General features: G+C 37.0%; 123 protein-coding genes and 5 pseudogenes. 48 read left to right on the forward strand and 80 right to left on the reverse strand.

What is annotated here, in order from left to right; all coding sequences use genetic code 11:
• The 4 genes from AC0VZ4_RS24970 (at window position 1) to AC0VZ4_RS24985 (ending at window position 4,880) form a co-directional block, all read left to right on the forward strand.
• A complete protein-coding gene (locus AC0VZ4_RS24970; RefSeq protein ID WP_475442284.1) occupies window positions 1–1,116 on the forward strand; it encodes a replication protein A in 1,116 nt (371 codons plus the stop codon).
• Between the two features lie 149 nt (window positions 1,117–1,265).
• Window positions 1,266–2,123 carry a DNA replication terminus site-binding protein gene (locus AC0VZ4_RS24975; protein ID WP_475442285.1) on the forward strand — a complete coding sequence of 286 codons (858 nt, stop codon included), beginning with the start codon at window positions 1,266–1,268 and terminating at the stop codon, window positions 2,121–2,123.
• Window positions 2,124–2,228: 105 nt separating this feature from the next.
• On the forward strand, window positions 2,229–4,073 hold the full coding sequence (locus tag AC0VZ4_RS24980; protein ID WP_475442286.1) for a UvrD-helicase domain-containing protein: 1,845 nt from the start codon (window positions 2,229–2,231) through the stop codon (window positions 4,071–4,073).
• An 87-nt stretch (window positions 4,074–4,160) separates the two neighbouring features.
• Window positions 4,161–4,880, forward strand: coding sequence for a hypothetical protein (locus AC0VZ4_RS24985; protein ID WP_475442287.1), 720 nt, complete (start codon window positions 4,161–4,163; stop codon window positions 4,878–4,880).
• Window positions 4,881–4,926: 46 nt separating this feature from the next.
• On the opposite strand, the gene AC0VZ4_RS24990 is transcribed toward AC0VZ4_RS24985, so the two are convergent.
• Window positions 4,927–5,193 carry a hypothetical protein gene (locus AC0VZ4_RS24990; RefSeq protein WP_475442288.1) on the reverse strand — a complete coding sequence of 89 codons (267 nt, stop codon included), beginning with the start codon at window positions 5,191–5,193 and terminating at the stop codon, window positions 4,927–4,929.
• Window positions 5,194–5,403: 210 nt separating this feature from the next.
• On the opposite strand from AC0VZ4_RS24990, the gene AC0VZ4_RS24995 reads away from it, so the two are divergent.
• The 14 genes and pseudogenes from AC0VZ4_RS24995 to AC0VZ4_RS25060 all read left to right on the forward strand — a co-directional run bounded on the left by AC0VZ4_RS24995 (window position 5,404) and on the right by AC0VZ4_RS25060 (window position 15,525).
• Window positions 5,404–5,916 (forward strand): SprT-like domain-containing protein, encoded by a 513-nt coding sequence (locus tag AC0VZ4_RS24995; protein ID WP_475442289.1) that lies wholly within the window; start codon window positions 5,404–5,406, stop codon window positions 5,914–5,916.
• An 87-nt stretch (window positions 5,917–6,003) separates the two neighbouring features.
• The gene (locus AC0VZ4_RS25000; RefSeq protein WP_475442290.1) at window positions 6,004–6,396 is read left to right on the forward strand and encodes a hypothetical protein; all 393 of its coding nucleotides are present in this window, start codon (window positions 6,004–6,006) and stop codon (window positions 6,394–6,396) included.
• A 104-nt stretch (window positions 6,397–6,500) separates the two neighbouring features.
• Window positions 6,501–6,917, forward strand: a complete 417-nt coding sequence (locus AC0VZ4_RS25005; RefSeq protein WP_475442291.1) for a hypothetical protein — start codon at window positions 6,501–6,503, stop codon at window positions 6,915–6,917.
• Between the two features lie 4 nt (window positions 6,918–6,921).
• Entirely contained in the window at window positions 6,922–7,767 is an 846-nt protein-coding gene (locus AC0VZ4_RS25010) for a Dam family site-specific DNA-(adenine-N6)-methyltransferase (protein ID WP_475442292.1), read from the forward strand.
• A 291-nt stretch (window positions 7,768–8,058) separates the two neighbouring features.
• A complete protein-coding gene (locus AC0VZ4_RS25015; RefSeq protein ID WP_475442293.1) occupies window positions 8,059–8,292 on the forward strand; it encodes a hypothetical protein in 234 nt (77 codons plus the stop codon).
• Between the two features lie 8 nt (window positions 8,293–8,300).
• Complete coding sequence (locus tag AC0VZ4_RS25020; RefSeq protein ID WP_475442294.1) at window positions 8,301–9,779, forward strand: DNA cytosine methyltransferase; 1,479 nt, start codon at window positions 8,301–8,303, stop codon at window positions 9,777–9,779.
• A 128-nt stretch (window positions 9,780–9,907) separates the two neighbouring features.
• Window positions 9,908–10,174, forward strand: a complete 267-nt coding sequence (locus tag AC0VZ4_RS25025) for a hypothetical protein (protein ID WP_475442295.1) — start codon at window positions 9,908–9,910, stop codon at window positions 10,172–10,174.
• A gap of 125 nt (window positions 10,175–10,299) precedes the next feature.
• Window positions 10,300–10,974: a hypothetical protein gene (locus tag AC0VZ4_RS25030; protein ID WP_475442296.1), complete on the forward strand. Its 675-nt coding sequence runs from the start codon at window positions 10,300–10,302 to the stop codon at window positions 10,972–10,974.
• 312 nt (window positions 10,975–11,286) lie between these two features.
• On the forward strand, window positions 11,287–12,438 hold the full coding sequence (locus tag AC0VZ4_RS25035) for a phosphoadenosine phosphosulfate reductase domain-containing protein (protein ID WP_475442335.1): 1,152 nt from the start codon (window positions 11,287–11,289) through the stop codon (window positions 12,436–12,438).
• 255 nt (window positions 12,439–12,693) lie between these two features.
• Window positions 12,694–13,347, forward strand: coding sequence for a hypothetical protein (locus AC0VZ4_RS25040; protein ID WP_475442297.1), 654 nt, complete (start codon window positions 12,694–12,696; stop codon window positions 13,345–13,347).
• 83 nt (window positions 13,348–13,430) lie between these two features.
• A complete protein-coding gene (locus AC0VZ4_RS25045; RefSeq protein WP_475442298.1) occupies window positions 13,431–13,805 on the forward strand; it encodes a hypothetical protein in 375 nt (124 codons plus the stop codon).
• Window positions 13,806–13,816: 11 nt separating this feature from the next.
• A complete protein-coding gene (locus AC0VZ4_RS25050; RefSeq protein ID WP_475442299.1) occupies window positions 13,817–14,314 on the forward strand; it encodes a hypothetical protein in 498 nt (165 codons plus the stop codon).
• The gene (locus AC0VZ4_RS25055) at window positions 14,314–14,610 is read left to right on the forward strand and encodes a hypothetical protein (RefSeq protein ID WP_475442300.1); all 297 of its coding nucleotides are present in this window, start codon (window positions 14,314–14,316) and stop codon (window positions 14,608–14,610) included. Before AC0VZ4_RS25050 ends, AC0VZ4_RS25055 begins: the two co-directional genes overlap by 1 nt.
• A gap of 1 nt (window position 14,611) precedes the next feature.
• Window positions 14,612–15,525: pseudogene (locus AC0VZ4_RS25060) on the forward strand (DNA cytosine methyltransferase).
• A 206-nt stretch (window positions 15,526–15,731) separates the two neighbouring features.
• On the opposite strand, the gene AC0VZ4_RS25065 reads toward AC0VZ4_RS25060, so the two are convergent.
• A complete protein-coding gene (locus AC0VZ4_RS25065) occupies window positions 15,732–16,991 on the reverse strand; it encodes an IS256 family transposase (protein ID WP_475442258.1) in 1,260 nt (419 codons plus the stop codon).
• Between the two features lie 331 nt (window positions 16,992–17,322).
• Here AC0VZ4_RS25065 and AC0VZ4_RS25070 point away from each other — a divergent pair, with 331 nt between their 5' ends.
• On the forward strand, window positions 17,323–17,688 hold the full coding sequence (locus tag AC0VZ4_RS25070; protein WP_475442301.1) for a hypothetical protein: 366 nt from the start codon (window positions 17,323–17,325) through the stop codon (window positions 17,686–17,688).
• A 72-nt stretch (window positions 17,689–17,760) separates the two neighbouring features.
• On the opposite strand, the gene AC0VZ4_RS25075 is transcribed toward AC0VZ4_RS25070, so the two are convergent.
• Complete coding sequence (locus AC0VZ4_RS25075) at window positions 17,761–17,919, reverse strand: hypothetical protein (protein WP_475442302.1); 159 nt, start codon at window positions 17,917–17,919, stop codon at window positions 17,761–17,763.
• A 413-nt stretch (window positions 17,920–18,332) separates the two neighbouring features.
• Between AC0VZ4_RS25075 and AC0VZ4_RS25080 the strand changes: the two genes are divergently transcribed.
• Complete coding sequence (locus tag AC0VZ4_RS25080) at window positions 18,333–19,289, forward strand: DUF6685 family protein (RefSeq protein ID WP_475442303.1); 957 nt, start codon at window positions 18,333–18,335, stop codon at window positions 19,287–19,289.
• Between the two features lie 35 nt (window positions 19,290–19,324).
• Here AC0VZ4_RS25080 and AC0VZ4_RS25085 read toward each other — a convergent pair whose 3' ends face one another.
• The 3 genes from AC0VZ4_RS25085 to AC0VZ4_RS25095 all read right to left on the reverse strand — a co-directional run bounded on the left by AC0VZ4_RS25085 (window position 19,325) and on the right by AC0VZ4_RS25095 (window position 21,252).
• Entirely contained in the window at window positions 19,325–19,729 is a 405-nt protein-coding gene (locus AC0VZ4_RS25085; RefSeq protein WP_475442304.1) for a hypothetical protein, read from the reverse strand.
• Window positions 19,730–19,956: 227 nt separating this feature from the next.
• The gene (locus AC0VZ4_RS25090; RefSeq protein WP_475442305.1) at window positions 19,957–21,018 is read right to left on the reverse strand and encodes a tyrosine-type recombinase/integrase; all 1,062 of its coding nucleotides are present in this window, start codon (window positions 21,016–21,018) and stop codon (window positions 19,957–19,959) included.
• A 36-nt stretch (window positions 21,019–21,054) separates the two neighbouring features.
• On the reverse strand, window positions 21,055–21,252 hold the full coding sequence (locus AC0VZ4_RS25095) for a hypothetical protein (protein ID WP_475442306.1): 198 nt from the start codon (window positions 21,250–21,252) through the stop codon (window positions 21,055–21,057).
• 889 nt (window positions 21,253–22,141) lie between these two features.
• On the opposite strand from AC0VZ4_RS25095, the gene AC0VZ4_RS25100 reads away from it, so the two are divergent.
• On the forward strand, window positions 22,142–22,903 hold the full coding sequence (locus AC0VZ4_RS25100; protein WP_475439680.1) for an IS5 family transposase: 762 nt from the start codon (window positions 22,142–22,144) through the stop codon (window positions 22,901–22,903).
• Window positions 22,904–23,034: 131 nt separating this feature from the next.
• Here the strand turns inward: AC0VZ4_RS25100 and tnpC are convergent, their stop codons facing one another.
• Window positions 23,035–24,474: an IS66 family transposase gene (tnpC, locus tag AC0VZ4_RS25105; RefSeq protein WP_475439674.1), complete on the reverse strand. Its 1,440-nt coding sequence runs from the start codon at window positions 24,472–24,474 to the stop codon at window positions 23,035–23,037.
• A 192-nt stretch (window positions 24,475–24,666) separates the two neighbouring features.
• Here tnpC and AC0VZ4_RS25110 point away from each other — a divergent pair, with 192 nt between their 5' ends.
• The 4 genes from AC0VZ4_RS25110 (at window position 24,667) to AC0VZ4_RS25125 (ending at window position 28,994) form a co-directional block, all read left to right on the forward strand.
• Window positions 24,667–25,065 (forward strand): hypothetical protein, encoded by a 399-nt coding sequence (locus AC0VZ4_RS25110; protein WP_475442307.1) that lies wholly within the window; start codon window positions 24,667–24,669, stop codon window positions 25,063–25,065.
• A gap of 157 nt (window positions 25,066–25,222) precedes the next feature.
• Complete coding sequence (locus AC0VZ4_RS25115; RefSeq protein WP_475442308.1) at window positions 25,223–25,594, forward strand: LexA family protein; 372 nt, start codon at window positions 25,223–25,225, stop codon at window positions 25,592–25,594.
• Window positions 25,594–26,877 (forward strand): Y-family DNA polymerase, encoded by a 1,284-nt coding sequence (locus tag AC0VZ4_RS25120; protein WP_475442336.1) that lies wholly within the window; start codon window positions 25,594–25,596, stop codon window positions 26,875–26,877. Before AC0VZ4_RS25115 ends, AC0VZ4_RS25120 begins: the two co-directional genes overlap by 1 nt.
• Window positions 26,878–27,557: 680 nt before the next feature.
• Entirely contained in the window at window positions 27,558–28,994 is a 1,437-nt protein-coding gene (locus tag AC0VZ4_RS25125; RefSeq protein ID WP_475442309.1) for an Eco57I restriction-modification methylase domain-containing protein, read from the forward strand.
• Between the two features lie 347 nt (window positions 28,995–29,341).
• On the opposite strand, the gene AC0VZ4_RS25130 is transcribed toward AC0VZ4_RS25125, so the two are convergent.
• From AC0VZ4_RS25130 to AC0VZ4_RS25200, 15 genes are all read right to left on the reverse strand, one after another.
• Entirely contained in the window at window positions 29,342–29,581 is a 240-nt protein-coding gene (locus AC0VZ4_RS25130; RefSeq protein WP_475442310.1) for a hypothetical protein, read from the reverse strand.
• Window positions 29,582–29,593: 12 nt separating this feature from the next.
• The gene (locus AC0VZ4_RS25135; protein ID WP_475442311.1) at window positions 29,594–29,815 is read right to left on the reverse strand and encodes a hypothetical protein; all 222 of its coding nucleotides are present in this window, start codon (window positions 29,813–29,815) and stop codon (window positions 29,594–29,596) included.
• Window positions 29,816–29,836: 21 nt separating this feature from the next.
• Entirely contained in the window at window positions 29,837–30,148 is a 312-nt protein-coding gene (locus AC0VZ4_RS25140; protein WP_475442312.1) for a hypothetical protein, read from the reverse strand.
• 70 nt (window positions 30,149–30,218) lie between these two features.
• Window positions 30,219–30,671, reverse strand: coding sequence for a hypothetical protein (locus AC0VZ4_RS25145; protein ID WP_475442313.1), 453 nt, complete (start codon window positions 30,669–30,671; stop codon window positions 30,219–30,221).
• Between the two features lie 4 nt (window positions 30,672–30,675).
• Window positions 30,676–31,971, reverse strand: coding sequence for a hypothetical protein (locus AC0VZ4_RS25150; protein WP_475442314.1), 1,296 nt, complete (start codon window positions 31,969–31,971; stop codon window positions 30,676–30,678).
• Complete coding sequence (locus tag AC0VZ4_RS25155; RefSeq protein ID WP_475442315.1) at window positions 31,971–32,387, reverse strand: hypothetical protein; 417 nt, start codon at window positions 32,385–32,387, stop codon at window positions 31,971–31,973. The genes AC0VZ4_RS25150 and AC0VZ4_RS25155 overlap by 1 nt, the downstream gene beginning before the upstream one ends.
• A gap of 3 nt (window positions 32,388–32,390) precedes the next feature.
• Window positions 32,391–32,678, reverse strand: a complete 288-nt coding sequence (locus AC0VZ4_RS25160) for a hypothetical protein (RefSeq protein WP_475442316.1) — start codon at window positions 32,676–32,678, stop codon at window positions 32,391–32,393.
• Window positions 32,679–32,687: 9 nt separating this feature from the next.
• Window positions 32,688–33,167, reverse strand: a complete 480-nt coding sequence (locus AC0VZ4_RS25165; protein ID WP_475442317.1) for a hypothetical protein — start codon at window positions 33,165–33,167, stop codon at window positions 32,688–32,690.
• Window positions 33,167–33,472, reverse strand: coding sequence for a hypothetical protein (locus AC0VZ4_RS25170; RefSeq protein WP_475442318.1), 306 nt, complete (start codon window positions 33,470–33,472; stop codon window positions 33,167–33,169). Before AC0VZ4_RS25170 ends, AC0VZ4_RS25165 begins: the two co-directional genes overlap by 1 nt.
• Window positions 33,462–34,679 (reverse strand): IS4 family transposase, encoded by a 1,218-nt coding sequence (locus tag AC0VZ4_RS25175; RefSeq protein ID WP_475439682.1) that lies wholly within the window; start codon window positions 34,677–34,679, stop codon window positions 33,462–33,464. Before AC0VZ4_RS25175 ends, AC0VZ4_RS25170 begins: the two co-directional genes overlap by 11 nt.
• A 92-nt stretch (window positions 34,680–34,771) precedes the next feature.
• Window positions 34,772–35,311, reverse strand: coding sequence for a hypothetical protein (locus AC0VZ4_RS25180; RefSeq protein ID WP_475442319.1), 540 nt, complete (start codon window positions 35,309–35,311; stop codon window positions 34,772–34,774).
• Window positions 35,292–35,690, reverse strand: coding sequence for a hypothetical protein (locus tag AC0VZ4_RS25185; protein WP_475442320.1), 399 nt, complete (start codon window positions 35,688–35,690; stop codon window positions 35,292–35,294). The genes AC0VZ4_RS25180 and AC0VZ4_RS25185 overlap by 20 nt, the downstream gene beginning before the upstream one ends.
• Before the next feature lie 141 nt (window positions 35,691–35,831).
• Complete coding sequence (locus AC0VZ4_RS25190) at window positions 35,832–36,245, reverse strand: hypothetical protein (protein ID WP_475442321.1); 414 nt, start codon at window positions 36,243–36,245, stop codon at window positions 35,832–35,834.
• 149 nt (window positions 36,246–36,394) lie between these two features.
• Window positions 36,395–39,724 carry a UvrD-helicase domain-containing protein gene (locus AC0VZ4_RS25195; RefSeq protein ID WP_475442322.1) on the reverse strand — a complete coding sequence of 1,110 codons (3,330 nt, stop codon included), beginning with the start codon at window positions 39,722–39,724 and terminating at the stop codon, window positions 36,395–36,397.
• A 96-nt stretch (window positions 39,725–39,820) separates the two neighbouring features.
• Window positions 39,821–40,153, reverse strand: coding sequence for a hypothetical protein (locus tag AC0VZ4_RS25200; RefSeq protein ID WP_475442323.1), 333 nt, complete (start codon window positions 40,151–40,153; stop codon window positions 39,821–39,823).
• Between the two features lie 59 nt (window positions 40,154–40,212).
• On the opposite strand from AC0VZ4_RS25200, the gene AC0VZ4_RS25205 reads away from it, so the two are divergent.
• Both AC0VZ4_RS25205 and AC0VZ4_RS25210 read left to right on the forward strand, forming a co-directional pair.
• On the forward strand, window positions 40,213–41,631 hold the full coding sequence (locus AC0VZ4_RS25205) for a ParA family protein (RefSeq protein WP_475442324.1): 1,419 nt from the start codon (window positions 40,213–40,215) through the stop codon (window positions 41,629–41,631).
• A 14-nt stretch (window positions 41,632–41,645) separates the two neighbouring features.
• Window positions 41,646–42,587 carry a ParB/RepB/Spo0J family partition protein gene (locus AC0VZ4_RS25210; protein ID WP_475442325.1) on the forward strand — a complete coding sequence of 314 codons (942 nt, stop codon included), beginning with the start codon at window positions 41,646–41,648 and terminating at the stop codon, window positions 42,585–42,587.
• A gap of 243 nt (window positions 42,588–42,830) precedes the next feature.
• Here AC0VZ4_RS25210 and AC0VZ4_RS25215 read toward each other — a convergent pair whose 3' ends face one another.
• The 17 genes and pseudogenes from AC0VZ4_RS25215 to AC0VZ4_RS25295 form a co-directional block, all read right to left on the reverse strand.
• Entirely contained in the window at window positions 42,831–43,238 is a 408-nt protein-coding gene (locus tag AC0VZ4_RS25215; protein WP_475442326.1) for a hypothetical protein, read from the reverse strand.
• 577 nt (window positions 43,239–43,815) lie between these two features.
• Complete coding sequence (locus tag AC0VZ4_RS25220; RefSeq protein WP_475442327.1) at window positions 43,816–44,019, reverse strand: hypothetical protein; 204 nt, start codon at window positions 44,017–44,019, stop codon at window positions 43,816–43,818.
• Window positions 44,020–44,033: 14 nt separating this feature from the next.
• Window positions 44,034–44,276: a hypothetical protein gene (locus AC0VZ4_RS25225; protein ID WP_475442328.1), complete on the reverse strand. Its 243-nt coding sequence runs from the start codon at window positions 44,274–44,276 to the stop codon at window positions 44,034–44,036.
• A 13-nt stretch (window positions 44,277–44,289) separates the two neighbouring features.
• Entirely contained in the window at window positions 44,290–44,553 is a 264-nt protein-coding gene (locus AC0VZ4_RS25230; protein ID WP_475442329.1) for a hypothetical protein, read from the reverse strand.
• Window positions 44,554–45,048: 495 nt separating this feature from the next.
• On the reverse strand, window positions 45,049–45,216 hold the full coding sequence (locus AC0VZ4_RS25235) for a hypothetical protein (protein WP_475442330.1): 168 nt from the start codon (window positions 45,214–45,216) through the stop codon (window positions 45,049–45,051).
• A gap of 775 nt (window positions 45,217–45,991) precedes the next feature.
• A complete protein-coding gene (locus AC0VZ4_RS25240; protein ID WP_475442331.1) occupies window positions 45,992–48,127 on the reverse strand; it encodes a S8 family peptidase in 2,136 nt (711 codons plus the stop codon).
• An 8-nt stretch (window positions 48,128–48,135) separates the two neighbouring features.
• The gene (locus tag AC0VZ4_RS25245; protein WP_475442332.1) at window positions 48,136–49,263 is read right to left on the reverse strand and encodes an AAA family ATPase; all 1,128 of its coding nucleotides are present in this window, start codon (window positions 49,261–49,263) and stop codon (window positions 48,136–48,138) included.
• Window positions 49,264–49,377: 114 nt separating this feature from the next.
• A complete protein-coding gene (locus AC0VZ4_RS25250; protein ID WP_475442333.1) occupies window positions 49,378–49,581 on the reverse strand; it encodes a Tn7-like element transposition protein TnsE in 204 nt (67 codons plus the stop codon).
• A pseudogene (locus AC0VZ4_RS25255) lies at window positions 49,554–50,042 on the reverse strand (IS5 family transposase); the annotation flags it as partial. The gene AC0VZ4_RS25250 and the pseudogene AC0VZ4_RS25255, both read right to left, overlap by 28 nt.
• A gap of 16 nt (window positions 50,043–50,058) precedes the next feature.
• Window positions 50,059–50,250: a hypothetical protein gene (locus tag AC0VZ4_RS25260; protein WP_475442243.1), complete on the reverse strand. Its 192-nt coding sequence runs from the start codon at window positions 50,248–50,250 to the stop codon at window positions 50,059–50,061.
• Between the two features lie 35 nt (window positions 50,251–50,285).
• Window positions 50,286–50,576, reverse strand: a complete 291-nt coding sequence (locus AC0VZ4_RS25265) for a hypothetical protein (protein ID WP_475442244.1) — start codon at window positions 50,574–50,576, stop codon at window positions 50,286–50,288.
• Window positions 50,577–50,594: 18 nt separating this feature from the next.
• Entirely contained in the window at window positions 50,595–50,786 is a 192-nt protein-coding gene (locus tag AC0VZ4_RS25270) for a hypothetical protein (protein ID WP_475442245.1), read from the reverse strand.
• A 77-nt stretch (window positions 50,787–50,863) separates the two neighbouring features.
• Entirely contained in the window at window positions 50,864–51,172 is a 309-nt protein-coding gene (locus tag AC0VZ4_RS25275) for a hypothetical protein (RefSeq protein ID WP_475442246.1), read from the reverse strand.
• Window positions 51,150–51,377 carry a hypothetical protein gene (locus AC0VZ4_RS25280; protein WP_475442334.1) on the reverse strand — a complete coding sequence of 76 codons (228 nt, stop codon included), beginning with the start codon at window positions 51,375–51,377 and terminating at the stop codon, window positions 51,150–51,152. The genes AC0VZ4_RS25275 and AC0VZ4_RS25280 overlap by 23 nt, the downstream gene beginning before the upstream one ends.
• A gap of 876 nt (window positions 51,378–52,253) precedes the next feature.
• Window positions 52,254–53,513, reverse strand: a complete 1,260-nt coding sequence (locus AC0VZ4_RS25285; protein ID WP_475439694.1) for an IS256 family transposase — start codon at window positions 53,511–53,513, stop codon at window positions 52,254–52,256.
• Window positions 53,514–54,402: 889 nt separating this feature from the next.
• Window positions 54,403–56,319 (reverse strand): UvrD-helicase domain-containing protein, encoded by a 1,917-nt coding sequence (locus AC0VZ4_RS25290; protein ID WP_475442232.1) that lies wholly within the window; start codon window positions 56,317–56,319, stop codon window positions 54,403–54,405.
• Between the two features lie 31 nt (window positions 56,320–56,350).
• A protein-coding gene (locus AC0VZ4_RS25295) for an IS3 family transposase (protein WP_475440334.1) occupies window positions 56,351–57,465 on the reverse strand; the annotation gives its coding sequence in 2 pieces (ribosomal slippage) (window positions 56,351–57,213 and window positions 57,213–57,465; 1,116 coding nt in all).
• 172 nt (window positions 57,466–57,637) lie between these two features.
• Here AC0VZ4_RS25295 and AC0VZ4_RS25300 point away from each other — a divergent pair.
• The 3 genes from AC0VZ4_RS25300 (at window position 57,638) to AC0VZ4_RS25310 (ending at window position 59,039) form a co-directional block, all read left to right on the forward strand.
• The gene (locus AC0VZ4_RS25300) at window positions 57,638–57,871 is read left to right on the forward strand and encodes a helix-turn-helix domain-containing protein (RefSeq protein WP_475442233.1); all 234 of its coding nucleotides are present in this window, start codon (window positions 57,638–57,640) and stop codon (window positions 57,869–57,871) included.
• Window positions 57,868–58,098, forward strand: coding sequence for a hypothetical protein (locus AC0VZ4_RS25305; protein ID WP_475442234.1), 231 nt, complete (start codon window positions 57,868–57,870; stop codon window positions 58,096–58,098). Before AC0VZ4_RS25300 ends, AC0VZ4_RS25305 begins: the two co-directional genes overlap by 4 nt.
• An 80-nt stretch (window positions 58,099–58,178) precedes the next feature.
• The gene (locus AC0VZ4_RS25310) at window positions 58,179–59,039 is read left to right on the forward strand and encodes a hypothetical protein (RefSeq protein ID WP_475442235.1); all 861 of its coding nucleotides are present in this window, start codon (window positions 58,179–58,181) and stop codon (window positions 59,037–59,039) included.
• 74 nt (window positions 59,040–59,113) lie between these two features.
• Here AC0VZ4_RS25310 and traN (AC0VZ4_RS25315) read toward each other — a convergent pair whose 3' ends face one another.
• The 20 genes and pseudogenes from traN (AC0VZ4_RS25315) to AC0VZ4_RS25410 form a co-directional block, all read right to left on the reverse strand.
• On the reverse strand, window positions 59,114–60,106 hold the full coding sequence (traN, locus tag AC0VZ4_RS25315; RefSeq protein ID WP_475442337.1) for a conjugal transfer protein TraN: 993 nt from the start codon (window positions 60,104–60,106) through the stop codon (window positions 59,114–59,116).
• Window positions 60,107–60,151: 45 nt separating this feature from the next.
• Window positions 60,152–60,439, reverse strand: a pseudogene (gene traN, locus AC0VZ4_RS25320) (conjugal transfer protein TraN); the annotation flags it as partial.
• An 18-nt stretch (window positions 60,440–60,457) separates the two neighbouring features.
• Complete coding sequence (locus AC0VZ4_RS25325; protein WP_475442236.1) at window positions 60,458–61,024, reverse strand: hypothetical protein; 567 nt, start codon at window positions 61,022–61,024, stop codon at window positions 60,458–60,460.
• A 66-nt stretch (window positions 61,025–61,090) separates the two neighbouring features.
• The gene (locus AC0VZ4_RS25330; RefSeq protein ID WP_475442237.1) at window positions 61,091–61,738 is read right to left on the reverse strand and encodes a hypothetical protein; all 648 of its coding nucleotides are present in this window, start codon (window positions 61,736–61,738) and stop codon (window positions 61,091–61,093) included.
• Between the two features lie 204 nt (window positions 61,739–61,942).
• Window positions 61,943–62,467 (reverse strand): hypothetical protein, encoded by a 525-nt coding sequence (locus tag AC0VZ4_RS25335; protein ID WP_475442238.1) that lies wholly within the window; start codon window positions 62,465–62,467, stop codon window positions 61,943–61,945.
• A gap of 23 nt (window positions 62,468–62,490) precedes the next feature.
• Window positions 62,491–62,733 carry a hypothetical protein gene (locus AC0VZ4_RS25340; protein WP_475442239.1) on the reverse strand — a complete coding sequence of 81 codons (243 nt, stop codon included), beginning with the start codon at window positions 62,731–62,733 and terminating at the stop codon, window positions 62,491–62,493.
• Window positions 62,734–62,762: 29 nt separating this feature from the next.
• Window positions 62,763–63,035, reverse strand: a complete 273-nt coding sequence (locus tag AC0VZ4_RS25345) for a hypothetical protein (protein WP_475442240.1) — start codon at window positions 63,033–63,035, stop codon at window positions 62,763–62,765.
• A gap of 202 nt (window positions 63,036–63,237) precedes the next feature.
• Window positions 63,238–63,414 (reverse strand): hypothetical protein, encoded by a 177-nt coding sequence (locus AC0VZ4_RS25350; protein WP_475442241.1) that lies wholly within the window; start codon window positions 63,412–63,414, stop codon window positions 63,238–63,240.
• A gap of 33 nt (window positions 63,415–63,447) precedes the next feature.
• Window positions 63,448–63,681 (reverse strand): hypothetical protein, encoded by a 234-nt coding sequence (locus tag AC0VZ4_RS25355; RefSeq protein WP_475442242.1) that lies wholly within the window; start codon window positions 63,679–63,681, stop codon window positions 63,448–63,450.
• A 33-nt stretch (window positions 63,682–63,714) separates the two neighbouring features.
• Window positions 63,715–63,906: a hypothetical protein gene (locus tag AC0VZ4_RS25360; protein WP_475442243.1), complete on the reverse strand. Its 192-nt coding sequence runs from the start codon at window positions 63,904–63,906 to the stop codon at window positions 63,715–63,717.
• Between the two features lie 35 nt (window positions 63,907–63,941).
• The gene (locus AC0VZ4_RS25365; protein ID WP_475442244.1) at window positions 63,942–64,232 is read right to left on the reverse strand and encodes a hypothetical protein; all 291 of its coding nucleotides are present in this window, start codon (window positions 64,230–64,232) and stop codon (window positions 63,942–63,944) included.
• A gap of 18 nt (window positions 64,233–64,250) precedes the next feature.
• A complete protein-coding gene (locus tag AC0VZ4_RS25370) occupies window positions 64,251–64,442 on the reverse strand; it encodes a hypothetical protein (RefSeq protein WP_475442245.1) in 192 nt (63 codons plus the stop codon).
• Between the two features lie 77 nt (window positions 64,443–64,519).
• A complete protein-coding gene (locus AC0VZ4_RS25375; protein ID WP_475442246.1) occupies window positions 64,520–64,828 on the reverse strand; it encodes a hypothetical protein in 309 nt (102 codons plus the stop codon).
• Between the two features lie 76 nt (window positions 64,829–64,904).
• The gene (locus tag AC0VZ4_RS25380; protein WP_475442247.1) at window positions 64,905–65,048 is read right to left on the reverse strand and encodes a hypothetical protein; all 144 of its coding nucleotides are present in this window, start codon (window positions 65,046–65,048) and stop codon (window positions 64,905–64,907) included.
• Window positions 65,049–65,058: 10 nt separating this feature from the next.
• Window positions 65,059–65,844: a hypothetical protein gene (locus tag AC0VZ4_RS25385; RefSeq protein ID WP_475442248.1), complete on the reverse strand. Its 786-nt coding sequence runs from the start codon at window positions 65,842–65,844 to the stop codon at window positions 65,059–65,061.
• Window positions 65,845–65,882: 38 nt separating this feature from the next.
• Window positions 65,883–66,155, reverse strand: coding sequence for a hypothetical protein (locus AC0VZ4_RS25390; RefSeq protein WP_475442249.1), 273 nt, complete (start codon window positions 66,153–66,155; stop codon window positions 65,883–65,885).
• A gap of 26 nt (window positions 66,156–66,181) precedes the next feature.
• A complete protein-coding gene (locus tag AC0VZ4_RS25395) occupies window positions 66,182–66,451 on the reverse strand; it encodes a helix-turn-helix domain-containing protein (protein WP_475442250.1) in 270 nt (89 codons plus the stop codon).
• Between the two features lie 29 nt (window positions 66,452–66,480).
• Complete coding sequence (locus tag AC0VZ4_RS25400) at window positions 66,481–67,221, reverse strand: hypothetical protein (protein ID WP_475442251.1); 741 nt, start codon at window positions 67,219–67,221, stop codon at window positions 66,481–66,483.
• A gap of 194 nt (window positions 67,222–67,415) precedes the next feature.
• Complete coding sequence (locus tag AC0VZ4_RS25405; protein ID WP_475442252.1) at window positions 67,416–67,778, reverse strand: hypothetical protein; 363 nt, start codon at window positions 67,776–67,778, stop codon at window positions 67,416–67,418.
• A 10-nt stretch (window positions 67,779–67,788) separates the two neighbouring features.
• Window positions 67,789–68,121: a hypothetical protein gene (locus tag AC0VZ4_RS25410; protein ID WP_475442253.1), complete on the reverse strand. Its 333-nt coding sequence runs from the start codon at window positions 68,119–68,121 to the stop codon at window positions 67,789–67,791.
• 284 nt (window positions 68,122–68,405) lie between these two features.
• Between AC0VZ4_RS25410 and AC0VZ4_RS25415 the strand changes: the two genes are divergently transcribed.
• Window positions 68,406–69,167 carry an IS5 family transposase gene (locus tag AC0VZ4_RS25415; RefSeq protein ID WP_475439610.1) on the forward strand — a complete coding sequence of 254 codons (762 nt, stop codon included), beginning with the start codon at window positions 68,406–68,408 and terminating at the stop codon, window positions 69,165–69,167.
• 161 nt (window positions 69,168–69,328) lie between these two features.
• Here the strand turns inward: AC0VZ4_RS25415 and AC0VZ4_RS25420 are convergent, their stop codons facing one another.
• The 4 genes from AC0VZ4_RS25420 to AC0VZ4_RS25435 all read right to left on the reverse strand — a co-directional run bounded on the left by AC0VZ4_RS25420 (window position 69,329) and on the right by AC0VZ4_RS25435 (window position 71,589).
• Window positions 69,329–70,051, reverse strand: coding sequence for a scabin-related ADP-ribosyltransferase (locus AC0VZ4_RS25420; protein ID WP_475442254.1), 723 nt, complete (start codon window positions 70,049–70,051; stop codon window positions 69,329–69,331).
• A 143-nt stretch (window positions 70,052–70,194) separates the two neighbouring features.
• Window positions 70,195–70,650, reverse strand: coding sequence for a hypothetical protein (locus AC0VZ4_RS25425; RefSeq protein WP_475442255.1), 456 nt, complete (start codon window positions 70,648–70,650; stop codon window positions 70,195–70,197).
• A gap of 149 nt (window positions 70,651–70,799) precedes the next feature.
• Window positions 70,800–71,144 carry a hypothetical protein gene (locus tag AC0VZ4_RS25430; protein WP_475442256.1) on the reverse strand — a complete coding sequence of 115 codons (345 nt, stop codon included), beginning with the start codon at window positions 71,142–71,144 and terminating at the stop codon, window positions 70,800–70,802.
• A gap of 238 nt (window positions 71,145–71,382) precedes the next feature.
• Window positions 71,383–71,589, reverse strand: a complete 207-nt coding sequence (locus tag AC0VZ4_RS25435) for a hypothetical protein (RefSeq protein ID WP_475442257.1) — start codon at window positions 71,587–71,589, stop codon at window positions 71,383–71,385.
• Between the two features lie 581 nt (window positions 71,590–72,170).
• Here AC0VZ4_RS25435 and AC0VZ4_RS25440 point away from each other — a divergent pair.
• The gene (locus tag AC0VZ4_RS25440; protein ID WP_475442258.1) at window positions 72,171–73,430 is read left to right on the forward strand and encodes an IS256 family transposase; all 1,260 of its coding nucleotides are present in this window, start codon (window positions 72,171–72,173) and stop codon (window positions 73,428–73,430) included.
• A 194-nt stretch (window positions 73,431–73,624) separates the two neighbouring features.
• Here AC0VZ4_RS25440 and AC0VZ4_RS25445 read toward each other — a convergent pair whose 3' ends face one another.
• The 3 genes from AC0VZ4_RS25445 to AC0VZ4_RS25455 all read right to left on the reverse strand — a co-directional run bounded on the left by AC0VZ4_RS25445 (window position 73,625) and on the right by AC0VZ4_RS25455 (window position 74,786).
• Complete coding sequence (locus AC0VZ4_RS25445; RefSeq protein WP_475442259.1) at window positions 73,625–73,843, reverse strand: hypothetical protein; 219 nt, start codon at window positions 73,841–73,843, stop codon at window positions 73,625–73,627.
• Between the two features lie 256 nt (window positions 73,844–74,099).
• A complete protein-coding gene (locus AC0VZ4_RS25450) occupies window positions 74,100–74,435 on the reverse strand; it encodes a hypothetical protein (RefSeq protein WP_475442260.1) in 336 nt (111 codons plus the stop codon).
• A gap of 141 nt (window positions 74,436–74,576) precedes the next feature.
• A complete protein-coding gene (locus AC0VZ4_RS25455; protein ID WP_152965273.1) occupies window positions 74,577–74,786 on the reverse strand; it encodes a hypothetical protein in 210 nt (69 codons plus the stop codon).
• 478 nt (window positions 74,787–75,264) lie between these two features.
• Between AC0VZ4_RS25455 and AC0VZ4_RS25460 the strand changes: the two genes are divergently transcribed.
• The 5 genes from AC0VZ4_RS25460 (at window position 75,265) to AC0VZ4_RS25480 (ending at window position 82,647) form a co-directional block, all read left to right on the forward strand.
• Window positions 75,265–76,494: a TniQ family protein gene (locus AC0VZ4_RS25460; RefSeq protein ID WP_475442261.1), complete on the forward strand. Its 1,230-nt coding sequence runs from the start codon at window positions 75,265–75,267 to the stop codon at window positions 76,492–76,494.
• A 4-nt stretch (window positions 76,495–76,498) separates the two neighbouring features.
• Window positions 76,499–78,586 carry a type I-F CRISPR-associated protein Csy2 gene (locus tag AC0VZ4_RS25465; RefSeq protein ID WP_475442262.1) on the forward strand — a complete coding sequence of 696 codons (2,088 nt, stop codon included), beginning with the start codon at window positions 76,499–76,501 and terminating at the stop codon, window positions 78,584–78,586.
• Window positions 78,587–78,600: 14 nt separating this feature from the next.
• Entirely contained in the window at window positions 78,601–79,653 is a 1,053-nt protein-coding gene (csy3, locus tag AC0VZ4_RS25470; protein WP_475442263.1) for a type I-F CRISPR-associated protein Csy3, read from the forward strand.
• 2 nt (window positions 79,654–79,655) lie between these two features.
• A complete protein-coding gene (gene cas6f / locus AC0VZ4_RS25475; RefSeq protein WP_475442264.1) occupies window positions 79,656–80,267 on the forward strand; it encodes a type I-F CRISPR-associated endoribonuclease Cas6/Csy4 in 612 nt (203 codons plus the stop codon).
• Between the two features lie 1,249 nt (window positions 80,268–81,516).
• Window positions 81,517–82,647, forward strand: a complete 1,131-nt coding sequence (locus tag AC0VZ4_RS25480; protein ID WP_475442265.1) for an alpha/beta hydrolase — start codon at window positions 81,517–81,519, stop codon at window positions 82,645–82,647.
• A 177-nt stretch (window positions 82,648–82,824) separates the two neighbouring features.
• Here the strand turns inward: AC0VZ4_RS25480 and AC0VZ4_RS25485 are convergent.
• Window positions 82,825–83,001, reverse strand: a pseudogene (locus AC0VZ4_RS25485) (integrase); the annotation flags it as partial.
• Window positions 83,002–83,113: 112 nt separating this feature from the next.
• On the opposite strand from AC0VZ4_RS25485, the gene AC0VZ4_RS25490 reads away from it, so the two are divergent.
• Window positions 83,114–84,373: an IS256 family transposase gene (locus AC0VZ4_RS25490; RefSeq protein WP_475439694.1), complete on the forward strand. Its 1,260-nt coding sequence runs from the start codon at window positions 83,114–83,116 to the stop codon at window positions 84,371–84,373.
• A 6-nt stretch (window positions 84,374–84,379) separates the two neighbouring features.
• On the opposite strand, the pseudogene AC0VZ4_RS25495 reads toward AC0VZ4_RS25490, so the two are convergent.
• Window positions 84,380–84,823 (reverse strand): annotated as a pseudogene (locus tag AC0VZ4_RS25495) (site-specific integrase); the annotation flags it as partial.
• A gap of 335 nt (window positions 84,824–85,158) precedes the next feature.
• Between AC0VZ4_RS25495 and AC0VZ4_RS25500 the strand changes: the two are divergent.
• Both AC0VZ4_RS25500 and AC0VZ4_RS25505 read left to right on the forward strand, forming a co-directional pair.
• Window positions 85,159–85,824: a hypothetical protein gene (locus AC0VZ4_RS25500; protein WP_475442266.1), complete on the forward strand. Its 666-nt coding sequence runs from the start codon at window positions 85,159–85,161 to the stop codon at window positions 85,822–85,824.
• A 330-nt stretch (window positions 85,825–86,154) separates the two neighbouring features.
• The gene (locus tag AC0VZ4_RS25505; RefSeq protein ID WP_475442267.1) at window positions 86,155–86,793 is read left to right on the forward strand and encodes a hypothetical protein; all 639 of its coding nucleotides are present in this window, start codon (window positions 86,155–86,157) and stop codon (window positions 86,791–86,793) included.
• A 605-nt stretch (window positions 86,794–87,398) separates the two neighbouring features.
• Here AC0VZ4_RS25505 and AC0VZ4_RS25510 read toward each other — a convergent pair.
• The 6 genes from AC0VZ4_RS25510 to AC0VZ4_RS25535 form a co-directional block, all read right to left on the reverse strand.
• On the reverse strand, window positions 87,399–87,884 hold the full coding sequence (locus AC0VZ4_RS25510) for a hypothetical protein (protein WP_475442268.1): 486 nt from the start codon (window positions 87,882–87,884) through the stop codon (window positions 87,399–87,401).
• A gap of 22 nt (window positions 87,885–87,906) precedes the next feature.
• Window positions 87,907–88,245, reverse strand: coding sequence for an SEC-C metal-binding domain-containing protein (locus tag AC0VZ4_RS25515; RefSeq protein WP_475442269.1), 339 nt, complete (start codon window positions 88,243–88,245; stop codon window positions 87,907–87,909).
• A 51-nt stretch (window positions 88,246–88,296) separates the two neighbouring features.
• Window positions 88,297–88,449 (reverse strand): hypothetical protein, encoded by a 153-nt coding sequence (locus tag AC0VZ4_RS25520; RefSeq protein ID WP_197487266.1) that lies wholly within the window; start codon window positions 88,447–88,449, stop codon window positions 88,297–88,299.
• A gap of 23 nt (window positions 88,450–88,472) precedes the next feature.
• Entirely contained in the window at window positions 88,473–88,784 is a 312-nt protein-coding gene (locus AC0VZ4_RS25525; RefSeq protein ID WP_442449501.1) for a helix-turn-helix domain-containing protein, read from the reverse strand.
• A gap of 71 nt (window positions 88,785–88,855) precedes the next feature.
• Window positions 88,856–89,188: a type II toxin-antitoxin system RelE/ParE family toxin gene (locus tag AC0VZ4_RS25530; RefSeq protein ID WP_064663921.1), complete on the reverse strand. Its 333-nt coding sequence runs from the start codon at window positions 89,186–89,188 to the stop codon at window positions 88,856–88,858.
• Between the two features lie 4 nt (window positions 89,189–89,192).
• Window positions 89,193–89,867, reverse strand: a complete 675-nt coding sequence (locus AC0VZ4_RS25535; RefSeq protein ID WP_475442270.1) for a hypothetical protein — start codon at window positions 89,865–89,867, stop codon at window positions 89,193–89,195.
• A gap of 221 nt (window positions 89,868–90,088) precedes the next feature.
• On the opposite strand from AC0VZ4_RS25535, the gene AC0VZ4_RS25540 reads away from it, so the two are divergent.
• Together AC0VZ4_RS25540 and AC0VZ4_RS25545 are read left to right on the forward strand one after the other, a co-directional pair.
• Complete coding sequence (locus AC0VZ4_RS25540; RefSeq protein ID WP_475442271.1) at window positions 90,089–90,307, forward strand: hypothetical protein; 219 nt, start codon at window positions 90,089–90,091, stop codon at window positions 90,305–90,307.
• A gap of 1,450 nt (window positions 90,308–91,757) precedes the next feature.
• Window positions 91,758–92,513, forward strand: coding sequence for a replication initiation protein (locus tag AC0VZ4_RS25545; RefSeq protein WP_475442272.1), 756 nt, complete (start codon window positions 91,758–91,760; stop codon window positions 92,511–92,513).
• On the opposite strand, the gene AC0VZ4_RS25550 is transcribed toward AC0VZ4_RS25545, so the two are convergent.
• Entirely contained in the window at window positions 92,486–93,745 is a 1,260-nt protein-coding gene (locus AC0VZ4_RS25550) for an IS256 family transposase (protein WP_475439694.1), read from the reverse strand. The genes AC0VZ4_RS25545 and AC0VZ4_RS25550 overlap by 28 nt on opposite strands.
• 182 nt (window positions 93,746–93,927) lie before the next feature.
• Here AC0VZ4_RS25550 and AC0VZ4_RS25555 point away from each other — a divergent pair, with 182 nt between their 5' ends.
• A complete protein-coding gene (locus tag AC0VZ4_RS25555; RefSeq protein ID WP_475442273.1) occupies window positions 93,928–94,758 on the forward strand; it encodes a hypothetical protein in 831 nt (276 codons plus the stop codon).
• A gap of 1 nt (window position 94,759) precedes the next feature.
• Here AC0VZ4_RS25555 and AC0VZ4_RS25560 read toward each other — a convergent pair whose 3' ends face one another.
• Window positions 94,760–95,215 carry a hypothetical protein gene (locus tag AC0VZ4_RS25560; RefSeq protein WP_475442274.1) on the reverse strand — a complete coding sequence of 152 codons (456 nt, stop codon included), beginning with the start codon at window positions 95,213–95,215 and terminating at the stop codon, window positions 94,760–94,762.
• A gap of 91 nt (window positions 95,216–95,306) precedes the next feature.
• Between AC0VZ4_RS25560 and AC0VZ4_RS25565 the strand changes: the two genes are divergently transcribed.
• From AC0VZ4_RS25565 to AC0VZ4_RS25580, 4 genes are all read left to right on the forward strand, one after another.
• The gene (locus tag AC0VZ4_RS25565) at window positions 95,307–97,415 is read left to right on the forward strand and encodes an ATP-dependent helicase (protein ID WP_475442275.1); all 2,109 of its coding nucleotides are present in this window, start codon (window positions 95,307–95,309) and stop codon (window positions 97,413–97,415) included.
• Window positions 97,412–97,756 carry a hypothetical protein gene (locus AC0VZ4_RS25570; protein ID WP_475442276.1) on the forward strand — a complete coding sequence of 115 codons (345 nt, stop codon included), beginning with the start codon at window positions 97,412–97,414 and terminating at the stop codon, window positions 97,754–97,756. The genes AC0VZ4_RS25565 and AC0VZ4_RS25570 overlap by 4 nt, the downstream gene beginning before the upstream one ends.
• Window positions 97,757–97,770: 14 nt before the next feature.
• Window positions 97,771–98,121: a hypothetical protein gene (locus tag AC0VZ4_RS25575; protein ID WP_475442277.1), complete on the forward strand. Its 351-nt coding sequence runs from the start codon at window positions 97,771–97,773 to the stop codon at window positions 98,119–98,121.
• Between the two features lie 342 nt (window positions 98,122–98,463).
• On the forward strand, window positions 98,464–98,841 hold the full coding sequence (locus AC0VZ4_RS25580) for a hypothetical protein (protein WP_475442278.1): 378 nt from the start codon (window positions 98,464–98,466) through the stop codon (window positions 98,839–98,841).
• Here the strand turns inward: AC0VZ4_RS25580 and AC0VZ4_RS25585 are convergent.
• Genes AC0VZ4_RS25585 through AC0VZ4_RS25600 form a run of 4 tightly spaced genes read right to left on the reverse strand, consistent with a single transcriptional unit; the run spans window position 98,811 to window position 102,922 of the window.
• Window positions 98,811–99,188, reverse strand: coding sequence for a hypothetical protein (locus AC0VZ4_RS25585; protein ID WP_475442279.1), 378 nt, complete (start codon window positions 99,186–99,188; stop codon window positions 98,811–98,813). The genes AC0VZ4_RS25580 and AC0VZ4_RS25585 overlap by 31 nt on opposite strands.
• Before the next feature lie 7 nt (window positions 99,189–99,195).
• A complete protein-coding gene (locus AC0VZ4_RS25590; protein WP_475442280.1) occupies window positions 99,196–99,750 on the reverse strand; it encodes a hypothetical protein in 555 nt (184 codons plus the stop codon).
• A 2-nt stretch (window positions 99,751–99,752) separates the two neighbouring features.
• Window positions 99,753–100,256, reverse strand: coding sequence for a hypothetical protein (locus AC0VZ4_RS25595; RefSeq protein WP_475442281.1), 504 nt, complete (start codon window positions 100,254–100,256; stop codon window positions 99,753–99,755).
• Window positions 100,256–102,922 (reverse strand): PD-(D/E)XK nuclease family protein, encoded by a 2,667-nt coding sequence (locus AC0VZ4_RS25600; RefSeq protein WP_475442282.1) that lies wholly within the window; start codon window positions 102,920–102,922, stop codon window positions 100,256–100,258. The genes AC0VZ4_RS25595 and AC0VZ4_RS25600 overlap by 1 nt, the downstream gene beginning before the upstream one ends.
• Before the next feature lie 250 nt (window positions 102,923–103,172).
• On the opposite strand from AC0VZ4_RS25600, the gene AC0VZ4_RS25605 reads away from it, so the two are divergent.
• Window positions 103,173–103,628, forward strand: a complete 456-nt coding sequence (locus tag AC0VZ4_RS25605) for a hypothetical protein (RefSeq protein ID WP_475442283.1) — start codon at window positions 103,173–103,175, stop codon at window positions 103,626–103,628.
• Window positions 103,629–104,705 lie beyond the last annotated feature (1,077 nt).

Raw genomic sequence — 104,705 nt, forward strand, 5'->3', positions numbered from 1 at the left:
ATGAATACCAATCTCTCATTAGCAAACTTGCCCGATAGTTTGAAAAGTGATGTGTCTGCTATTTCAGATGTAAGAGAAGTAGAGCAGTTAACTCTTTTCGTTGATAATACGGCTACTGAGCTTAAAGTTGGTAATTCAATATCGAATAGCTTTCATGCGTATGATCTTTGGTCTCGATTCATGCGCAACAATCGTAAGCATGTACGAGTTAGTGAAAGTCCGAGTAAAGTAATCGTTGACCGCGATATTTCAGAAAGAATAGAAGGAGTCACTTATGGTGGTCAATTGGGTATTTCACCGGCCTTGTTACGCGGAGAAAAGGAGGATTTACTTGCGTGGCCTGGTGACCGAGAAGAAAAAGTTGAACGTGCGTTAATTAGGCTTGCCAGCCAAGGTAAAATTGCAAAAATTTCAGGGAAAATGGGTAGCCGCTACGCTGTCTACTTTACATTTTCTGAATTAATTCAAGAACTCAAATCTGTTAACCAATCCCTTAATCATAGTGAGTTAAAAGAGTCTTTATTAATATTAAAGGGCGCAGAACTATCGCTAACTTATAAAGCGGTAAGTCAAGATGGCGAGTTACTTGAAAGTAATCAAACGATCATGAATTACTTAAGTGCAATACATTTTTCGACTGGCCGAGGAAGGTCAAATGTGCGTTGTGTGGCTGTGTTAAATGAATTGATGTCGCAGCAAATAGAATCAGTTGAGTATAAAAGCTATTACTATAACCGTACTCAGTCTTTTAAGCGTTCTTTATCTATCTGGCTCTCATTCAGGTTATACAGAATGTTTCGATACGCAAGCCCATCTCATACCCATCATTTCACGTTAGTTAAAATAATGGTCAAGTTCGGTTCTCTCGATAGTGATAAGGATGTTGGTGACCGTTTAATAGGGTTTCGCAGAGATATGACTACTACGATGAAAGATTTGAAGAGCGCGGAAATCATCAAAGATTATAATGTTCAGAATATAAAGGATGATGATGGCAGTATTGTTGATTACAAGTACACGCTCTACCCCACCGACAAATTTTGTGCTGAAATAATTGAACTCAATAAGCATAAGGTTAAAATTGATGCCAAAGCCAAAAAAATCACAGTTGAATAACTTAAATATATAATATAGTTAATTTGTGCATATTTTGTGATTGTTTTTTGTTCAAACTGAAATCTATTTGTTATTATTCATAAATACAATGACTGTCAAATTCAATGGGATTTATGGAACTATCAATACGTGACTCGCTAGATAAGCATATGGATACACTAGATTCGTTGTTACAAGACTTAAACAAAGCTTTGTTAGTCGAAGGCGTTATTTCCCAATACATCACTTATTCTATTAAAAAAGACAAGGACCTACGTTCTGTGTCTCAGCATTCTAGTGTCGTTTCTTCTGTTAAATCATATACTGATCTTGAATGTTTAAAGCCAGATAGTACTAAAGATGTGACTTTATATCCTGGTTACATTGTTATAGATAAGGCCCATTTTTCAACAATTACTACCTTGGTAAGCAAGGTTAATGACGCCAAACGTTCAATTCATATGTTTTTAAAAGTTAATAATAAGCCCAAGCTCGTCACGCTAAGTAAAGGCCCAACGGTTAAACTGAATCCAATTTTGTTTGAAGCATACCCGATGAAAAACCCCGCTCACATCATTCGGGAAATTAAAATGTCTGATGCATCAGTTTCAAAAGCCCATTTTAAATGGACTAGGAGGCAGCGTTACGATAAACACACTATTGAATCAGCAAAAAACATCGCTATTTATAATTTGGATAAGCCACCAGCATTGAGGTTTTCATCATTTCAATGGCGTCTTAGATTGGAAAAGACAATAGCCAAATTAAACTCAATGGCAGAATCAACCGTTTTGACTAGGATAAAACCTGCACCTTACGCCCCACAATTGGCAATCAAGCACACAGATAGAAAATCTTGGGATAAATATCATAGTTCGTTACCTTTGTTAGTATATTCAGATGGGAACATCGAATTAACTGCCCCACTGTGTGACTTGCAGCTTACTAGTGCTATAAATGATGAAGAACTAAAGAGACTTGGCTGGAAGCCTATTTGTTCCGATCTAGGCTTTTACTTAAGAGGTTGAGGCCATTTGTACTAATTGATCTGAATTTGGAAATAGTCACATTCATAAAGTTAAAATATTATCCGTTTGATATATTGCTTATATGTTGAATTTGCTCACTTACAAATGCTTACTCCAAAACAAGAAATCGTATCACTTATAAATGGCGAATGCAGCTATGTGGTCGCATTACCTGGCGCTGGCAAGACTTATGTAAATACAATCTTAGTCGAAAACCTACTCAATTCATCGCCTGAACTTTCAATCTTAGATGCCACGTTTACTAGAAATGCTGCTGCAGAAATGAAAGAAAGATTGGCCGCAAAATTAACGCCTGAGTCTCTTGCTCGTGTAAAAGTCTCTACTTTAGACTCATGCATAGTTAATATGGCCAAGGCGTATTTTAGTCACCATAATAAGTCATTTAAGTTAATTATGGGTGGCAGTTACTATTTGACAGTGATGCGAGTTGTAAATGAGCTTAATGTTTGTGACTTAGATACGGCACTTGAGATCTTAGACTACTACCTATCCTTTCCCCATGAAATTGACTTTGAACAAGAGTACCACCAGCAGGTAGTATCATTTTACAAAGATGTTTTAGCATCTAAGCCAGTTCCTACATTTGATCTAAAGCTGTTGGGTAAATTTCTAATAGATAGGATTAAATCGGGTGATATTGTTCCGTATCAATTTGATGTAATTATTATTGATGAATTTCAAGATACTGGGCAAATACAATACGAGTGGATTAAGCAGCATAGCGCCACTCACAAAGGTAAATCCGTGGTCATAGGAATAGGTGATGATGATCAATCATTGTATCGATTCGCAGGGAGTCTAGGGCATGCAAACTTTATAAACCTTAAAAAAGATCTTGGCGCTAAAGGTTATAGTTTAGATACCTGCTTTCGCTGTGCCCCTAAAATACTGAACTTTGGTGCTTCTGTAATCAAAAGTAATCGATTTCGAGTAGATAAAGAGTTCAATTCAAACCGTACTGATCTAGAAGGCATCATTAATGTGTACACCCAAAATGATGTTATTGATGAACTATTACCTTTCTTTATAAAAAAACCAAATAACACAGCAATATTATGCAGGACAAATATGAAAGTTAATGATGTTGAAATTCTACTATTAAATGAAGAAATTCCATATCAAAGGTTAAATGGTCGTGGTGGGCTATTTAATGACTACAATGTTTTAGCATATTTAAAGCTTTTGATTGTGATCGTACTCGATGTTCACGTTGAAATGATCATTGATGTTTTGAGCTGGTTGAAAGAGAGTGAGTACAATTTACGATATTTAGAGTCATTATTTTTAGAACGCAATATAAAACGTTTTTCGCAAATCAATACTTCCGAGCTTTTGGAATTAGATTTCTGTAGTGCTACAAATATTATTCTTAATAATGCGACTAGATGGCGGGGATATGGCGTGAGTAATGATATCTATTTTTGCCAAAAAAATATTGTTGTTGCTTTAGTGGACTATTTTCCAGAAAAGCGCTCACATAAACGCGTTTTCAGTGCTGCAGACTTTGTCACTCAGAGAATTAAAGGCGTTACTCTGAAAGATAGAGTGTTAAAAATTAATAAAATGATGAATACATCAAATGATTCAGGGGTGAAAATAGACCGCACAAAAGTAACAATTGGAACCCTGCATTCATCAAAGGGGTTAGAGTGGAAATCAGTATGGTTGATTGATTGGAGTGAAGGTTCTATACCGACCGAAATGCAGGATTCGCCTATTTCAGCAAAGAATGATATTGAAATGCATATTGAGGATGAAAGGCGGTTGGCGTATGTAGGTATAACAAGAGCTGAAGAAGAGTTAAATATAACATTTAGCGAGAAAATGGGCTCGTTTCTGGCTAACTCTGATTTATCACTTACAAATTTTTATGATGGCAATGGCGAACTAGTAACTATTCACCCTAGTGACAGTTTAAAGCAGTATTGATTAATTTCATAAATAGTGACTTTTATGATGCGGTAGTTCATCTATTTTTATATAAGTGAGTAAATAATTTAAATTAATAGGTGTAATGTGATTAAAAAATCACTTTCAATTGTTATATTAGGGTTGGCCGTAGGTTGTCATTCTACAGGTAATCATGTCAGTGATGACTATATTAGTGTTGGTGGGGAAAAACTAAGACGAGATGCTGATGGTGCCGTAGTCGTTTCTCTAGAGCAACTTCAACTTCTAAAAGGTCAAAAAGAAATTATTGTACTAGATAGTGTAATTCCTGGTGGTGGTGTTGCTGTCTCCGAGTCAGAGCTTCAACTTCTTTCAAAAGATAAGCAGTTGCTTGATGAAACGATTGAAGGGACCAGACCTGAATCAGATGTTTATACCTTCTTAGTAAAGAAAGGCTCACTTAAAGAAAATTTATTGCGATTAAGTGAGAAGTTTTCAACAGAGAGTGATCCACTTTCTTTGGAATATAGTGATGTTGATTATTATGTCGAACAGTCTTCAATTATCAGAGCAAGTTCAGTGGATGAATTGGTGGTTGAAACATTAAATAGCTTCCCAGTATTTGCCTCAATTGAAGGAGTGACGTTTTATCTTAAACAGGGTTCACTAAAGAGTAATTTACAAAGGCTAAGCAAGAAATATTCAACTGAGGTCGAGCCGCTATCAATTGACTACAATGGTGGAGATTTATATGTGCCAGTAGGACAGTTATTGCGAGCTAATAGTTTAGAAGAGCTTGTCGCAAACATCCTAGCCCCCTACCCTGTCTTTTCTGCAATTGAGTGATTAAAAGAGTTTTGATGGCAAGTATTCTTATTGCCATCAATATAACTCAATGCTTTACCATTGAGCTGTGTATCGGACAACAACTATCAAAGATAATAGCTATCCCTTTCCATTCAGGATGTTCCATTTCAAGCTTTTCAAGAGATGTATATCGTACACTTGAAAATTTTCTTTTTCGTAAATTCTCTAAGGTATTAACACCAATCGTAAGTCGCCAAGTACCATCACCCAAATATGTTAGTGTCCGTGGAAGTGGCTCATCAGCAATTCTAAACTGGTTTTTTGTTACTTGTTCAATTTTAGACAAATGCATTCGATTCTTTATCAATATATTAGGTAGGAAGAGTATATAAATTTAAAATTTCAAAGAAACTATAAAAGTGATTATTTATTGAATTAATTTAAATTTGTACCGTGTTCTTACACTAGATAGCTATCCAATCTTCAATTATGAGCCCCCTTTTTCTGAATAGAACTTAAATTTTGTTATTGTGTTTTAAAGTTAAGACCAAGGCCAATTAGTATGATTACAATAGATTTAATTCAGGAAAGATACCAAAATTACATTAAAGAGTTTACGGATGTAATAGAGCTTGAAAAGTGGGTTCATAATCCGCTTACAGAAGTGGTATTGAGTTCAAAGGCAGCTTATTTGGGTGAAGCTTTCACGAGTGGCCGAGTGGAGTTAAATGAACGGTTTGTAGGCACGGATTGTTACTTACTTCTTGATAATACAATAAAGCATGAACTATGTCATTTAATGGTGGGTATTGTTAATGGGCACAATACCAAGTTCAAACGGGCAGCTAACCGGTTTGGAGTTCTTAAAAATGAATCGGTTAGTGAGTTAAGTAAAATTATTAGCAAAACAAATTATAAGTACGAAGTGTACGTTAACTTAGTTAATGGTACTCGTGCATTTATATGTGGCGCTCACCGTAAGAATAAAAAATATGTTCGATATAATGAATCAAATCATAAGTATTTGTCATATAAATCTATAACAATCGACACATTTGAATTTATTGAGAATTAGAAGTGTAAACAGTGTTTACAGTCTTTTTCTGACTTCAATTATAAAATTGTTACCTTAGCTCTAACGATTACAGATTTTGGTATTATTATGATTGAAGGTTACAAAGGGCGAACAGTATCAATCGGTGACAAAGTTAAGGTGTACAGAAACCTTAATAATGGGAAGTGGAGCATTTTAGCCATGGCGGGCGAGTTCAAAGGGAAGGTTGTAGCTCACTTTGATAACCTTTGTCTAACTGAAGTTAGCTTTAAGATTAGTGAGGCAGGAAGAGCCCGCGTACTGCGTGAGAAAAGAAAGAATGTTCATGCTTACGCTATTGGAATTATAAACTCTCTAGGTATGGCTGAACTAAAAGATAATAGTCAGTTTATAACATATGACCCGTATAAATTCGGTTTTTTTTATAAATCTGAAGATGAGAGTGTTTCCTTGGAAAGCACCAACCTCGTAAACTTCATCCCAGGTAAAGCTTTTATATAAGCTTTACCTTTTTGTCCGCTTTAAGTTACAAAACACAGATATTGAATCCATTTCTAAACAATAGCTGATTAGATACTACAAAATATATTTACAGGCTAAACGTCATGCTTGAAACATTAAACTCGTTAATAAATGAAACAAAGAGATATGATAAATCATTGATGAATGATTTTAAGTGCATCAATAATTTGAAAGACCTTAGAGTTTTTATCGAAGCAGTATATGAACAAGCCAATAGTTGTAGCTCTCCCGACTATCTATCTCTTCCTTTTGTTCAGACTCGTAGTAGTTCGTCTAATTACACAGTGTTAATTGGGCACAATGTAATTGATATTGCCTTAGATGGCTATGAGAACAATTTTGCTAGCCTTACTTTAAAAACAAACAACGGCGGTACCCATGAAACTCATGGTTACTACAAGCATACTCAGCTATCTCAAAATGGATTAGTTGAACTTGTTAATTCCTTAGAACATATAGCAGGCTGGCATCGGCAATTAAATGAATCTTATGGAGCATAATTAAGTGAATATTAAAATGAGCAAACAAAGAAGTTTTCTTAAGTATGCTGGAAATAAGTATCAACTGGTGGAAGAAATAAGATCAGCTCTTCCACCAGCATCAAAGTTAATAGAGCCATTCACCGGCAGTGGTACAGTGTTCCTAAATGCTGAGAACCAGCGCTATTTACTAAATGATGTTAACGAAGACTTAATTAATACTTTTCTCTATCTTAAAATGAATGCTACACAGTTCATTAAAGATCTTAGTAAGTATTTTCATGAAAATAATAACTGTGAAGACCGATATTATGAATTAAGGCGTACATTCAATGTATCTACAGATTGTTATCTTAAGTCACTGATATTTGTTTATATGAATCGACACGGTTTTCAAGGTCTATGTCGATACAATAATACAGGTCATTTCAATGTCCCGTTTGGTCATTATAAAAAGGTTTACTTTCCAAAAGATGAAATGATGGCTTTTTCAATTAAAGCCAAACAAGCTGAATTTATGTGCTCCCATTTCTCACAGGCGTTTAGAAGGGCGCGTCGAGGAGATATTATTTTTTGTGATCCACCCTATTATAAGCTTAATAAAACTGCCCATTTTACAAGTTACTCAGCTGGTGGATTTTCAATGAACGATCAAATAAAACTTGTGGATCTTGCTGAAAAAGCAAGGGAGCGTGGCGTTTGGGTTGTAATTACTAATCACGATATTAAACAAACTAGAGCATTATACAAAACTGCTGATATATCTAATTCAATTGATGTTAGACGTTCAATTAATGCTAAGTTAGCACTGAATAGAAGCGTTAAAGAAATAATGGTTTCTTACATACCAAGGTTGAAAGCATTTAGTTAGTGTTTACACTGGCAACTTATGATTAAAAGCAGTGTTATCCCGATATGTATTTGAAGGGCATGTACAGAAATTATTTAAATGTTACTGATCATGCTTGGTATTGAAAATTCCCTAACATAAAAACTCTAATATTAATTTATCTTCGTTTTTCTTAATCCTGCGCTATCGCTTAGTCAAAAGATACATATTCTATGATATATGGAATTGTAAACAGTGTTTACAGCGCTCTGCCTTTTCTGCGTCAATTCACCAGCACGATAGCATGTACATACAAATTATGGAGGTGTACATATGGCTAATTCAATTCAAATGCTCAGTGATTCAAAATTTCATTTAAAAGCTCGTGGTAACGACTTCACCCTTGAACAAGGTGCCAACGGTAAATGGTACATGACAGTTATGAATGCTGCCGTTGAGGCTTATAACAATGGCTTCGCTATGCCTAAAGAGTTTGACACACTTGAACAGGTTGAGCGGGCATACAAGTCTTGGAAGGGGATTTCTCAGCTAGTGAATTTGAATTAGGAGGCGTTATGGGTATCGCATTGTCTCAAGTAGCAAATGTAATGAGAGAGGTAAGGGTTAATATTCCAGAATTAGCCACTAAGCAATTAAAGTTAAGAACCTGTAAAGGTAATAAAAGAGCTACAGTTTCAAGTAATTGGTTGATGCTTTACGGTTTTGACGGTACTAAGAAAGTGGTTGAAGAGTCACTAGGTAAGGGTAAGGGCATAAAAGTCAGGCTTGCTAATCAAAGTGATGAAAACGTTAAAAGCGTTTATGTAAGAACTTATAAGTCGCGGTCAGCTAACCCACTTAATCCAGTGACTGGCCGTAAAGAGCGTGTGGTTGAAATATCAAGTAAAGTATTGATTAATGAAGCACTGGGTGAAAATTGTTCGCATGTGCACGTGACGTTCAAGCATGGCGTACTATTTTTTCAGCCGGTTGAAGAGGCTCAGTATTCGTTATTACAAAAGCTAGACTGCAATTCTAAAATTAACACGCTTGTTGCTATGACCGGTGGGGTTGATTGCCACACTCTCGAAAAGGGAGGTTATAAAGTGCAAGCTGCCATTAGCTTTAGACCCCAAGAAAAAAGGGACTCTGCTGATTACACTGAGTTCGATTGTGTATCAACGTTAATTAACTCGGCTCCGAGATTACTTATAAACGAAGATATTTATTCAGTTTGTCCTGAGCGATTGGCCAAGTTACTGCGCCGTACTCCGATCACTGTAGGTCACTTTAGTTTGACTTGCGAAGAGTTTTCCTTGCTCAAAACGAACAAAGCCAAAAACACATCGTTGGATGATTTAAGTTCAACGGTTGATATGTTTATCCCTCTTTTAAATATTTTAAAGCGAATTAAGTTTCCTGTATTAGTTGTTGAAAATGTAGAGGGGTTTCTTAAAAGTGCCGCCAACGACATTCTAACATTACAGCTTAAGCGACTTGGTTACAAAATTCACCAAGGGATATATAAGGCTGAACAGCACGGCGGAAATTCACTTAGGAAAAGGATGTACATGGTTGCAACCACTCTTGATGCACCATTGATTATGCCAGAAGCTGACATTCGTGAAAGTGCCAATGTCTGGGAAAAAATAATCCTCCCTAATTGGAATGAAATTAAAGAGCGTGATGTTACAGATACAAAAGTGATGCAAGATGCAATATCGACTGGTCGCTATAGAGTCATAAGAGATACTAAGCCATTCTCACCAACTCTCACTCGAGCACAATCTCAAGATAGCAAAGATGCCATTGTGGTTGAGCGAGAAGGACGTTATTACCGTCTGCCTGTTTCAGTTCAAATGGCGATTAATAATATACCAGATTCGTTCGATTTAGATTGGGCGCCACTTGACAAGGCGGCACAAATAATTGGTCAAAGTATTTGTTGCTCTTTACATAAGCGAATTATGGATAGTGTACGCAATCATATTCTAGATGCTGCAGCGCGCATGAAATCTAAATTTGATGCTGTCCAAATTTCCTTAAGCATCTAGATAATGAGACTGTAAACACTGTTTACAGTCTCATTATTATTTAACTTTTAACGTAAAGGTCAGTTATGAAAAATATAAGCCAAGTTACTCCGCCATACCTTCTTACTGAAGCTGAATGGAGTCAGAAAATGTTATCTGCGAAAAGGCGATTACGCGGAGATTATGTGCAAGAACGTGTAACAAAAAGTAGCTCTTCAGTTATGGTTTCAGCAGCTAAAACAATAAGTTTTTTAGAGTTTGGGATAAGAGAAGATATATCGAAAAAGCTTACTTTAGTACAGTCTGGCGAATTAGTCTTGTCAGAAGCCGAAACGGCTCAGTTCATTGAGCAGCTTGAAAAACGAGTGACGTTTCATGACGTAAAATGTAAAGCAAAGTCTTTAGGTCTGATTTAATTAAGCTAATCGTAGTTGAGTAATTGCTACATATGCTCAATTTGAAATGAATTCCAAACATTTAATAACAATTTATAGGCCCAGTCTCCTGTTTGGGCGTTTACATCAACTTGCGAGGTATACAAATGACAACATTAACAAATTCATTGCTTGCACAGGCGCGTGATTGCTTATCAGAGCTTATGGACAGTACGTTTCTCGATGCAACTGTAATGAAGAATTATTGTTTAGAAGAATTTGATTCTTATGAATGGAAGCCAAATATCGGTATAAACGAAGAAGATGGTATTCTTTGGTCTGCACTTTTCCAAAAGGGTATGAAGGGAGAAATGGATGGTGAAGAACTTTCAAAATTCCTTGAATTAACAAGTCCTGAAGGACAAACTCATATTTATTATTATAGGGTTCAAGCTAGGAAGCTTATTGATACAATCTCAAAGATTAATTCAATTGATAAATCCATAGAAAGGGCTGCTACGGAGTTCAGTACTGATTGTGAAACCGATAACACTCAACTAGCATTCACTCTAAAAGGTGAATTCGAGAGCGAAGAAAATCTCATCAAGGGTTTTATCGACAATAAAATCAATCTTGGTGCTGCTTTACATTTCGATGGTTATAGCGATTGTTGTTCAACAGATAATAACGGTACGCCTGTGTATATTGAAATGTACGATGGAGATTTACGCGTTATTATTTATTCTGATATTAATCAGGAAGATCCAACTCACGTAATTTCACTCAAAGGCGCACGAAACGAAATGCGGTTTGACGAAAAACCCATTTCCAAAGTCTATTAATGAAATTGAGTGTGGTATTTTTAAGCTATGTAGGCCGTTCACAGGTTGCGTTCATAAGTTCGATGGTTTGTTAGCTGATATGGATGAATCAGTTAAATTGGCGTGGAATGGGAGTGATTTCAAGTAATCTAATCTGCAGGGGGCTTTACGCGTCCTGCAGTATATTTGTATAGAGCATTAATTATAGTAATGTTTCAAATTTATCGCTATCGCTCAAATGATTGTTATGATCTAATGATAGTGAATCCAGGCTTGCTTTTTCTGCACACTTATCCCTGTTTGGTATCTTAGATACATAGTCAAATAGGGGTGATGATGATGTGTCAGAGTAGTGATTTATTCGATATTAACGGTGTAGATAAGCTCAATGAGGATTGTGTTGCGCAGCGTGAAGAGCTTATTAAGTATCATGCGAAAAATGAAAAAACTGTGTTTTTTCAATCGCATAGCGGCGGAAAAGATTCTGACGCCTCTTATGAAACCTTGAAAAAGCTAGTTCCACATGATCGTATTGTTGTTATTCATGCGAACCTGGGTGCAGTTGAGCATAATGGAGTGGTTGAACATATAAAATCTAATATAGAACACCCTTTGCATATTGTTAAAAATGAGCTTAAAGATTTCATAGAAATGGTGTTGGTGCGCGGCATGTTCCCCAGTTCACAGTTCCGTGAGTGCACTAGTACACTTAAGACCAATCCAATAGATAAGTTTATCCGAAGTTATATGAAGGAGCACGGCTATACACATGGCTTTAATGTTTCAGGCTTAAGAGCTGAAGAAAGCGCTAAGCGTGCAATGAAGAACCCACTTTGGATTAATAAACGACTAACACTCACAAGCGGCCAGCGCCAAGTGTTTGATTTTATGCCTGTGTTCCATATGACTACGCAAATGGTATTTGACACAATTAAAGCCGCTGGTAAGCGAGCGCACAGTGCCTACGGTGACCGCCCTGAAGGTGGGGTGAATGGCAATACCCGATTGAGTTGTATTTTTTGTATCATGTCTAATGTCAATGATTTAGCACATGGAGCAGCAAGTTATAAAGATCATTATCATGAAATGATTGCACTTGAAATAGTTGTAGATCATACGATGTTTGGCAAGACACGTATAATCCACTCTGATGTAAAACACCCAAAAGGAACAGCCCTTAGTGATGGTGTTGTAACTAAAAGTCAAAAAAATATTTCTTCAAGAGCTGTAATGCCTTACAAAAATACTGTTTTTATCAAAGTACCACTGAATGAAAAAATAGGTGCACCGGTTGATTGGATGTTGGTTAAGAGGCATGTAAAGCGATTACAAGATCTTAAAGCTAGTTTAGAGCGTGAGGTGAGTGAGCGTAAGATGATTAAGGATCGTGAAAAAGCAGTAAAAGCAGCAAAGGTTGGAAGTAAAAATAAAAATCGGGATGAGTCAACCATTGACTTCATTAGTGAGTTTGGGCCTGTCTTGTGACAGGCTTTTTATATTATTAGAGCCGGATTGTTCTTATCTTTCTATAAATCAGCACTATCGCGCTTCTCAATATTTTACTTATTTATTGGTGTATTACCCATAATTGTCCATTTAAACTCCCAAAAATGTCAATTTTATTTTGTTCTGTTTATTAGGCTGCTAGTTTCCGCTGTAGGCCTTGTGTAGACCGCCTTTTACTGAATGTTAATTCAGCAAATATACATTGAGCGGGTCAACATTCAACGGAGATATTTTATGAACAAGAAAAGCAACCAGTTAAATACTCTATGCCAAGTATACTCGGATATTATTTGTTCGTCAGGAATTGCACGAAATGTTAGTGATGCGTATATGCAATTGCGCAATGATGTTTCTAGCTTATTCAGCGATGTGACTGAGCTTGTTAAAATTGTTGGTAAGCCTGCTTATAACTTCACAGGTTCTGTTCAATTCAAACAATTGTTCGCTCATGAACACCCTCAACTGATGTTTGAAGCTTTAAACAGAGTTATTCCGAATGACCTCAAGCCCCAGGGGTTGCTTCTGTTAGATCCACAGAATCAACCGGTGCACTATATACATAAAATCTCACTTCATAATCAAATTTTCTTTATTGATGCATTTGGCATATTTGAGGATTTAAATATGGTTAAGGCGCGCTATGGCCGGCAAAGTATCACTACTGTTCGTTTTTTTAATCCAGCTGATGAAACTGATGTGTTTTATAGCGGCTATCGTTCACTTCAAGAAGAATCATTATTAATGATTGAAGACACTATTGGTCAGCGCGGTTTATCAATGTCATGCATGGAGTGCTTTAATTATTACTTAGTGAAAACAGTCCTCGGTAATATGTTGCAATGTAATTCGGTAGATACACAGCTAAATTCTAATTTGTTGAATATATAGGATTTATATCCCCCTGTCTTTTTCTGATCAAGTGTTTTAGCTTGGTACATTTAATTTCAACAAATAATGATGAGGTCTTAAACATGAATAAGGTAACTATTAACCAGGATTATAGTATTTTAGGAAATGGATCTAAATGGTTCGGCGGTAGCCAGGATGATTTGGATCTATTAATACAGCGTTTAGAAGAGAGCACATTACATCCGCGCTTCCATGAGGCAGGTTTTAAATCACACTTATCCACGGATATTACCTTACTTGACGAACAGCATAAGGCATTCGCTGGTGGGGTTAAATATGTTGGTGATTTTCTAGGCTTATCTGCAGGTTTTAATGTGTTAGTAAAGCAGGGCTCTAAAACTGACGAATTACTTAACAGGCTCATAGAAATTAATATCGATTCCTTTAACTACCAACTTGCATTGAGCGAATATCAAAATTTGAAGGCATCAGAGTGATGGGGGCCGTCATGACATTTAATAAACACCCTCGTAATCCAACAGCTTTGATTCGTTTTACGTGTGATCTTCTAAGTTCGGTAAATAAAAAAGGGCTGTTAGATCCACAATTGGCACTAGGTGGGCAATTAAAGTTAGGTGACATTCTGCAAAATATTACCAATAACAACGGCCGCTACATAGAATTTGCTGGAGTGTACTTGCAACACCAGTCATCAGGCTCAGTCTTGATGCGAGCTACTTATCAAAATGCAGATAAAAGTGGTTTGCAGTCAAAATCATTTTCATTAAAAAAGTATGGCATTAAAGGCGCTTTCTTAAAAGCAGTAAAACAACGCGGCCTATTTTGTGATTTTAAAGGGACTATACCTGTTGATGATTTGTATATCCCTACAGCCAAAGATTTGCTGCAATTTTCAATTTTGGTTAAAGGTTCGAGCTGGGTTAAAGAGAACAATATCGAGGCTCTTTATAAGCATGCTGAACTTGATAATGGAGTGCAAATTTAATGAGTGATCATTGCGGAAAAAATCCCAACAAATGTTTTGATGCTACGCATATTCAATTATTAAACACAGGAAAAATTATAACTCGACCAATGAGTAGTGTTGAACTTGATATCCTGACTGGTAGCGAGCATTTGGTTTTAACAATAAAAGATTTGAATAATGTTGTTAAAGTAATCCCCGCTCCGGTGAATGGTTGGACTCATGATAGTTTAGAATCAATAGATTACGATGCATATTCCCCGCATTTTTGGGATGCATATTTGGGAAGTAAATGGATAGGTTCATCGGAGGTATAATATGAAAGGAATTGATTTATTTGCTGGTGGGGGAGGGACTACTTCGGGTGCTAAGCAAGCAGGAATAGAAATAGTGTGGGCGGCTAATCATAGTATAAACGCTGTGATAGTCATGAATTGAATCATCCGGAAGTTGAACATTCCTGCCAGGATCTGCAGCAGGCTGATTTTAGTTTTACTCCAGATCACGACATTCTATTTGCTAGCCCATGTTGTCAGGGGCATAGTTATGCTTCAGGTAAGGCTAAGTTAACTAAAAAGGCAGATAAAAGCCGCTCCACTGCCTAGGCTGTTGTTAGCTGTCTTGATGCTAAAGAATCAGAAGTAGCAGTAATAGAAAATGTTGTTGATTTTAGAAAATGGAGGTTATTTGATGCTTGGATATATGCCATTAAGCAGCTTGGTTACTCAGCATCATTCAATATAGTAAATGCTGCTGATCTAGGAGTTCCGCAAAACCGTGAGAGATTGTTCATAGTTTGTACGCGTACTAAAAATCCATTAGAAATAAAATTTGATAAGCATTCCCACATACCAGCTAGTAGCTTTATTGATTTGAATTTTGAAGGATACGCATGGGATTTAGTCAGTAATCGTGTCAAAGCTACCCAAAATCGCATTATTAATGGTCGGAAAAAGTTTGGTGATGTTTTCCTTGATGCGGCTTATGGTAATGAAAAAGGGGGCAGGGATATTAATAAGCCAATAGGGACCATCACTACCATAAATAAACATAGTTTAGTGATGGGGGATTATATTCGCTCTTTAACAGTACGTGAGTTAGCGGCTGCTCAGTCATTTTCATCTGAATACATTTTGCCAGAAGGGCGCACAATAGCTAAAGAGTTGATTGGTAATGCAGTTCCACCTTTAATGGCCGAAAGGTTTACTAGGGCCGTTATAAGCGCTTTATAGATGTTAATGGCCATCGTTTGGTGGTCATTAACTAGCAGTAATTATTAAATTTCCACTGTCACTGTAACCCTGGTTTGATATAGCGATATCCGCCAGTACGTTAATTCCCAACTTTATCTGAACTAACAAAATAAATTGATACCTTGGTTACATCATAAACCAACGCATGGAATTGTTACATGTTACAAACTAAATTAGAGTTATTGTCAAATCTGGTGTATGAGCTCATCTTGATGCTCTGTTTGATCTTGAGTTATTCTTTCGCCGTCTTTAAATTTTACCCCTGTAATTACTTCAGCCAGTAGCTTAAATCCTCGCAAGCGGTACCATTTTTTCTCTGCCGACTGCGCGAGTTTAAAAACCATCATTAAGGTGGTTGTCCGGCTGCCACAACTCTTCACTTTATGCGTTCTCAGCCTTACCGTCGCAAACGTTGACTCTATCGGATTACTCGTTCTTATGTGCATCCAATGCTCAGCAGGATAATCATAAAATGCCAGCATTTCATCTTTATCCTTCATCAAGCAATCCGTCGCTTTTGGGTATTTGACTGAGTAATTTTTAACAAATAAATCATACGCTTTATAAGCAGAAGCTCGACTCTCTGCCATCCAGATATCTTGTAAATTCGCTTTGATTTTAGGTTGCATTGATTTCGGCACTTTGTTTAGCACATTCGCGATTTTATGCACCCAGCAACGTTGATGTTGGGTTGTTGGCCATACTTTGGTGAGGGCATTCCAAAACCCCAGCGCACCATCCCCTATGGCCAATTTTGGTGGTATTGTTAGATCCTGTGAGCGCAGCTGATTTAACACTTCAGTCCAGCTCTGCTCAGACTCACGAACCCCGTCAACCACCGCCAATAGCTCCTTTCTGCCCGTTTCATCTACCCCCATAATTACCAGTAAGCACAGCTTATCATCCATTCGAATTTTACTGTAAATCCCATCGGCCCAGATATACACATATCGACGTTTAGCCAAGGAACGTTTAGACCACTGCTGATACTCCGTTTCCCAGGTGGATTTCAACCGAGAGACACTATTGGCCGACAAACCTTTGGCTTGCTCGCCTAAAAGAGACACTAAAGCGGGCTGCATATCACCCGTCGAAATTCCTCGTAAATAGAGCCATGGGATCAGCTCTTCGATATTTTTTGTCCGTTTCAGATAAGGCGGGATCAAGGCACTATTGAATTTAATGCCTTCCTTTTTTCGATCCCTGACTTTAGGTATTTTGACCTCAATATCACCAAGGCCTGTTTGGATCGTACGCTCAGGCTGGTGACCATTTTTGACGATCCGCTGAAGTCCCTCGACGGTCTCATGCTGGTATTGAGCCAATAAAACAGCCAACTCAGCCTCAATCGCTTGAGCTAACAACTGCTGCGCCCCGCTTTTAAGCAACTGCTCTAACGGATTGTCTGGTTTTTCAATGGAAATAACATTATCATTTTCAGTCATTGCGATGTCTCTCTGGTTAATTGTTGATCCGGTCAAGATCAATTAACAGATTACATCGCAATGACTTTTTCTCATACACCAGAAACGACTATAGCTCACTAAATTAAAAAACTGCCAAGGTATTAAACAATGTACCCGTGGACTATCACGCGCTGAAATTGAAAAAATCCAAGAGCATAATTCAGCTATATATGAGTCGCTAATTAGCGAAGAGTTTGGGCATCGTAAAGCAAGCTGTCACATATCACCGGCTTGCTTTTGGGTTTATAGTGATAGCATTGAAGATACTATTAAAATTAAAGAAACAGCCAACAAATTGGGTTACAAAAACATGAGAACCTTTCGACCACACGCAGTAGATGAAAATTCTAATGCTATTGATGACCCGAATGGGAAGTTTGCAGTTGATATTAGTGAATCAAATGAATTGATCATCGGTGATGTAGCAAGAAACCTTGTTAATTTTTTAACACCTATCATAGAACCTTTAAATGAGCATATTATTTACACTTACGCTCATATTGGCCGTGTTGTGTTCAATGTTAATAATAGAGAAGTTGCAAAGTTACTTCAGGATGCTCTTGGTCAGTTCTTTAAAATAGGTGAGTCAGTCATTAATTTTAATTATAAAGTTAACTTCACTGATTACCAACTTGACTGCTGGCGCGTAGAACTTCAGTTGAAATCTACTAAATAAGTGGTCTATCTGGCGCCCTAAAGTGGGCGTTTAACCCCCAAAGTACTAATCGATTTGTGCTACGATATTTAATTAGGTGTTGTTATTTTGGGTCACTTCTTTTTTTATAAACTTATTCAAAAGCTCATTAAGTAACTTTGCAAGCTCCTTGATACTTGCCTTAATGGTATCGCTTGGGTTTTCTTTAGCTAATTTACTCACCTCATTCATCAACCCCTTTTGCTTTTTCAACTCCACTTCTAGATCATTACTAGTTAAAATGGAACGATTCCGTGAGTATTGCGTATAAAAATGTGGGTGCTTTAAAAAGTACAATACTAAATAGAGCCAAAACCCCTATTAACTTATCAACCAAAGCCGCTAATAATAATTAAAGTATCATACTGATTAAAATTTCATTCCAGCATTCACTAAAAACAAAATAATAAAGTCTCATCCTAGATCTGAAATGTTTACCACTTCAACGAGACAAAAGTGGTAAAAAGCCAAATAAACTGCCACTTTTACGAAACAAAACAGAGTAAAACTGAAACAATTTACCAGTTCCAAAGAACAAACGATAAAAAGTGGTAAAGTTTTGCTTCTACAGTTGCCACCTAGCAGTATGAGACTTTATTGCTTAGGATGATAATTTATTAGATGGAATGAATAATTATTATTCACCGACAAAAATACGTAATCTAGTTGGCATTGGTGAACATGCTAAGTTAGCAACGTTATCGAATTATTTGGCTGCTCACAAAGGCCGACATTTTTTAGAATTAAGTAAAAGAAACACTATATCTCATCAAGATATTACTAAGTGGCACACTTTTGACTTTAATGACGAAATACGGTTATGGTCTAAAAGCTCGCATAAACAACCCAATTGCGATGCATTACAAGGGCGATTAATTCCTGATGTATTAGGGCTCCAAGTGGCTATTGATAGTTATGAATGTGATATACGCGAAATACAAGGTTTCACCGGTTCAAAATCAAATTTATCTGATTTTGATAGCATTGATAAGATGATAATAACCAATCGCCCTGGCATGGTTGCTGAGTGTACTAATGAAGTGTTGCACCGCCACCTACAATGGCCTGAAATAAGAATAATAAACCAAGTCGATAGTAGCGATAGCCTAGTTTTCCACGCTTGGGACGGGAGACTTTTTCTTTCAAACAGTGGGGGATCACATCACTTTGCTGCTGCAAGGTACATAGCTGGAAAATTAGATGAGAAAGTAACGATACAGGGTAGGCTAAAAATAAACTATCTATGCCCTGATACAATATCGGATTTTAATGCTAAATATGCTTCAGTGGTCATTAACTTACCTTACGAATTTAGAAGAGAGTTTATAACGCTGGTTCTAAATTGTGGTATACAACCGTTAACTTCTGATATTCCTTGTAGTTCATTGCTATCAATTGAGTTCGGTGATGAAGCTAAAACACGGCGCGGTACAATCCTTCTATTACCAAAAGATGAACCAATTGCTGTTAAGTTGCACTCAATTCTTGTGGATGCCGGTCTGGTTGATTTTGGGCTATATATCAGCGTTCTAATTGATAAACAAAATAGGTATGCTGATGAATTCGGCTTTAAATTTGGTTAACCCATCAGCTTTATACAGTTACTCATAAGGCAGCTTTAAGGCACTGCCTTGCTATTATTAAATTTAGCTTCCAATTCTAATAATGCATCATGTAATGCATCAGCGTAAACAACTTTATTTTCTCCTTCAAGTAACTCGTCTGGTCCATTAATCTCAAGAGAAAAACCTGATTCATCATTAATAAGGATGACAGCAATGACTTCACCAACAACTTCATCATTCACCGAGGGTTCTGCTGGGCATTCAATATTGTTAAGTAAAGGGATTGACTCATACTGAGACAGAAGAAAAGCGATTAACGTTTTTTGTTGCTGTATTGCAAACGAATCAAAGTTACTTGCAATTGAAACTTCGAAAACCGGTATTCCATTATGCACTGACTTGATAACAGCATCAAATTGATACTTAGATTGATTGCTTTGTGGCTTTGAACTAGACACGGTATTTTACCTTGCAGTGGATGTTAATTAAAGTGTAGCCTATATTACACTAAAATACCGTAAAACCAATACCTTTAACATCTTGGATGTTCATTTATTTTACATATTATACTTATAAAGTATTGCATTACAATGGGCGAAATGGCTCACATTTTATCTGATAATAGATTAACCGGAGGTGATTTTTTCCATATATAGTCAAAATCCACTTTATAGTTAGCGTGGATCTATCTAACATACTTTTTGGCTAGGATAGACATATCAAGGTCTGAATTTGCCTGCTCAGTGTAACGCGCTGGCATGGCTTCAGAAGTCCAATCCCCTGCTTTTTTAATCGCTGCTAATGACATATTCGCTTCATACATACTCACTGCACCACCAACGCGCGCACTATGACCACTAATTTCGAGCTCTAACCCTGCCTTTTTCGCAATGCGCTTGAGCGCCCTGAATATAGTCGTGTAATTGAGTACTTTCATATTACTGGTGCGCTTCTCGCTTTCATCGTAGGGGAGTAGGGAAGTGCCTTTTGGTGAAATGGGCCGAAAGAGGATGCCGGTCGTCAACGAGGTTTTATCTTCTGGTTCTTTACCAATATTAGCTTCATTTATGTAATCCGAGATATAAGATAAGCTTGTCCTTGATGCATACCTAAATGAACCCTTACCGGATTGATCCGCTTTTGATTTTTCGACTAAAAATTTATTTTGCTCAAAATTAAGGTGCTTTATTTGAACTCGGGCCACTTCATCAGCGCGCAGTAGGCCATCAAACATTAAGTTTATTAAAGCCAGATCTCGTATATCCAATAGGTTATCTGGCACCACATCGTTATTAATTGCCGCTAAGTCCGATATTCTTAATGCAGGGGCCTGGTTAGCTCTATTGTAAATATCGAATTCCCTCAGCTCTAATTTTATAAAGTCTCTAAGGTACTCCGAGTCTTTTATTGGATTAGGTAACGAACCAATGGCCATCATTTTCGACAAAAGTGCGATGCGGGTTTTAACTGTTTTGTATGCGAGTTGAGACTCACACATAGAGGTAACATAGGCCTTAATACTCGTGAGATTACCATCAAAACTATGGCTGAACCTCGGATTACCATTCACATCGCAAAATTGATTAAAGCTTTTCATCGTTGAAATATAAGCACGGCGCGTGTTAAGCGGTAAGCGCGCAAAGATGTCATCAAAATAGCGCTGCACTTCATCATACTGATCGCGCTTTATAGTTTCAGTTATTAACGCGCCATTTCCTGATCCCAAGATCACGCTGTTATTAGTCATTGGCAGTTCCTGTGTTAGTTCGCATTCTAACCGCGGTTAGCTTAAGCATTCGTTTCGCTTTTCATCTTCATAAAATGACAACACTTCATCAAGCGCCTCATCTACCGTATCGAAGCCCTCACTGAGTTTTATTTTCTCCAAGCGCATTTTATTACCACGGTTTAACTGGATCGTGGTTTTGTTATTGCGCTCACGCGAGAGGCGTTTTTGCTTCTGTCTTAAACTTTCATTCACAGGGTAAAGTTACCTACAACAGGTTATAATTTAAAATGTCTTATAAGACAATAGCACGCTTTGAAGCACAATTCTATTGCGCATGATAATTACACTTATCTTGCGCAATAGAATTGTAGCCATATTTATTACTGTTTTCCAGCGTGAATAGGCACCGGCCCAATAAAGATTGTTAGTGTTAGATAAAGTCGATTTTGAATCGATGAAGTGTTGCGGTGCTATGAGACCAAAAGTAGTATGTGCCAAATAAAAAGCCACCAGCTGTACATAGCCGGTGGCTTTGGTGTAGTACATACTTTAGGAGGGTATATAAATTCAGTTTAATACTAGCCAACCACGTGGGGCGCGACAATGATTTTGTCACTATTTCTAGATTTATAATGTCACCCCGTGTGGCCAAACCCGCTCGGTTGTTGGATCTAAATATTATCAACTCAATGAGTCATAACGAAGATTTAATAAATTCACTCTAACGTGATCACATCTTCGGCGATTATGTCGCTAACGTTATAATCAATGATGCTTAATTATTGATTTCAGATCATGATTTTACTAACAGTTAAATACACTGCATTACTGCACAGTGCTTGATTGACAGTCATGGCTATTATTTACCTCATTGTCGTTCTTCCGAGTCCTGATGATTTTATGTGCCACAGCCATTATAACGTTAAGCTTAAGGTGAAAGGGTGGCGTATGAGTAGCAAGTATGAAAAGTGAACCACTAAGTCCGATACTAGACGGAGTATATAGTTAAAATATGTATTATCTAAAAAAAAGACTATTAAACTGTTGATTATTAGGGCGTGTTGATCTTTGCGGTATAAAAAACAAACAGCATAAGGATAAGGTATAATTGAATTCGCTAAAAAACATTACACGAACCCTCATGCCAAGATTAATGTTAACAGACGCGACATGGAATGTCTTATCAAAAGTAATGCACTTAAGTGGTCGAATTTATAATAAGCCTGAGCATAGAAAAACGCTCGAAGGCATACTCTATAGGATGCGTACCGGTATTCCTTGGCGAGATTTACCGTCTTATTTCGGCTCGTGGAGTGCTATTTATAGACGATTTAATTTATGGTCCAAAAAAGATATTTTGAATGAATTATTTCGAGTGTTATCCCACTATGCTGATATGGATTGGATCTTTATTGATGGCAGTATTGTCAGGGCTCACCAGCATAGTTGCGGTGCAAGAACCGCTGACAATGAATCAATTGGTAAGAGTCGAGGTGGTAATTCGACTAAAATTCATCTTGCAGTAGATAGCGGAGGATTGCCTGTTTATTATGAATTATCCTGTGGAAATACGCATGATATCGTCCATGCAGAGTCACTTGTAGCCAATTGCCCAACGAGTAATGTTGTTGTCGCAGATAAAGGCTACGATAGTGAAAAACTAAGAGAGTTTATTCGTGACAATAGCGCTACACCCGTTATTCCACGCAAGGATAACAGTTTAGTGGGTAATGAAGATATTGACTGGTGCATGTACAAATATAGGCACTTAGTTGAGAATGCCTTTGGTCGGATCAAACAATATAGAGGGATAGCCACACGGTATGAAAAGCTTGAGCGGAATTATCATTCCATGCTCGCTTTAGCATTCACTATGATGTGGCTACCAATATGGGCTGATTAATATATATACTACAAAGATCAACAGCCCCTAGTATTAAAAATAATTAATAATAAACTAGCAGATATATTTTTGAGGTACAAAATATATTAAGTCCATCATCATTTTATTTTTTGAATTAAAATTAAACGTAACTATTCAGCCACATTTTCAATAAATATATCAGGTAACTGATTTTTGAAGAGTAATTCAAGGGCTAGGCTTGCTGATACATGCTGTTTTCTGCAAGTCGAGAGGTAGCTTCTGATTAAACAAAACATCTCTGCACCTTGCATGCTTCTGAAGCACCCAGATATCTTTTGATGAACCTTGGTCATCCTAATATCATTCTCACCTTGGTTGTTGCTAAAAGGCACCGCTGTTTCCGTCATGAACCGTAAGACATCATCTTGATAATCTCTTAACCGCTCTAACAACGCTCTAGACTTTGTTCGTTTCAATCTGCCTCGCTGGCCTTTTACTCGGCTGTTTCTATCCGGTGGAGGGCATTTAATGTCACCTTGAGCCAATATTTGTTGATATTTCTCTATATAGTGAGCTTTTGTGTCTGCATCTAGCTCGGGGTTATCTATTTGATGTTTATTGATTTCAGTCAGTAGGGTTTGCAAATCCTTTGCCCATTGCATACCGTCTTGCTCCCATGCCCTTTCTAACTCTCGGATATGATGTGCATTACACAAGGCATGTTGGCACTGTGTATATTGATAATACGGTTTCCAGTGGTCGTGGCATAGTACCCCAGTAAAGTGAGGTAAAATATCGGCGTCATCCATCGCTATTTTCCCTCTTTTCTCATGCGGGTAAAAATACGTCCACCACGTCGTTGATGCACCATGAAGCCATCGTCGTTTACCACCTATATTAATCCCCGTTTCATCAACGTGTAAGGCTTGATAAGTCGTTTTCAGGGCTTTCTTGAGCGCGGCTTCTGCGCCGGAGGACTTTACCAAGGCCGCTGCTTGTTCATTAAAGTTAAATAAACTACCCGCACTGATTGGAATACCGAGTTGATCACAAAAATATTCTTCAATGCGGTTGTAAGGGAGTAATTGATATTGGGATAGGTAAACTGCATGGGCTTTTACACCAACCCCATATTGAATAGGACTGTTAACGTCTTCTGGAAATTCACCAATAAAACGCTTACCTTGCTCATTTTCCAGAATTTGTGCTTGGTATTCAGTGACCACTTTCCTGATATCTATATCGACAACCTGTCGTTTTTGAAAGCCAATTTCACGGTAGTGACCTTTCGGTAAAAAATCACGTTCAACTAGGATGATTTTGATCTCATCAGGCGTCTGTGTTTGGGTTAGTGTTTTACCTGCACGGCCTTTTTGACCACCCGCTGACTTGGCTGATTTCTCTTTGTTTTGTTTTTTTCGGTTGATGTCTTTTGATGGCGGGATACTGCTATTGTTACTGTTAAGTCCTAATTTACTTGCTAACATAACAACGACAACCAGAATGAGTTCAATAGACATCTTCAGCGCAGGCGTGAGAGTTTTACCTTCTTGTAATTGAGCTTTGGTTTTCTCAACGATTTCGTCGATGTTGATGCTGTTTAAATTCATTGAAGCTAGGGCTATTAGGTCATAGCCCTAGCTTGGCATACTGGCGGGATCGGTCAATAGTTAAAAAAGATCCTTTGAAAATAATTTACCATGGTGAATAGTTACAATTAAACAATAACAAATACTTATCGACCTTAAAGGGGTTGGTTTTTTTTATGTTAATATCTAAATATACAAAAAAGGAGCATTATTATGAATATAATTAATATTATTTTGCAGTTCACTGCTAATTTAATTCCATTTCTATCACTTGAGCAAGATAACAATGCACTTATGTTTAATATTCTGCATTACACTTATACAATTGACGTTCTATCTTTAATGCTTGCGCTGTCAGTCGCAATGATATGTGTCGGTGTTCTGCGCTCACTAACAAATCAAAACGCTAACGCCGCTGCTCGAAATGCGTATTGGTGTGGCTATGCAAGTTCAAAAAAATCTACGCTTACAACAACCGGAGTTTCAATGCTCTTTTGTTCAATGATGATCACTGTTGCTATGTTTAAATCAGCGTCTGCTCACGTAGCTGTTGTTGATAAAAGCTATCGCGACACGCTTTATTTCGAACTAAAATACGCTGATCAATGCTAGATTAGTAACTGTGCACAGCCACTATTGGTGAATTTGTTTGCACTATTTACCAATCAAACCTAGAATACTGTATATGTAAACAGTATTCTAGGTTTTTATGCTCCCTACTCCCATTAAACGTTCGTGCAACATATTACCCCTCGCCCATTTCTCTGTTATGGCTGGGTTTCCTAATCCATGCGAAGATTTTCTTGAAGCGCCGGTTTCACTTGATTCGATTATGATAGATAACCCATCTAGCACATTTTTATTCCGCGTGAATGGCAAAAGCATGGAGCCGCTAATTCGGGATAACTCTATATTAATTGTCGATAGGTCAATCACAGTTAAAAGCGGCTGTATTGTACTCGCGACAATCGATGGGAACTTTGTCGTGAAAGAGCTTTCGATAGATCTTGGCCGCGCTGTTGCCAAGTTCACAAGCCATAATAGTGAACACCCTACAATAGAACTGCCTATTGACCCCGAAAATAATTGGGAGGCTGCAACCATATGGGGTGTTGTAACCGGCGTTATGAGTAAAATTTGATGTATGTTTTATGTGATATAAACGCTGCATATGTTAGTTTTTGTCAGCTATTCAATCCTCAATTCGATTTTAATAAAACGCCATTAGCAGTATTAAGTTCAAATCAGGGCAATGTAATAGCCAGAAATAATGCAACAAAAGCGCTTGGCATTAAAATGGGCGAACCAGCATTTAAATCCATCCCAATAATTAAAAAACATCATGGGCATGTTTGGGGTTCTAATTTTGCGCTGTTCGGTGATATAAGTAGTCGGTTTCATGCTGAACTAAAGCCATTTTTACATGAACATTTTGAATATTCGATTGATGAAGCTTTTGGCAAAATCAACCTAATACAAAATCAAGATTTAAAAAACCATGCAAAACTCATAAAGACCACCTTACAAAAAAATCTTGGCTTAAGCGTAGGTGTGGGTATATCTCTAACCAAAACACTAGCTAAGGTCGCTTCATATTGCGCCAAATTACCTCTGTGGCATGATAAAACAGGCGGTGTAGTAGTATTGGACAATGAAGCTAAAATTGATTGGGCACTATCAAGGATTAAGTTAACCGATATTTGGGGTGTGGGTATTACAACTGCGAGTAAGTTAGAAAAAATCGGCATCTTAAACGGCCTCCAACTCAAAAATTTTGATACTACCAAGGCAAGATCATTGTTTTCCATAACTTTGGCGCGAACTATAAATGAATTAAATGGTATTAACTCTATTGAATTAAATGATATGACAAAGGAGCGTGGACGTATATGTGTATCACGTACCATGGGGAAACATATCACTGAACAGAATATACTAAGGGCTGCTTTATCATCTCATGCATCTAGTGCTGCGAGTAAGTTGAGAAAATTCAACTTATTTACTTCTTCCATCACTGTATTTATTAAAACAGATCAGTTCAGAAGTGATCATAACCAGTACAGTAAGGCCGTACAAGTTGCTCTCCCTATGCTTACTAATGATACCGATATAATAATCAAATATACTTTATTCGCATTAGATGCAATTTACCGTGAGGGTTATAAGTACAAAAAAACAGGTGTAGTTTTAGAGAAATTTGTGAGCGGTGAGGACCAACAGCAGCTCAACATTTTTGAGGACACTAAACCACTTGAGCAAAGCAATAAAACTAAAGTCACAGATCAAATTAATTCTAAGTTCGGCCCAGGAGCTATTCGTTTTGCAACCCAAGGGTACGATCATAGCTTTAGACCAAAAAATGACTTAGCGCCAAAGTCTTACACAACTCGGTTTGCTGATTTGCCTATCGCGTACGCTAATTGATGCTATATCAGTTACAAACTCCCGATGATTAGTGTCATTCTATCAATATAAATAAGTGGCCACACGCTGAAATTTGTTACCAGCTTTACCAAAAAAATGGCAAAAAGAGTGTAAACTACCTACTTTTAAAATAAGCTGGTAAAAAAATGAAACAAAATACCAGTTTATTGAAACAAGTGGTAAATGTTGTGACAATGGCTACCACTCAAACCAGCTGTTCTTTACCACCAATTAATATCAAAATTTCTCGTTGAATAAATGAATGATCCACAACACAACTATTGTCACCTAGTAGTTCTTATACATGAACTTGTACATCTGCACCCGCTTTAAAATCGGGGCCTGAGCATGCTGACAATATAGTCAGTATTGGGATTTTTATCATAATCTCTACTATATCGTAAATTTAACTTATTCGCCTGCGCTTTGTCTGGACTACTGAGCTACAAAACGCAATACCAGCACTCCCCAAAGAATTTGTAAAATTGGACACCTAGATCTTCATTGCATGGGTCTTTATCTGCGCATAGGCATCGAACTGTTATCTTTATTAAAACAAGTAGCGCGAATTAAAAACGAATGGCTCCTAACCCCATTAGATGAACTAAATCAATTTACCTTCACCAACTAATGGAAACCACCACCAGTCAACTTTAATTCAAGAACTGTAAGATTGATCAATGAGTAAGGTTATATTTATGAAGCACGGTTTGGCACTTGAAACAGCTGACATCTTTGAGGACATTGCTAGAATATCGCATTTTTCTTCTCAAAGCTTATCATTAGCAAAGAAGAAGAAATATGCGGCTTACTATACGCCTAAAGCGTTAAGTGAGCATATTATAAGCGTGGCAAATTACCAAGGAGGTAAGCTGGGTGATAAAGGTGCTGGCGGAGGAATATTATCAGCTAGTGCAGCTGCAAGGCATATTTTATCGGCGAGTAAAAAACCTTGCTTTATTAGTGCTAATGAAATCATTCCTGAAATACAGCAATTCCTCGAACAGTCCTACAGCGTAATTTCTCGACAGGCTGAATCTCTTAATAAGATGTTTGATTATAAAATCGCTGGTGACTTTTTAATGGTTGCTGGTGAAGCGATTGCTAAACCTTATGGTGACTACGACAGTATAATTATTAATCCACCGTACTTTAAAATCTCACCAAAAAATACCTTTAATCAAATAATTAAGGCCCATTTGGGTTTTACAGTTCCAAATATATATAGTGCTTTTATATTGTTATCGCTACATTTATTAAAGCCTAAAGGCGCATTAACTGCACTTGTACCACGATCATTCTTTAACGGTTCATATCACAAGTCATTCAGACGTTATATTCGTCAGCATTACTCTATCGACTCGATCACCCGTTACCGGTCGCGTAGTAATTTGTTTAAGCTTGATAACATCTTACAAGAAAATGTTATTGTTAAATTTACTAAGCGGCATCAAGTGCCACAAATTACAGTGTTTACATGTACAGATCCTGATAGTGAACCAGAGCACAACATGCTTTTACCCAGTGAGTTACTTCTAGATAATGATAAGGAAATATTTGTCTTGCCAGCAGATCATGATGAATTAAACGCTTATAAGCGTATCAAAGAAATGCCTTGCAGCTTAGCTGACTATGGGTTGTCAATTTCAACAGGGAAAGTCGTTGAATATCGCCACAAACAATCATTAAATAATTCTAATATTGGTGCTATGTATATTGAAGCCAAATGCTTAGACACCAATTACGATACTTATCGTAAAAAACACTCTTCAAGAAGTCACGGTAATGCCATGCGTATTAATGAGACAACATTTCCTCTTTTAATAGAGGCACAAAATGTAATTTTATTAAAACGAATTTCTAGCAACAGTGATAAGCAGCGTATGAAATGCAGCGTTTTACGGCAATCTGATTGCATAAGTGACAAGGTTGCTTTATCGAATCACCTGCAGTACATCAGTGGCGAAGTATTAAAGGACACGCAATTTTCCTTACGATTAGCTAGGTATTTATCGTCACCGGATGTTGAATTAGCAATGAGAGCTATAAATGGAACTACGCAAATAAATGCTAGTGATATGAGTTTAATTCGACTTCCATTTCTTTCGGAAGTGTAAATGTGGTTCGCTGGCAAATGAACACTACAAACATTAAGTACCAGGTATCTTGATCAAGCTGTGAATTACATTTTTACTTTGTATTGAAAATACGTGTTAATTTTTAAGTTCCTAGATTTATCATTAAGTTACAGATAAATATGTTTACTAATAAATTCAAGGGTACGAAATAGCAATATCTAATCTAAATTAGCTTTGTAATTAACACAAGCACGTAAAACATCGCAACTTTTGCTTATTCATTGCTAGCCTGAATTGTACTGGCTCAGAAATGCGCCGGATAAATAAGTCAAGATGAAGGTTACTCGATAGGTAAAGAGGGGGACTGGTCGATATTCCAATGCGCCTTATTCCCAACCGACAACGTATTGAGGCTCTTTCATATCAGCGATGTAATCACCAAGCGTACATAAAAACTTGCCATCTTCGGTTGATAGCTTCATGTCTAAACGTGATGACAAATCATCAACCTCTCCCAGATCATGCTCATCTAGCCCTGTGTAGTTATGTAATATTTTTATTGCCTCATCTTCATTTGCAGCTAAAACTATGTCGTTTTCACCAACCTGATACGGGTTTAATTTCATGATAAATGCCTCTCATTCCAATATAATATTACTGCACAGTAACGGCAATATATCGCTGTTCTGCTCGACTCGAAATCCATATATAAAAATATGGCCGCTACCATCAGGCTCAATATGAATAGTTGTATAAAGCATTCCTATGATCCAGTCCTCTTCTGGACAACCACATTCGTCACTTTGTCTTGACTCAATGAACTCATAGCAATTACTCATTTGTTCAAACGAACCATTCATATTAGCTACTTCCAATACTAATTAAGCAGCTTTTGGTACTGCAAAAATGCCAACAGGACCATCTTCTGTGTCATGAATAGACAGTAAAAATGAGTTAGGCACATCACATGTAGGTCGCCAGTCGGAACAATCGCAATTTCCTTCATCATACCACCTGTAACTTTGCTCTTTCGTGGCACTGCCTTCAAAATAATCAATGAAATAAGTAATTTCATTTGATTCACACCACACATCAATTTTTACCTGAGAAATACCTTCGCCCCAATTTGGAAGTTCAGGATGTACCCACCAACCATTTTCGTCACGCTCAACTTTTACGGCTTTTATACTCATTTTTAGATCCTATACTCCAATGAGAGATGTCATGGCAATTCATTGCCCTCACTAATGTGATATTTCAAAGTTATTTTGGTTTAGTGAAGCGCCAGCGTTCAATATTTATGATGCGTTCAGAGCTTTGTATGTCTTGATTGAACACTTCATTTTTATCGACATTCCAACCACCGGAATTCATTTCACTCAACGTTGCATAAAACATTTTAATTTCTGAGTCATTAGCTATATTAAGTTTGAAAGTGCAATCTTTGATCTCGTTATTAAAGTTAGTTATTGGCCATGAGAAACTACTCGCCTGACAAGTAAGGAGCTTGCTTCCAAAATTCAGCTGTTTATAATTTGTTGGCGTAATTTCTATTGCCTTTAATTTCAGCGAGTCCAATTTTGATTTATTGGCCACTAACTTGCTCTCTCTTTCAAGCATTTTAATTCTTGCTTGGTCTTTAGCTATCTCTAATTGTGCGTTACCCAACGCGAAGTCTGCATACATTGCTAATATTATTAAGGTCATATACTTCATAAGATTAGATCACCGGCTCATTATCTGTTGAATTGTTTAGGCCTAGATCATTATCACAATAATCTAGCAGACCAGTTTTTCTAATAAACTCACTTAACTCCATTGCATCTTGTCGCGTCAACCCCGTGTCAAATGCTATTTCAGAGAGCTTATTCAAGCCATTCGCAACATCACGAGTGGTAGCTTCCACCAGCTCGCGGGCTAGCTTATATTTGTCAACAACCATATCAACTAATGTGTTGTTTACTTTAATATTAGAGTAAGCCGAAATAGTATCTGAAAATGCCATTTTAAAAGGTGTGTTTGGATCATGATTGATATTGAATATTTCTTGTGGTGCGATGTTCCAAACTCCTCCCGACTCTCTAAATTTCAAATTCTGTGCAGATACATCTTTTTGACCAAGCAATTGTGTAAATAAAGCCCGTTTATAAATTTCAGCTCCTAAGTCATTAACAACCTTTTGAGCACTTTCATTAATATCCATGAAGTTTATATTTTCATAATTTGATGCTTGATATGCATCTGAAATTATTGCTGCAATCGGTACTGTATTATACATTAACGAGACGCACCGTTCTTTATTTACAATTTGTTCCCCAGTAACTTGGCCTACATAGAATGACCCGTCCCCTGGTTCCAATTTAACAGCTATTGCTGACTCTATCCCACATTCATTCATTAAATTCTGAATAAAGAGGACTTCGTTTGCTGATCTTTCTGTTGCATGCTTTTGGAGTGTGCAATAAACATGGCTGCCATCAAGTTCTAAATATGTGCTTACTACGTGGTAGTCTGAATTAGGATGGTACATAGCGCTTAAATCATTATTTGTCAGATCACCTACCTTACCTGAATCTATTTTGTCCAAAAGATTTATAGCAGCATCCATATCTGGTAGTTTATTTTTTTGTTGGGTTTGATCGTAATTAAGTTGGACAGCCCCAAAAACACCACGAAACTTAGTGAGGTATTCAATTTGTTGGAATTGGTCGAGTTTATAAAAATCATCACTAATTTTATTTAATAAACTCTTATTGCGTTCACTGGGCAAAAATTGCTTAAAATAGCTTGGAACCAGCCCTTTATTGTTGTTTGCAGGCAATAGCGTCAGACCCTTCGTGTTTTCAGCGACAACAGGCAAAAGTCTTGGATGCTCAGCAACATAGTCAGGGTGATAATTAAAACCTATTAATGGGGCCTTCCTTTTTAATGAATTATCTCTAAATAATGTACCTACCTCAACAAACTTCTGTGCTTCATTGATCCAACGCGTTACATTAATACTATCGAAAGTCATTAGCCTATCTCATTAAAAAATTTCTTACTCAGTGATTTCATACGCTCTAACTGCCTCTCTTTTTCTTTCCTACGCAATTCATTGATTACAATTTCAATATAACGAATATCCTCTACTTTTCCAGATGATATCGCGTTAATTATTTCAGGCCACACGCCCATTTCTTGGATTGTTGCTGCAAATACACCTACCGATACCGAGGGTTTGCCTGATTCAGCAGCTCCTAATGTTTTGCGCGTTACTCCATTTCTAAAATACGGAGATAGTTTAATTTCCGCAAATCGTTCACTACTTCTTACACCAGCTATTGGATGTGTTTTCCTGTAATTTCGTATTATTGAACCAAGCAGTTCTAAATAATTGAGAACGTGCTTGTCGGTTGGTGCTGGTGTGTCATCAAAAATACTGTCGGACATGAGCTAACCTATCAACAAATTAAAAATTTCAGGTTTTTTAGCTCTAGCCACGGAAGTATGAATTTCTTCAAATAAATGAAGTAGCTCTAGTCTCATATTTTCATTGCTGGCCAATTTAGACATTAACGATAAAACCATTACATTTTCATCGGTTCTTACTTGCTGTCGATAGTCTTCTAATTCAATTTCATTTATTTTGTTATTATTAACCAAAGTTTTAATTACCGTTGTATATTCTTCATTTTTGGACATTAAAATAGCCAAAAACAGTTCTTTTGCCGAAACCATCATATGCCCCACTTAGTTACACATTTCATCTTGCATTGAAGACTCACCACTCCAAATACCTAACCCTTTACACATAGCCATCTTTTGAAGAAACACGTAGTATTTATTACGTGTTTGTTTATAATCAAACTTATACCAGCCTTTCGATACCATCAAATAAGTTAACTTTTCTCTATCTACATATACATCACCAGAGAAATGCTGACTCTCATGATCAAACACCTTAAGATGTAATTGTGTAATATTTTTATCTAAAAGGTTCTGTAGTCTTTCACAGGCGTTTAAATGGTGTTTTTTACATAAAATGTTTTCTTCTGTATCGAAATCAATATCCATTAACTTCAACATTACTAGTCCAGATGGCCTGGTGTGGTCAGCTGGAATTTCAAATTCAATTAGTGATGGGGTTATCACAGTGGCTTGGGATATGTTGATTGTCTTATGTAGCAAGTTTGCACTAACAGAAAAGCTAAATACAGACAGAAATATCATTAGATTTCGCATTTTCCCTCCGTAATATCTCCATCGCGCCTTGCCCACTTTACAGCACTAATTGCTTTTCTATTTTTAATATCTTTTTGCACTAATGGATCGAAATTAGAGAAAAAAGTTACATCCCCTATTTCCTCAATACAGGCAACGTTAGTTAAATAATCTATAGGATTAGTTGTAACATCATTACTAACTGGGAACATAAACGCTAAAGTTAAATCGAACTGCTTTTGATAATAAATTCTATATAAATATTTTGGTGTCGTTACCCTAAGGGATCCCCAAAAATAATCATTAAGTTTCAATTACATCACTCACATCCATATTTTTCCAATTGAGTTGCACTACCACTTGTGCGAAATAGGCGAGCCCTTCTAAATAATCTCGCCGTCGCAGTTTAATGGACTGTTTTTTGAAGTATCGCAACCCAACAAATGCCCATGACACTACTCGCCTGCTTTTGGTTGAGTTAGCTTGAAAAGATCCTGTCTTTCCTGCTTTGTCTATCACTGCACCCAGCATCATTGAGAACCAATGCGCCAGTGTTGCGAGCAGTAAAAGTATGTCTAATCGGTAGAGTTTGTTCGTTCTGTGTAGATCTGAGCCTAAGCCGAACCTAACACTTTTTTGATCTCGAAATCCGGCTTCTATTTGCATTCTCATACCATATAATTTGAGCACTTTTTCGAGAAAGTGGTGCCTTTTTGGAAGTGAAGAAACGAGTAGCCAAGGCTCCTTATAACCACGTTTTTTATCTCTTTTTAATAACTTATGCCCCTTGCCAACCAGCACTGCATGCGTTTGATATTTTGCACTTTTGGTCAACTCGGTCGCGCCAAGATACTGGCTCTTACGTTGATTGCTCTTGAATAGTGACTGGCATGGAACAAACTCATCGCTGCCCTGCGTTTTCAAGTGTGCCGTACCTCGAACTCGGCTAATATAATGCCAGCCATTGTTTCGCACGGCTTTGAGCCAAGGAACTTTAAAGCCCGCATCCGTCACAATGACGGGCCGGCAATCACTCGGCAAGATCAGTTTGAGCATCTTCAAGAACCGTTTTTGTACTTTTGGGCAATGATATTGAAAGCTGAGTGCACTTTCCTGATACAGGGTTAAAGAGCGACCTTCACTGACAATGCTGGCACGCAGAATACAATATTTGGTTTGTGTATCGGCATGACTCCAATCAACCAAAATGACGGGATGCTTTTCAGTGACCACAAAACGGCTTAAGTGAACATAAACCGTTGTTGATTCACGTAAAAGCTCGTGGTTACTGAGCAGTCGATCAATACGTTTAATATCATGTTTTTCAGTGGTTTTTGAATTCAAATTGCGACCGATAGACGTCAAGGTGCATTGCTGACAGTGCAAAAGAGATTTAACGGCAGCGACTAGAGTATTAAATCTGGCTTTATGAATTGATTTAGGGGTGACAGCGCGGAGCATATTGTGCAAAATAGTAAAAGCATTCATGGTGTTTAGCTCTGTTGTTTGTAAGTGATTCATAAGATCACAAAACACCATGAATGTTCCCTCGCTTCCCACATTTTTTAATACTGTTAGTTTATTGATATATAAAGGCTAATTCTGGGGATACTTTAGGTCGTTACCCCACCTATTACAGCTCCTGGAACTGCACCGTAAATCGCTATTATTTCACCTTTTTCATCAAACATTTTTCTTTCTAACAGATCGGTGTTAAACAAAAGAGCATTAAGTGGACCGCGCCAGACTTTATTTGGTACTGCGATGGTATTCAGAGTCGTGAAAGCATCTTCAACTTCAGATTCGTGTTTTATAATTTGATATGGTGCAATCAAGTAAGCTTTATCGAGCCCACTAACATCAAATAAGTTTAAATCGACCTGCTGCTCATTTTTTAATTGAATGGTTTTCTTATGTGAACCAGTATTTACTATATAATTTTCATAGGGTTTTTTAGCAACATTATATACGGAGAAGACTGGCGTTTTCTTTTTGCTACTATAGCCATGCAACATGTTCAATGTTGCATCACAAATTACATGAGCGTTTGCATATAAAGGTAAATAAACTTTCAATTCATTACACTCATTAGCTTTTAAATGCATTGGGAAAAGAAGCAATGATAGTGAAAGGCTAAAGTACATCTTCGTCATAGTAAGGTTCCCCATTAAACACTTTGGCATCACCAATTAAGACAGCTTCTTTAGCGTCAAGACCACTCTCACCGGCATTTAGTGGATCAACCACGCAATATTCAATTTGAGTCCAGCCTTTGTTATGTGAAACATTCATCAAAATCACTTTTGATAAGCCACGTATAGTCGCTTCAAACTCTTCATAAACTTTTGGTAAGCTGATGCAATCTGTATTACATTCAATTGCAACACTACTGCTACCGGCTTCAGCTACAACGTTATTAATTAAATCTACATCGGTTGACAAAATATTCACTAGAAACAATTCAGCAGTATTGCTTACAATTACTTTCTTCAAATCAGAAACGACCGTTTTGCTTTCAATATTATTAATCACTATTACCACCTTATATTATTACTTAACTGATACCACTTGCGCGCGCGGCTTAGATAATATTTCACCCTTAGACTTTTCTTTTGAGTGGAAAATTATCACACGGGCAATTACTACGCTTTAACAAAGTCACTATTCTTTAATTTAGTTAGGTTTTAGCTGTGCCATTTTTATTTGTTTGGTTATATCGCCCCATTCCCAATCTGCAGTTACAAAAAAGTTATTGTAAAAATCACTACTAAAAATTTGCTTCGCGTTATTAAAAATATCTGCAGAGACCGCATTTATTTGACGCTTTGTGCTATATCTAAGAACAGCAATTGCTCCCTGCTCTATAACTGAAAGGTTAAACGTCTTTCCATTTAGACATAGAACTACGTCAGTGCCATTTTTATCATAAATGTAGAAGCCAAATTCTGTACTTTCTGCAAGATCAGTTACTTCTTTTCCGAACATATCCAAAAGCATATCTCTTATAACTTGGGCGAAACTGTATTGTTTTTTTAAATCACCAATGACACCGTACTCTGGTTTGTTTTTGAAAAATTTATTCATCATATTTATCCAATAGAAATTAATACTAGTAACTGAGTTACTAGCGCCACAATTGGCACTCCAACTAGCCACTCCATAAGCTTAGCCTTCCTTACAAGTGCAAATATGGTTACAACCATGATGCCGATTAGAGCTATATATACCCATTTCATTTAGCCACAGTCCTCTAAAATGTGTGAACCTGTTGAACCTGTAAAATACAACATAGTGTCTACTCGTTGATTCCCCTTAACTTCTTTGTATGCTTGAGCATACATCTTTAATTTACCTCTATGAGCGGACTTTTCTGCAGCAATAAAGCTTTCTGTATTATTGTTTAATCCCATTTCTCCACTCTTCCAATTTACGATATGGCCAACACCATCATTCGTAGAAAACCCCTTATCAACACGAAGCATATGGATTACTCTATTTTTCCGGAATGCCATTGTGAACTCAATGCTATCGTCAATATGGCTAGATGATAAATATTTGAATTTTTCACATTCCAATAAACTTTTTATCTCTGCTTTTATTCTGTTTACCGAAGTTATTAACTGATCTCTGCCCAATGAAAGTTCTTTTAATGACGCAAGTATAATTCTTGAATATCCATCGACACGTAATGCAGACCAGTTTTGTAAGCCATCTTTGTTTATTTGCTCAATTATTTGATGTATCACAACTCCTTCTATTTTGCTCACTGGTACTGACCATTGAATGCCGTGAGTTAATTTAGTAGTGTTTTGCTTGCCTCTGTACGCGGCTAGAGTATTACGAGTCGGAAGAGCGTGGTTTATATCAGCGTCAATAACAGAAACATTGGTTGAAATTAGGCATTTATCTAGTAAATTGTTATTTTTCTTACTTTCATGCAATACCAGCTCTTCATTTACAACATGGGCCAAAACTCCAAACATCGAACCATTACTTGGTATCTTCAGTTCATCAGAAGCCGTGATACCTATTTTCCCACATAGAAAGACTTGTTTTGCTGCTCTTGTTACTGCAACGTAGACCAAGCGAATTAACTCTTGCTGCTCGCGTTCTTGCTTTATTTTTTGTAAAAAATCATGGTACCCACAATCTAGTGACTTTATCCCCACCGACTCACTACAGGCCATAACACCCATTGCATCTTCCCCACCAATTGATGACCATGCAAGTAATTTACTTGGCGTTGAGGGGCCTCTTTTATGCATACCTGGTATAAAAACATAATCAAACTCCAAACCTTTTGATTGATGTATTGTCATTAACTCAACATTAATGTGCCCTTCTACATCACTAATGCATTCTAAATTAGGCTTTGCATATAAGCTGTCAAGTTGGCGCTCTAGCCATGCTAAAGAAATTTCTGACATAGATGCGTCAACGAATAAATTGAAAAGTGCATCTACACTTTCTATATCCTGCTTATTTTTAGCTAGTGATGGACCATGCAACTGATACCAAAGACCAGTAAGTAAAGTATCAAAATCTTGACGGTGCTTGTTATCAATAGCGTTGTTAATATGTGTAATAACAAATTCAAAACGCTGAGCTGCATCATCATTAAATAAACTTACCGCTTGCTCATCATTAACAGCCAAGTACGGGTCTGGGTTTAAACTTAAAACTTTTTCTATTTCACGATGAGTCAACCCGACCAACCCGCTATTCAATAGTGTCAACCATGCTAATTTATCTAAATCGTCAATTAATACTCTTACTAGCGAAATGGCCGTGATACAGATAGTTTCTTTAGCTATTTTTTTTATTTTAACAGTGTTCGCACTAATTCCATCGGTTGCTTGCAATGCTTCAATGGTACTTCTTAAACTATTACGCGTCCTGCCTAAAATACCTATTGATGCATTTGGATCTCTTGCTGATATTGATTTAACTTGTTCTACAATAAACTGTGCTTCAGCATCCGAATCATGATCATCAATAAAGCCATGCATCTGCACAGGCGCTTCACATTCACCACTTACCTTCACGGCTTTACTACTTTGATATTTGCAAGCACCTAACAATACGTTATTAGTTTCGGGAAATGCCTTACTAAATACGTCATTCACCCACTCCACCACTCCAAAAGTAGATCTAAAGTTTGTCTCAAGTATCAAAGTTGACAGCCTTTGGTTACCGATCCCCTTTTCAGCTTCCATAAATCCAGTGACGTTAGCACCACGAAAACCATAAAGTGATTGCATTGCGTCCCCCACTAAAAATAATGTATTTAAATCCTCTTCTGCCCAGGAATCAGTCAGTAACTTCAACATCAGTAATTGGTTGTCATCCGAGTCCTGAAATTCATCTACTAATATATGTTTAATCATCTGGCTTTTGATTATTGCAGTCGAAGTATTCTGTCCACTTTCACTATCAAGAGATCTAATTGCATTTAATGTTATTTCAGTAAAATCAACTTCCCCAACGTCTTTAAACGTCAGCGTTAAATTAGCCAATAACAATGGCAATACATCAAATGTGGCTTTAAGAAGTTGCCATTCTGAATCTTTAAATGTTGGATCTGGTATAGCACTTAATGCAATTAAATCGTCACAACAATTATTTGCTAAATGCTGTAAATCACCCGTTAGTGTGGCCTTATCATCTTTATTCATCGATGGGCTAATACCGTTATTTTTAGTAAATTTCTTTTTTGGTTTTTTTGCTGTCGTTAGTAATAACTTGCTTAAATAGTTAAGAATTTCGCTATCTTCTATTACAGAATTAGTAAATCCATATTTGATGAAATCAGATATTTCAGTTGGTAAGTTAACTAAATTAGCTAATACTCTTTTAATTTCCGGTTCTTCCTTAACCAAGCTTAAATAATTCTGATGAAGTATTTTCTCTATAAACATCGTCCTTTGAACCTCTAAGCACTCCTTTTGCTTCACTTTTTCTTCAAATAAAATTGGAATCCAACGCTCACGGGTTTCTAACATTTCAATTAATAACTTTTCAACTTTTGACACTTTATTTCCGAAATGACTTAGCAAGGCACAAATAGATGCCCCATGCTGCTCATTACTGAGCAAATCAAGTGTCTCTTTAACAGCTCGTTGATAAATATAGTAAGGATCACTACAAATGTTCTTTGTTGCCAATTGACTTTCATGCTCTGTTACATTGCTTACAAGCATACGTTTACAAAAACTATCTATGGTGCTTATCTGTAGCATATTTACATTATGTTCAATATTCCAACCGCGGGTGCGTGAATTTGATAAAGCTTTAGTAGCCAATTCATAGTTTTCTCTTTCAAAATCATTTGTTGGTGTTACTCCTGATTTTGCTCGCTCTATTGAAGTTATTACCCTTTCGGCTAGTTCTTTTGCAGCTTTATTGGTAAAGGTCATAGCTTGAATTTCGCGAGGATGCTCAACTAAACCTAATAGTGTCAAATAGTAATTGGTTAAAAGGCCAGTCTTCCCAGATCCTGCCGGTGCTTTTATAAGTTTACTTTCCAGTTTCATTGCACTTTTACGCGCCGCACTATCAACTAACATAACGAATACCTATTTAAATAATGACCATATAACCAATATATCGAACTATCTAATTGCTTCAGAAAAAGCAGGGCAACACTCTATCTGATTATATTTTTAACCTGTAAATAACCACTTGAGAAAATAACTAATGAAAAATATGAACATAATTACCACCCCAATAAAAAAACCTTTTTTAGCAATCGCTAATGCCAATACAGCATGAATGCATTGGAGTCCTTTTGTAATAAAGCTACTTTCGTATTTCACATTTAACCATTCTGTTACAATGTGCTCGTTAAGTTGCCAACCAATGATTGCAGCAAATAGCATTATGAGCAGTGGGAATATCTGTAACTCGCCTGCGAACTCCAAATTTGCATATTTTTCAATTAGCAGTAGTACTGCAACCATCAGTACCAATACAATTAATCCAGTTAAAATTGCCATACAGATCACCTATTACCTTTTCGTTTAATTCCCCTCCATCATATCAACTCATAAATTTTATGCAGAAAAAGAAGGATAGTTGCTTACGCTGCTATATCTTAATGATTACAAGCACAAAGCGGCCAAGCCTTGTACGTGTTGGTTTTTGGTTGTACGTGTTGATTTTAATGACACACCAGACTAATATGGGTTATCTATACATGTTGAAGGAAATAATGATGAGTGAAGTGTCGGCGGAAAAAACCTTACTTGAGCTAAGTGTGTTAGCGGGTATATCTCGGGGTCGCTTGAACGAAATCAAGACTCAGCAACTTAAAGCTGGTACCAATGAAAACAGAGAGTTCAGAACATATTCGAAAGCAGAAGCGCAAGCATGGTTGAATATAAAACATACAAATACATTTACGCGCAACTTAAAAGCGCTCGAAAATAGTGATAACCCTATACAATTTGAGCGGGAATCAAACGGCCACTATAAATTCACAATTCAAGACTTACATAAAATTGCTGATGCAATGGAAATCCCGCGCTTCGAGCGCAAGGACGGTGATAAATGCCAAGTTCTTGCTTTGTCGAATTTGAAAGGTGGAGCAGGTAAATCTACGGCTTCTGTTCACATAGCTACGGGTTTAGCTCTTAACTATAACAAGCGCTATCGAGTAGCATTCATAGATTTAGATCCGCAAGGCACAGGAACAATGTTTGGAGTACCAGATCTATCTGATGAGGACTTCTCGGTTGGGGATATAATGCAAGGTAACTACGAGTTATCTGATGGTGAGACTGAGAAAGAATTTGTAAAAAGTTGCTTCAAAGAAACTCACATTCCTAATCTTCATTACTTACCTGGTCGCGTGTCAGACTTCTTTTTTGAAAGTGTTGCAGAGCAGATGAGTCTTGCATCTAGCAATGGTCATGATGACAAAAGTAGGGTTTACCGAATATTAAAGGAGCGTATTATTGATGCTGTTTCTGATGAATTCGACATCATTATTCTCGATACTGCGCCATCATTGAATAAGACTTTTTATAATGCGATATACGCTTCAACGACCCTTTTTATTCCAGTTATCCCTGAGTTAGTGGCATTTGATGCTACTCTTAAGTATTTGGAGCGATTAAAAGAAATTTACCAAGTCGTAGCTGAAGCTGGGCACAAAGGTCTTGATTATATAAGGCTTCTAGTGACTAACTTGGATTACTCAGGTAACCCACAAACAATCACTGTACATAGAACGTATTTCCAAGATTTGAAAAACCTATATTCTGATCGTGCTCTTTCTTACCCAATAAAGCATTCAAAAGCAATCCCTATTTGTGCTGATAACTTTATGACTGTTTTTGAAATGCGCCCTGCAGAATACTCAAAGAGCCGCACTCAATTGCAAGGGGCAGTAACAAATCTAAGTGATGTTGTAGATGAAATTGAAGCTCTTTGTTGCCAGGCATGGCCGTCCACCGCGTCAAAAATTATTTAAAGGTTAAGTTTACCATGGCAAAAAAAAGATCAATGCTGAATCCATCCGAGCAGCGACCTGTAGATATTGAAGCAATGCTCGCATCAGGTGCTAACTCATTCGTAATCGATTCTCCAATACGTAAAGGCGTTAAAATTAAACTTCGCCTTAAGGAGTTTATAGGCGAGGAAATTTTAGAAAAAACTGAAGTTCTTGAAAGTAATTTACGTAATCAAAAATGGTTAACTGAAAAATCACTAGCTCCACTGATCAAAAGTTTAATGCTGACGGGCCAGATATCACCAGCTGTAGGTCGGATAAATGCCGACAAAATTACGGTAATCTACGGTTCAAGGCGGCGAATGGGAGTTTATTTTGCTGGCGTTACATACAAAGTTCTCGTAAGTGACGACATCACGGATGAAGAAGCAAAATTTATTAGTGATGCAGAAAATATTTCAAGCAAAATTTCGTTAATTGAACGAGGTGCAATTTGGACCAAATACAAAGACGAAGGCTTATCTTACAGATCAATTGCTCAAGATGTTGAGAGCGGTGATGTTTCTCACACAATAATAAAAGCCGCGTGTGATGGATATTCATTACCTGATTCAATAATAATGCTCTACCCATCAATTAATTGTATCGGTAGACCTACGATAAATAAGCTTTGTGCTGCATTGAAGAAAAAAAGTGATAAAGAAATAGCAGAACACATTAAGTACAGACATAGTGATCTAATTAATGATTTACAATCAAAGTACGAAAATAATGGCGAAATAGACTGTTCAAAGTTGACCAAAGAAATTGAAAAATTTTGTAACCCACCTGTTATACCTAAAGTACTGAGCTGGCCAAAAGAAGTCATTATCAAAAATAATGAAGCCGGTAATGTTAGTTCTATTGTTTTTGAAAAAGAGCTGACTGTAGCTCAAGCGGAAAGTCTGAAAAAATATATTGCAACTTTACTCAATTAGTATTTTCAATTTTAAGTGGAGTGTTGCGTGTGTTTACAGTTTACACCAACACTTTTTTCATTACACCCTTCTTTATTTAATTACCCAATCTTCCTTCTTGATAGGCTGATGACTCGTTTTTGTATCATCGGTCCTTAAAACACCAAGCAGCTCTAGCTTACTCTTAATAACCCGACTTATAGTGCTGTAGTTATGCGCCAACTTGTCTGCACTAGTCCCATCTAAGTATGCCCTTACGTCACTTTAATTCAAATTAAAATCAATTCTATCAGTACGATAAACCTTATTTTTCAATTCGAAATTTTCCAGACTTAGCCCTAACAACCTTAATTTTTTTAATGTCTGCTCTTCGGACATGTTACCTTGATTGGCTATATCGCTAATAGATAAACCTTGGCCATAAGAAATAAGCTGCCTGTAGCTCAACGGTGAATCCCTGCTCGCTTTTCTCAAAACACCAAGCTGATCTATTTTTTTCTTAAAAACCTCTCTTGATATGCCACGTTCCTTTGCCAAATTATCAACAGACGCCCCACCTAGATAACTGATAACATCATCACGGTGAATATTAACTTCTTTAGGGTTTGGCCTAGTTAATCTTAAAGTGCCTTCAGGGGCGTGCTTGCGGCGTACATCAATCGGGCCATACACTCTGATTTCTTTACTATCGAAGTCCCATACTGTACTGCAATTTTGAGATACAATTTTTTTGTCAGCCAGCCGGTAGCAAGCAATAACCTAGACTTTGATTTATCAATCTCAACATAATAGTTAAGTCCATTTTCTAACTTGCTTCTTTTCACAAGATACAGCATAGAACACTCCAACTTAGTTCCAACTAAAACCTCGCGACCATTATTTAAATTCTCTCGAATTTAAAAGATAAATGTGCTGTGTCGCTGTAAGAAAATTATGGTTTCAGCGACTTACGTCACAAATATATCTTATCATTTATTCTCTTGGCCTCTTTATAAAGCAATAATACGCAGCGTGCACGGTGGAATATCAAAATCATGTAGCTGCATGCGTTATATATAGTGATCTGCTTGATGCATCTAATAATTGTAAAAATATACTCCGAGGGCACAGAGCCCCCAAAATATTGCAATCAATAGGTGAGTATTTCTAATAAAGAAATTTTCATTTCCAGAATGTGATTTGATATTACTTTCGTTAATTTCTTCGTTAGCCATAACTTACTCCTCGTTCCTAAATACTAATTTATAGTTTATGCTGTAGAATTTTGACGTTCTAGATAAGAGGCCATTTGCCAACCCTCCAACCAATCATCAGCAAAATCAGTATCAATTTTTCTATAGGGATTATCTTGATACGCAATCCCTAACTTGTAATCTAATGTACCACGCTGCCAAGCTGACTGTGAAGCGTTCTGTCGCTGTTGTAACAAAGTAGGGTTCAGCGACACGTTCATAATCAATTTCCCCTTTACTTATTTGGGACAGCGTTTTTGATGAAGTCTTTTATTAAACGATTAAATTCACTGCCCGCAGTATCATCTTTACCGCTTACGACTAGTTCAAAACTCTTTGTCAGAAAAACGGTTAATTCATCATCCATACCATCGATGACAGTTCCAGCAAAATCAATAAATTCGTCAACGTTAAATTCAATGCCTACCATTTTTGCAGCAGCTAAATGAAGACCTGTAAAATCAATATCTAATTCCATATAATTCCTACGTTTAATTAATATTTGCGTAAGCGTCATAAAAGCTTTTCTCTTTTGAAAGAGATAAGCCATTTTTTACAAATTCTGTCATCAAGTTCCAGCCGTAAACTGAAATAGAAATCCCAAATTTAGTTGGTACAGAACAATACCAATTCGCACAATCGCAACTAAGTGTTGGGCGCTGAACTTTAGTCATTGCAAGGTCTTTTAGGCTTTTCTTTGCGTAGCCCAGTGCGCCTAAAATCAGAAAGCTTAAACTTTTTTTGATTTTGCTCATAATACTTACGTTCTCTAACTAAAAGAATTAAGATTGCAACAAGAATCAAGATACCAAGGATCGGATAAGGTTGGAAAAGTATATAAAATACTACCAAACCAGTAAAATTTAATAATATATTACCTAATAACATAACAATCTCCTCTGTAAATCTGCACAGAAGTTCTCATGGTCTCTGTCGTATGGGTTATTAATATAGTCAATAGCCATGTGATGCTCTCCCTCATTCCAATGTGTTAATTTATAACTGAAGATTCTGCTAATGATGGCTCAAGCTCGATCAACTTCAATCTTTGATTGTTATAATATTCAGCAAGCCTTTTGTTTTTAATAACAGCTAATTGTGAAGTGTCACCATCTCAATTAGCTCTTTCTTCACCCAGCTCAACAATATCCGCTTCTACTGCTTTGAATGCAGCATTTAAATCACTGAATTTAGCTACTTCGGCAATAATCTGGTTCTCGTTACTTATAAGGGTTCTCCTGTGTTTCCAATTACTTATTATTTGACGCTGCGATGTGATTATTTGATGCTGAAATTAAGAAGGCTGCAATTAACTCAGGGTGTTTCTTTGCGTAACCTTCTTCATCAAAAAGTGCATCTATTGATTTAACTGCCTGGTGTAAAATTGCATCAGTTATATATGCGATATCTTCATCCATTTTTTTCTTCGCATTTTTCAAATTGTTACTTATATGTATCGTATGAAACGTACAATACGTTTCATACGATACAAGAACTTCAATTGTTTGCCTTTGTGAGTAGCGCTTGATAAAACGCCACTGGCAAAAGCTAAATTCCAATGATTACTTAATTGCTTTATTTTTTCAGCTGAACGAAATATTTTTTCACCAACCTTGCTGAAGTATCACCTTGGTAACTTCACAATAAAGTTGGGGCTTCCACTAGTGGTTACGAAAAGTAAAAATAAAATTATGCCCATTTGGGGCTTTAATCAATAAAAAAGTGATTATTTGTAAATATATGAGTGAGCTAGTCCCTGCAAACTAGTCTAGGGGGCCTTTCTGCAGTTTGCTTGGAGTTTATCATGTGGGCTTATTTTGATCTTATTGAGCGCTCTGATTTTAAAGATAAGCATTATTTCGTGAGAAATATCATACAATCCGACACTCCCGACCCCTCATTCATTAAAACAATGAACTTAGTGAAATTCTTTTTCTAAATTGTTAGTACTTTATCTGCAACTACCTGTCACCTTGCTACCTTAAGATTCATCGGGTAGCGCGATTTAAAACCGGTGTTACCGCTATTGTGGATCAACAATAAAGTTTCATACTAAAATAGCCTATAGCCTCGATCAATTACATCAAAATCTGTACGTTCAACAAATAAAGATTCATACCAGTAGCTACTACTATTCCTAAATCGAGCTAAAAATGAATATTAAAGTATCATACTAGTATAAAGCATAAGATGTTACCGCAATGGAATTGATACTTTGGTTCTTGTTCTCAACGGCTGAAGAACTTGATACTTCTGAACTATATGATCATACAACTTCGGCGTATTCTCTGCCCTAACGGTAATAATAAGAACAAAAGGTAAAGAACTTCCTTTTGAGGGCCCCCCTTCTTCTCTTTCTTGGTGGTTAATTTCAAAACATGGATTTTTTAGCTCTTCAGGTTCAAAAGAGACCTCATTAGATAATGTATTCTCCCATTTATGTCCATCCATTCTGAGCTCTTGCTCATTTCTAGGGTGAAGGGTGTTTTTACTAAAGAAAGCAACCGTATCTTTCAAATCACCCATCGGTCTAAATACAACTCCTACACCGCTTCGAGTATAACTATAAGGATGCTGTGGATCTGTTTTGGTTGCATAACAAAGAGTAGCTTTAACGTAGACTTTACCCTTAATACTTCCTATTTCAGGTAAGGGAACAGGTGCTTTAATGTATTTACTTGAGAGCAACTCACGCTCGTAGATAATAGTAGCTTCATTGTCCTGAGTGTAAAGAATATCATCAATGTTTGACCTAACTTTACCCCACCCTACATGTTGCCACTTGTTGCCATTAGCGTAAGCTCTATGGATTAGCAATGTCTTACTTACAAGCGGGCTAATATCCTTCTCAATCGATGCTTTTATCGCGATGGCCTGTCTCAGTACTGATGGTGCAGCATAACTAGTTCCCATTTTGGGATGAACGCCATCAGTAAGTGGAGAATATATTTCTACTGGTTCTGAACTACTACCACCAAATGCGACTACATCAGGCTTCATAAGTCCAGGGCTTCTTCCAGGACCGATGCTACTGTAATTAGCCAAACTCCAAAAATCATCATTATCGCTAGATGAAGCGCCAACTGCGATAGCATTCACCATATCGGAAGGCGATTGAATTCTTGCCATTTCATTACCAAGAACTCCATCATTCCCAACAGCTACCGACATAAGTGTTTTCCCAGTTACTAAATAAGGTTCAAGAGCAGAAGTCCATGAATGAACTTCATCATCCTCAATAGGATTTCTGGGGCCAATACTTAAATTAATGAAGTCATAATGCTTCTTGCTAATAACACTGAGGATTCGTTGAAGCACGTCAAGACTGTCTAAGTCACACCTATCTTTCAAAGGATCGATTACGCGGTAATGGTCAATATTAGCATATGGCACAGGAAGCTCTGTTTGATCATATTCTACAGGACCGAACAGTAATAAGGATGTAACTTCAGAGCCGTGAGTCACATGTTCTACTAAAGGTTGAACATCCGAAAATGTATGCTCTTGAACCCATTTTGACAGAGTATTTCCTCCAATACCTCCATCGAATATTGCCACCTTTATTTTGTCATTCTCTGCTCTTGTATCGGGTAATTTCACTTCCCGGACAACTTTATTTTCTTGGAGCGATACTGGATTTAAAAGACCAATCTCCGGCATTTTTCTTATTGATCTCAAATAAGAATATTCAGATAACTTGGTTAGAGTTAACTTATCACAAGTTACTGATAAAAAAGATAACCCGTCCACTGATATACCTTTCTTGTGATCAACAGTGCAGCCATTATATTTTGAAAAATCAGAAAACTGAGCAAGTACTTGAGAGCTTTCTTTGTTAGGGGTATGGAAGGCAAACTCGAATTTATAAGTACTTCCCTGCACGTCGCCTATAATTTTTTCCTGCCCTTCAAATAAGCGAATATCCTCTAACTTACAAAAGTCATTTCTATGAGTTGTGTTTAAAGAATCGCTCTCGATTGCCGCAATAAATTCAGCTAATGATTCTTTTGATAAAGATATGTAAAGACAATTAGTTGAGTATAGTTCTTTCTTATTTTTTGTACCAACTCTCCGAGGCTTAACTTTGACCTCTTTACTTCCTATGTTCGATATAGAGAACTTTGATAACAAGCCCTTAGGGTAATAGCTCTTAGCTAAATGAGTAGGATGAATAGTCAATTTACCCACGACTTTTCCATTTGTTAGTGCCATCTCAGGTAACCTTTTGAACTCTTTCTCAAGCTGATACAACTTTGGCAAAAGGAAATCTTTATTTTCTTGATAGTCATAGAAAAACTTTTCTATTGGGCCTGAATCTGGCCGCTCCAAATTAGATGTTAATGCCTCACCATTCCTTGTAATTCCTGTCGATTAAGTTCTGTTTTTTCTTTAAGTAAAGACGCTACCCTTTGCCTAGTAATACCAAGTTCATCTGCTATTTTTATATTGGCCCACCCTTTTTCATGAAGCTCATAAGCAACTTCACGCCTAATATCTGGGTCATTAGGTAATCCAGACAAACAAAGGGAATCTTTCAGAGAAAGGACAATGGATCGCCCTTCTAATATTACATCTTTCTTCGCCTCCAATAGCCTTTTTTCTATTATTGCTAGTGAAGTATTAGTTACTCCCGTAGAAATCCAGTCAGCAACAACCTCACTAACCTCCCAAGACATGACATACTCCTTTACTTGCTCTCTGTCTGGATAGTCAAACTCAATTACGCAATCAAAGCGCCTCCATATTGCAGGATCTAAAAGCTCTCCATGATTAGTTGCAGCAACTAGGATTGATGACAATGGCCAATCATCGATAGATTGCAAAAGAACCGTCACTAACCTTTTTAATTCCCCAACATCAGTTTCATCATCTCGCTTCTTTGCGATTGCATCAAACTCATCGAGTAGCAATACACAAGGAAAAGAACTGGCATAATTTAAAACCGATTTGATATTATTGCCTGTTTTCCCCAAGTAACTGCTCATTACATTAGCTAAATCTAGCGTTAATAATGGTAAATTTAGTTCCTTAGCTACCCAACTTGCAGTAAGTGTTTTACCTGTACCTGGCGGTCCAGACATTAGTAAAGAGCGTGAAGGTAAAAGCTGTTCATTAAGAAGCTCCTCAACTCTATGCCTTTCTCTCAAAAATCGATCTACCTTTCTTTGCGTATTTTCAGGCCAGCTTGGAGTTCTATTTAAATTCACTGGAAACTTTTCTATCAATAATTGCTGTCGAGTATCAGGCTCTACAGGTGAGGGCAATACATGCTCTTTACTATATGAAGAACGAAGCAAACCAAGATCTGATACAAGACTACCTACTTCGCGAGCAAAATGAGGATATTCCGCCTTCATCTTATTTACAAACTTCCTAATCCTTAGCTCAAAACTGTGAGCATCCCCTTTCAAACCATCTTTAATCGCTTGCAGTAAAATATCTTGCCCAGTAAATTTAGTGCTCATTGCACATCCCAACCAGTTGTTATCTAAACACAGTATATGGTAAATATAACATCATTTCATGTTGTATTTTACATTTTTTAGTAAAATTAACATGAAAGATTAGATTTCAACCAATCACCTTTTACCAATACTTAAATACCTTACAGCCCACCGCTTAACCTCTTCCTCACTTAAGCTACCTTTATTTTTCGACTGTTGATGGGGTATACTCTTATGGTTAACCTCGCCAACTAATTCATCAAAATACTTTTTAGGCCAACTAAATTGATTGCTTAGGGGCTGTTGATCTTTCACATTGGTAGCCAAATCATTGCACATGCCAGCGCTAACATACTCTCAAACTGTAATTTCAATTTATCGTACCTTGTCGCTATAGCACGGAAGTGCTTTAGCCTTGCAAAGGCATTTTCAACTAAATGCCTATATTTATATAAGCACCAATCAATATCACCATTACCTGTTTTTGAGTTTTTCTTTCTAGGGATCACTGGGCTTGAGTTTCTCTCTCGAACCTTATTTCTAATGACTTCACTATCATAGCCTTTGTCTGCGATAACAAAATCGCCTTGGGGCAATAATTCAATCAGTTCATTTGCCACTTTACTATCATGAACATCGCCGCCTGTAATAATAAATTCAATTGGTAAGCCATAACTATCAACAGCTAAATGAATTTTACTTGTATTACCGCCACGACTTAATGCTATCGCTTGTTCTTGTTGAGACGCAGCACCTGTACTGTGTTGATGTGCTTTAACATAACTGCCATCAATGTATTCCAATATGCTTCTGTGGTTATTCTCTATCAGGATCTACTTCCTGCTCGATGGCATCAAATGCTTCTTCGCGAAAATAGGTATCGTTTAACCCCGATTTATAGGCCAGCTCTTTTGACGGAGTGATGTGGACTACATCAACGATCACATCGTGTAACCCTGACCAGCTTTTCTCATCTTTAAACAAATCTTCTTTAGTAAAACGTGACATTCAATTCAGCCTTTGTTTCTTTGGGTGATATAGATTTAATTTCTAGCAAACCAATATGGAACATCCGAATTATCTTCTTTTAAATTTTCTAACATATAACCACAAAAATCACATGCAGCTTCATGCGCTGTCATATCGCTTGGTATACGCTCAGCTGCATAAAAAGCATCATCCATAATAGAAAGTGTGCCAATAGCTGAAAATATATGTCTAATGTTTTTAGCTTCATCATTATTAAACGTTAAATTTGTTGCGTTATTTATAACCGCCGTTTGAACTTCAGTTATAAACTGAAATTTTTTCCAATTAAAAGTATTGCTGTTCATTGTTATCCCATTTTTAATTTAGGTTTTATTTCTAGAAGCGTAGTACGTTAATACCGTCCACAGTACAACTGCCGGAGGTAACCACCAATGGTCATTCATTTTGCCGTCTTTAATAGTGCCTACTTGTAAATCAAAACCTATCAACCAAAATATAAATACGCTAGTAGTCCAAAAAGACAAACCTACCATTACTGAAAATAGAACACGCATTACTCTGGCGTTCCAATGTTTTGTCTTTGTAAACGACAATGCGATACAAACAAAGCTCAATAACCATAGAGAAATAGTTAGCACTTAGATTCCTTTTTAAGTTTTAATCTCTGATGTAAGCGTGCACAACACACAAACCAAAATGCAGACCAAAGGCACGTAGTTACTGTTACCCAATTTGCAAATCTATTAAAATCTGTGAACTCTGGCATCACATCAAAATATATAGCAACCATTGCAGGAATCATGATAAATACTCCACCAATTAATAGAATACAAATAAGAGCAACCACTCCTAAAATGATACCAATTGCATCAATTGATGTTTCTTTGATTGCGCTAATTAACTCCGGAACTACTAATTTAAAGGGGTAATGTGTAATCATTTTTATTCCAACTTGGTGACCACTGAGTATGTTGCTTAATAAGTTCACCTTTTTCGTGCATCGAAAGCCAACTAATTACTTTTTTATCAGTAACACCAAAACGTTTAGCACAAGCTTTAATAGTAGAGCCGTGGTGTTGTATACGATAAACGCATTCAATTTTGTCTAGGTGGTTAACTTTATTTTTCTTTGCATGGGTTTGCATGGTTACTCTCCGGGATATAAAAAACGGGAGTACATGCACCCCAAAGGAGTGAATAAATACTCCCGTAGGGTTTAGGCTGATGCCTTGGGTTAAATTTAGTTACGATTTAAGTGGTTGGACTTAAAAAGAAAACTTTCAAAAATTAAAACAAAAACAAAAAACCAAACTTAAAGAGCTAAACAAAACAAAAGAATAAATATTGTTAGGGTTAGTTAATAAGTGCGTAAAGATAGCCGTGGTAGTGAAAGCAATAGAAAAAATATTACAGTCAAAACTAAGATAATCAGTACAGCAGGGTTAAATATTGTTTGATATGAAAGTGTGTTAACTAAATGGTGTGGAAAATAAAAGTATTAACGAGCAAATTCAACGAGGTTGAATGGGTTGTTAATGGTGTTTTATTTGCCTTGGGTTTGTCTAGTTACGATTTAAGGGATTTAACTTAAAAAGTGACTTTGAAATTGCAGAAATAAATTAAAACCAGAATTAAAAACTAAGCAAAACAAGGGAATTGTTAAGGATAGTTAGTAAGCATGTAGTGTTAATTGAAAAGCATGAAAGGAATAAAAAATTATTACAGTCAAAATCATTATAAGCATTACAACGAGTGGTTAAAATAAATAATTACGGTTTAAAGTACGGTTACTAGGTAGGCATTAAGAACAAAAATTTGCAAATTCAACGTGGTTGAATGGGTTGCTAATGGTGTTTTATTTGCCTTGGGTTTATTTAGTTACGATTTAAGGGGTTAAACTTAAAAAGAGTCTTTTCTAAATTGAATAATTAAAACGGGAACTGCACTTAAAAGACCAAACGAAACAATAAAGTTACTAAAATTGGTTAATAAGCCTGTTGTGCTTGTCATGGGAGTTATTGTCAAATCTGGTGTATGAGCTCATCTTGATGCTCTGTTTGATCTTGAGTTATTCTTTCGCCGTCTTTAAATTTTACCCCTGTAATTACTTCAGCCAGTAGCTTAAATCCTCGCAAGCGGTACCATTTTTTCTCTGCCGACTGCGCGAGTTTAAAAACCATCATTAAGGTGGTTGTCCGGCTGCCACAACTCTTCACTTTATGCGTTCTCAGCCTTACCGTCGCAAACGTTGACTCTATCGGATTACTCGTTCTTATGTGCATCCAATGCTCAGCAGGATAATCATAAAATGCCAGCATTTCATCTTTATCCTTCATCAAGCAATCCGTCGCTTTTGGGTATTTGACTGAGTAATTTTTAACAAATAAATCATACGCTTTATAAGCAGAAGCTCGACTCTCTGCCATCCAGATATCTTGTAAATTCGCTTTGATTTTAGGTTGCATTGATTTCGGCACTTTGTTTAGCACATTCGCGATTTTATGCACCCAGCAACGTTGATGTTGGGTTGTTGGCCATACTTTGGTGAGGGCATTCCAAAACCCCAGCGCACCATCCCCTATGGCCAATTTTGGTGGTATTGTTAGACCCTGTGAGCGCAGTTGATTTAACACTTCAGTCCAGCTCTGCTCAGACTCACGAACCCCGTCAACCACCGCCAATAGCTCCTTTCTGCCCGTTTCATCTACCCCCATAATTACCAGTAAGCACAGCTTATCATCCATTCGAATTTTACTGTAAATCCCATCGGCCCAGATATACACATATCGACGTTTAGCCAAGGAACGTTTAGACCACTGCTGATACTCCGTTTCCCAGGTGGATTTCAACCGAGAGACACTATTGGCCGACAAACCTTTGGCTTGCTCGCCTAAAAGAGACACTAAAGCGGGCTGCATATCACCCGTCGAAATTCCTCGTAAATAGAGCCATGGGATCAGCTCTTCGATATTTTTTGTCCGTTTCAGATAAGGCGGGATCAAGGCACTATTGAATTTAATGCCTTCCTTTTTTCGATCCCTGACTTTAGGTATTTTGACCTCAATATCACCAAGGCCTGTTTGGATCGTACGCTCAGGCTGGTGACCATTTTTGACGATCCGCTGAAGTCCCTCGACGGTCTCATGCTGGTATTGAGCCAATAAAACAGCCAACTCAGCCTCAATCGCTTGAGCTAACAACTGCTGCGCCCCGCTTTTAAGCAACTGCTCTAACGGATTGTCTGGTTTTTCAATGGAAATAACATTATCATTTTCAGTCATTGCGATGTCTCTCTGGTTAATTGTTGATCCGGTCAAGATCAATTAACAGATTACATCGCAATGACTTTTTCTCATACACCAGAAACGACTATAGCTCTTGTCATGGTAGATGAAATAAACATTAAAAATATTACATTCAAAAGCCAGATAAACAAAACTACTAGTCGCCCAAAGAAATTTTCGCTATGAAAAAGTTTTGAAACTAAATAGGTCGGCAGATAAATACATTTATTAACTAATCCAACGAGGTTGAAAAAATTACTAAAGATGTTTTTATTTGCCTTAGGGGTTAGTGCGCTTTTTTTAAGTTTTCGCATGAGTGGTTACTCTCCGTTTTTTTAATTTACAAATAGCTGGACTATTTGGTTGGGTTTGGGGTTGATGCCGTAGCATATGATTCATTGACCTAAAAAGGTTGAACCGTCGCGATACAGGGATGTAAAGCCGCTAAGGGTTATACTCCATGCAAGGAGTCGAAGTTAAAAACTTCAGTTAAAAAAAACGGTAAAAATTATTAAGGACATAACTAGGCAGTTATGTTTTCAATAAATTTTAAGCATGACAAATACCAGATAAGCTAATGCTCACTGGGGGAGGGGGGTTGGTATTCTTATTTAAATTCATTTTTTTGGCTTAGCAAAACCGTTCGCGGGTGCGAAAAGGGTTATCGCCGTAGCGATTTATTTTCGCCGTAGCGAAAGGGGGTTTATCGCCGTAGCGATTTATTTTCACCGTAGCGAAAATGGGTTTGTCGCCGTAGCGAATTTCGAATATATAACGCATTTACTTTTTTTACAATGCTTGTACTGTTTTTTATTTAAAAAATTGAAGCAAGGCCAAATGGTTTTCTGACCTCGCTGATAAAAGACTACTTCCGTTAAAGAAACGCCTAAGCTGGCTGCATTTCTTCTATAAATTGCGAGTGCTTGCCCTGGCGATAGCTTATATGTAATAGTGACTCAGCCCTAGTGATCGCCACGTATAACAAACGCCTTTCTTCCTCCAAAAATGCTAACTTACTGTCCTCATTGTCGCTATCGCCTCTAAATTTTGTTGGTACTCTATTCTTTTCAACATCTATTACCCATACTTTTTCCCACTGGAGTCCTTTAGAGCCATTCATGGTGGCCAGTATCACCTTATCTTTATCACTATGGTCTATTTCGTCTTTCATCTGCATGAGTCGAATCAAGGCTGAAACCCTCATTCTTAGTGACCCGCTATAACCTTGTAGTCGGTCTGAAACTAACCGCAGCTTATTAACCGCGCGTTCGTGGTCCTTTGATATTACTGACGCAACATTAAAAACTTTACTGATAAACTCATCTATTCCTTCTTCATCGTCATTACTGGGTATGTTTTTGGCCAAGTCCAAATAAATACTTAGGTTTTTGTTTTCTGGCAATGATAGTGAGCTAACCTTATTTATATCGCCAACTTCTACAACATGCTTATGGGTTTCACTAATCACATTATTCGGTACACCTATAAAGCTAAGTGCATCATCAATAAACACCATGCTTTTCGGGTTCGATAAGCTTCTGTATAAGCTAACTAAACCAACAATCAATGGTGACTCCCATATAGATTTACCACCAATCCTTTCGACAGGAATATCTAAGTAAACTAATTCTTCCTGCATCAAATCCAATAACTTATTGGTTCGAGCTAGCACAGCCCAGCCTTTGGGGTTTTGAGCTATTTCTAGTGCTACTACGCCTTGGCATTCAAACGGAACCGAAGTTTTACTCATAATGACTTTATCAGGCTTATTGGCGTACAATTTTTGATTAATGAGGTTAAGATAATTTTCAATTGCTCTGCGGTAATGCCAAGATAATCCACTTGGTACGATTCTATTTATAACAGTTTCCTTTTTGTATTGGTGGATACGTTCTGGATCAATTTTAAGTGCTTTTTCAATATCTAAACGTGCATAGTCTTTGAAAACGACTCTGCCACCCGGATCTTTTGCAGAGTTCATGCTTTTTGGCATACGTTCTACATTATAGTCAATAAGCTCTGCTGCATACGCCAATATCTCTGGTGCACATCTAAAACAAATACTTAAAAGGAAAGCTTTGGCTTTAAATTCTTCTTGGAATTTGACCATGTTTTTGTAACCGAAACCGCCACGCCAAGAATAGATAGCTTGGTCATCATCTCCCACGACCGTAAAGGATCTATTCTCTTTTTTGTTCTCTTTTATCCAAGCGTATTCTATTGCTGAAGTATCTTGAAATTCATCCACCAGCATGTGAGTAAAATCTAAAGGCTCAATTTTATTAGCTCTTAGTGCAAAAATAAGCTCTATACTTAATGTAGTTAAATCAACTTTTTTGTACTGCCAAAGTGCTTGTAGATATTTTATTGAAATTTCAGAAAGCTCGCCAATATCCCCATTTGATTCTAAATATTCTACAGGGTATTGAGTATCTATAAATTGTAGATTTTTTTCATCTGTACCTACTGCACGGCGTTTAAATGAATCGTGTGTTGGTCCCATTATTAAACTACGCCCATCTAATAACGGTCGAGCATGGTCGAGTATTAGTTTGGCAAACGTTCTTATATCTATTCGCTTTAAGTCATTTTCACTGATTAATTTTGAAATACGATGCTCTGTTTCCTTTGTTGATGAACGAGTAAACGTAACCATTATTAGTTTATTAATTACATTAGCCTTTATAATCTCGCTGGCCAGTTCTATTGATAAATGGGTTTTCCCACTTCCGGGTAATGCGAGTACAAGTTTGTTTTCGTCTCTGTGTTCAACTACCGCGTTTTGATCGTTTGTTAATGCCATATGTAATCTTAGAAGGGTAATCCCCCCATTTTTAATGGAGGCTATCTGTAGAATTTTCGTTGTTTAACTTTTCCAGTTTTTGTATGGGTGTTATGCCACCTATGCCCATGTTAGGGCGTTCATTATTATAAGTCCATAACCAATCGGTTGCTTTATCTTGTAACTCACTAATATCACTGTAAATATAATGACTTAGCCAGTCATACCTAACCGTGCGATTAAACCGCTCTACATAAGCATTTTGTTGCGGGTTACCTGGTTGAATAAATCGTAATTCAATATTATTATTTAACGCCCACTCTGCTAATTTATGGCTAATATATTCAGGCCCATTGTCACACCTGATAGCTTTTGGCTTACCACGCCATTCTATAATTTGATTGAGTGAGCGGATAACACGCTCAGCGGGGAGTGATAAGTCAGCATCTATTGTGAGTCCTTCGCGATTGAAATCATCAATCACATTGAACAAGCGACACGCTCTGCCATCCGATAATTGGTCGTGCATAAAATCCATTGACCAACATTCGTTAATGGCCTCAGGGACAGTCAATGGTTCAGGCTTCTCCCTTGTTAGACGTTTTCTAGGCTTTATTCGCAGATTCAACTCAAGCTCACGGTAAATACGATAAACGCGCTTATGATTCCATGTGTAGCCTTTAACATTGCGTAAATATAAAAAACATAAACCGAATCCCCAATTACGCTGACATTGGCTTAAATCCAATAGCAACGCTGCAATTTTCTCATTTTCATCAGACAGTTTTGGCGTATAGCGATAGCATGTTTCACTTATCATGAAAGTACGACAGGCTAAGGCAATACTCATTTTATTTGTGCTAACGACTTCATGAGCCAAGACTTTGCGCTCAGAAGCCTTTACCACTTTTTTGCCATTGCCTCCTGAATGACCTCAGATTTTAGCCGCTCTTCTGCATACATTTTCTTTAAACGGCGATTTTCATCTTCAAGCTCTTTCATTCGTGTCATTAAAGACGCATCCATGCCGCCGTATTTAGCGCGCCATTTATAAAAGGTTGAGTTGCCCATACCATGTTCACGGCATAGCTCAGGAATAGGCACGCCGCTTTCTGCTTGTTTTAAAATGGCAAGGATCTGACTGTCTGTAAAATGTGCTTTTTTCATAATTTTCTCCTGTGTTTACAATAAGAGAAAATTCTACGTTTGGCATCTATTATTTTTCGGGGGGATTACCGAAGTGCCTAAAACATGCATTCTAATATTTCCCGTTCAGTAGCCTAAATTTTACAATAGGTAAAAATGACCTCTGTAAATTTGAAGTAGGGTAAATATGTATATGAACAAATACAGTCGCATTCTTGGTAGACGTATCAAATCGCAAAGAGAAAAACAGTTACTTTCGCCAGAAACTGTCGCCACAAAATTAGATGTACAAGTAACCGATTACCTTAATTGGGAGAGTGGCAAGGTAAATCCGCAAGAGCGTCAACTTATTAAATTGTCTTATATATTGCGTAGTCATGTTTCTCAATTTAAAGCAGGTCTTGTATTGGATGGATTACAATCATGATAAAAATTCAAACTATCGGTAAAGAAGATTTTCTTTGTTATAGCCTTGAGCAGCTTTCACAAGCTATCAACAAAGTTACTGGTTCCCATACCACTTTTAAGTATCGCCAGAAAAGTGGCCTAATAAGGGTTCTTTATATGACAGTCACCGCTGGTGGCATGATTAAAGATACCTATACTGAAAAAGTATTTGAAATAGAAGAGTTGTGGCGATTACATCTCATGTAATCTCTAATATTGATTTCAATTGGTAGCCTATTTCTACAAATATGTTTTAATACATGCAATTAAATATTTGGATTAAAAAAATGAACTTCATAAAAAAATCAATCTTAGCACTATCTACGCTTTCATTGGCAGCTTGTATGTCTACTCAGCCACCTGTTATAACAATGGAATCAAATGAAGTTTATCAGTTTGATGATGATGCTAGTTTTGCATTAAATGTGGCAAAAATGACACGTAAAACCGCAGGTTTATCTGATGTTGAGATACCTGAAGATGCGCAATTCAAAGCTAATGGTGCATTGGTTGGGGCAGAGTACGCTATGTCTTTCCTAACTGGTGGCTTAATTGACTTAGCTGGCAGCTTGGGTGCTCAATCAGAGGCAGACAGAGCCTTTAATTGGAAACCTATGTTTGTATTTTTAGGCGATTTAGATAGGCAAAACATCGATGCTGATGCAGTAAAAGTTGTAGAAGCAGAATTAACAAAAACGTTTCAAAATATCGAGGGCGCTCAATACTTAGGTTTAATGAGGTCTAATTCAAGTAACAGGGATGATAAGTTCGCTGTTGTGTATAATGGCTCAAATTGTGAGCCATCTAAACAGACAAGCTTCACTTATGCTGGGTTATTAAGAGGTGGGTTATTCTTAGATGCAAAGCCAGAGTATGATCGTGCTTGTACATTTTATGTTGATATAGAAGTAACAGGCAAGGTTAGTAAAGAAGGTGATCTCAAAGACGTTATTACTTTAACGATTATTGGTGGCTATAAGGGTATTCTCGATATTATGGCAGCGACCTCGGGTTATGCCGTAGTACCACAATCATTCGGTCGTTGGGGTAGTGGGGTAAAATACACTGTCCCAGCCCCTTACGTAATCCATGACAATACTATGTATCTATTTACTACGGACAATTCATCTTTTAAATTAAACAAATGATTATTCTAAATTAAATATTCATTTTTCTCTATTTGCCAGCCTAATAGGCTGGCATTTTTACATCCTAACGAATATCAGCCACCTTCCTCACTACCAAGTGTAAACCCGAACTCACAAATTTGTGGACGCGGGTACTTTGAACAATCCAATGGTTCGTTCATTTTTTCCTTAATAGCCTTTGCTCCCTCAGCTGCATTGCTTGTTCTTTGAAGAGTCCTTTCTGTGGGTGTCTCTCTGTATTCAGTATTTTCATACCTACCACCAGCGCTTAAATCATCTTGATTCGACTCGGGTATTAAATTTGACTCAATCATTACGCCAATCCATTCACTTAGATCTATTTGATTGAAGTCTAGTGCTTGTAATTCCTCATGCGTTAACCCTGAGCACTCAGTCATATCTTTATTTAGTAATACATGAGCTTGCTGCATAACTATTCGACTTAAAATAGAGCCATAACAACAATAATCCTGCCTTTTCAAATAGCAAACACCAAAGCCTTCTTTAGCGCAATATTTATCCTCCACCGCATAGCATTGACGCATTTCAAGTTTAAGTGCTGTATCACTGTCAACTTCATCACATGCAGTTAATAACGAACCAATAAGTTGTGCTAGTTGATACATGGAATACCAAAACATTACCGCACCTAAAAAGTTAGCTGCGCTTGCCATCCCATCACTTAAACCGGTTACTACTTGGTCTTCGGCTGCGCTCTCTGCCCCCTCAGATGCAGCTGTAGAAAATAATAAACTACCCAATTCCTGTGGCACCGCGTCATAAATAAGTTGATATATATATTGTGTCATAGGACCTAAACCCGCTTCAGCTACAGTTGAAGCAGCAGCTCCACCTGCACCTGTCGCAGCTCCTGGCACAGCCGTTGCGACATTCCCCGTTACTGTTTCCACGGCACTGGTATAGAATGAACTAACACTTTCCCACGCGTTTGTAGAAGTCACCGAGTCAGATACCGTAGTCCATGCTCCATTAATAGCCTCTGCAGCGGGTTCAGAAAATACCCCTCCCATTTGCTGATTTTCAAACTTGAGCATCATTTGTGTCATGTTTAGGTAATCAAGAAAGTCGATACCCTCCGGTGCTTCGCAGCAATCATTACCCCAGTCTGAAGCAGTAGCCCATGAGCAATATTGCCTTTCACCTTCAAAAATACGACAGGTTGATAAATCGCCCGGCACATCACACGTAGCTTCACCTGGTATTTGCTCCATAACGTTTGCAATAGCCGCAGCTTTCAGGAAGTTTTCGTTTTCTTCTTTTTCACCCCAGCTACATTCACCACCTGAACATGGCAACATACCTTCACATGATGATTCAGTTGTCTCGTATTCAAAGTCAACGTCATAGCCTGTATCACACTCATAGGTTACTGTTTCATTTACGCAGTTATTCCACCTCTAATTTTTTAATGCCCCGAGAAAGTCTAAACGCCATTCTTTCAACTGTTTTTCAGGAACAGATACGCTCACATCTGTTGTTGTTCCAGCTAATCGACAAGCCTCCGCCCAACCTACAGGATCTTGTAATGCAATCAAGGCATCGGTCATTAATATTATTGAAAGCCCTTGTATCATGTCTTGCAAGTCAGTTCTTCCAACTGCTTCATACATGTAACCCAACGTGAAGCATCGTGAGGAATGATTACTGAACCTCTTTTCAAGTCTCTGAGCTTCCTTTCTACGTTCCTCACCATCTTTCTTTCGAGATAATGCTGCAAGGCGTTTAGACAGAGCCAAGCCTTCTGTAGCAGCAAACAACGCTTGATCGTGAACAGCTTCTTCATATTTCATACATCTATTTACACTGGGTAAACCGTTAACAGAGTCCAAATCTCTCTGATTACCAGCATTGGCTATCCTAGACATTTGACGCTCTGAAACTCCCCATCGCTCCCCTATTTGTTTAAACGTCCAACCTTTTTCATTCGCAATTTTTTGAAAAAGGGAAATATTTTTACCTGTCATATACGTCTAGTACACCTCTCGATATTAACCTGTCAAATATGTCTAGTTAATTAGTTTGCATAAATTTTAAACTACTGGATTTTCGAGTAGGTCATTGACTTTTTCTATTTGCTTTAGCCATTCTTTGGTACTCTCACACCGCATTTCAACTGTTGTTTCAATTAAAGGATATACATCTAGCAAGGTATTTTGATTAAAAATTGGCTCGTGATGTGCAATACGATTTCTCAGTCTTCTTATGGTAAAGCAAGCTTGTTTTAATAATGATCTAATCTGGCTCACTGTTAAATTTCCAGCGTTAGGGAAAGTAGTATGAATATAATCGTTCCAAATACGCCCATCATGCCTACTTGTTAACATCTCTTCCCACCAAGATAGCTTTAGTTCAGGCAATACTTTGCCTAACCCTTGGTATTCACTGCCTATTGCAACTAACAAACCTCTTTTATTTTTAAAAGTTAGCGAGTTCTGCAATACTTTATTTGTAGGCCAATCCACCCCATACCTTGAAGCAATCGCATCACTAATAGCATTACGTAGAGTTATTTCATAAATATGTAACGGAAATAGAAAATTAGATGACAAATTAGCGTTCCATTCATATAACGAAAGAGCTTTAATATTGCAATCAACACCAGCTCTTGCAATCACTGTATTTCTGTATGTTGAAAATCGACTTATTGATAGAGTGTTTTCAATTGCTTCGTATTGCATTACCTTCCCTATAACATGTTTTTCTTTGCTTTAGTAAACCCAAAGCAGACTTTTAGTTGATCAATTTATTAGTTCTGGTACTATTGATCTTGAGAGCTTTGGATATCCCTGCTTACGCAGCCCACCAAAGACATAAGATAAAGACGAAACCCATGCTTAGGCGTGGGTTTTTTCGTTTTAATGCCCTGTTACTTTTATTCCAATCTAAGATTCAGCTAGTAATTTTTCAGCATGTTTAATACTAAATTCATGCTTATTACTATCGACCTTGTGAGCCTTTAAAAAACCTATCTTCCACGATTTTTCGCATTGCTCTGTATCAAATGCTGTTCTAATAAATCCACCTAAATAATCATCAAAACCTAAACTTTCCGCTGAATTTTGAAGTGGTGTAGACCAAAACTCTAATTGAGAGATCGCGTCCAAGAATTCTGTTTTGTTACCTGAGGGGAAATGGAGTCTTTCATTTATTCGTCGCTTGATTACTTCTAAAGCTTTTGAAAGTTCATCTTCATAAGAACATGCCTCGCCTTTGCGAAAAGTCTTAGACAAAGGTAAATAGATTTTTCCATTTTCTTTGACTAGCGTGTCTCCTTTTTTCAGCACAATGTCAGTATCATCTTGCTTTATTAACAACTTTTCTTCTTTATGCCAAAAATCTTCATGGCCTATAAAGTTCGACATTTCAATTAGATTTTCACCTAACCAAACAATTGTAGTACTAGACATATAATTACCTCGTATTCCAATGGTTAAAGTTCGTTGTTAATAAGGAATGATTCAACCCAATTGACTGCGGCCACTCGCAATTCTTCGATTGATTTTGTAGGCACTAACTTTTCATCTTCCCAATTACCACTATCTATAAAAATGTGACCGCTACCATCGGGCTCAATATGAATAGTTGTATAAAGCATTCCTACGATCCAGTCCTCTTCTGGACAACTGCATTCATCACTCTGTCTTGACTCAATGAACTCATAGCAATGACTCATTTGTGCAAACGAACCATCCATATAAACCCTTAATCCAATTTCACTAACTTGTATTCAGTTTTACCTGCTCTGATAGTGCATTCGTCCTCACTACCTTGTAATTCCAGATCGAAATTGATTGGATAAATGGCTGCTACAATATAGTGCTCGCCGACAACAAACTTATCATCGTTTATGCAGCTACCTTCTTTGCGACCAAGCCACTCGACCTTATCACCAATAACAACCTTGCCATGTAGAGCTATGACATTGCCGTTAATACCACAGACTACTGAACCATATTTTCGGCTTTCTACTACCATTACGCTCTCCTTATTCCAACCGTTATTTATAGTGAATAGCTAGCTGAATTTAATAATTGTAAAAATATATTCCAAGGCCACAGAGCCCCCACAATATAGCAATCATTAGGTGAGTATTTCTAATAAAGAAATTGTCATTTTCAGAATTTGATTTGATATTATTTTCTTCGTTTGCCATAACTTACTGCCTGATTCCAATACATTAATTTATAGATTTAGTGATAGAGTTTTGGCGCTCTTGATAAGATGCCATTTGCCAACCCTCCAACCAATCATCGGCCAAATCAGCATCAAGTTTTTGATACGGGTTATCTTGATACGCAACCCCTAACTTGTAATCTACTTTACCGCGCTGCCAAGCTGACTGTGAAGCGTTCATAATTAGTTTCCACATTACTTATTGGTAATATTATTAAACAGCGTTTTTAATGAAGTCTTTTATTAAACGATTGAAATCACTTCCCGCCGCGTCATCTTCTCCGGTTACTACAAGTTCAAAACTTTTAGCCAGATAAACGGATAACTCATCATCCATACCATCGATGACAGAGCCAGCGAAGTTTATAAATTCTTCAACGCTAAATTCAATTCCTTGCATTTTTTTAGCAGCTAAATGAAGCCCTGTAAAATCAACATCCAGTTCCATGACTTACTCCAGTATTCCAATATGCTTCTGTGGTTATTCTCTATCAGGATCTACTTCCTGCTCGATGGCATCAAATGCTTCTTCGCGAAAATAGGTATCGTTTAACCCCGATTTATAGGCCAGCTCTTTTGACGGAGTGATGTGGACTACATCAACGATCACATCGTGTAACCCTGACCAGCTTTTCTCATCTTTAAACAAATCTTCTTTAGTAAAACGTGACATTCAATTCAGCCTTTGTTTCTTTGGGTGATATAGATTTAATTTCTAGCAAACCAATATGGAACATCCGAATTATCTTCTTTTAAATTTTCTAACATATAACCACAAAAATCACATGCAGCTTCATGCGCTGTCATATCGCTTGGTATACGCTCAGCTGCATAAAAAGCATCATCCATAATAGAAAGTGTGCCAATAGCTGAAAATATATGTCTAATGTTTTTAGCTTCATCATTATTAAACGTTAAATTTGTTGCGTTATTTATAACCGCCGTTTGAACTTCAGTTATAAACTGAAATTTTTTCCAATTAAAAGTATTGCTGTTCATTGTTATCCCATTTTTAATTTAGGTTTTATTTCTAGAAGCGTAGTACGTTAATACCGTCCACAGTACAACTGCCGGAGGTAACCACCAATGGTCATTCATTTTGCCGTCTTTAATAGTGCCTACTTGTAAATCAAAACCTATCAACCAAAATATAAATACGCTAGTAGTCCAAAAAGACAAACCTACCATTACTGAAAATAGAACACGCATTACTCTGGCGTTCCAATGTTTTGTCTTTGTAAACGACAATGCGATACAAACAAAGCTCAATAACCATAGAGAAATAGTTAGCACTTAGATTCCTTTTTAAGTTTTAATCTCTGATGTAAGCGTGCACAACACACAAACCAAAATGCAGACCAAAGGCACGTAGTTACTGTTACCCAATTTGCAAATCTATTAAAATCTGTGAACTCTGGCATCACATCAAAATATATAGCAACCATTGCAGGAATCATGATAAATACTCCACCAATTAATAGAATACAAATAAGAGCAACCACTCCTAAAATGATACCAATTGCATCAATTGATGTTTCTTTGATTGCGCTAATTAACTCCGGAACTACTAATTTAAAGGGGTAATGTGTAATCATTTTCATTCCAACATTTATTAACCTAGCATTTCTGCTACTGCTTCCTTTCAAATAAAGGCTAATCCAGCCTCATATTTTAGATACTAAATTCATAATTAGTATCTCTAATACTCAACTCTAATTGGTCTTCATTAAGCTCAAAACTAGAGAATTTATAGCTGGTTTTAAGCTCAGTGTAAGGAATACCGAAACTTCGAATTTCATCCAAACCTTTAGTCAAAGCAACACCTTTAATCTGAAAGCCCTGCATCAAACAGTTGTTGGTGCATAATCTGAGGAAAGCGTTTTTGAATAATATCTAATATGCTCTCGCAAACAAATAAATAGCGGAAAACCCAGATGTGTCCTTCCCTATTTTCTTTGAACTTAAAAATTCTTGTATATCTGTTTTGATCCACATCAGTACGCTCTTCAAGTGCAGATTCTAACTTTTTATGACAGTATATTAAATTGTTAAGAGCCCATCTAAGAATTGGGTCTTTCAAGGGTAAGGCATCAGGATTGTCGTCTTTGAGTAACTGAATATTTAGACCAACATCAAAAAAGTCTAAATGTATATCTGGGTATGAAGCTACGCACGGATAAAGTCTATGAATATCGATAAAGTGAAATATAGCACTTAGCACACTATAATCATGATTTGAACCTTCAGTCCCATAGTACGGGTATACACCATTTGCAATGTAACTTTCATGGCGCTTTTTCATAGCTAATAATTTAGCTTCAGTATAAATGCTATGATTTTCTTTATGGTCAATAATTTTATGATGTTTGGGACATAACCATATTAAGTTTTCATAATTATTTAAAAATTCTACGTCATATTCTCTAGCCCTAGGTCCATTTACACCAACAATATGTGCTCTTTCACCAATGATTACCCGGCCATCTGCGAGCAAGGTATTACAAAATTCATTGTCTGAGTTAAAGCTACAGCGCCCACCTGCTTTTGTTATCAATAAGTTTGTATCCGTAACTTTAATATAGCGTGACTTCTTCTTGCCTTCTGAAATCATAGAGAAAAATTATCCTTAATTTATTTATTCCAATTAAACTATTCCACAAAACTTAAAGTGTATCGGTCTGTTATCTCAGCAATTCCACCACACACAGCTACAAATGCTAAATCACTAGCAATAAGCCAGTGCTTAGCAAGTTCATCGCTCATACACTCCTCTTCAATAAACAACTTGTCTTCACAGCTATTGAGTGCTTCTGAGGCAATCACATTCTGATTTTCGAAGTAACAATGCATAATAGAGTTTGCTAGTTTCGATTGCTCCAACAATGGCTTGTTGTCGTAATTGATTATAATTTTTAAATCCATAAGGCAGTATTCCAAGATTTCTTAACTCATGGATATAATAGCACGCCTTTAACGTGCTTCAAGTTGTTTTTTAGCCAAGTTTTATTTAACATTCCCCAATCAACAACTGAGTATGAACCGTTTTTGTTTTCAAGCACAATAGACAGCTCTGGAATTGCCGATAATGTGTCTTGAGCTGTTCGCCTTGGCATTCCTGTAGCTTCCATAATTGCTGGCACAGTGTTAACGCCTGCGCTAATCAGCCAAGTCACGTAAGCTCGCCTATATAAGCTAGTTTTTGTTTTGCTATGTGTCATTTAATAACTCTGTGAAAATATTTTTAAATCTAATCATTTTGAGTTTCCGATGGTAACAATATATCCTCAAAGGTTTTTAAGTTAGCAATATCACATTCCGATAAAAATCTATCCTCGAACCCTAGCGCGGTTATTAACTGATACTTACTTGAGGACAAATACCTAATTACTTCTAAATGCTCCTGATATTTTTTGATTATGTTATTTATTGCCTGCTCCCTACTTCTAGTAGAGCGTCCTTTCCAAGCTGGTTCGTGATGGAACAATCTATTTCTAAATTTATTTAAAGTGCCAAAATTTTGAAAAATTGTATTCAAGGAAACCTTACTTGCTTGGGCGTTGGGAAAGCATTGGTTAAATTTGAATTGCCACAAATTATGCTTTTTATCTCTTGGATTATTATAGCCTTTCGATAGCATGTGAACCCAGAATCCAAATGGAAGCCGCGATACAAGATCATTTGTTGTGTATTTAGCTCCCACTTCATCTAAGCACTTTTGCTCTGCTTCGGTCACTTGATTTTTTGATTTGTCGCTAATTGTTTTAGTTTTGAACCATTCTGGATCATCAAACTGCTCTGTCGCACACTGGTGTATTGAATTTCTTAAAGTAACTTCAAGTAGTTGAACAACTGTGAAAAAGTGGCTCATAATGCTCTGCATTGACATATAAATAGCTATTAATTCATAGTCAGATTTACAGGAGAATACTTGACGATACGTTTCAAGTTTTTCCGTAGATAGGCCCTTTTTTATTTCTGCAAGATCCAAATTATTTGCCCTTATTAAATTTATTAGGTAATATGACGGCAACTGAGGCATTGCCTCTTGTTGCGATAGCCCTGTCCTCTTACGCTCTATGAGTATTGACAACAGGTAGCGAGTTTAAGAGCCATTCCAATTGGGGTGGCTCACTTGTTTCTGACGCACAATAAATTCTAAAATGCACCTTAATACCCTGTTACTTATATTCTTGAGTAGACATTATTAATAGCCTCTGATATTTGCAACAAGTTACCATTATATTTGTCTGTTACTACTTGCCTTGATGCATAGCCAAATAAATCAGCTACAACACCATGGTCAACATTTCTAGCTAAATGAATTATTAACGAATCTTCAAATGTTTTAGCTGTGGCCCATTCTAAACTAGCTTTTTTAAGTAATGCGTTTACTTTAGTTCTTAGAATGGTTGGCTGTTTATTAATACCACCCTTAACTTCACGTTCACTCATTGCATACTCATTAAGTCGATCATTAAGCAATGCTGGTGCGTATTCACTAAACCCTCTGTAAGTACCTAAGTTATGTCTATACTTCGCAGGCACTTTTTGTTGCTTATTCCAACCTCAGATTTTTGATACTAAATTCATAATTAGTGCCTTTAATGCTTAACTCTAATTCGTCTTCATTAAGTTCAAAATTAGGGAATTCATAGCTAGTTTTAAACTCAGTGTAAGGAATGCCGAAGCTTCGAATTTCATCACCAAACAATAGATGAGGTCCGAAGCTTGAATGCTGCCCTGTAAATACAGAAACTGAGACTAGCCCATTCCTGCCTGACTTATCCATTAGCTGAGCTGTAGCTTCTTGCATTGCTTTGCCGTTGCGGTCAACGCCGCTAGCATCCAAAAAAGCCATCATTGCCATTGCATTTTCTATACGAGACATAACATACTCCAATGGTTATGAACCTAACTGAATTTGGCTGTCGCGATTTATAAAGTAAGCTTTTGAGGCTAGCAAACTAATAAATGTTGCAACAATACAATTTAATATTACCATAACCCATAAATCACCCTGTATTTTAAATATAGAGATCTCGACTACTGTTAAAAACACCGAAAATATAGGTGTCAATATACTAGGGCGTGTTGATCTTTGCGGTATAAAAAACAAACAGCATAAGGATAAGGTATAATTGAATTCGCTAAAAAACGTTACACCGAACCCTCATGCCAAGATTAATGTTAACAGACGCGACATGGAATGTCTTATCAAAAGTAATGCACTTAAGTGGTCGAATTTATAATAAGCCTGAGCATAGAAAAACGCTCGAAGGCATACTCTATAAGATGCGTACCGGTATTCCTTGGCGAGATTTACCGTCTTATTTCGGCTCGTGGAGTGCTATTTATAGACGATTTAATTTATGGTCCAAAAAAGATATTTTGAATGAATTATTTCGAGTGTTATCCCACTATGCTGATATGGATTGGATCTTTATTGATGGCAGTATTGTCAGGGCTCACCAGCATAGTTGCGGTGCAAGAACCGCTGACAATGAATCAATCGGTAAGAGTCGAGGTGGTAATTCGACTAAAATTCATCTTGCAGTAGATAGCGGAGGATTGCCTGTTTATTATGAATTATCCTGTGGAAATACGCATGATATCGTCCATGCAGAGTCACTTGTAGCCAATTGCCCAACGAGTAATGTTGTTGTCGCAGATAAAGGCTACGATAGTGAAAAACTAAGAGAGTTTATTCGTGACAATAGCGCTACACCCGTTATTCCACGCAAGGATAACAGTTTAGTGGGTAATGAAGATATTGACTGGTGCATGTACAAATATAGGCACTTAGTTGAGAATGCCTTTGGTCGGATCAAACAATATAGAGGGATAGCCACACGGTATGAAAAGCTTGAGCGGAATTATCATTCCATGCTCGCTTTAGCATTCACTATGATGTGGCTACCAATATGGGCTGATTAATATATATACTACAAAGATCAACAGCCCCTAGTCATTAGTACGTATCTATTCATTGTTAGTCCTTGTTTATGCCAATACAACAATCTTTTACTTCCCTATTGCTTACAAGTGTTTATTTCGTTTTATCATGGTATTAACAATCATTCTTAAATGCTCAACAACTACCCCCTTAAACTTATAACCCCTTTATTAACTAACTCTAATACTAAGCTCGTCCACTGGTCTATGGGGTAAAAATCTGTCTCCATTACATCCCAGTCTTTAGCCCAGGCAACACCTTTAATATGATGAAGTGGTACTTTCTTAATAAAAACAACTTCGCCCTCTCCTTGATGAAGATAATAAGGTGAAAAGTAATCGTTTACAGATATCGAATTATGTGAGGAAATTTTATAAACCCAACGACCGGGGTGTTGGCAAGCAAATTCGCGAGCTATTTGCATGTTGGTAGTTGCACTTATATAAATGCTTTTTATCGTTGATTCCTGGTGTTTCATTAAGTTTGACTCACCAGAATTATAATAAAATCCATTCGCTCTTATCACTTGCTCAGGATTAATCCCGCAGCCCCTATATACATATTTAGGTAGAACACTTTTAGAGCTTGGCTCTGGTAATATATTAATCCCCCTAAAAACTGAGCCTAAAATATAGTCGTCTTTTTGACCTGGTATTGACTGGCCATCGCTTTCAAGATAGTGCCCCAAAGATGGTCTTACAAAGCCGCTGAATGCTTTTTTAAATGCTAAAACGCCCTCGTTTCCAAGGTTGTTTATTTGCTGGATAAGGGCGGCTAGTGAAACATCGAAAGGCTCCTCCCCTTCGTTTGACGATCTTAATTTTCCTAAACTTTCTAACATTCTATCTAAATCAGAATTTACCATTAACACATTCCTTTATTGTTAAACTATTTAATTTTATATTGTTGGAAATAATGGCATAGCTCTATCCGTCACAGAAAAGAAATTCAAATCAGCATCTACGCAGCGCCAATCGTCAACCGCTAAAATCAAATCATTACCCCCGTCTACATTAACAAACTCGAACCGCTCCTGATTATGTGAAGGCTTATTAAATTCGCCATAACTAAGATTATCTTCAACGACGATTTTTTTACAGAGTTAGTCCTAGCTGACGTACATGTAACCTCACCATTCAATTTAAAAAAGTCATGAATCAGGTTCAGGTAATAATCCTTTTCATAAGCCTTACCTCTTGGAACACCCACCAAACTCCCAAATTCGCTGTTGTACAAGCTAAGAAACGATGTGTATTCAGACGCAACGATTTTTCCATCTTCAATCATTGAGTATGCCAGTTGTCTTAATTGCCGCTCTTTCGGATTTTCAGTCAATACTTTGTAAACATTGGCGTAGGTAACACCACCACTGTCCACAACATTATTCATATACCAAGGTACAACTTTGTCGGCACTGTAAAACACGGCTAAACCGCAAGCAAATAAAAACAAATATCTTTTCATTCGTTATTACAACACTGTTAGGCCGCATCATTATAATGCCGGTTTAGCGCCTAATGAATCTGAGGTTAGATACCAAGATTCTAAAACTGTGGCCAAAATTAGTTGACCACTACAGATCTTGTCTGAACTAATACACGTACACAAATCCACTATTTATTGGTCGCAGTGGTCCTATATAAACCTGCTTCAGCTAACAATCTGAAATGGTTTAGCGATGATTCTTTAAGTAGTTTCATATAATAATTGCGAGCACTATTAAAATCACCATTCCTTTCCAACCCCTCGGCTTCTGCAACTAATTCATCTAGCCGGTTAAAATCTAATTCGTTGGATTCGAAGTCGTTGACTACATCAGGAGTTAGCGAAGGGTCTATTTCATAGATACGACTTCTAATTTCCCACAAAGAGTGAATTGCTTTACCAATATCAACCATATTTTTCTGCGTATCCAATGAACTAGAGTCTTCAATAAGTTTTGAAGTACCAACTACCATTTCGATAGCTTGGCCCAGTAACAAGTTGACGCTTTTAAGCTTATCTATAACACTTCCTACTTATAAATAGAACCAATATATTACCCTAACTTGATATTCAAGTCTGCAACTAGGAACGTAAACTAACAATTTTTAACTAATCATGTGAATAGAAGATTTAATAGGTTTTGTAAATCGAATTAATATTGAAGTTAAGCACCACTAACTTTCGCAGTCCTCCCTGACACCTTCTATTCCACTATGCTGATTTTACTCTTTGCCACACATCTATATGAGGTAAAATAAAAAAACTATAACCAAAAACCGTTAAACATAAGAACATCGGTTTAAGTGAATCGGTAATACCTAAATCACTACCAAAAAAAGCCAGTAATTGAAAAGTTATAGCTAGTGCAGCAATAACTTTTTTTGGTTTATTCTTTAATTCAAATCCTGATATTTCCATAATTTATGAACTCCTGATATTCTTTATTTCGAGTAGCATGACCAAGTTAAATAAAACCAATAAATAAGAAATCCCTCACCTTCAGTTTTAACACCTTTTTAATTAAAATAGCTCTACCTACTATCAGCCAAGAAATAATAATTGCTGAAAACTAAAAGCTAAAAGCTAAAAGCTAAAAGCTAAAAGCTAAAAGCTAAAAGCTAAAAGCTAAAAGCTAAAAGCTAAAAGCTAAAAGCTAAAAGCTAAAAGCTAAAAGCTAAAAGCTATCATTAACATCATAAAAATAACTAACATAATCAAGTATTCTTTCAAATCCATTTACAGCTTGTACTCTGTACATCCAAATCTGGAAACACTCTGGAAACCTACATATTATCTAGTTTAGGAGGCTTTTCCAGAAAAAGTGAAAATTCGCAAAGAAATTTAGACTTTTTTGAGGTCTGGAAAATATTTTTCCAGATTTTGTATTGGACTTCCCATATTTGAGCTATAGTCGTTTCTGGTGTATGAGAAAAAGTCATTGCGATGTAATCTGTTAATTGATCTTGACCGGATCAACAATTAACCAGAGAGACATCGCAATGACTGAAAATGATAATGTTATTTCCATTGAAAAACCAGACAATCCGTTAGAGCAGTTGCTTAAAAGCGGGGCGCAGCAGTTGTTAGCTCAAGCGATTGAGGCTGAGTTGGCTGTTTTATTGGCTCAATACCAGCATGAGACCGTCGAGGGACTTCAGCGGATCGTCAAAAATGGTCACCAGCCTGAGCGTACGATCCAAACAGGCCTTGGTGATATTGAGGTCAAAATACCTAAAGTCAGGGATCGAAAAAAGGAAGGCATTAAATTCAATAGTGCCTTGATCCCGCCTTATCTGAAACGGACAAAAAATATCGAAGAGCTGATCCCATGGCTCTATTTACGAGGAATTTCGACGGGTGATATGCAGCCCGCTTTAGTGTCTCTTTTAGGCGAGCAAGCCAAAGGTTTGTCGGCCAATAGTGTCTCTCGGTTGAAATCCACCTGGGAAACGGAGTATCAGCAGTGGTCTAAACGTTCCTTGGCTAAACGTCGATATGTGTATATCTGGGCCGATGGGATTTACAGTAAAATTCGAATGGATGATAAGCTGTGCTTACTGGTAATTATGGGGGTAGATGAAACGGGCAGAAAGGAGCTATTGGCGGTGGTTGACGGGGTTCGTGAGTCTGAGCAGAGCTGGACTGAAGTGTTAAATCAGCTGCGCTCACAGGATCTAACAATACCACCAAAATTGGCCATAGGGGATGGTGCGCTGGGGTTTTGGAATGCCCTCACCAAAGTATGGCCAACAACCCAACATCAACGTTGCTGGGTGCATAAAATCGCGAATGTGCTAAACAAAGTGCCGAAATCAATGCAACCTAAAATCAAAGCGAATTTACAAGATATCTGGATGGCAGAGAGTCGAGCTTCTGCTTATAAAGCGTATGATTTATTTGTTAAAAATTACTCAGTCAAATACCCAAAAGCGACGGATTGCTTGATGAAGGATAAAGATGAAATGCTGGCATTTTATGATTATCCTGCTGAGCATTGGATGCACATAAGAACGAGTAATCCGATAGAGTCAACGTTTGCGACGGTAAGGCTGAGAACGCATAAAGTGAAGAGTTGTGGCAGCCGGACAACCACCTTAATGATGGTTTTTAAACTCGCGCAGTCGGCAGAGAAAAAATGGTACCGCTTGCGAGGATTTAAGCTACTGGCTGAAGTAATTACAGGGGTAAAATTTAAAGACGGCGAAAGAATAACTCAAGATCAAACAGAGCATCAAGATGAGCTCATACACCAGATTTGACAATAACTCCCCATATTTGCTAGACATCAAATAAGTTTTAACTTTACTAACTGGCTCGAATAATAGGAATTAACCAATCTGACAGTCGCCTAAGTGCCATGAGCAGACATTGGTAACGCTCAATTAATGGACTTTTATTGCAGGCTAAAATTTGCGAGGGACAAGCACAATCCTGTTCAATCGCTTGTTATGTTTTACTCAAAAAGCAACCTGATAAACTTAGGAATATATTTAGATGGAATATAAGTACAACCATAAAGTACCGCTAATGGGATAAGAACAGCTAAAGCGGGTAGATCATTTTTACCACCGAATATCGCTAAACCAGATAATAAAGTAAATAAAACTGCTGTCAGAATCCATATCCCTTCAACTATACCATTTCGTTTATCTGATGAGTGTTTATAAAACAAACAATTGCACCTATTACAACTAACGGTGAATAAAGCAGGTGAAAATCAGATGTGAAAACGAGATACATTAAAAAGCAGCCTAGCAGCCGTGTAATCCAAGTTTTTATATTGCTAATTAACTTCACCTAAACCTCTGAAAAGTATAACTTATAAATAGTGGGCGTTGGCACGTAGTGCATAATAGCGAAGCCGTCCTAAGCGTTTGCGTCCCAGCGAACGAAGTGAGCGCGTTGATTGACCTGTTATGGGTCGGTACTCAAATTTTTTGATTGCTATCAGAAAAAGAGGACTGTTCGACATCTTTTTCTCGATTTACACAACGAAACCATAAACTTGATTCCGGCCAACCACCTAACGGTCTAGCTTGTTTCGATTCAACATTAAGTGTCTCGACTACTTGTCCTTTATTCGCGCAAAAGTACGAGGCTTCTTTATAAGCATTTTTTTGTAATGTGTTGGAGTTGGTAAATCCCGTATCCCCTGTTTGCACTACTCTGTATGCATCTTTACCGTCAGGGATTACTCCGCTGCTCGATGTACAAGCTGTTAATAATAAAGATACTGATAATATTGCAAAAAATTGTCTTTTCATAAAATTCCCTTTAGTCATTATAATGCCCGCATTAGCTACGGAGCATGTTAGACGCTTTTTTACGTCATTTTCTTTTAAGCAAAAAATCGAACAATGTGGGACGTCAGATCTAATGCGCTTGTTAGTTGCATTTTTAATTGACTAAAAGAAGCCAATAATGACCGTAATTATTACCGATGCGATCGCACCACTGCCTATTGAGCCAAATAACGCCATTTTAGGATTTTGCTTATAATCAGCTTTATCACCATGTTTAGCAACATTTTGTGCGTTCATGTAGCCACGAGAAAACATGCTATAAATAATCATTATGGGTAAAGTTATAAAGAATACTTTCCAAGACCATTCCACTTTTAAACCTCCAATGTTCAATATTACGGATGCAACTAACATTTTATAGTACGATAATCACGTTTATTTCTGCCGACTTAACGCTCATTTATCTACTTTATATAGTTTTAACAAATAACCTAAGGTATTACTATCACTAAGTTTTCTAAAAATTTTAAGTAAAGTTAAATAGAACAATATGCGCACGCCGCTAATTTTCATGGATATATGCGCAAACAGTAGTTTGACCAATCAATTAACTATTATATTTAGCCAATCTCAATAACTGGTTCTCGCTCAAAGCCACCCTTAGTGCATTTACGTTAACTCACTTTGGGGCAAAGGTGTGTTGAACGTGATCGTCTCAGACACACCACTGGACAAAACCTTGCCCAATTCTCTCTAATCTGGTGCTTTCCCTTGTATACTAAATCAAGCTTGCAATATATGTAGGGTAACTTTACATTGGGCTTAGGTTTTTTAAGTTGTTAAGTATTAAATGGCTTTTTTATTCTCGCCCAAGATTGGTCCCTTTTCTGATGAATCGCTAGAAAGCTATTTATTGCGAGTAGTGTCAGAAAACTTTTTTGAATCATATGAAGGGCTAAGCTTAGCTATACGCGAAGAGCTCCATGAGCTTGATTTTGAAGCGCATGGTGCGTTTCCGGTCAACTTGAAAAGACTCAATGTTTGCCACGCCAAGCATAATAGCCACTTTAGAATGCGGGCTTTAGGGCTACTCGAAACACTATTAGATTTACCTCGACACGAGATACAAAAGCTGGCTTTATTAAAGTCAGATATTAAATTTAACTCCTCAGTTGCCCTATACAAAAATGGCGTAGACATTCCCCTGAGATTCATTCGTTACCACGCTGAAGATGTCGTTGATTCGATTCCTATTTGCCCGCAATGTCTTGTTGCAGAAGCTTATATAAAACAAAGCTGGCACATAAAGTGGGTAAATGTATGCACTAAACATCAATGTGCTTTAATCCATAAATGTCCCGAATGTTGTGCCACAATCAACTATATCGAAAATGAGTCAATTACTCATTGTTCATGCGGTTTTGAGTTGTCTTGCGCAAGTACTCCGCCTGCAAATACATTAAGCACTGAGTATTTGCATAAGTTGCTAGATAAACGTGATTATAATGATAGTAACCCACTATTTAACAATACCACTCTTACTGAACGCTTTGCTGCACTCCTTTGGTATCAGGAACAGTATTCTCAAACTGATAGCTTTTGTTTAGACTATGTTGTTGATTATTTTAGTAAGTGGCCAACTGTTTTACATAAAGAGTTAAGTGTCTTAAGTAATAATGCTGAAATGAAGCTTATTGAACTGTTTAATAAAACAGAGTTTAAGTTTATTTTTGGTGAAGCTATTTTGTCTTGTCCTAATGCTCAAAAGCAGAGGGAATCTCACTTTATTTATAGGGCTCTATTAGATTATTTAGTTACTTTAGTTGAGAGTAACCCTAAAACTAAAAAGCCAAATACAGCTGACTTATTGGTAAGCGTATTAGAGGCTGCAACTTTATTAGGTACTTCAGTAGAGCAAGTATATAGGCTGTACCAAGATGGTATTTTGCAAACGGCATCTCGTCATAAAATGAACCAGCGAATCAACCCTTACAGGGGCGTGTTTTTTTTAAGGCATGTTATAGAGTACAAAACTAGTTTTGGAAATGATAAAGCTAGAATGTATTTGTCGGCATGGTGAGTATATGCATTTAAAAGAACTGTTAGAAATTACAGACACCATTGAGCGAGATAGGTTATTACGTCGTGCTTTTAGCCCTTATAAAGCAACTATTGATATAACAGGTTGCGAAGGCAATGCTTTAATTATTTTATTAAACCTGACTTACCGAAAAAACCAAGTTAATGGCCTGCTGGATAAGCAGCTAGCAAAACAGGCTTTAAAAAGTGAAGACCATATTAATAAATGTATTAAGGAAATAGCGTGGTTTCATACTCATAATTTAAAGTATCCTGACATTAGAGTAAGTAAGCAAAATTTAGCTGTAGCGCCTCCACTACTGCACTCTTATGTTTTGAGTAGTGCTAACTACCCTAAAGCCTATGGCTGGTCACATGACTCTGCTAAGGTAAATATAGCTAAATTATTTGTTAGTTACTTTAAATGGAAAGATGAAAATTATTGTTTGGCGCAAGTGTTAGCTACGTACTCAGATAACTGGAAAGCCGCATTTACCTCTCTGGGGTTATCCGTTAAGGCATTTAAAAGCTTATGTGTAACCGTTAAAGAATCATTGCCTGAAGAGGTTATTCCCGTCTCTGTTGACCGCTATTCTCGCCAAGTAAGAATGCCTTATCATGATGGTTATGTGGCTGTTACGCCTGTTATCAGCCATGTAGTTCAATCAAAAATTCAGCAGGCGGCAATTGAAAAACAAGCTCGATTTAGCAGTGTAGAGTTTACGCGTCCTGCTGCTGTCAGTATGTTAGCTGCTTCCTTAGGTGGGGTTGTTAATGTGCTTAATTACCCTCCTAAGATACTAAATAAATATCATGGTTTAAGTAGTTCTCGACAATTCAAATTAAACAATGGGCAAACAGTATTTAAAGTAGGAGCACTATTAAAGCCGGAATTCATTAAAGCTTTAGAGGGTATTATATTTAGCAATAACGCGTTGGCTCTTAAACAACGCAGACAACAAAAAGTTAAAAATATTAGAGATGTAAGAAGTACGCTTTTAGAGTGGTTTTCACCTGTATTTGAATGGCGCTTAGACGTTGTTGAGAATGGAAGTGACTTAGAACAACTTGAGAGTGCTTCAAACCAACTAGAGTATAAAATACTATCGCTGCCCGACGATGAACTCCCGTCGCTAACTATTCCTTTATTTAGCTTACTAAATGAAATGCTTAGTAGTGTGAATATGACACAAAGGTATGCTTTCCACCCTAAATTAATGAGTCCTTTGAAAGCAGCTTTACAATGGCTACTTATCAATCTTACAGATAAAAAAAACGAACCGACTGAAGAGGATGATAAGTGTTTTCGTTATTTACATTTAAGCGGCTTGCGTGTGTTTGATGCGCAAGCATTATCTAACCCTTACTGCTCAGGTATTCCATCTTTAACCGCTGTTTGGGGGATGCTTCATAGCTACCAAAGAAAGCTTAATGAAGCGCTTGGGGCTAATGTACGGTTCACATCTTTTTCTTGGTTTATTAGGGATTATTCTACTTTAGCAGGAAAAAAGCTTCCGGAACTTAGCCTTCAAGGCGCTCAGCAAAATAAGCTTAAGCGGCCAGGTATTATTGATGGCAAATATTGTGATTTGGTATTTGATTTAATAGTAAATGTTGATGGCTATGAAGATGATTTACAGGCAGTAGATAGTGAGCCAGACATTTTGAAAGCGCATTTTCCATCTAACTTTGCAGGTGGTGTTATGCATCAACCCGAGCTTACTTCAAATGTAAATTGGTGCTGTTTGTATAGTAATGAAAATCAGCTGTTTGAAAAGCTAAGACGGTTACCTTTATCAGGTTGCTGGGTTATGCCGACTGAACACAAAATACAGGATTTAGATGAGCTACTCTTATTATTAAAGAGTGACTCTAAATTGAGCCCATCTATGATGGGGTATATGTTACTCACTGAACCCAAAGCTAGAGTAGGTGCGCTTGAAAAGCTACATTGTTATGCTGAACCAGCAATAGGAGTGGTGAAGTACGAAACGGCCATTAGTTTGAGGTTAAAAGGTATTAGCAACTATTTTAATGAAGCTTTTTGGATGCTAGATGTTCGAGAAAAGTTTATGCTAATGAAAAAGGTTTAACCGGAAGATACTTAATGGAACTATGTAATATATTAAAATATGATCGCTCACTTTATCCAGGTAAAGCAGTGTTTTTTTATAAAACGGCTGACTCTGATTTTGTTCCTCTAGAGGCTGAAATTAATAAGATTAGAGGCCCAAAATCTGGTTTTACTGAAGCATTCACTCCGCAGTTTTCACCAAAAAACATCTCACATCAGGATTTAACACATAATAATATATTAACTCTTGAAGAGTGTTATGTGCCTCCAAATGTGGAACATGTATTTTGTCGATTTTCTTTAAGAGTTCAGACTAACTCGTTGGTACCTTCAGGCTGCAGTGACCCAGATGTTTTCTCTTTATTAAAAGAGTTGGCCACAACATTTAAAGAGTGCCGGGGTTATAAGGAGTTAGCCGTAAGGTATTGTCGAAATATTTTATTGGGCACATGGCTTTGGCGTAACCAGAATACCGGTAACACTCAAATTGAAATTAAAACTAGCAAAGGGAGTTGCTATTTAATCGATAACACCCGTAAGTTGGCTTGGGAAAGTAAATGGACACTTGATGAGCAAAACGTATTGGAAGAGCTAAGTAACGAAATTGAGAGCGCATTAGCAGATCCCAATGTTTTTTGGAGTGCCGATATAACTGCGAAAATAGAGGCCTCATTTTGCCAAGAAATTTATCCAAGCCAAATTCTTAACGACAAGGTTAAGCAAGGAGAGGCTTCTAAGCAGTTTGTAAAAGCGAAATGTGCAGATGGCCGTTATGCTGTAAGTTTTAATTCTGTAAAAATAGGTGCTGCGCTTCAGTCAATTGATGATTGGTGGGATGAGGATGCAAGTAAAAGATTACGAGTGCATGAGTTTGGTGCAGATAAAGAAATTGGCATTGCCCGACGCCCTCCCGATTCTGAGCAGAACTTTTATTCTATTTTCAAAAATACTGAATGGTATTTATCAGCCCTTAAAAATTGCATTACTAATAAAAGTGAAAATATAGACCCAGCTATTTATTATTTATTTTCTGTATTGATTAAGGGCGGAATGTTCCAGAAAAAAGCAGAGGCTAAAAAGGCGTAGTTATGCAAAGGTATTATTTCATAATCCACTTTTTACCAAAACAAGCAAACCTAGCGCTGCTTACTGGACGCTGTATTTCTATCATGCATGGGTTTATTTTGAAGCATAATATTGAAGGAATGGGAGTTACGTTTCCTAATTGGTCTGATTCATCAATTGGTAATGTAATTGCTTTTGTTCATACGGATATGGAGATTTTAAACAGCCTTAAAGAGCAAGCGTATTTTGTTGACATGCAAGATTGTGGCTTTTTTAAATTAAGCCAAGTTTTAGCCGTACCTGAAGACTGCCAAGAAATACGTTTTATACGTAATCAGGCGGTAGCAAAAATATTTACAGGTGAAAGTAGAAGAAGATTAAAGCGTCTGCAAAAAAGAGCCTTAGCAAGAGGTGAAGACTTTAACCCTGAAAAGCTCGTAGCTCCAAGAGAGGTTGATATTTTTCATAGGGTAGCCATGACTAGCAAGAGCTCACAAGAGGATTATATTCTTCATATTCAAAAGCAAAATGCCGACTGCCAAGCAGAGCCAACTTTTAGTAATTATGGTTTTGCCTCAAATGAAAAGTTTAAAGGCACGGTTCCTGATTTATCACCCTTAATAGAAAGTAATTAACCTTTATTTTTGTCTTTATTATAAGTCGTTGATATTAATGCCCTCTGAGCAAGCATTAAAATATGGTTAAAATTGAATTTTCTTTTTAATTATATGAATTATAAAAATACATTTATCTATTTTGATGTGGCCTGCCGAGTAGGCAGCTGATAATTTGCATTTTTGCAGCAGCTAAATGAAGGCTTGGTGACCTGCCGAGTAGGCAGCTGATAATTTGACCATAAAGAGGCAGGTCTAGGTGGCGAAGTGACCTGCCGAGTAGGCAGCTGAAGATAAAAACAATCGTTTCGATGTTTATGTTAATGTACTTCTGCCGAAAAGGCAGTTACTAGAAATATAAAACCAGCCTTTTATTTGAGGACTGATATTTTATTTTTGATTTAATAAGTAGATTTATATTTAAGGTTATTCACTCTGTTTTTAGAGAGTATTAAGTTTCCCAATTAATAATGGTGAGTAAACATCCTAGGAATAAGTAAAGCATACTTGCCCCGCAATGAGTTGGATAGTAAAGTAGAAAAATAAAGGCCAAAATAAAAAACCCAAGAAAACTTGGGTTTTATTTTCCCATAAAATGGGGAACGAAATTATAATAACTTAAAAAATTTAGGTCTAAGTTAATCACCTGGTTTGTGATCATGTGGTTTTAACGGCTTATGTTTATTTGGTGTGTTAGTACGTTGTCTTTTATCCGGCGTTCCATCATCATTTTCTCTTTTCGGTCCTGGTTTAATGAACATATGTATACCTTTTGTAATGGTTTAAGTTGTTTATTCACCTTTATAATAACTATAGACTTAAAAATTTAAAACAGTAAAGAAATTTATTGGTAAGGGGTAGAAATTTAACTAATTGTGTTCATCATTGGCTTGTTTTTCATTTTATCGAATTATTACTCTCTGTTTAAAGCTGGCTTATCGATTAAAAATCTAATTTTAATATACTATTTCATATAAATGGTCAATATCTCGAATGTGGTAGCTACTGCCCTTATGACGTTGAATTTAGCCATGTAGAATTTTTATTCTATGATATTGCAAAAAGGACTGTTTAGTTCGCATTGGGGACGTTAGCCTTAAATTTTCTAAGGGCGGCTTTGAGCGATAAGCAGACACTGAAAAAGTTAAATTTATTCCTACTTCTTTGAGTAGGAGCCTAATTTTGTCTGATAACATTATTAACCGCTGTTTTCGTGTGTTATAAACCATCTAAATGGTGTTGAATAAGCCGTTAACTTTAAAGGTATCCAATGAGATTTATATTAATCGTTTTATTTTTTTTAAATTCTACTCAAGCTCTTGCGCAGTATGACCGCTTGAGTCTAAATTCTGAGTTCCTAGGAAAAGACGTTACCGTTCAGATATCGTTACCAGACACTTATCGACATTCTGATAACTTTTCATACCCTGTACTAGTTGTATTAGATGGCGCCACTCAATTCAATCACGCGGCAGCTAGCGCGCATTTTTACAGCACTTATGCAGCAATACCGGAAATGATTGTTGTAGGTGTAAGTCTAAAAAATAGATTAGCATTTTTTACTCATACTGAGCCTGAAGCATTTGTCGGTCGAGCCGGTAAAGCTGACTTACTCACGCGTTTCCTACAAGAAGAGTTATTAAACCAACTTAATAAGCAATATAGAGTTGCGCCTTATTATGTTATCGCAGGCCACTCACTTTCTGGTCTATATACCAGTTACCTTGCAGTTAAAGGTAATACTAAATTTAATGCTGCGATATCCATTAGCCCAAGTCTTTGGTGGGATGAAGCTACAATAGTTACAGACTTTGAAAAGAAGCACTCAACCAGTGGAGCAAAAACTTTTCGATGGTTTCTAAGTATGGCAAGTGAGCCGAACGAAATGCCCGAAGCTTTTGATCGCATATTATTGGCATTGGAAAAAAAATCAAAATCAGGGCTTTATTATAAGTACGCAAGGTTCCCCGATGAAACACACGACACCACTCCCGTAGTAGGAATGGCAAAAGGGTTACAAGCTATTTTTTCTGATTGGAATGCGGTACCTGAGATTGATATCATGCCTCTGTCGAACCTAATAAAATTTTATGAGGATAAAGCTAAAGAGTTCGGTTATGCATTCCCTTTATCGGCACATCAGTATAATGTTTATGGGCTCAAAGCTACGTATGAAGATAAGCCAGCATGGGGCGTTGAAATTTTGGAAAAAGGTACTGAGACTTTTCCTAATTCAGAGATACTGTGGGATAGTTTAGCAACAGCTTACAGTTTGAATAAGAATTTACCTGATGCGTTAATTGCATCTGAGCGTGCGCTGGAACTGGCTGTCGCCAATAATTCAATTTTTATCGCTGAGATCAAGGAGCAAAATACGGACTTGAAGCTAAGCAAAAAATAGATGGTCATCAGGTAGCCTGTAAAGTAATACAGCTAACAATCAAATCTTATCGCCAGCAAATAGCGCTGGCGTGACTTTAACCCTCTGAGCGAATTCTCACGCTAAATTTAGGCGTTGCTGAGTGATAACAATTGATACGTGCCAGACTCTAACTTCGAGTCTGGCTTAGGTTCAAATTTAAGCATCGATCTGTTCTGATACTTCTAACGCATCATCAACTTCTATTCCCAAGTACCTGACAGTGCTCTCTAGTTTTCTATGGCCAAGTAGAAGCTGACAGGCTCTTAAATTTTTAGTTTTTTTGTAAATTAGTGATGGTTTGGTACGTCTCATAGAATGAGTGCCATATTGAGTCTTATCTAATCCAATGAGCTATAGTCGTTTCTGGTGTATGAGAAAAAGTCATTGCGATGTAATCTGTTAATTGATCTTGACCAGATCAACAATTAACCAGAGAGACATCGCAATGACTGAAAATGATAATGTTATTTCCATTGAAAAACCAGACAATCCGTTAGAGCAGTTGCTTAAAAGCGGGGCGCAGCAGTTGTTAGCTCAAGCGATTGAGGCTGAGTTGGCTGTTTTATTGGCTCAATACCAGCATGAGACCGTCGAGGGACTTCAGCGGATCGTCAAAAATGGTCACCAGCCTGAGCGTACGATCCAAACAGGCCTTGGTGATATTGAGGTCAAAATACCTAAAGTCAGGGATCGAAAAAAGGAAGGCATTAAATTCAATAGTGCCTTGATCCCGCCTTATCTGAAACGGACAAAAAATATCGAAGAGCTGATCCCATGGCTCTATTTACGAGGAATTTCGACGGGTGATATGCAGCCCGCTTTAGTGTCTCTTTTAGGCGAGCAAGCCAAAGGTTTGTCGGCCAATAGTGTCTCTCGGTTGAAATCCACCTGGGAAACGGAGTATCAGCAGTGGTCTAAACGTTCCTTGGCTAAACGTCGATATGTGTATATCTGGGCCGATGGGATTTACAGTAAAATTCGAATGGATGATAAGCTGTGCTTACTGGTAATTATGGGGGTAGATGAAACGGGCAGAAAGGAGCTATTGGCGGTGGTTGACGGGGTTCGTGAGTCTGAGCAGAGCTGGACTGAAGTGTTAAATCAGTTGCGCTCACAGGGTCTAACAATACCACCAAAATTGGCCATAGGGGATGGTGCGCTGGGGTTTTGGAATGCCCTCACCAAAGTATGGCCAACAACCCAACATCAACGTTGCTGGGTGCATAAAATCGCGAATGTGCTAAACAAAGTGCCGAAATCAATGCAACCTAAAATCAAAGCGAATTTACAAGATATCTGGATGGCAGAGAGTCGAGCTTCTGCTTATAAAGCGTATGATTTATTTGTTAAAAATTACTCAGTCAAATACCCAAAAGCGACGGATTGCTTGATGAAGGATAAAGATGAAATGCTGGCATTTTATGATTATCCTGCTGAGCATTGGATGCACATAAGAACGAGTAATCCGATAGAGTCAACGTTTGCGACGGTAAGGCTGAGAACGCATAAAGTGAAGAGTTGTGGCAGCCGGACAACCACCTTAATGATGGTTTTTAAACTCGCGCAGTCGGCAGAGAAAAAATGGTACCGCTTGCGAGGGTTTAAGTTACTGGCTGAAGTAATTACAGGGGTAAAATTTAAAGACGGCGAAAGAATAACTCAAGATCAAACAGAGCATCAAGATGAGCTCATACACCAGATTTGACAATAACTCTAATCCAATTGAGGTGACCCAAGAATCAACTATACGTCCATATTGACGGGTTGAAAGGTGTTCAGAGGAATGAATTCGTGACTTAAACAAGTAATCATAAGAATTGAGAGTAAATTGCTCTATGAGCGCCACAATTGATTTCCTTGTATTTCCAGTAATTTCAAATTGAACAGGCATACCAGTCTTTTTTTGAACGACTATTGCCCTTGATTGGATTGTTTTACCATGAGCGATGTCATTAACTTTTAGTGAAACTAAATCACACCCTCTTAGTTTGCTATCTATGGCTAGGTTAAATAGTGCTAGATCTCTTATTTTATGAAAAAGTTCTAGTCGTATTCGGATAGCCCATATTTGCTGTAATTTTAAAGGTAACTTTTGTCCTACAAGCTTATTTTTATTCCAAGGCTCTTTAGGCTGATATATAGTTAACTGGTGCATTAGTTGTACTCCGGTGTTTATGGAGTTTTAAGCTTAGCTTGCTACAAAAAAATTCGGGTATGAGCGATAACCGGTCATTCAGATTGGCTAAGTATCGTCTTTAATTGATCGGTTAAACTGCTTTTTGCGCATATATTAATGAAAATGGGCACTGCGCGCATATTTGTTCATCTAACTTAACTTAAAATTTTTAGAATACTTAGTGATAGTAATACCTTAGGTTATTTGTTAAAAGTAGATGGATGAGTGTTAAGTTGACAGAAATATGCGCGATGAGCAGACTATAAAATGTTAGTTTTATATTTGAGTTCTTCAGAATTAAAGGTGTCAACTAGTTGAAAAAATTATTCATATTTGCGGTTGTTGTTGGATTGTATCTGGTAGCTTGTGGCTTTTTCATTGGTGTTACGAATCGAGAGGCTATGTTTGACGGGGTCAAATGGACTGATGTTGGTACTTTAGTTATTACATCTCTTGGTTTTATTTTTGGTTTCTATACCTACTTTCAATGGTTAAATAGCAAGCGAAAGGAGGATTCATATTTAGTCGCCAAAAAATACATCGCTGCTATAGATGAAATAGAAGAAAACTTACATGAGTTGCGATTTCATTATGATCATATTTGTCCTACAGCAGGATTGATGGTTGAGGATAAAGATGTATCAATCAAACGTATTGAGCATCTTAATATTGTTTGGGGCAACTTATATCAAGCAAGACGAAACCTTTATAAATCTAATAGAGAGTTATCATTCTGGAATGTTTGTCTAGCTAAAGAGGCTGAAGAAAACTACAACTCTTTGAATAAGTCACTGGACGATATTAGTGTGATATCCTCAGTTTTGAACAATCAATTATTCCATTTTGTAAGCAGTAGACAAAATATGGATGAAGTGATTCGAGAGAAGCAAAGGTTTGACGAGTTGCATGAGTCAGTTCATAAAATTATCCAACATCGTGTTGATTGTGGTTTTAAATCAATATTTACCTTCGAAATATAAATAAAACTAACAAAACGTTCAAGAGTGATTCCAAACGTGTGCTGGTTTCGCTTCGCTCACGATTATGGCACACGGTTGTGACACCTTAACTTGGCGTTGAGGCTGTAGAATTACTCTTTTTAAAAAAATCAGCCTGTTTTATGGGTTCCAAAAAATGCATTACCTAATGCTTTAAAAGCGCTTAGCGTTAATTACAGGAATTCGATTTTTAATTAGATTTGGCTGTTGGAGTTATTCTACAGCCTCGTTAGGCAATAAACCAATGGAAGTTTGATGCTCAATAGTCGGTTTTTCGATAAAGATAGAAGCGTTCAAGAGCGGTGGTTTCGAATGAAATTCCACAGAAATTTTGGGCGGCAGATAAAAGCTTTTTTCTTGTGGCGACTTTACCGTAAATTGGAAAAAGAATTTAAAGCAAAAGATAAAGTTATAAACGGAGCTATAGAAACTACAGTAAAAGAATGCAAGAAGGTCAACGAGGAGCTGTTTCCTGCGACAAAGCAGTTTTTAAATATTGGCCTGTATTTCTTGCTTGCTGAGAGAGATATCCAAGCTTTAAAAGCTGATGCTTTCGCTCATCCTAATGAGACAAAAAGGAATATTGCGTTACGTGCACTGCTTTTAACTATTTATGAGTGGGATATGGGAAAAGTTACTGGACGGCGAATGCAGTTTATATACGAATCGACAGGATTGTCTGATTCTTCAAAGAATATGGTTGTCGATGCCCTAAAAAAATTAAAGAAAGCAAGAAAAGCAATTGAAAATGAAATTTCTGAGGCAAGGCACAACACTATTGCTCATAGAGAGGCCGACGCCCTACATCAGTATAAAATTATCTCAGAGCTGAAGGTCATGGATTTTTCCATAGCTTTGGCTGGTTTGTACGAAGCATCAGATTTGCTGTTGAAGTCTTTGGTAAAAGCGATGCTTGAAATTGGTACTATGGAAAGCCTTTTTAATCAGTGAGTTATCGAAAAAAAATAGCTTAACAAGGCTCTGCTGCTGATGAGCGGCAGAGCGAAGCGTTATCAATGCCCGCTTATGGCACTTTTACGAAGTTCGGTTTGAGTGAAAACCAAGTATTAGGATAGGTTGAAATTCCGTTCTACAATCGTAAATACTGAAATTCTACCTATACCTTTATTTACGTACTGACGATAGCTATTTGCCAACGATAGCCTAAAACCATGTGTCCACACACATAAGTTTTAATTGCTATGTCATCGTATGGTTGTATTTTATGTCAGTGAATGGTTGCAGGTTATCTGTAAGTGACTGATATAATTATCTAGCGCTTGTCACGGTTTGCTTGCAGCGACAATGTGTTTTTATTTAAAAATGCTTTTATGTTATGTTCGTATTTTACATATAACCATAAGCAGAATATCACTAGTGGAAGTGCTAAAACCCATAAAACCAATTTATTAATGTATGTATAAGCCACGAAAACCCCTGAAAAAAAAACAGTGGAAATAGGGGTTTTGATTCAGGTATTAACAGCTTAATTAATGGCACTTTATATTCACTTTTCCAATCCATAACTATTCGACTCCTGATTTCCAATATATCAATTAACGATTCATTCTTTCATCATCGTAGATTTTTTTCAGAATATTTTTATAAGACTCCATGCAGTCAGAACTTAAACCTTTATTAATATTTTGAAGTTCTGATAATGTTATCTCTGGTTCATTTTCTATGTATTCTTTTACGGCCTGAGGCCGGTCATTTAAGCTGGCAAACTCTCTTCTAGCCTTTGCTTCTGCTTCATTTCTTTCCATACCATTCGCTATGTAATCTATTACAGCTGATTGTTCGTTCCATTTAGCATATAATTTGGAGTTTGAGTATTCCAAGAATTTTTCAGCTTCAACAGCTTTGATATTGGAGTGTTTATACGCAGAGAGGCAAACTTGATTTTCATCCCATTGATTGCCATTTTGCATGGTCAAATAAGTGCCTACAATACCGAGCACACCCGCAATTACCGTCGATGCAATTGATGCTGCGAAGTTCCATTTTCCAGCGATTTTAGCATTTTCATTACTGTCAGACATGATTTAACTATTCCACTGGTTTCTATTTAAAAGCGTCAATGCCAACTGACCCACCCATTTCTTCCTTTAAAACTAGCATTAAATCTTGGACTGCATTAGGTTCGCCAGATATAGCAAACGTTGGCGCGTTACAATCTTCACAGACAGCGCCAATAGCCAAATCAATACCTACCATTCCATTGGTGTCCATGATTTCAAATGTATTTTTTGGAGCCTTACCGCCACACTCATTACATGTGACAAAAGGTGGTAGAGCATGAGTTTCGCTGCTCTTTTTATTAATATTGTTAATCAAATAGCAACACTTCTTGTATTTTTTACCACTCCCACATGGGCATGGTTCGTTACGCTTTACCGTCATATTTATATCTCTTTATTCCTATTTGCCTTGTTAGCCAAGCAAGTTACCGCTTTACTCATAGAGTGATGGTAAATGCACTATGTCAAAATTTTTATGCTCACCACACTTAGGGCAAGACTCAGGTATATTTTCTTCTTCGGTATAGCTCTTATCAAAACCGCATTCCATACAAGATGCAGCCCAAACAGGCTCTTTGTCGTCCATTATTTATCCTTAAAATTCTTCAACTAGTGTGCTTTAACGGCTTCAACAGCCATTGTTAACTGATCATCTGCAAAGGACGGTTTAAAGCGAAAACCAATTCGATACAAACAAGTCATTAGCTTATCAATGCTGAATTTATCAATTCGGCCATTAACCAGATCACTTACGCGAGGTTGGGTTAGCCCTAATTGAATCGCTGCATCGGCCTGTGACCAATTCTTAGCATTGATAATGTCACGAACAACAATCATCAGATCTGAGCGCGTCTGTAGTTCAGAGGCTTCTGCCTTATCTTCTGTGATTGCATCAAAGATATTTGAGTATTCAAGAGTCATCTTAATAGCCTTGTTGATTAACTTATAAGCACTATATATCAGCACTGATATATATACAAGTGCTGATATAATTATTTTATTTCGTTTTGCATTAGCTTATACCGCGTCTTCGCAGTATCCATAGCCTGTTTATCCACTCCGTTAGTAGTCTTGGTAAACGAATGTAAGATGAACACTGTATCGGCAAACTTTGCAACGTAAATCGTTCTGTATGCTGGTCTGCCGTTCTCTATCAGCTCAACCGCCCCAATACCGACACTTTCCTTTAAGTGCTTAAACTTGCTAAATGGCTCTTTGTTTTGACAGATAGCGTTTAAATCATTTGCAAAGCGCTTTTGAATTTTATCGGGCAACGCTAGAAACTCTTTTTTTGATTGATTGTTTATAAACTTAAACTTTTTCAACTTCCTAATGTCCTGTCATTTTAATTCTTGAATATACGCTATTGATGGCGTCTGATAATTGCAGTAAATTACCGTTGTATTTGTCTGCTACCACTTGTCTCGATGAGTAGCCAAATAGATCAGCTACCTCCCCATGTTCCGCATTTTTCGCAAGATGAATGACTAGCGAATCTTCAAAAGTTTTCGCTGTAGCCCAATCAAGGCCAGCTTTTTTGAGCAGCGTATTAACTTTTGCCCTCAGATTCGTAGGCTGAATGTTAATGCCAGTTTTTACGGCTCGCTCGCTCATAGCAAAGCCGCTCAATCTGTCACTAAGAAGCACTGGCGCGTACTTGCTAAAACCCCTGTATGTATTCAGGTTATGCTTGTACTCTGGCGGCAGCTCTTGCCGTTCGTACCAATCGAGATAGATCTCTAGCGCTTGGCAAAAAACTTCTGGCACTTCAATTATTCGGTCTTTTTTATTTCGACTAAAAGCGGCTGGTAAAACCCACTTTCTGTAGACCTCGCCCTTATCGCTAATTAACTGGTGCAAACGCAATAAATTGTGCTCAGTGAGCGACAAAGGAACGTATGCGAGCTGGCTTACTAGGTATCTATCTTTAAGCTCATATTTACCCGCACAGGCTTTATTAAAGAGTGAATCAATGTCGTTTTCAGTAAATATCTGCCTCAACATAATTTAGTTGCATAACCTTAATACATAACAATGCAATATAGATTACACTATCACAATGCAATAACAAGGCAATTCATGCAATACGGTAGGGATGATATTGGAATAATTTGTCAAACATTTTTGCTTATTAAGTGGGATTAAATTTAAATGCGTCTTTTAATGCATGTTGTATAAAGACTGGTACGGTAAACCTAAATTAAACAACAACGGAATACAGATAAATGAATGTTAACAATATTACTTCGGTAGGTTGGCTGTACAATGCTGACAACTCAATCGCTTTAACTATTTGCTTACGTTTTCAAATGAAACCTGTTTTTGTCTCCATTTCTAAAGCCGAGTTTGACAATGCTGGTGGAATTGAGGAAATACAGAAAAACAAACAATTTGCTGTTGATTATTTCACTAAATATGGTGCAGGCAGAGAATATAAAGGCTAGTCACATAAATCATTAACCCAGTTTAGACTGGTTTTTTGGACGAAATCCTAAAAATATCACAACAGAATATTACTCACCAAGTTTGGGGCACAGTGGACCTCTATTTAGCTATGATCTACTTCACTAACGGCCGCATAAAAATCTACTTATTTAAGGGTAAAAAATGCAATAAAACAAAATTGAAATAGTCAAAAGTCGCTATATTTGGAATGAAACTTATTGCTCAATATGTTTAACTTAACTAGTCGATCAAATATGGTCCTCCCAAAACACTTCCTGCATCATGGATGCAGTGGAAGATAGCTCACCTTTACCACTTTTCCCCATCACATATGAGCCCGAACCGGTCATCCCCAAACACTTCCTGCATCATGGATGCAGTGGAAGATAGCTCACCTTTACCACTTTTCCCCATCACATATGAGCCCGAACCGGTCCCCCGTAAACACTTCCTGCATCATGGATGCAGTGGAAGATAGCTCACCTTTACCACTTTCCCCTATCACACATGAGCCCGAACCGGTCCCCCGCAAGCACTTCCTGCATCATGGATGCAGTGGAAGATATCTCACCTTTACTACTTTCCCCCATCACACATGAGCCCGAACCGGTCCCCCGCAAGCACTTCCTGCATCATGGATGCAGTGGAAGATATCTCACCTTTACTACTTTCCCCCATCACATATGGCCGTAACTCCCGCCTTATAGCTACGTGTGACACGTATTTTATATGTCTTTATCATGCTAGTAGCACTAAATCCGCAACGTGATAATGGAAAGCAATTTTTTCCAGCTGAAAAGGAAGGACAGACTATCAATCTAGCGAATGATTAAACCGGTAAATTATGTAGTAACAACCTCACCTGATGCAAAACTAGTGAATTATGTAACTAATAACTCACCTTAAATCTTAATTACTTGTCGCTACACCAACTTATAAGTTGGTGTAGCGACAATTACAACGTAAAATTTAGCTTTTAAAGAAGGTGGGAAATATCTCACCTTTACGTGGTTATCTTCGCACCTTCTATTAACTAATGGCAAAACCAACCATTTGGTGATCCAATAACCACAGTAAAGTGATCGTTTCTCCACGGTAGTAACCAGTTTTAAACATGGGATAGCTCTCACCTATTGGTGATTCACTCACCTGAACGAACATAATGACTAGATTTACGTGGGTATACTCTCACTTTAAACCAGCAATCTTTCATTAGATCCTTTTGAGATCAACAATTAAGATCCCATCTTGATCTTAACTAAGATATTAAGATCAAGATCTCTTTATTTATTAGTTATCTTTATTTTTCATAAGTTTATTAATTACTAAAACTTACTTTATTTAATGAGTCACTTTTTTTCAAAATAGTGACCTTTTTGTTGATCCATACTTTTCCGACTGTATGATGCCTTTCAGGTGAGACAAATTTTACAAAAAAGGCAGGTTCTAATGAGCAGTAATGCATTTCAACAGAACAATAATAATGAGCTATTAGATAGTCGTGTATTCATTGCTCCACGAGCTATACTGGAAATGTATCAAAAAGTTTCTTTTAGCTCATTCAAAGTCTGGGCTAGTCTCTTAGCCGATATAAGTGATAAAGATTTTAGCGAAGAAGATCAATTTGTGCCTTTGAGCGCCATATGGCAGGCACTCGATGGTCGTTTATCATATAAGAGATTAGAAGTACTTTTAGAGGAGTTGCAAACTACACTCATAAAGCAAGATGAATATCTTCCGCAAACATTCGAAAGGAAAAGAAGCTCATTTCATTTGCTAGGTCCAACTGAAATTACCGTCAACCAATCAAATGATGTGACAAGCTTAAAATATAGATTAGTAAGAGAGTTATTACAGATACTTAAAACGGAAGGCAATAAAGAGCAATTCATAATTGAAATGAGAACCTTCATTTCACTTAAGGGCAAAGGCGGTGAACATGCTAAAAATCTCGTTTTATTCTGCACGCCTTACATCGGTTTAGGCGAAACTAAATATATTGACGTTAATCAATTACGCGAATTTATGGGTCTAGGAGATTCGTATAATGATGATGAAGGAAATACTATTTTTAAAACATTTAAACGTGATGTTTTAAAGCACGCTATAAATGCAATCGAAGCTAACCCATACGTGAACTTTCAAATTGAAGGGATTGATACTCAACGGAGTTATTGTCAAATCTGGTGTATGAGCTCATCTTGATGCTCTGTTTGATCTTGAGTTATTCTTTCGCCGTCTTTAAATTTTACCCCTGTAATTACTTCAGCCAGTAGCTTAAATCCTCGCAAGCGGTACCATTTTTTCTCTGCCGACTGCGCGAGTTTAAAAACCATCATTAAGGTGGTTGTCCGGCTGCCACAACTCTTCACTTTATGCGTTCTCAGCCTTACCGTCGCAAACGTTGACTCTATCGGATTACTCGTTCTTATGTGCATCCAATGCTCAGCAGGATAATCATAAAATGCCAGCATTTCATCTTTATCCTTCATCAAGCAATCCGTCGCTTTTGGGTATTTGACTGAGTAATTTTTAACAAATAAATCATACGCTTTATAAGCAGAAGCTCGACTCTCTGCCATCCAGATATCTTGTAAATTCGCTTTGATTTTAGGTTGCATTGATTTCGGCACTTTGTTTAGCACATTCGCGATTTTATGCACCCAGCAACGTTGATGTTGGGTTGTTGGCCATACTTTGGTGAGGGCATTCCAAAACCCCAGCGCACCATCCCCTATGGCCAATTTTGGTGGTATTGTTAGACCCTGTGAGCGCAGTTGATTTAACACTTCAGTCCAGCTCTGCTCAGACTCACGAACCCCGTCAACCACCGCCAATAGCTCCTTTCTGCCCGTTTCATCTACCCCCATAATTACCAGTAAGCACAGCTTATCATCCATTCGAATTTTACTGTAAATCCCATCGGCCCAGATATACACATATCGACGTTTAGCCAAGGAACGTTTAGACCACTGCTGATACTCCGTTTCCCAGGTGGATTTCAACCGAGAGACACTATTGGCCGACAAACCTTTGGCTTGCTCGCCTAAAAGAGACACTAAAGCGGGCTGCATATCACCCGTCGAAATTCCTCGTAAATAGAGCCATGGGATCAGCTCTTCGATATTTTTTGTCCGTTTCAGATAAGGCGGGATCAAGGCACTATTGAATTTAATGCCTTCCTTTTTTCGATCCCTGACTTTAGGTATTTTGACCTCAATATCACCAAGGCCTGTTTGGATCGTACGCTCAGGCTGGTGACCATTTTTGACGATCCGCTGAAGTCCCTCGACGGTCTCATGCTGGTATTGAGCCAATAAAACAGCCAACTCAGCCTCAATCGCTTGAGCTAACAACTGCTGCGCCCCGCTTTTAAGCAACTGCTCTAACGGATTGTCTGGTTTTTCAATGGAAATAACATTATCATTTTCAGTCATTGCGATGTCTCTCTGGTTAATTGTTGATCCGGTCAAGATCAATTAACAGATTACATCGCAATGACTTTTTCTCATACACCAGAAACGACTATAGCTCTACTCAACGTGTTGGCAAGCGAATTAGTGAAATAAAATTCATATTAACTGAACGCCGGTCAATTAAAAATTTACTCTCAAAGTCTATGAATGATCATTCATCACCAGCTGATCCAACTCAACTAAAATCTACTTTAATTTCCTTTTGGCAAGAAGAAACTCATAATGTAAAAAACGGTTATCCGATTGAAGTTATTTATCGCTTACTAAAACAATTCAAGTTAGTCGATAAATATATCAATGAAATAATAAATGAAAAGCAATTTAATACAAATCCGAAAGGAGAAACTTGCCGTATTTTTTCTATTGCTACAGCTGTTACACAACTCTGGCTTGATGGTCAGTTATCTAAAGAAGACTCAAAAATTTATAATTATGCATATCGAATATTTAAAACACCCAGCGATTCGAAGGTAGAGTCATTATGTAAAAAATTCATAGCGACTAATGATTTGTACTCTTCTTCTGATATTAGCAAAGCAGAAGTGTTGAAGAAACAAAAAAGCCAAAGAGCTGCTCGCGCAAAACTATTAATTAATGGTATCAATCAGTATTCGCGTAACTTTATAAAACGTGCATTTAGCGCCCTAACAATTGATGAGATTAGCCGGTTTAATGAAGAATTTATAAAATTGTGTTTAACAAATAAATTTGGCCCATGGCCAAAAAAGGCTATCTTAAAACTAGAGCTGCGGGATTGTGTTTTGGCCAATGTTTTAACTAAGAGGGCGTTAGCATTGTATAATCAATGGATAAGTGAAAAATGTGTAGAACTTGACATTATTCCTGCACAAAGTGTATCAGATTTCTTAAATAGGCATCCTGAACATAACAGACACATTACATTTCTAAACGTACCAACAAATATAAACTATAGTGAATTTGTCTCCTTTGTCGAATTACTCAAAAGTGAGTAACTTAAAACTTTGCAATAGCCTTATTTTGTAAGTCGATAAAACCTAAAGAATTAATTAAGTAGAATTTACTTTCATAGACAATTAGATCATATGTTGACGTATCCCTCTCTGACAAACCAACAAACTCCAGATTATTAGTTTTTTTCATAAACCAATAGTTATTAATACTGGTCGTTAATTTGATGGCCTCAACTATATTGCTGGCCTTTACGTTTGCAATATGTATATACAAACCAAGCTCTAATGCTTCTAATACTGCTGCACATTTATCTTTTATAAATGTGCTCGATGTAATTTCTATATTTTGATCACGGACCAGCAATTCATAATAACGATTGCTAGTGTATTGACGTAAAATCGATTCATCTAATGTGCGGTTGCTCTTCAAAATTTTATTGATTAGGGCTCGATTCTTATGATTTAAGTGATCAAGGTGATATACGCTAAATTCTGACATTTTTTTACAAATACTGACTTAATTGTTGATCATTAAACTGTATCAATATTTACTTGCAACAAGTATTAATAATTTCTGAAATAGTCACTTAATGGGCGTATCAATCACAAATGAGCAAATGTCGATAATTAAAGCTGATCCATGTGCTAACTTAAAAGTTATCGCCGTTCCTGGATCTGGCAAATCAACAGCGCTCATATATCGTATAGGATACTTACTGTCTAAAAACATTAGGCCTGAACGTTTGTTGGTAATAATGTTTAATGATTCAGCTGTCAATAACTTTGTAGATGATATGTCGCAACTACAATATATGAATCTTCCTGATGTTAGAACCTACCACTCGTTTGCTCGTAGATTAAGTTTTATATTGATAAAAAAAGGCCTACTTCAAAAAACAACATTTACACCGAATCAAGCTCATTATAAAAATTTTTATAGAACAGCATTAAAAACCTATACACCCGAGCACCTTCATAAGCAGCTAAATGTTGATAGTTCAGACACTATTAATAGTTTTATAAGGCTTGTAGAATTATGTAAATCTTCACTTCTTCCACCAGAGGTAGTTTTTAAAAAGTTCAAATTCTCATCTGAAAAGTTATCATTTATAAACTCATTTTATAAGTCAGAAGAAAAAAGGCATGCAGAAAAAATACAGTTTTTCTCTGATTTAATTTACGACATTGTAATGTTATGTAAAAGGGACCCAAGCGTAATAGCCAAAATTTCTAACAAACATGACGTTATTCTTGTCGATGAATACCAAGATGCCAATCAAGCATGTCATGAACTAGTAAAGATTATATGTGGTTCAAGAGGCCGTGTTAATCTGGTTGGTGATGATGACCAAACTATCTATGATTTCACAGGTGCGGAACCACGATTTCTAAAAGATGAAGCTAATAACGACTTTCATAATATATCGGAGTTTTATTTAACAAAATCGTTTCGCTATGGCCATACGATAGCTCTTATAGCCAATAACATTATTAGTAATAACGATTGTAGAATTGAAAAATTCAGTGTCTCAGGTAGACCGGACCTTCATTCTACAATCAGCATAGCCTCATACACCAGTTTGCATTTAGATACTGAGCAACCAGATTTGATTAAAGAGATCAGTGATTATGTATTAACTAATCAAGGTCAATATCGAGATATCTGTATTTTAATGCGTAATTACAGCAGCTCATTCAGCTTAGAGCTGGCCTTATTGAGACATGGAATTCCATACTACATAAATGGAGAAAGTAAGACAGCACTGCACTCTGAAGATAGTAAGTTTATTCGTTCTGCATTAGTTGCACTTAGTGATACAGCTTCAAATATAGAACGAGTAACTGCTTTAGAATATTTTCTAAAATCTTATTTTTGGATTGATGTAGAGCTAAAGTTCTTTGACGTCTGTAATAGCCTGATTAATGACGATATCAATGGCGCTTTGGATGCTCTTACATTATTTCAAACAAAGCTGAAACCCGATGTTGTTGGCAATATAGCAAGACGCGCCAAAACATTTTGTAAAGTAATGCGCAGTAGAAAGACCGATGTTGCATACAGGCTAAACAGACTTATAGATGATTCGGGTATTAAAGGCGTATTAGCAAAGAAATACTGGCGGTCAACAACAGAACCAGTAAAGCGCTTTGACGCCTTGTTAGCATTTTATTCTTCACTAAGCGATAACCCACAACAATCAGTTTTGATTGTTGATAATATAAAAAATAATGTCAGTTTGGCTGATGACAAAAATGCTCTGCAGTTTTGTAGCTTACATAAAAGTAAGGGGCTAGCTTGGCAATACGTAATCATTGCTCATTGTGAAGAACGTATCTGCCCATCAATTGAGTCAGCTAATGATGAATACTTAGTTGAAGTTGAAAGGCGTCTTTTTTATGTCGGTGTAACCAGGGCTCGCAAGAAATTAACTTTCCACATTCCAATCGATCATGACTTAATAAAAAGCCTCAAGGAATATAAAGGTTACATGAATGATGTTGATTATTTCAATAAGGGTTACGCATCCCGATTTATTTATGAAGCCAACATTATTTCAGCAACTCAAATTGGTACCGAGATCTATAGGGGGGATAATCGCTCAATTATTACTTCCACAGGGAACCGGCATAACTACAATCGTTATCTAAACGAACTCGGGCTTGAGTATCGGATTAGTGGATTACAGGAATATACATGACTAATAATGAAGAAATAAAACAAGCTTTTATTGATGCTGGTATAAAGCGTCATTTGCACTTTACGAAACTGGGATATTACAAATTATCTGGTGATAGTAGGTTTTTATATGGCCATTACTTACAGTTAATAGCTTTGATTACATTTGTGTTATCTTTTTATTACGTTTGTAGATTTGTTTCCAGTCAACAACCTGAGTTCGTGACATTAATTTTTAACTCATTATTTTGTTCAACTTTATCTTTTTCTTTATCTGAAATCTTGATTCGGAATTATTTATCTGGATTAAAAATTTTAACTTTAAGCGCCGCTGTAGCGTACATAAATATTAACTTTCTATAACAACGGAGAATACAATGATTACAAACTTAAAAAACACTGATGTTCAATTCACAATTGGCAGCAATACTTACTTAATTACTTTATTCAATCTATCTATTGCCTTATATTTATTAGCAGCGTTTAGTTGTGCTGTTTCAGCACTTTTCGGGGTGTTTCTCACCGGTATAATGGGGGTTATTGCAATAATATCAGGTCCATTGCTTACTTTTTATTTGGCTTATGAGTTCAGAGCAATCGTAATACCAATTTTTGTCGAGCGTCTATGTAAACAAAGCGAAGATAATTTAGACACAAACAAAGCTGCTGTTGCTGAGCCTGAAGCAACAGTTAATGTAATAAAAGATACAACTAATATTGCTGATTAAAAACAAGCCATCATAAAGCAACCCTTTAGTACTAGTTGTTTTTGTATGTGTTACATATTAATGGTTTTTTATTTACTTTTTTCCGATATTATGGCACTTTACAATCAATATTCAGGTTTCATTAATACTGAAAAGTCAGGAATGAGACTCGTTTGTGCTAATGAAGTGTGTTTAATTTGAGCTCAGTATGTACATATAATCAGAGGTTTCTTGGGTGTACTGTACATACTGCTTTGTATTTTCTTACGTAGTGTTGCTGGTGATTTTTACCCCGCGCATTATTGTAATAATTCTTGAGGGATAAATTAGCAGAAGGATTCGCTATTGTAAGAGGTAATTAAAATGGATATTAAAAAAGCTAGGTATGCATTAATTGATGGTGTTAATTACGCTGTACCAGGGCATATTAAATTTGTATTACAATGTAAACGCGGCTTCTTATACGGTAAAGAGCGCAAACCAGAAATTGTCGTTCATCGTAAAACTCGAGAGTGGACACCGGAGAAAGAAGTTCTTCAGTCTCGTAACTTGAAATTTAAAAGCCCTTGGCCAGTAAGACCTGACGAAGCTGGTCGCTCAGACTGGGAGACTCGAGTGTTTGAAACTTCATCACATCTGGCTAACGATAAACTACATACTGTCTATTGCATTGATGTACCTGAAGTTGATGAAAATGACAGTGCACAACTTCAAGGTTTACAATCAGTTTCTGCTAAATGAATTTTCCCGAGTGGCATACCTTCAAAGTCAGTGTATGAATAAACTATGCTAACATTGTTTTTAAAAAAGTATGCCACTGATTCATTTGCACATGCATCAGTGATAATCTTTTCTCTTGTAGATTTTTTAAAATTTTCAGGCGATACTCCCTCAGATAACCCACCAGCTACTTGCATATAGTAAATTAGGGTTTCACCACCGAACTCAGCCCCAACTAAGGTTGTTGAATTATCAACTTTAAAGGGTACATCAGTGTTAATTTGTGACACTACACTAGCGATGTCTTCATTCACCGTCTGCACTGACAACGGCATGATCGCCATTACTATTGTTAAGAAATTAGTCACAATAAACTCACTCCACTTCTTTTGATTTTGTTTTAAGCCAGTCTTTAATTTTTTTTGAGTTTTCTTTAGTTCTGCAAAGCTTTTGATATTTTAATAGTTCATTTGTGCATGTAGATGTAAATATCCCTCTTGAGATTTCTAACTTGGCAGCTTGATCAATTTCAAGATTTAAAAGAGACTGTTTGGTAACCGGCTCCCCCTTGTAAAATGCCTTTAATAGTATTTCAACCCAAGGATTTTTTTGCAGCTTGTTTAGATTGGTCTCTAACTTATCTAAAGTAGTGTCCGCTTCATTAATTGATGGGTACGATTTTATGGCTAGGTGGTTATAAATAAGCAATGGGGTATGGTACTCAATTATTTCATCATACTTTGCTTTAGTTAATTTCCCCTCGGCAAAATTAGGAAGTATAGCCTCCCCTCTTAAGCCAAATATTGATATTCCACTATTCAAACTGGCAAAGTGGTTTTCTACTATGCATATCATGATCATTCTGTGTTTTACATTAAGCTCTGAAAGCAAATTTTTTAACTTTCGCTCTTGAATATACCTGGAAATCATTTTTAACCCTTATCTAAAGTAACCTTTTCTAATAGCGTTTCTCTAATTTTATCTTGTTCTCTTAGCACATTTGACCGGATCTTCATTTTTAAATTTTTAAGGGTCATAGCTGTGTTAGCTGGCATGCCAATTTTATCAATATAAAAAACCATGCTTTCATTAATCACATTGTAGTTGTAATCAACTACATCCCCGCGGCGGTTCCAGAATATTGGCTCATTATTTAATAATATTGGTTCACCGTTGAAAAATACGAATTGTGACCGGTAGTTGATATAAACCTTCTTATACTTTTCGGAATATTTTGGATAAATATCAATCTCCAAAGCAGTAACATTATCATCATCATAAGTGACGATTTGCCATAATTTATCCTTGTTATCAAAGACAATCATTGGTAGTTCATTGCTTTTATCAATTTTTAATGCTTTCTTGTTTAACAAGAAAAGTAATGTACCCACTAACGTAAGTACAACTACTATAATTGTTACATCTCTTATTTTCATTACGCCACCGAATGTTCGCATAGACTTCTTTTTACACAATACATACACCCTTCACTGCTTGGAGTGTATTGCATTTCACCATAGACATAGCTATTTATGTTCTCGCTAAATAATTTCAACCAATGTTCTTTCAATGTTGCCCAGTCATTAGAGGCTTTATATCGATGAGTTGCGACAGACTTAAAATAAGGTGTGTCATTGCTATTAATTAATCCACTAATTGAAGGAGAGTTAGGAACAACGTTTAAATACCCAAAGCCGTCTGCATTTTCACTTATTGCAGCTAGAGGTAGTTGGGATTTAGGGTTCCTACCAAAAGAACGACAAATAGATTCTTCTCTACTTTTAACATCTAGAGCAAGGATTTTGTGAGTATTATCAGAATTAAATGCTTGATCGACCCTATCTTTTCTAATTTTTAATTTTATGCCACCAAGATCTATAAAATCTGATTTTTCTAGCGCTATGATGTTGAAATCATCACGCTCTCGTTCAAGTGATATCCATTGGTTTAATGTTTCGCACATTAAACTACGTTCTTGCTCTATTAGAACTTCACGTATATCAGTTCTATCCACCCAAAAGAATGCAATATCAACAGCGTTAACTATAAGTTTAGCTAATTCATTCTCATCAATTATTTCAAGCGTGTATCTGTCTGATTTATTATTCTTACGTAATGCAATCAGTGACCCCCATAGTGATTCTAAGGCATTGTGCAGCATTACACCTTTTTCAGCACTGGTGAATCCCATGTTATAGTTTGGAGTGTGATCGGTAATTTTCATCCTGTAGTTCGTTATTGCTTGCATCATACAAAGACCAATTTTATCTACTAGATAGACTCCACCTGGCACCGTGTTATTTTTCATTTCTAATTTGCCGATGCTGTCCTCTTTTGTTGCAACATTGAACTGCTTGAACGTTAATGTGTGATAGTCGATAACGTCATTGTCTATTATGGCTTTGGAGTCAATGATGCTGTCGGCATTACTGAGAATGCTTGCAGGTTTCTGAGCACCGTAAGGGCCATTAAGAGTAAAACTTGTATAGAGACGACTGCATGAACTCGCATATCTATTGAAAAGCATCTGTGTGAACTCATATTCACGTTCACCACTACTGTGTGGCATTTTTTTGTCAATTTGCAACTGAGCCGGTATGCAGCCATTGATGCTCGCTGGCGCAGGAAAAATATTATCAACGCAATCTATAACCCAAATATAATCAAAATTTAGACCCGCGGCTTCAAGTGACCCCAATACACTAATCGGAGAGTTTTTACTTACAGGGGTTACTAAGGTGTTTTGGCAGTATTGATTTATCAGTTTACAAGCTAGTTCGCGTGATATTTCACCAGTGTGCATATCTAAGCTGCTCAGACTATCAAGTACTGATTTCCATTTTTCTGCACCAAGAGCTTCCATTTCGCTTATCTCAACGCCTCTCGCCCACCCTAACGCATTAAGTGAACTGTTAAATAGGTTCGCCCACCTACTTGGCAGAAGTCTGTCAGGATGTGTTGTGTTTATCCTTACAAATTCATTTAAGCTCTTGCTAAATATGCTTGGGCAATATGATTTCATTGCAAGCTGCATTAATGATGTTCTATGCGCTCGATTATCTCGCATTTTACTTGCGAACTTTCGACGCGCCATTTTTTCAGTTTTACTATTAACAATAAATGGGTCATTAATAATGTTGAGTACATGCTCAGTCATCACGAATTCGCTAGTTAGACTTAAGTAGTAGAGAGCCCGTTGGTATAATGGGATTTGTTTTAGCGTAAGTCCTAATGAAACATCGTAGGGAGCTATATATGGTTTATTTGATGGCAAAAGCCATTGTGGCTCAAATACATCATTTAATTTTTTAACAATTTCATTTCTTTTAGCTTTCAAGTCATGCGACACAATCGCAATAGTTTTCGTTGGCTCATTATCTATTATTTTAGAGGCCCATTTTGCCACTATTGTTAATTGATCATTATTATCGACTGTTGGTACAGAATGCCAATTTTTGCTGGAAGTTAGAGGATTAACTGGTTTTAGTTTGGCTTTTTGTTGTATTGCTGCGAATAACTTCTTATATAGCGGGGGTTGTTCATCAAAAGCGTACAATGCAACACGCTTTGGTAATTTAATTTCACCTTTATTTATCGAGTTGATTAGTAACTCTATTGCCATTGACTTAGTAACAAAACCTTTGGTCAATATATCTTTCTGCACTTTGCTTCTCCATCGCATGAACGCACCGCTTAAAGCGCTATCAGGTTGGTACTTTGTCACTTCCCAGCGGGAAAGCACTTTGTCTGCATTCATGGCTTCTGAAAGCCAATCAGAGGGATTTACTAGCGATTCGCCCATTTTGTCATTATGTATTGCTTTAACCCAATACGCTGTTAATTCGTTATCTCCTATCATTGATAAATTGCAAAATGGGGTAATGTTTTGTGTGCGTAGTGTTAGAAATGTAGTGGAGACCCATGTATCTAAAGGCATTATATTGGGGGCAATACAGGCATTCTTGCTTGTTTGGTTTAACACATGTTCAATTACCCTATTACTTAAGCAAGTTGCTGTTCTATTATTCGGTGTGATTGTAAGCGTATTTTTATCTGCGAGTAATGCTAATTCGCTTAGGTTAATATTAGATATTTTGTTCATTGCTTATGCCTTTGGATTTTAATAGCACAAAATTAGCATAAGCAATATATCCTGCAGATAAAGTCGGCAAAGTTTAGAATAAACTGAATTGTGTTTCCTGATTAATAACTCTCTGCATTAAGGTGGGTGTATTTCTATATTTGTAATTGATAAAACTTGTTTGCGGGATAATTTTCACAGTTAATCGGGTTTTTTCTTTTATTTATTAGTGCTTACGGTACTTTAGATTATTGATTAACTTTTTAGGAAAATGATGAAAAAAATAATAGCGCTATCCATCTTACTGTTTGGTGTCATGTCGTGGTTTGATACTTTTGAAGAAGTACTTGATGAAAGTGACTACGTAGTAATTTCATATGCTTTTATAACACAGTGGTATGTAGATTTTAGACATATCTCAGATTGTCAAATTGAAAATAAATCAAGATATAACAACGATCAGCTAAACTTAACATCGACCGCAGATATAAGCTTGATAATTTATAGAGCGATAAAAGTTTGTCCTTATCAATCTAATGTGACCAATCTATATAAATTATGGGGTTCATCAATTGAGAATGTTTATGTGCCTATTAAGCTAACTGTCCCATTTGCGATAAGTAAAAAGCTCATCTTGGTGGATGATTTTGAAAACCATTCATGCGCTGATTATATGGAGGCATTATATAACATTTGCCCTATAAAACTGGGCATTCATTTTAACTGATAGCTCATAAGGTTATAAATAAGGTTAATATGGTTAAATACTTAGGTATAGGGTTAAGGCTAATTAACAAGGCTTTATCTTATTGTTATTCCTCAATAAATCTAAAAATAGCAGATCGAGATCCCCCGAGGTACAGATCATATCTACCCTAATTACAGATCAGGTTTACCTTAATTTACACTGTTATACATCAAACTTATCAACAGGTTAACAACAAAAATGAGCTAATTCAATTCGGTGGGATCAGATCTCCACTATTTTATTAACAACATTTATCCACATAGCTTGATGACTTTGTATCAAATTCTGCAGATTTAACGACAAAGATCAGGTTTCCATGAGTTAGAGATCAGATTTACCCTAATGTTTCTCTAGTTATGCACAGAGGATTGAAGCGTTTGGTGTTTGTTTAGATATTAAGCTGGCAGAACAAAAACTCCCGATTTAAAGTTAGTAAGCTCTTGTACAGATCAGTTTCCCCCTAATTTGCCATGTTTAAGTAACTGGCGAAGGAGAGATTTCAGATGAGAGGGTGAAATACTCTTTTATAAAGGGGAATTCTGATCTGTAAAGTTAATGAATTACAATTTAAATTATCTTAACATGCTGATTTATAATGGTTAAAAATATATAAAACACATTAGCCCTATTAACGAACTTTAAACCTCAAATCTAAATTCATGTTTAAATTTAATTTGTCTATATGACTCAGATCAATTTTCCCCTACATAAAAAATAAGAAATGAGAAAACGATTACATTAAAAAACAACAACTTATAATTTCAGATCAAATTTACCCGATTAATCTGTAGTAAACGCCCAATTTTGCAAAAAGAGCATATTCAGATCAACTTTCCCCGCTTTTACAGTGTACTTTTGTGGCTGCACTTGTTTGGTAAAATGGATAGAGATCAACTTTCACCGAATTGGGACCTCTCAAAGATCGAAATTCCCCGAATTTAAACACGCAGAGATCAGTTTTCCCTGAATATAAAATGTTATTTTAGCACTTGTGTATGCACACAATTGTACTTGCGTTATTATAAGTTAATAAAAATCATCGGATGGAACTTTTAG

The sequence above is a fragment of the Pseudoalteromonas sp. QJM3NY_22 genome, from assembly GCF_056173065.1.

Bases quoted from the DNA above. Each gene is read 5' to 3' on its own strand.
- AC0VZ4_RS24970 (WP_475442284.1), top strand. From the start codon at position 1: ATGAATACCAATCTCTCATTAGCAAACTTGCCCGATAGTTTGAAAAGT.
- AC0VZ4_RS24975 (WP_475442285.1), top strand. From the start codon at position 1,266: ATGGATACACTAGATTCGTTGTTACAAGACTTAAACAAAGCTTTGTTA.
- AC0VZ4_RS24980 (WP_475442286.1), top strand. From the start codon at position 2,229: ATGCTTACTCCAAAACAAGAAATCGTATCACTTATAAATGGCGAATGC.
- AC0VZ4_RS24990 (WP_475442288.1), bottom strand. From the start codon at position 5,193: ATGCATTTGTCTAAAATTGAACAAGTAACAAAAAACCAGTTTAGAATT.
- AC0VZ4_RS24995 (WP_475442289.1), top strand. From the start codon at position 5,404: ATGATTACAATAGATTTAATTCAGGAAAGATACCAAAATTACATTAAA.
- AC0VZ4_RS25000 (WP_475442290.1), top strand. From the start codon at position 6,004: ATGATTGAAGGTTACAAAGGGCGAACAGTATCAATCGGTGACAAAGTT.
- AC0VZ4_RS25005 (WP_475442291.1), top strand. From the start codon at position 6,501: ATGCTTGAAACATTAAACTCGTTAATAAATGAAACAAAGAGATATGAT.
- AC0VZ4_RS25015 (WP_475442293.1), top strand. From the start codon at position 8,059: ATGGCTAATTCAATTCAAATGCTCAGTGATTCAAAATTTCATTTAAAA.
- AC0VZ4_RS25020 (WP_475442294.1), top strand. From the start codon at position 8,301: ATGGGTATCGCATTGTCTCAAGTAGCAAATGTAATGAGAGAGGTAAGG.
- AC0VZ4_RS25025 (WP_475442295.1), top strand. From the start codon at position 9,908: ATGTTATCTGCGAAAAGGCGATTACGCGGAGATTATGTGCAAGAACGT.
- AC0VZ4_RS25030 (WP_475442296.1), top strand. From the start codon at position 10,300: ATGACAACATTAACAAATTCATTGCTTGCACAGGCGCGTGATTGCTTA.
- AC0VZ4_RS25035 (WP_475442335.1), top strand. From the start codon at position 11,287: ATGATGATGTGTCAGAGTAGTGATTTATTCGATATTAACGGTGTAGAT.
- AC0VZ4_RS25040 (WP_475442297.1), top strand. From the start codon at position 12,694: ATGAACAAGAAAAGCAACCAGTTAAATACTCTATGCCAAGTATACTCG.
- AC0VZ4_RS25045 (WP_475442298.1), top strand. From the start codon at position 13,431: ATGAATAAGGTAACTATTAACCAGGATTATAGTATTTTAGGAAATGGA.
- AC0VZ4_RS25050 (WP_475442299.1), top strand. From the start codon at position 13,817: ATGACATTTAATAAACACCCTCGTAATCCAACAGCTTTGATTCGTTTT.
- AC0VZ4_RS25055 (WP_475442300.1), top strand. From the start codon at position 14,314: ATGAGTGATCATTGCGGAAAAAATCCCAACAAATGTTTTGATGCTACG.
- AC0VZ4_RS25065 (WP_475442258.1), bottom strand. From the start codon at position 16,991: ATGACTGAAAATGATAATGTTATTTCCATTGAAAAACCAGACAATCCG.
- AC0VZ4_RS25070 (WP_475442301.1), top strand. From the start codon at position 17,323: ATGAGAACCTTTCGACCACACGCAGTAGATGAAAATTCTAATGCTATT.
- AC0VZ4_RS25080 (WP_475442303.1), top strand. From the start codon at position 18,333: ATGAATAATTATTATTCACCGACAAAAATACGTAATCTAGTTGGCATT.
- AC0VZ4_RS25090 (WP_475442305.1), bottom strand. From the start codon at position 21,018: ATGACTAATAACAGCGTGATCTTGGGATCAGGAAATGGCGCGTTAATA.
- AC0VZ4_RS25100 (WP_475439680.1), top strand. From the start codon at position 22,142: ATGCCAAGATTAATGTTAACAGACGCGACATGGAATGTCTTATCAAAA.
- tnpC (WP_475439674.1), bottom strand. From the start codon at position 24,474: ATGAATTTAAACAGCATCAACATCGACGAAATCGTTGAGAAAACCAAA.
- AC0VZ4_RS25110 (WP_475442307.1), top strand. From the start codon at position 24,667: ATGAATATAATTAATATTATTTTGCAGTTCACTGCTAATTTAATTCCA.
- AC0VZ4_RS25115 (WP_475442308.1), top strand. From the start codon at position 25,223: ATGGCTGGGTTTCCTAATCCATGCGAAGATTTTCTTGAAGCGCCGGTT.
- AC0VZ4_RS25120 (WP_475442336.1), top strand. From the start codon at position 25,594: ATGTATGTTTTATGTGATATAAACGCTGCATATGTTAGTTTTTGTCAG.
- AC0VZ4_RS25125 (WP_475442309.1), top strand. From the start codon at position 27,558: ATGAGTAAGGTTATATTTATGAAGCACGGTTTGGCACTTGAAACAGCT.
- AC0VZ4_RS25130 (WP_475442310.1), bottom strand. From the start codon at position 29,581: ATGAAATTAAACCCGTATCAGGTTGGTGAAAACGACATAGTTTTAGCT.
- AC0VZ4_RS25135 (WP_475442311.1), bottom strand. From the start codon at position 29,815: ATGAATGGTTCGTTTGAACAAATGAGTAATTGCTATGAGTTCATTGAG.
- AC0VZ4_RS25140 (WP_475442312.1), bottom strand. From the start codon at position 30,148: ATGAGTATAAAAGCCGTAAAAGTTGAGCGTGACGAAAATGGTTGGTGG.
- AC0VZ4_RS25145 (WP_475442313.1), bottom strand. From the start codon at position 30,671: ATGAAGTATATGACCTTAATAATATTAGCAATGTATGCAGACTTCGCG.
- AC0VZ4_RS25150 (WP_475442314.1), bottom strand. From the start codon at position 31,971: ATGACTTTCGATAGTATTAATGTAACGCGTTGGATCAATGAAGCACAG.
- AC0VZ4_RS25155 (WP_475442315.1), bottom strand. From the start codon at position 32,387: ATGTCCGACAGTATTTTTGATGACACACCAGCACCAACCGACAAGCAC.
- AC0VZ4_RS25160 (WP_475442316.1), bottom strand. From the start codon at position 32,678: ATGATGGTTTCGGCAAAAGAACTGTTTTTGGCTATTTTAATGTCCAAA.
- AC0VZ4_RS25165 (WP_475442317.1), bottom strand. From the start codon at position 33,167: ATGATATTTCTGTCTGTATTTAGCTTTTCTGTTAGTGCAAACTTGCTA.
- AC0VZ4_RS25175 (WP_475439682.1), bottom strand. From the start codon at position 34,679: ATGAATCACTTACAAACAACAGAGCTAAACACCATGAATGCTTTTACT.
- AC0VZ4_RS25180 (WP_475442319.1), bottom strand. From the start codon at position 35,311: ATGACGAAGATGTACTTTAGCCTTTCACTATCATTGCTTCTTTTCCCA.
- AC0VZ4_RS25190 (WP_475442321.1), bottom strand. From the start codon at position 36,245: ATGATGAATAAATTTTTCAAAAACAAACCAGAGTACGGTGTCATTGGT.
- AC0VZ4_RS25195 (WP_475442322.1), bottom strand. From the start codon at position 39,724: ATGTTAGTTGATAGTGCGGCGCGTAAAAGTGCAATGAAACTGGAAAGT.
- AC0VZ4_RS25200 (WP_475442323.1), bottom strand. From the start codon at position 40,153: ATGGCAATTTTAACTGGATTAATTGTATTGGTACTGATGGTTGCAGTA.
- AC0VZ4_RS25205 (WP_475442324.1), top strand. From the start codon at position 40,213: ATGCAGAAAAAGAAGGATAGTTGCTTACGCTGCTATATCTTAATGATT.
- AC0VZ4_RS25210 (WP_475442325.1), top strand. From the start codon at position 41,646: ATGGCAAAAAAAAGATCAATGCTGAATCCATCCGAGCAGCGACCTGTA.
- AC0VZ4_RS25220 (WP_475442327.1), bottom strand. From the start codon at position 44,019: ATGAACGTGTCGCTGAACCCTACTTTGTTACAACAGCGACAGAACGCT.
- AC0VZ4_RS25225 (WP_475442328.1), bottom strand. From the start codon at position 44,276: ATGGAATTAGATATTGATTTTACAGGTCTTCATTTAGCTGCTGCAAAA.
- AC0VZ4_RS25230 (WP_475442329.1), bottom strand. From the start codon at position 44,553: ATGAGCAAAATCAAAAAAAGTTTAAGCTTTCTGATTTTAGGCGCACTG.
- AC0VZ4_RS25235 (WP_475442330.1), bottom strand. From the start codon at position 45,216: ATGGATGAAGATATCGCATATATAACTGATGCAATTTTACACCAGGCA.
- AC0VZ4_RS25245 (WP_475442332.1), bottom strand. From the start codon at position 49,263: ATGAGCACTAAATTTACTGGGCAAGATATTTTACTGCAAGCGATTAAA.
- AC0VZ4_RS25250 (WP_475442333.1), bottom strand. From the start codon at position 49,581: ATGTGCAATGATTTGGCTACCAATGTGAAAGATCAACAGCCCCTAAGC.
- AC0VZ4_RS25260 (WP_475442243.1), bottom strand. From the start codon at position 50,250: ATGTCACGTTTTACTAAAGAAGATTTGTTTAAAGATGAGAAAAGCTGG.
- AC0VZ4_RS25265 (WP_475442244.1), bottom strand. From the start codon at position 50,576: ATGAACAGCAATACTTTTAATTGGAAAAAATTTCAGTTTATAACTGAA.
- AC0VZ4_RS25270 (WP_475442245.1), bottom strand. From the start codon at position 50,786: ATGCGTGTTCTATTTTCAGTAATGGTAGGTTTGTCTTTTTGGACTACT.
- AC0VZ4_RS25275 (WP_475442246.1), bottom strand. From the start codon at position 51,172: ATGATTACACATTACCCCTTTAAATTAGTAGTTCCGGAGTTAATTAGC.
- AC0VZ4_RS25280 (WP_475442334.1), bottom strand. From the start codon at position 51,377: ATGCAAACCCATGCAAAGAAAAATAAAGTTAACCACCTAGACAAAATT.
- AC0VZ4_RS25285 (WP_475439694.1), bottom strand. From the start codon at position 53,513: ATGACTGAAAATGATAATGTTATTTCCATTGAAAAACCAGACAATCCG.
- AC0VZ4_RS25290 (WP_475442232.1), bottom strand. From the start codon at position 56,319: ATGGCATTAACAAACGATCAAAACGCGGTAGTTGAACACAGAGACGAA.
- AC0VZ4_RS25300 (WP_475442233.1), top strand. From the start codon at position 57,638: ATGAACAAATACAGTCGCATTCTTGGTAGACGTATCAAATCGCAAAGA.
- AC0VZ4_RS25305 (WP_475442234.1), top strand. From the start codon at position 57,868: ATGATAAAAATTCAAACTATCGGTAAAGAAGATTTTCTTTGTTATAGC.
- AC0VZ4_RS25310 (WP_475442235.1), top strand. From the start codon at position 58,179: ATGAACTTCATAAAAAAATCAATCTTAGCACTATCTACGCTTTCATTG.
- traN (WP_475442337.1), bottom strand. From the start codon at position 60,106: ATGACACAAATGATGCTCAAGTTTGAAAATCAGCAAATGGGAGGGGTA.
- AC0VZ4_RS25325 (WP_475442236.1), bottom strand. From the start codon at position 61,024: ATGACAGGTAAAAATATTTCCCTTTTTCAAAAAATTGCGAATGAAAAA.
- AC0VZ4_RS25330 (WP_475442237.1), bottom strand. From the start codon at position 61,738: ATGCAATACGAAGCAATTGAAAACACTCTATCAATAAGTCGATTTTCA.
- AC0VZ4_RS25335 (WP_475442238.1), bottom strand. From the start codon at position 62,467: ATGTCTAGTACTACAATTGTTTGGTTAGGTGAAAATCTAATTGAAATG.
- AC0VZ4_RS25340 (WP_475442239.1), bottom strand. From the start codon at position 62,733: ATGAGTCATTGCTATGAGTTCATTGAGTCAAGACAGAGTGATGAATGC.
- AC0VZ4_RS25345 (WP_475442240.1), bottom strand. From the start codon at position 63,035: ATGGTAGTAGAAAGCCGAAAATATGGTTCAGTAGTCTGTGGTATTAAC.
- AC0VZ4_RS25350 (WP_475442241.1), bottom strand. From the start codon at position 63,414: ATGAACGCTTCACAGTCAGCTTGGCAGCGCGGTAAAGTAGATTACAAG.
- AC0VZ4_RS25355 (WP_475442242.1), bottom strand. From the start codon at position 63,681: ATGGAACTGGATGTTGATTTTACAGGGCTTCATTTAGCTGCTAAAAAA.
- AC0VZ4_RS25360 (WP_475442243.1), bottom strand. From the start codon at position 63,906: ATGTCACGTTTTACTAAAGAAGATTTGTTTAAAGATGAGAAAAGCTGG.
- AC0VZ4_RS25365 (WP_475442244.1), bottom strand. From the start codon at position 64,232: ATGAACAGCAATACTTTTAATTGGAAAAAATTTCAGTTTATAACTGAA.
- AC0VZ4_RS25370 (WP_475442245.1), bottom strand. From the start codon at position 64,442: ATGCGTGTTCTATTTTCAGTAATGGTAGGTTTGTCTTTTTGGACTACT.
- AC0VZ4_RS25375 (WP_475442246.1), bottom strand. From the start codon at position 64,828: ATGATTACACATTACCCCTTTAAATTAGTAGTTCCGGAGTTAATTAGC.
- AC0VZ4_RS25385 (WP_475442248.1), bottom strand. From the start codon at position 65,844: ATGATTTCAGAAGGCAAGAAGAAGTCACGCTATATTAAAGTTACGGAT.
- AC0VZ4_RS25390 (WP_475442249.1), bottom strand. From the start codon at position 66,155: ATGGATTTAAAAATTATAATCAATTACGACAACAAGCCATTGTTGGAG.
- AC0VZ4_RS25395 (WP_475442250.1), bottom strand. From the start codon at position 66,451: ATGACACATAGCAAAACAAAAACTAGCTTATATAGGCGAGCTTACGTG.
- AC0VZ4_RS25410 (WP_475442253.1), bottom strand. From the start codon at position 68,121: ATGTCTCGTATAGAAAATGCAATGGCAATGATGGCTTTTTTGGATGCT.
- AC0VZ4_RS25415 (WP_475439610.1), top strand. From the start codon at position 68,406: ATGCCAAGATTAATGTTAACAGACGCGACATGGAATGTCTTATCAAAA.
- AC0VZ4_RS25420 (WP_475442254.1), bottom strand. From the start codon at position 70,051: ATGGTAAATTCTGATTTAGATAGAATGTTAGAAAGTTTAGGAAAATTA.
- AC0VZ4_RS25425 (WP_475442255.1), bottom strand. From the start codon at position 70,650: ATGAAAAGATATTTGTTTTTATTTGCTTGCGGTTTAGCCGTGTTTTAC.
- AC0VZ4_RS25430 (WP_475442256.1), bottom strand. From the start codon at position 71,144: ATGGTAGTTGGTACTTCAAAACTTATTGAAGACTCTAGTTCATTGGAT.
- AC0VZ4_RS25435 (WP_475442257.1), bottom strand. From the start codon at position 71,589: ATGGAAATATCAGGATTTGAATTAAAGAATAAACCAAAAAAAGTTATT.
- AC0VZ4_RS25440 (WP_475442258.1), top strand. From the start codon at position 72,171: ATGACTGAAAATGATAATGTTATTTCCATTGAAAAACCAGACAATCCG.
- AC0VZ4_RS25450 (WP_475442260.1), bottom strand. From the start codon at position 74,435: ATGAAAAGACAATTTTTTGCAATATTATCAGTATCTTTATTATTAACA.
- AC0VZ4_RS25460 (WP_475442261.1), top strand. From the start codon at position 75,265: ATGGCTTTTTTATTCTCGCCCAAGATTGGTCCCTTTTCTGATGAATCG.
- AC0VZ4_RS25465 (WP_475442262.1), top strand. From the start codon at position 76,499: ATGCATTTAAAAGAACTGTTAGAAATTACAGACACCATTGAGCGAGAT.
- csy3 (WP_475442263.1), top strand. From the start codon at position 78,601: ATGGAACTATGTAATATATTAAAATATGATCGCTCACTTTATCCAGGT.
- cas6f (WP_475442264.1), top strand. From the start codon at position 79,656: ATGCAAAGGTATTATTTCATAATCCACTTTTTACCAAAACAAGCAAAC.
- AC0VZ4_RS25480 (WP_475442265.1), top strand. From the start codon at position 81,517: ATGAGATTTATATTAATCGTTTTATTTTTTTTAAATTCTACTCAAGCT.
- AC0VZ4_RS25490 (WP_475439694.1), top strand. From the start codon at position 83,114: ATGACTGAAAATGATAATGTTATTTCCATTGAAAAACCAGACAATCCG.
- AC0VZ4_RS25505 (WP_475442267.1), top strand. From the start codon at position 86,155: ATGAAATTCCACAGAAATTTTGGGCGGCAGATAAAAGCTTTTTTCTTG.
- AC0VZ4_RS25510 (WP_475442268.1), bottom strand. From the start codon at position 87,884: ATGTCTGACAGTAATGAAAATGCTAAAATCGCTGGAAAATGGAACTTC.
- AC0VZ4_RS25515 (WP_475442269.1), bottom strand. From the start codon at position 88,245: ATGACGGTAAAGCGTAACGAACCATGCCCATGTGGGAGTGGTAAAAAA.
- AC0VZ4_RS25520 (WP_197487266.1), bottom strand. From the start codon at position 88,449: ATGGACGACAAAGAGCCTGTTTGGGCTGCATCTTGTATGGAATGCGGT.
- AC0VZ4_RS25525 (WP_442449501.1), bottom strand. From the start codon at position 88,784: ATGACTCTTGAATACTCAAATATCTTTGATGCAATCACAGAAGATAAG.
- AC0VZ4_RS25535 (WP_475442270.1), bottom strand. From the start codon at position 89,867: ATGTTGAGGCAGATATTTACTGAAAACGACATTGATTCACTCTTTAAT.
- AC0VZ4_RS25540 (WP_475442271.1), top strand. From the start codon at position 90,089: ATGAATGTTAACAATATTACTTCGGTAGGTTGGCTGTACAATGCTGAC.
- AC0VZ4_RS25545 (WP_475442272.1), top strand. From the start codon at position 91,758: ATGAGCAGTAATGCATTTCAACAGAACAATAATAATGAGCTATTAGAT.
- AC0VZ4_RS25550 (WP_475439694.1), bottom strand. From the start codon at position 93,745: ATGACTGAAAATGATAATGTTATTTCCATTGAAAAACCAGACAATCCG.
- AC0VZ4_RS25555 (WP_475442273.1), top strand. From the start codon at position 93,928: ATGAATGATCATTCATCACCAGCTGATCCAACTCAACTAAAATCTACT.
- AC0VZ4_RS25560 (WP_475442274.1), bottom strand. From the start codon at position 95,215: ATGTCAGAATTTAGCGTATATCACCTTGATCACTTAAATCATAAGAAT.
- AC0VZ4_RS25565 (WP_475442275.1), top strand. From the start codon at position 95,307: ATGGGCGTATCAATCACAAATGAGCAAATGTCGATAATTAAAGCTGAT.
- AC0VZ4_RS25570 (WP_475442276.1), top strand. From the start codon at position 97,412: ATGACTAATAATGAAGAAATAAAACAAGCTTTTATTGATGCTGGTATA.
- AC0VZ4_RS25575 (WP_475442277.1), top strand. From the start codon at position 97,771: ATGATTACAAACTTAAAAAACACTGATGTTCAATTCACAATTGGCAGC.
- AC0VZ4_RS25580 (WP_475442278.1), top strand. From the start codon at position 98,464: ATGGATATTAAAAAAGCTAGGTATGCATTAATTGATGGTGTTAATTAC.
- AC0VZ4_RS25590 (WP_475442280.1), bottom strand. From the start codon at position 99,750: ATGATTTCCAGGTATATTCAAGAGCGAAAGTTAAAAAATTTGCTTTCA.
- AC0VZ4_RS25595 (WP_475442281.1), bottom strand. From the start codon at position 100,256: ATGAAAATAAGAGATGTAACAATTATAGTAGTTGTACTTACGTTAGTG.
- AC0VZ4_RS25600 (WP_475442282.1), bottom strand. From the start codon at position 102,922: ATGAACAAAATATCTAATATTAACCTAAGCGAATTAGCATTACTCGCA.
- AC0VZ4_RS25605 (WP_475442283.1), top strand. From the start codon at position 103,173: ATGATGAAAAAAATAATAGCGCTATCCATCTTACTGTTTGGTGTCATG.